Here is a 114410-nt window from a genome sequence, read left to right as displayed (position 1 = left end):
AGGGCTAAATTCCTGTTCGGCCGCCGGGGTTCGACCCCGTCGGCCGATTGATCGACGCGAAGCCGGTGCCTCCACGGAAACCGGTTTCGCCAGGGCCGGAGCTGGCCCTCGACGACCCGGCCGTCCCTACTCACCGCCGACGGCCGGCGCGCCGGTATTCCCGGTTCAGGCTCAAACCGTATGACCGACGCGATACGTCCCGCCACCGAGATCGATCTGCCTGCCATCACGGCGATCTACGGCGAGGCCGTCGCGACCAGCACGGTGAGCTTCGAGACGCAGCCCCCGTCACTCGACGAGATGACCCGACGCTTCGCCACCCTGCGTGACGGCGGCTATCCCTATCTCGTGGCAGTCCGGGACGAGGCGGTCGTCGGCTATGCCTATGCCGGGCCGTATCACCAGCGTGCGGCCTATCGCTCGACCGTCGAGGATTCGATCTACGTCGCGCGCACCGCCCGGGGCGGTGGAATCGGCCGCGTCCTCCTTGAAGCCCTCATCGCCGCGTGCGAACGGATCGATTTCCGCACCATGGTGGCGGTTATCGCCGAAAGTGGCTCACCGGCTTCCGCGGCGCTGCACGCACGCCTCGGGTTCAGGCCGGTCGGAACCCTGGAGGCGGTCGGCTACAAGCACGGGCGCTGGCTCGACGTCACCCTGATGCAGCGCTCCCTCGGCCCGGCTCGCGCCACGCCACCGACGCGCGTGTAAGGTCGGTATTGGATCCCGCGCCTTCAGCTCAAGGCTGTCGTGTCATGATGCGGACAACTTCGCACGTGAGAGGGCGGGGCAGAGGCGCATGACACGCGGAGCTTGGCCCGGTGCGCGCGCGCGATGACGCGAGGGAGGAGCCTTCCTCCCGCGAGCGGTCCGGTCCCCCCACGGTCCGCGAGGCATAGGAGTTCGGGTATGCGGTTTTCATCGATCGGTCGCAGGATTGCGCCGCTCGCGATCTTGGCTCTCCCGGCGCTGGTTGGCGCCGTGCAGGCGGCGACCCCGGCCGATCCGAGCGGTACGTATCTCACCGAGGACGGGCGCGCGCGCGTGCGCCTTGAGAAGTGCGGGGCCGCGAATGACCGCCTGTGCGGGTACGTGGTCTGGTTGAAGGTTCCGCTGAACGACAAGGGCGAGCCGCGGATCGACTTCAAGAATCCCGACCCGAAGAAGCAGGCGCGTCCTTCGCTGGGCCACCAACTGATCATGGGCCTGAAGACCAATGCCGACGCGCATTACGAGGGCAAGATCTACAACTCGGAGGATGGCAAGTCGTACGACGTCACCATCTGGACGGATGCGCCGGGCGAGCTGACCGTCCGCGGCTGCCTGATCGCGTTCCTGTGCAAGTCGCAGACCTGGACCAAGGTCAGCGACCTTGCACCCGGTCAGCTCCCCGGCCCGACCAACGGCCCGAACGGCCCGCGCAGCGATCCGGAATACGCGACCACGGCCGGTGCGAAGCCTGCGGCGGCGAAAGCCGGCACGAAGGCCGCCCCCAAGCCCGCGGCCTCGGCGCCGGCTCAGGAATAAGCGGTCCTCACGCCGCGAGCGCCGCGTAGGTCAGGATACGCAGCTCCCGCCGGATCGGGAGCGCCGAGGACGGCACGAGCTGCGTCATGAGCACGACCGAGAGATCCTCGACGGGGTCGATCCAGAACGCCGTCGAGGCCAAGCCACCCCAGGCGACCTCGCCGGGGGTGCCGAGGATCTGGGCGCGAGCCGGATCGAGCATCACCGAGAAGCCGAGGCCGAAGCCGATCCCGGTGTAGGAGGTCTCTGCGAAGCGGGGCGTGCCCATCGCGGCGAGGTCGCCGGGCAGGTGATTGGCCAGCATCAGATCGACGCTCTTGCGGCCGAGCAACCGGCGATTGTCGAGGGTGCCGCGGTTGAGGATCATCCGGCAGAAGCGCTGATAGTCGGCGGCCGTCGAAACGAGGCCGCCCCCGCCCGAGGCAATGGCGGGCGGCTGCGCGAAGGCCGTCTCCACGGAATCGTCGTACAGGCGCAGCCGGCGCTCGCGATCATACGCATAGGTGGCGCAGAAGCGCGGCATCAGCGCGGGCGGCACGTGGAAATCGGTATCGCTCATGCCGAGCGGCTCGATCACGCATGCGCGAAGATACTCGGCGAAGGGCCGGCCGCTGACCGCCGCCACGTATTGCCCGAGGACATCGGTCGCCACGCTGTAGTTCCAGGCGCTGTCCGGCTGAGCGAGGAGCGGCAGCTTCGCCACCCGGGTGGTCATCTCGGCGAGCGTGCCCTCCCGCGCCAGGAAGTCAATTCCCTGCTCGCGGTACTGCGCATCGACGAGTGTCGCCTCCATGAAGCCGTAGGTCAGGCCGGCCGTGTGCGTGAGGAGGTCGCGCACGGTGATCGCCCGACGCGCCGGCTCGGTCTCAAGCTTCGCCCGGTTGCCGCCCACCGCGACCCGCATCTCAGAAAATTCGGGCAGGACGCGCGCGATCGGATCGTCGAGCTGGAACAGGCCCTGTTCGTAGAGCTGCATGACCGCCACCGAGGTCAGCGGCTTGGTCATTGAATAGATCCGCGCCACGGTATCGAGGGTGAAGGCTGTTCCCCGGGCGAGATCGGCCTGGCCGCAGGCCCGCGCGAAGGCGATGCGACCGCGCCGTGCCACCGTCACCGACAGGCCGGCGAGCCGTCCATCGGCCACGAGGCGGTCCATCCAGGGCTCGATCCGCGCGAGTGCCGCCGGATCGAAGCCGGCAGCCTTGGGATCGGTGTCGGTCAGCGCGCTCATGCGGTCTCCACGCCTCGTCGCGCACAAGTCGTAAGGGGATCGCTGTCGAAAATCACCAGCCCATCGTGCCCGGGCCGCCCTTGAACGGTCCGACGATGCCCGGCGTAATCCAGCCGCCGTAGAACGCGCCGGGCTGCGGCGTGACCTGGTCCGGGCCGACAAAACAGGCCTCCATCGGCCCCGCATAGAACGCGACGTAGCCGGCGATCGGGCGAAAGCCCGGCGTGGGGTCCGGGTAGGTCCAGGCGGCGCCGGACGCGACTTTGCCGCCGCCCTGCACGTCGAACAGCCGCGCCTGACCCTTCCACTCGCAGATGCCGCCGCGCCGCGGATTGACGAGCGCGCCCGCCGCGATGTCGCCGGGCGGCAGGTAGTAGGTCGGCGGGTGGGAGGTCTCCAAGACCCGGTACCCGGCCTCCGTCTCGGCGATCATCACGCCGCCGAGCACCACGCGCAGCCGTTGCCGCACCGGCTCGAGCCGCGGCGGGCGCGGATAGGTCCAGACGCTTTCCTCCCCCGGCTTGACCGGGTCTGGTGCTGGATGGGTCGGCGGCCAGATCATACGGATCCCCGTGCAAAGCATGCACGGGGCGATATAGGGCGGTTGGGTCGCCGTTTGTCGGGAGCCCGGCCCGTGCTAGCCCGTGGCCGAGATTCGAGCCCGGGACCGTTCGCGATGGATATCGCCCTCTTCCTCGACTTCGACGGCACCCTCGCCGAGATCGCCCCCCGGCCCGATGCGGTGGTGGTGGAGCCCGGCCTCGTGGAGACGCTGGAGCGGTTGCGTGACCGCCTCGGCGGCGCGCTGGCAATCGTGACTGGCCGGCCGGTCACCGTGATCGACGGCTTCCTGGCGCCCGCGCGCCTCGACGCCGCCGGGCTGCACGGGGTCGAGCGCCGGGTCGGTGGTGCCCTCAGTGGGGGACAGGCGGAGGACCATCCGGACCTGCGCCGGCAGGTCGCGCGGCTCGAGGCGGCGAGCGCCGCTTTGCCGAACGTCCTGATCGAGGACAAGGGCGCCTCTGTCGCGGTGCATTGGCGGCTCGCGGGCGCCGATGATGCGGCGCGCGCCGAGGCGCTGGTCAAGGCGGCTGCCGAGGCGCTCGGGCTGGAATATCGGCTGCAGCTCGGTAAGGCGGTCGGCGAGATCGTACCGGCGCAGGCCACCAAGGCGCATGCGATCCGCGCCTTCATGGAGCAGAGCCCCTATCGCGGGCGGGTGCCGGTCTTCCTCGGGGACGACCGGACGGACGAGATCGCCTTCGCATCGGTCAACGCGGATGGCGGTATCGCGGTGCGGGTCGGCGACGGCGAGACCGTCGCGCGCCGCCGCCTGCCCGACCCAGCCGCCGTCCGCGCCCTGCTGCGCGACTGGGCTGAGGGCGGCGCCATCGATCCGGCGGCCCTGCCGCCAGCCTGATTCAACCAGCGCGGGGGGATTGCCATGTCCGGCGGTTTCGTGGGCGGCGGCCCCCGGATCATCCTGCGGATCGAGGGAGCCTGTCTGCTCGCCTGTTCGGTGGCGGCCTATGCCTGGCTCGGGCAATCCGGGTGGACCTTCGCCGCCCTGCTGTTCGCCCCAGATCTCAGCATGCTGGGATACGCGGCCGGTCCGAGACCCGGCGCCATCGCGTACAACGCTTTCCACACCATGACGCCGCCGCTGATCGGCCTCAGCGCAGCGGCGGCGCTGAATCAATCCGTCCTGATCGGGTTGGCCCTGATCTGGCTTGCGCATATCGGGCTTGATCGGATGCTCGGCTATGGCCTCAAATACGCGACCGGCTTCGGCGATACGCATCTCGGCGCCGTTGGACGGGTACCCACCGTGGATACGCCGCGATAGGGCGTTTCACGGCCCCGTGGGACTTGTCCAATCGGCGACGTGGGGTGAATGAAGTGCCATTGACGGTCCAGTGAGCAGAGGCCCCCTGCGATGTTCGAGTTTCCGGTCCTGGTCGGCGACATCGGCGGAACGAATGCCCGTTTCGGCCTCATCGAGGCACAGGGCGGGCAGCCCCGGCTCCTCTCGCACGAGGCGACGGCGGACCATCCCGACCCGTCGAGCGCCATCCGGGCCTCCCTCGCCAAGGGCGGTGACCTGGCGTCGCCGCGTTCCGCCATCCTGGCCATGGGCGGTCGTGTCGATGGCCCCGTGAACCAACTCACGAACGCCCATTGGCAGATCGCCGGACAGCGCATCGGCGAGGATTTCGGCCTGTCCTCCGCGGTGGTGGTGAACGATTACGTGCCCGTAGCCGCCGGCGCCGCCGGTATAGAGCCGCACGATCTCACGGCGATCGGACCTTGCCCGCCGATCTCCGGCGGTGCGCGCGTGGTGCTGGGACCGGGCACCGGGTTCGGCGCCGCGGCTCTGGTACCCTACACCACGCATCTGGCGATCGTTTCCACCGAGGCCGGCCATACCGATTTCGGCCCGGCCGACGCCTTCGAGGAGAAGGTCTGGCACGCGCTGGAACGGGTCGAGGACCGGATCACCGTCGAAGCCGTCCTGTCCGGCCCTGGCCTCGCGCGGCTGCACGCGGCGGTGACGCATGTCCGCACGGGGCGGCCGCACGAGAAGATCGATCCCGCGGCGGTGACCGAGACCGGCCTCGATGCCTCCGATCCCCATGCCGCCGAGACGCTGGAGCTGTTCGGCAGGCTGCTTGGCCGCGTCTGCGGCGACCTCGCCCTGACGTTTTTGGCCACCAGCGGCGTCTATATCGGCGGCGGCATTGCGCCCCGGATCATCAAGGTGCTGCAGGAGAGTGGGTTTCGCGACGCCTTCGAGCGGAAAGCGCCCTTTGTCGAGATGATGCGCAAGATCCCCACCAGCGTCATCACCGTTCAGGATCCCGCCTTCCAGGGCCTCGCGGCCCTGGCCAATGAGGGCCGGACGTTTGTTTATCACGGACAGGTGTGGCGGAAGGGGGCTTGAGGCGCCGATATTCCCCCTCGCCTCGAGGGAGAACGTCTTTCCGTGCGGCACCAGCGGATGGGTTCGATGCACACGATCCCTTGAACGATGCCTTGGGGTCCGCCTGCTTCGCGACACTCTGCCGGATCATGGATATGGCGAATTTGCCGTAACGGGCCTCATGCCGCCGCCATCTCAAGCCTCCCTTCGATTGATCGCGATCGGTTGAACCGTCTTCTCATGGCCTCAGCTATCGTCGAGCGAATCGATTTCGTGACGATGGACGGGATGGCCGCGCGCTCCGGTGCGACCAACATCCTCGTCCAAGTTGAACGGTTCGGGGGCGCGTGAGAGGGCCGCCCGTTGCACGTTCCGATGGCGCCGGCATCCCGTGTTTGATGCCGCGCGCCTCGGACTATAGGCTCAGGCCGCCGCCAGAGGCTTCGACACCTCTTCCAGCGACTTACCCTCGGCGGCCGTGCCCCAGATCCCGCCGACCACCGCGGCAACCAGCATCAGCACGGCGCCGAGTCCGTAGCCGAACAGCACCCAGTCCCGCGAGCCGGTCTCGACCAGGGTGCCGAACAGCAACGGGCCGGAGACGCCGCCGATGCCGGTGCCAACCGCGTAGAAGGCCGCGATGGCCAGCGCCCGGATCTCCAGCGGAAACGTCTCCGAGACCGTGAGATAGGCCGAGCTCGCCGCCGCCGAGGCGAAGAAGAACACCACCATCCAGGCGCCCGTCTGCCCGACCGGCCCGAGCACATCGAGGCGGAACAGCAGGCCGACGGCAGCGAGCAGCAGCGCCGAGATCCCGTACGTGAAGGCGATCATCTTGCGCCGGCCGATCGTGTCGAACAGGCGCCCGAGGAGCAACGGGCCCAGGAAGGAGCCGAGCGCGAAGGGCAGCAGGTACCAGCCGACACTGTTGCCAGGCACGTTGTAGAATTGCTCGAGCACCAGCGCGTAGGTGAAGAACAGCGCGTTGTAGAAGAAGGCCTGCGCGATCATCAGCGCGAGGCCGACCATGGTCGCCTTCCGGTTCGTGACGAACAGCGCCTTGAACACCTCCGAGAGCGGGGTGCGGTCGCGGGTGCGGACCTTCATGCGCTTGCTCTCGTCCACCGGCGGCAGGGTGACGCCCTCGTCGGTGAAGCGCTTCTCGATCCCGGTGACGACCCGGTCGGCCTCCGCGGCGTAGCCGTGGGTCGCGAGCCAGCGCGGGCTTTCGGGAATCCACGTGCGCAGGAACAGGATCACGAGGCCGATGGCGCCACCGGTGAAGAAGGCGACCCGCCAGCCCCAGGCCGGATCGATCACCTCGGGCTTCAGCAGCACGATCGACATGAACGAGCCGAGCGCCGCGCCGATCCAGAACGAGCCGTTGATCACGAGGTTGGTCCAGCCGCGGACCCGGGCGGGGACCAGCTCCTGGATGGTCGAATTGATCGCCGTGTACTCGCCGCCGATCCCCGCCCCGGTGAAGAAGCGGAAGAGGCAGAAGCTCCAGACGTTCCACGACAGGCCGGTCGCCGCGGTGGCGACGAGGTAGAGGGCCAGCGTGATGAAGAACAGCTTCTTGCGCCCGATTCGGTCGGTGAGCCAGCCGAAGCCGATCGCGCCGATCACCGCGCCGACGAGGTAGCAGGAGGCGGCGAGCCCCACGTCGAACTCCGAGAAGGACATCGGCGGCTGCCGCAGGGCGCCCACCAGGGAGCCCGCCAGCGTCACCTCCAGCCCGTCGAGGACCCAGGTGATCCCGAGTGCCACGATGACGAGGACGTGGAACCGGCCCCAGGGCAGACGATCAAGGCGCGCCGAGATGTCGGTGTCGATCACGCGGCCAATTTCTGCCCGCTCCGGCGTTCCGGAACTCCCCTCGACCTTGCTCGTCATGCGCGCTCGTCCTCCCGATCAGGCCATTTACCGTGCCTGCACAACCCGTATTTACCCAGATCGCAAGCAGGTGTTGGGAACGGGTTGGGAATCGATTCGGTTCGAGCCGGTCTTCATTTGATGCGCGCAGACCGGAGGCACCCACGCGGTGCCCCGTCATGCCCCTCCGTCCTGCCTCCCCCCGTCGCCGTTGCGCCCGCCTCGCGACGCTGACGCTGATGACGCTGACAAGTCTGGCGACCGTCCCCTCGCAAGGGGCCGACGTGCATCTCGAACGCCCGAAACCCCGCGTGTACATGCCGGCCGCCGACCGGTGGAGCCTGCGGCCAACGGAACCAGCCCTACCGACCACGACCGGCAGCATCCGCGGCCGGACCGAAACGTCGATCCCGGAGGGCCGCCACGTCCGCCTCGTCTACCCGGCCCTGATCGAAGCACGCTGACGCGGCAACCGGTTGGCGATCCGCGGCGACTCGGGCACAGCGCCTGCTGGGTGTGTCGTGGCCATTGGGATCGGGCCGATACGGAGTCGGGAATGCCAGAGGTGATCGCCCTCATCGGGTGCAAGGGGCCAACACAGGAAACGGACTATCTGGCAGTGCTGGCTGCCGCGATGCCCGAAGAACGGATCGTCCCGTTTCGCCTGATGGATGATGGGGCGCGGGACGCGGCCCGGGTCGCCATCGTGGCCAATCCCGATCCCGCCGAGGTCGCGGCCCTGCCGAACCTCGTCTGGGTTCAGAGCCTCTGGGCCGGCGTCGAGCGGCTGGTGAACGCCTTCGACCGGCCCCTGCCGATCGTGCGGCTGGTCGACCGTGAGATGGCCCGTACCATGGCGGAGGCGGTGCTCGCCTGGACCTATTACATCCAGCGGGACATGCCGGCCTATGCGCGCCAGCAGCGGGCGGGTGTCTGGCGGCCCCATCCCTACCGGAAGCCCAGCGACACGACGGTTGGCCTGCTGGGGCTCGGCGCCCTCGGGATCGCGGCGGCGGAGAGGCTCCTGGGGGCGGGCTTTCGCGTCACCGGGTGGAGCCGCAGCCCGAAGGCCGTCCCCGGCATCGAAGCGATGCATGGGGTCGCGGCGCTTCCGATCATGCTCGGCCGTTGCGACATCCTCGTCTGTCTGATTCCATTGACGCCGGAGACGCGCGGCCTGATCGACGCCGAGCGTCTCGCGGCCCTGAAGCCGGGCGCGGCGCTGATCAACTTCGCGCGCGGGCCGATCGTGGCGACGGACGATCTGATCGCGGCGCTCGACAGCGGCCATCTCGCCCACGCGGTGCTCGACGTGTTCGAGGTCGAGCCCCTACCGGCCGAGTCCCCCCTCTGGTCCCATCCCGGCGTGACCGTGCTGCCGCATATCTCGGGGCCGACCGACATGCCGTCGGCGGCCGCCACGGTGGCTGCGAACCTGCGGGAGTTCCGGCGGACCGGTGAGCCACCGCAGGGGATCGATAAAGCCCGGGGCTACTGACGTGACACCCGGTCCCGCCGGCGACCGTGAACCCTGGCCGTATCGGCGTGTTTATGGCCGGCCGCCGCCCTTGCGCCGGCGGATCCGGAAGGACTTTCACACAAAATGGCTTGGCCACGCTGCTCATTGATCGTTGCCGGCGTCGCGGCCGTCGCGGTGGGTGCTACCGCGAGTCTCGGGCGCTTCAGCTACGCGCCGATGCCAGACCGAGCGGATCTGCTGAACGCGGACCGCTATCCCATCCAGACCGCCTTCGACATCCTCGGCCGCCGGGTCTCCCGGGCCGAGGCGGATCGCCTGAACGCCACGGAGAGCGGCCGGAAGGAACTGGCCTCCGGCGGGACCGCGGTGGCGATCGATCCCGCCATGGTCGAGCGTGGCCGACAGGCCTTCTACCAGGAGACGTTCGGCAACGAGGTCTTCCTCACCGATGTGATGGGCATGCTCGACGGCGGCCTGACGCCGACGGAAGTCGCCCTCGCCGTGGCCAAGCTCGGCGGGCAGGGAACCACGAACCTCCAGGTCGCCATGGCCCGCGACCTGCGCATCGGCGATCGCGTCTACAAGACGGGTGAGCTGGTCCCGACCGGGCTCGACGTGCCGAAGGGCGGCGCCTTCATCATCGGGATCAAGACCTTCTACGACCGCGGCCACCTGCGCATGGGCATCACCTGCGCACTCTGCCATGCCGCAGTCGATCCCGGCACCGGCAAGGTCGTGGAAGGGGCGCCGAATATCGATCTCAATGCCGGGCTGCTGATGGCGCTCGCAAAAAATTCCTCTGCTTACTTCATGCACGCCAGCGTGCCGGAGGCCGATGCCCGACCGAGTGCCGACCCGCAGCACACCGGCTCGACCACGGCCGGTCCGGTGCTGCCGGACGCGGCGGCTGTGGAGGCGGCCACGAAGGTGCAGGTGGCGAGCTGGCCGCCTGGCAGTTTCGACTCCTCGGCCGATCGGGTTACCAACCCGACCTCGATCCCGTCGAGCTTTTCCGCCTATGGCGAGCCCTATAGCTGGAGCGGACGTGAGGCGCTCGGCCCGTTCGCGGGCCTGTCCTCGCTGAATAACAACGTGCATGCCGCCAATTCCGACACCACCCAATTGGCGGCGGCCGCCCCCTGGCTGTTCGGCATGGATCCCGAGACGTATCTCGGCATCGTCCTGCGCGGGGCCGCAACGGCGTCGTTCCGCTACAACCCGGACGGCAACCGGAGCCCGTCCGAGGTGCTGAGGAGCGTCGACCCGACGCCGGCCTCGCCGGGTCTGAACAGCTACGCCGTGCTGCCGACCTATCCGGCCACGAACTATGTCACCGACAACGGCCTGTTCGCCTCGGTCCCGGGCGAGCCCGCCAACCACGCCAACAACGCCATGTCGGCGTTCCAGAACCTGCTGCATCCGCCAGTCTCCGGACAGGACGCGAGCCAGGTGCGCGCCGGCCGCGCGGTGTTCGAGAAGGTCGGCTGCGGCGCCTGCCATTCCGGGCCGGCGCTCACCAACCACCGGGTCATCCCGGAGGCCGAGATCGGTACGGAACCGACCCGTGCGCGGGCCGGCGCCAAGATGGAGGCGCGCCTGTCGCCGCCCGCGATGTTCGCCGTCGGCACGCCGTTCCCGCTGGCCGAGAAGCCCGCGGTCGTCCCGGTGCCGCTCGCGGGCGATGCGCAGGCTCAGGTCCAGCTTGCCTGGGGGCAGGGTGGGACGCAGGGTGGCTACAAGGTTCCGAACCTTGTCGGCCTCCTCTGGACGGCGCCCTACCTGCACGATTCCGGCGTCGCGGTCGGGCCCGATGCGGAACGCCAGCTCGGCGTGCCGGGTACGCTCTACAAGGGGATCGCTCCGGATCCCGCCAACAGCCTGCGGTCGCTGATCGACCGGGATCTACGCACCAAGGTCGTAGCCGCGAACGCGGCTTCGGATACGGCGCGGACCGCCCGCGTTACCGGGAAGGGGCATGCCTTCTGGGCGGATGCCGGTTCGGGTGTCTCGGCCGAGGAGCAGACGGCGCTGATCGCCTATCTGCTCTCGGTCGATCGCCTGACGGAGCCGGCCGCAACGCCCTGATCAGGATACGCCATGACGCAGAACACCAACCCGGTCTGGTTCATCACCGGCTGCTCGACCGGCTTCGGTCGGGAACTCGCCAAGCTCGTCATCGAGCGGGGTTGGCGGGCGGTGGTCACGGCGCGCGACCGGGCCAAGGTCGCTGACCTCACGGAGGGCGCAGCGGATCGCGTCCTCGCGCTGTCGCTCGATGTCACCGAAGCCGGGCAGATCACCGCCGCCGTGGGGGCTGCCCAGGACAAATTCGGGCGGATCGACGTGCTCGTGAACAATGCGGGCTACGGCTACCAATCCTCGATTGAGGAGGGCGAGGAGGCTAAGATCCGAGCCCAGTTCGACGCCAACGTGTTCGGCCTGTTCGCGCTCACCCGCGCGGTGCTGCCGGCGATGCGGGCGCAGAAATCCGGCCATATTCTCAATATCACCTCGGTGGCGGGGTTCGTGGGTTTCCCGGCCTCCGGCTACTACGCGGCCACCAAGCACGCGGTTGAGGGTTTCTCGGATTCCCTCGCCGCCGAGGTCGCACCCCTCGGCATCCGCGTGACCTGCATCGAGCCGGGCCCGTTCCGCACCGACTGGGCCGGCCGCTCCCTCATTCAGACGCCGAACGCAATCCCCGACTATGCCGGGACCGCCGGGACGCGCCTCAAGGCCACCTCGGAAAAGAGCGGCACACAGGCCGGCGATCCGGTGCGGGCCAGCGCAGCGATGATCAAGGTAACCGAGATGGACGCACCGCCGCGCCACCTCGTGCTGGGAGCCTGGGGCTACGACGCGGTCACGACCCGGTTGAAGCAGGCGCTGGCCGAGATCGAGGCGTGGCGGGAAACGAGCATCGCGGCTGATTATCCGGAGGCGTGACGCTCCGTCTCAGCCAGCAGGGCGAAGCGGTCCGGAGCGAACCCCGATCGCCGCTTTGTCCACAGGCGCCGCGCCCCGGGGAAACGCCTTGGTAAGCGACGGCGCGCCACGATTCCGGCTCGGATCGATACACCGGACCCGGATGCGATGATGACCTGCCAGCAGCTCGCCGAGGAACTCAAGCGGATCGCCACCGCGCAGGTCAGCGACATCACCCGTGCGGTCAAGGAGGGCCAGAAATCGATCGCCTTGAACGAGGTACGCGACATGGCCCGGCGCCTCGAACTTCTGGCCGATGCCTTCGACCCGAAGCCGGTGACCGAGGATGCCGACGGCGCGCAGGCGGCCTGACGCAGCAACCCGGCCGGAGGAGCCGTCATGATTCAGGCCAACTTCACCATCCGCCTCGGCGAAGCGTCGCTGCCGGCGTCATCGGCGCAATGGGTCGCCGACGCCGAGGCCGCCCGGACAACGGCGCGCACGATCGTGCAGGGTCTGATGCGCCAGCATGGCGGCGACCCGCGCCTGCTCGCGGCCACCCTGGTGATCACCGACGCGGGCGGTGCGACGCTTCTGGAGATTCCATTCTTCGACGCGCTGTACATGCCGGTTGAGCCGGTCGCCGATCGTGATCGGCGAGCACGGCGCGTAACCCCGCCCTCGCGTCTCGACGCGGCATTGGGTTCGCTCCGCCGGCTCGCTGGCGCGTTCGGCGCGCGCCCGCAGCCCGCGCACGGATCCCTGACGCGGTCCCGCGTCTCGGCTTGAGGTCGGATACGAGCGGCTCCTGACCACTCCACCAGGGCTACGATCGCCGCAGGTCCGCATCGGCTCGGCGATCAAGGCTGCACGCATCATTGTCCCCGCGGAGCGGGGAGGGGCGCTGAACGCATCAGATCGCCTTACTCCACCCCGGCGCGACCTCACAGATCCCTGATCGCGAAACCCCGCTCGGCCAGGCGCTCCGCAAGGATGCGCCGGTGGCAGACCGATGGATCGCGTTCGAAGCAGAGGAGGCAGAGGGGTGCCGCCTCCGCCATGGCGGCAAGCTCCCCCAGGGCCGTCTGCCCGGCGGCGGTGTCGAGCACCTCCTCGCAATAGATCCGGCGCAGCAAGGCCGCATCCCCGGCCCGAGCCGCCTGCCGACCGGATTTCGGCGTCCCGAGGCTGCGCAGATGGGTATAGCCCAGCCCTGCTTCCCGCAGCGACGTACTGAGCACGCCCTTCGAGAAGCCGCGCTTGCGCGAATTCGCCACCGCCCGGACATCCGCCAGCACGCCGACGCCGGCATCGCGCAGGATGCCGCCGAGCTGCTCAGAATCCAGGCCTTCGTACCCTATGGTAAAGATTTGCTTGCCCACAGCGCGGCCACCGAACTCGCATGTCACGACCGGCACTTAAGCCGAATCGCGGCCTGTGCAACATCGGGGGATCCCCTGCGTATGTCGCGGCGATGCAACGCATCTCGGAATTCCGCCGCAATAATCGCAAAGGTCCGTTAACCGCGCCGGGGCCATCGAATACGCCTGTCTGTGGCGCATCTTCGGTGGCGGGCTAAACACTGATGTCGCGGATCAATCAGCTCTCGCGCGCTCCCTCCCTCGGCCTGTCCGAAGGCCTGGGCCATCGCATCACGGCCGTTCGCCGGCTTGCCGGTCGCTTCGCCGCGGCGATGATTCTCGCTGGCTTGGCAGCCTGCGCTTCGAACCACGATTTTTATCCCACCAAGGGCGATGCCAAGCCCCATCCGGGCGTGGCCAAGGCCAAGCTGCATCCGATCCAGGGCATCGACATCTCGAAGTGGCAGGGCAATGTCGACTGGGCCTCGGTCCGGGCCGCCGGGACGCAGTTCGCCTTCATCAAGGCGACCGAGGGCGGCGACCACGTCGACGAGCGCTTCCGGACCAACTGGGACGGGGCGGCCCGGGCCGGCGTTCCCCGAGGGGCCTACCACTTCGTGTTTTGGTGCCGCTCCGCCAAGGAGCAGATGGACTGGTTCAAGAGGAACGTCCCGAACGACCCCACGGCCCTTCCGCCGGTGCTCGACGTCGAGTGGAACGGCCATTCGCAGACCTGCCCGAAGAAGCTGCCCAAGGCGCAGGCGCTAGCGATGGTCACCGAGATGCTCGAGGAGATGGAGCGCTACACCGGCAAGCGCCCGATCATCTATACCGACATCACCTTCCACAAGGATGTGCTGGAGGGCGAACTCCCCGACTACCCCCATTGGCTGCGCTCGACCGCGGCGGAGCCGGAACAGAGGTTCGTCAACCGGAAGTGGATGCTTTGGCAGTTTACCTCCACCGGCCGCGTCCCGGGGGTGCAGGGTGACGTTGATCGCAACGCCTTCTACGGCACGCCTTCCGATTGGGCGTCATTCCTGACGACCGATTGCGATCCGCGTGAACATAAACACCTATCGGAACAAGGACTATGTACCGACAAGTAATTTAGTGCTGTGGTCCCAAACCTAGGTTAGTTCAGTCTTCGGCGGCGAGTCGTATGTGTGGAGGCCCGGTCCAAGCCGGGCGCACCTGAGAGAATCCTTTTGGGAGCTTGGTTTGCCACACTCTCGTCAGCTTGATGCGAATCGACCGTGCCGGCCCGACGGGCAATCTGCTTCTCGATGTACTCTCGGATACAGACCGAGCGTTGATCACGCCCCATCTGGAGCCGACGACCTACGCCCGGGGTCAGATCGCTTTTGAGGCCGGCGCCGAGGTTACGCACGTAATTTTTCCCTGCGACCACACCGTGCTGGCCCTGGTCGTCACGACCCGAGACGGGCGGACCGCCGAGACTGCCACCATCGGTCACGATGGTGCGGTCGGTGGCCTCGTCACCCGGGGGCGAATGCACGCTTTCGCTATGGGGATGGTGCAGAGCGGCGGTCCGGCGCTGCGCCTCGATGCCGCCCGGCTGGAGGAAGCGGCCAGCCAGTCTCCCTCGTTGCGCGATCTGCTCGTGCGGTACACCGATTGTTTCGTCGCGCAGCTGCTGCAGATGGCCGCCTGCAACGCGCTCCATCCGATCGAGCAACGCTGCCTCCGCTGGCTCCTGACGCTTCAGGACCGGATCGAGGGCGACACGCTTCCGATCACCCACGAGGTGCTGGCCGGGATGCTGGGTGTCCAGCGGACCTATCTGACCCGCATCCTGCGGACGCTGCAGGAGGGGGGGCTGATCCGTGCCGCGCGTGGGCGCATCACCATCCTGAATCGCGCGGCCGTCGCGTCCGCCGCCTGCGAGTGCCACGACCGCGTGCGGATGCACGGCGAGCGGGTGCTCGGAGCGACGTACGCTTCGAACCGCCAAGGTCGCGGCCCGGCTTTCGAAGCGACGGCCGTTTAGAGCTCGCTTTGCCGAACTGGCCATCGGCTCGACGCAAGCGTGGCCGTTACGACAAGGGGCTTGGCGCGGACGGCGTCGCAGCGCTCAACGGATGATCGGCGCACAAACCGGTGCCGCGATGCCCGGCACCGGCGCCATGACCACGTCGATCCCGTAGATCAGGCGCAGAAGCGCGGGCGTCACTACCGCGGCGGATGGCCCGTCGGCGACCAGCCGCCCCGCATGCAGGGCGATCACGCGGTCGGCGCAGAGCAAGGCGTGGCCGGGATCGTGGGTGGAGAACAGGACAGCGATACCGGCTTGCGCCAGCCGACGGATCTGGCCGAGGACGCGGGCCTGATTGCCGAAATCGAGGCTCGCGGTCGGCTCGTCCATGACGAGGAGCCGCGGGTCCCCGCTGAGCGCCCGGGCAATCAGGGCAAGCTGTCGCTCGCCGCCGCTGATCTCGGTGTAGACGGCCCCGGCCAAGTGCCCGATTCCGAGGCTGGCGAGTGCCCGTTCGGCCGCGGCCTGATCGGACGGGCCGGGCGCAGCGAACGGGCCGAGGTGGCTCGCGCGTCCCATCACCACCATGTCGCGAACCGTGAACGGGAAATACGCCGCGTGCGCCTGCGGCACGGCAGCCATTGCCCGGGCGATCCGGGCCCGCGGCAGCCGGGATAGTTCCGAGCCGTCGAGCCGGATCGACCCGGCTCGCGCGGGCAGCAGACCGAGCAGCGTTTTGAGCAGGGTCGTCTTGCCCCCGCCATTCGGCCCCAGCAGGCCGAGAACCTCGCCGGCCGCGAGGCCGAACGAGACACCTGACCCGACCGTGCGGTCGCCGTAGCCGAAGGCGAGATCCGCGACCTGAAGCATCACCCGATCCGGTTCCGCCCGGCTGCCAGCAGCCACAGGAAAAACGGGGCGCCGACCAGGGCCGTGAGGATGCCCAGCGGCACCTCGATCGTCCCGGCGCTCCGCGCAATCAGGTCGACGATCAGGAGGTAGCCGGCTCCGAGCGTCAGGGAGGCCGGGAGCAGCCGGCGGTAATCCGGGCCCACCAGCAGACGCGCCATGTGCGGCACGATCAGCCCGATCCAGCCGATCACCCCGGTCATCGACACCGCGGCGGCCGTGACCAGGGTCGCCCCGGCGATCAGCACGGGGCGCAGGATCCGCGTCTCGACACCGAGCGCCCGGGCCTCCTCGTCGCCGAGGCTCATCAGATTCATCCGCCACCGCAGCAGCACCAGGGGGGCAAGGCCCAGGAGCATCATCGGCAATACGGCGCCGACATCACCCAAGGTGACTGAGGACAGGCTGCCGAGCAGCCAGAACGTGATCGCCGGCAACTGGTTGTAGGGATCGGCCAGCACCTTCAGGAGCGAGATCCCCGCGCCCAGCACCGCACCGACCGCGACGCCGGCCAAGACCAGGGTCAGGACCGGATCGTGGCGCCGCACGGCGAGCCCGATCCCGTAGACCGCCGCGACGGCGCCCAGGCCACCCAGGAAGGCGAGCGCCTGGATGGTCGCCACCGGCAAACCGAGGTAGATTCCCAGCACAGCTCCGAGACCGGCCCCCGCGGAGACACCCAGGATGTCGGGCGAGACCAGGGGGTTGCGGAACAGGCCCTGGTAGGTCGCCCCCGCCGCCGAGAGGGCCCCTCCGACCACCAGGGCGGCCACGACCCGGGGCAGGCGCACCTGCATCACCACCGTCTCGACCATTGCGGGCGCGCGGGTCGGCAAGCCGAGCAGCCGGTGGCCGAGCACGGTTGCGAGATCCGCGAGGGGGACCGGATATTGTCCGACCGCCAACGCGACGATGGCCAGCATCAGGACAGCCGCCGCGGCGAGCAGCGCCACTGGAAGCCCCGCCCGGGGGGCTGCGCGGACTGCGTCGGCAGCGGCCGGCTCTCCGCTCAATGCGGCGCACCCGGTGGCGGAGCGAGTAGCGCGGCCGCCTGCCCGGCGTCGAGGTCGACATGGTAGAAACGGTGGTAGAAGTCGCGCACGACCTCAGGCATCGGTTGCGGAAACAGATTTGGGTGGAGCAGCCCCGCCAGCCAGCGCAGGCCGATCAGCCGGTTGACGCCCGGCGGTGCGTCGAACCACGGGAAGGGCTGCTGCGGCGCCAGGTAGATCCGGCCCGTTTTGACCGCCTTCGTGTCATGCCAGAGCGGGTCCGTCCGCACGGCGGCCGCGAACGCTGGATCGAGGGTGACGATCACGTCCGGGTTCCAGGCCAGAATCTGCTCGGGGGAAACCGTTCCGAGGCGCCCGTCGCCGCCCTGCGCCACGTTCCGACCGCCGGCCGCTTCCAGCACCTCGGTGTTGATCGAGCCGGAAAAGCCCGTCTCCAGGCCGCGCGGACCCCGGGCGTAGTAGACGCTGGGCCGCCGGTCCTCCGGGATGGGGCCGATCGCCTTGGCCACCGTACCCGTAAGCGCGTCCGCGTAGGCCGCCAGGGCATCGGCCTCATCCTGCCGGCCCAGGGCTGCCCCGAGCTGCCGGAAGGTTTCGGGCATCCGCGTGAACCTGCCGTCGAGCAGGATGTAGGGGATGCCGGTTTGGGCCTGAACCCGGTCGGCCAGGGACGCATAGGTCGGGCCGAGGCTGCCCGAGTCGACGATCAGATCGGGCTTGGCGGCGAGGACCGCCTCGACATTGGCGGTGCCGCGGCGCCCGGTCAGGCGGCCATAAGCCGGCAGCGCCCGCGCGCGCGGATCGAGAAACGGCAGCGCCTCAGGCCCGGGCGCGCTGACCCAGCCCGCCAGCCGGTCGGGCGCCAGGGTGTAGAGCAGCACCGCGGCCGGCGGGCCGGCGGGCAGCACGCGCTCAATCCGATCCGGCAATTCGACGGTCCGGCCGGCGGCGTCGGTGAACGGGCGCGCCGCGACGGCCCCTGGACAGGCGAGACACAGGAGCAGCAGACAGGCGAGCGATCGGCCGTATGGGAATGGAAGCCCCATCAAGCCGCCTTGCGCTCAAGGATCTCGATCAGCGCCCCGTCCGGTCCTTCCACGAAGGCGATTCGCAGGCCCGGTCCGCGCTCCGTGATCCCGGTCCGCACCGGAACCCCCCGGGCCGTGAGATCGGCCATCGCCGCCTCGATGTCGGCGACGCGCAGGCCGAGATGCTCCAGGCCCAGACAGGGCGTCGGCCCGGCCGGCGCGGTCTCGGCCGGCGCCTGCTCGATGAAAACGGTAAGCCCGCCGAGGTCGAGGACGACCCTCTGGATCACCCCATCACCGACGCGCTTCACCTCCCGCGCACCGAAGGTCTCGACGTAGAACGCGGCGGCCTGGAGGGCGTCGCGGCTCCGGAGATGGACGTGGTCGCAGGCATACTGCATCGGGGCGAGACTCCTTGCGATTCGCGTCTGTGCAGGCGGGCTGACGGCGCCCGACCCGGCAGAGCACCGAAGTTAAGCCCCTTGGGCCCAGGGGGCGAGGGGCACCGCTTGACGTCCCGCGCGAACCCGCAGACTTTCGCGATCAGGACCGTTGCAGGTATGCAACAGCCTTCCCACATCCGGGTGGAATTTCCACACCGCACAGCCATAGAGTTCCATGCGCAATCCCTACGACGTGCTGGGCGTGGCCAAGGGGGCGAGCGAGGCCGACATCAAGAAGGCCTATCGCAAGCTCGCCAAGGACTTCCACCCCGACCGCAACAAGAACGACGTGAAGGCCAAGGATCGGTTCGCCGAGGCAAACTCGGCCTATGAGATCCTGGGCGATGCCGAGAAGCGCAAGCAATTCGACCGCGGCGAGATCGACGCCGAGGGCAAGCCGCGCGCGACCGGGTTCGAAGGATTCGGCGGCGGCGGCTTCGGCGGCGGGCGCGGCGGCAATTTCGACTTCGAGGGCATGGCCCGCGCCCGGCAGGGCGGCATGGGCGGCGGAATGGGCGAGGACATCTTCTCGCACATCTTCGGCGAGGCCTTTCGCGCGGGCGGCGCCGGGCCCGGCGGCCAGCGCGGCACGCCCAAGGGCGAGGATGTCGCCGCCGAGCTGTCCGTGACCCTTGAGCAGGTCGCCAGCGAGGAGAAGCTGCGCCTGTACCTGCCCACGGGCCGCGAGGTCGACGTGGTCATCCCCCGCGGCGTGGTGGATGGCCAGACCATCCGGCTCCGCGGCCTCGGCCAGGGCGCGGGTCCGCGGGGCGAGCCGGGCGACGCGCTGCTGACCATCCGGATCCGGCCGCATCCGCGCTTCACCGTCGACGGCTCCGATCTGCGCACCACCGTCGACGTGCCGCTGGAGGACGCCGTGCTCGGCGGTACGATTCGCGTGCCGACGCTGACCGGCGCCGTGGAGATGAAGATCCCGTCGATGACGAGTTCGGGCCGCACCTTCCGCCTGCGCGGCAAGGGCCTGCCGCGGAAGGACGGGAATCCCGGCGACCTGTTCGCCACCACCGCCATCGTCCTACCGGAGGGCGAGGACGCGGCGCTGATGGAATTCGCCCGGGCGCGGCGCGGCGCGAAGGCCGCTTGAGGCGCAGGGAGCGGGCCGGACTTCCGTCGCCGGGCCGCCTCCGCTAAGGAGGCGCCCCGGCCCCGAGAGGGACCGCGCGGCTTCGGGATCGATCATGGCGGAACACGGGCACGGCCTTCTGGCGGGCAAGCGGGGCATCGTCCTGGGCATTGCCAACAATCGCTCGATCGCCTGGGGCATCGCTCGCAGCGCCCACGCCCACGGGGCGGAGCTCGCCTTCACCTATCAGGGTGAAGCCCTGCGCAAGCGCGTCGAGCCGCTCGCCAAGGAGCTCGACGCCCAAGTCATCGGCCATTGCGATGTGACGGAGGCGGCCACGATCGACGCGGTGTTCGCGGAGGCGGCCAAGGTCTTCCCCGAAGGGATCGACTTCGTCATTCACTGCATCGCCTTCTCCGACAAGGACGAGCTGACCGGCCGATATATCGAGACCTCGGAGGAGAACTTCACCAAGTCGCTCCTCGTCTCGTGCTACTCGTTCACCGCGGTGGCGCAGCGCGCTGAAAAGATGATGCGGCCGGGCGGCTCCCTTGTGACGCTGACCTATTACGGTGCCGAGAAGTGGATGCCGCACTACAACGTGATGGGCGTCGCCAAGGCGGCTTTGGAAGCCTCGGTGCGCTACCTTGCGGCCGACCTCGGCCCGAAGAACATCCGCGTCAACGCGATCTCCGCGGGCCCGATCAAGACGCTGGCCGCCTCCGGGATCGGCGACTTCCGCTACATTTTGAAGTGGAATGAGTACAACGCGCCCCTGCGCCGGACCGTGACCATCGGGGAGGTGGGCGAGACAGCAGCCTATCTGATCTCCGACATGGCGGCCGGCATGACCGGTGAGATCCTGCACGTGGATGCGGGCTACCACGTTGTGGGCATGAAGAATCCCGAGGCGCCGGATCTAACCCTCGACAAGGAGTGAGTGGGCGCGCGAGGCGCGTCTCCCTTCTGCGCAGCGCTACGGGCTGCACAGGTTTGCAGTCTCGGGGCGGCCGCCAGCCGGGGAGACCGCGGGTCCCCTCTCTCGTACGGGAGAGGTCTGCACGCGGAAGGCCGGGTGAGGGTCGAGAACCCTCAGACTGAGGCGCGCCCTGTCGGCGCACCCATCGCGTGCCCGATCCTGTACCTAGCTCCCCTCACCCCAAACCGTCCCCGCACAGGCGAGGACGCCCGTTGCGCGCCGTCCTGATCGGCAAGCCTCAAAACCCGTGTCGTCCGGAGCGTGCAGACAGGCAAGGGAAGGCAGAACGCGCGGCAGACTTCCACGGCCTCAACCCTCATCCGTCTGTTCGAACTCCCCCGACCGTTTCAACCCCGCGATCCACGTCTCGCCCTCGCGCTTGATGACGGTGCGGGGCTGCGCGCCGCTATGCTCGGCGATGCCCGCGGCCAGCCGCTCGGAATGCGTCACCAGCCAGACCTGCGTGCGCTCGGCCGCCCGGGCGATCAGCCGGGCTAGCGGCTCCATCAGGTCCGGATGCAGGCTGGTTTCCGGCTCGTTCAACGCGATGAAGGGCGGCAGCCGGTAGCCGAGGAGGGCACCGGCGAGGGCAAGGTAGCGCAGGGTCCCGTCCGACAGTTCCGGGGCGGCGAAAACCCGGCCGGCGAAGTCGGGGATCGTGAGACCGAAGCTCGCCTCCCGCCCCGGTTCCGGAACGACGAGCCGGGCCCCGGGGAAGGCTCTGGCCACGGCTGCATCGAGGTCGACCGTGTCCTGCCGGATGTGGGCGAGGGTGGCGAAGACTGCCGCAAGATCCGACCCGTCCGAGGCCAATGTCGGCGTGGTGACCGCGAGGCACGGTCTCCGGAGCGGCGACTCCGCGTCGGTGCGGAAGCCGTGATGGAAGCGCCACGCCAGCATCGCCTGGCGCATGAGGGCGATCTCCGGCTGGCCGGTCGCATCGAGCAGGCTGCCGAGCGCCGTCTCGGTGGCGAGCAGATCCGTCCCCAGGGTCTGCTTGCGCCCCGCCGCATCGCGGATGAAGCCGGTGCGACCGTCGCGGTCGAGGATCACGGCCGAGCGGCCGCCAGTCCGGACCGTCAGGCGCTCAGCCTTGACCTGCGGCTCCCGGCGAAAGGCCGCACCGTATATTTCGGCGCCCGCCTGAGGCACGAGGCCGATCTCTACCATGTAGACGTAATCCTGCCCGATGGTGTCGTGGCGCAATGTGACCGACAGGCTGATCCGCGCCGGTTCGCCCTGCCGCCGCCGGCCGGCCCAGAGCGCCGAATCCATGCCGCCCTCCGCGGCGACGCCGCGGGTCAGGGTTCCCTGCGCGGCCGCCTGCAGCAGCTCGAGCGCCCGGTAGAGGTTGGTCTTGCCTGCGCCGTTGCTGCCGACGAAGATCGAGAGCGCATCCACGGGAAGCCGATCCGCCGGAGCGACCGGTAGTCCGAGACCGCGACCGCGCGCACCATCAGCATGCCGGCTTCCCCAATCAGTCGGGGACCGTCAACTCCGCGATGCCCTTCGGGGCCTGCGGGAATCGCGGGTCCATCGCCTCCAGCGTATCCGCCACGGTCCGCGCGATCACGTAGTTGCGGAACCATTTGTGATCGGCCGGCACCACCAGCCAGGGGGCGTCGGGCGTCGAGCACCGGGCCAAGGCGTCCGCGAAGGCCTGCTGGTAGGCGTCCCAGGACTTGCGTTCGACGAGATCCGCCGGATCGAACTTCCAGTGCTTCTCCGGATCGGCGATCCGGGCCTCCAGCCGCTTCTTCTGCTCCGCCTTGGAGATGTGCAGGAAGAACTTGAGGATGGTCGTGCCCGATTCGGTAAGAAGGCGTTCGAAATCGTTGATCCGGCCGTAGCGGTTCTGCCAGACCGCATCCGGCACGAGGCCCTTCACCCGCACCACCAGCACGTCCTCGTAGTGGCTGCGGTTGAACACGCCAATCAGACCACGCCCGGGTGCCCGGGCGTGGTAGCGCCAGAGGAAGTCGTGATCGAGCTCGTCGCTCGACGGCACCTTGAACGAGGTGACGACGCAGCCCTGCGGGTTCACACCCTTCAGCACCGAGCGGATCGTGCCGTCCTTGCCGCCGGTGTCGATCGCCTGGAAAACCAGCAGCACGCTGCGGGCCCGCTCGGCATAGAGGCGTTCCTGGAGGGCGACGATTCGCTCCCGTTCCCGGACCAACGCATCCTTCGCAAAGGCCCTATCGAGGCCGCCATCGGCACGCGTATCCACGGCGCCGAGGTCGAAGCGGGTGTCGGGCTCGACCGTGACGATCCCCGGCGCCGCGCGGATGGGCACCCGCGGATGGCTGGCCGGCACCGCCGGCATGGCATCTGCGACGCTGCCGACCCGGCGGGCGGTCGATGGCCGGCCCGATCCGTGCAGGTCGGGGGTCTCTGTCACGCCGTCAGCACGTTTCTGGCCGCGATGATGCTTGCTGTGCTTCTTCGACATGGGGCAGGACCTGTTCGCGGACGTTGCCGACCGTCGGCGAGAACGGGTGGCGCTCCGAGCCGTTCCGAGCGCCGGTGCAGGACGGGATTGAGACGGTTGGTCAGCATCTACTTCATCCGCCACGGCCAGACGGACTGGAATGCCGAGGGGCGCCTCCAGGGTGGCCGCGACACCGATCTGAACGCGCAGGGCGAACTTCAGGCCGCGGCCGTCGCAGAGCGCCTCGCCGCCGCGGCGGGCGAGAAGCTGGCCACAGCGGATTTTGTGGCGAGCCCGCTCAAGCGGACCCGGCGCACCATGGAGATCCTGCGAACGCGGCTGGGCCTTCCGCCTGAGGAGTATCGCACCGATCCGCGGCTGCGGGAGATCGGCTTCGGAAGCTGGGAAGGCTCGACCTGGGCGGAGATCCGTCGCCGCGACCCGGCCGGCGCCGCGGGGCGCGATCGGGATCGCTGGCACCACCGTCCGCCGGGGATCGGGGGCGAGAACTACGCCGCCCTGGTGGAGCGCGTCGGGCCGCTGCTCTCCGCCCTGGACCGCGATACGGTCATTGTGGCCCATGGCGGCGTCGCCCGGGCGGCCCTCGTGGCGCTGGGCCACCTCGACATCTACGCCGCCCCCCGGATCGGCATCCGCCAGGGCGAGGTGCTGATTCTCGAGCCCGACAATTGGCGCTGGGCTTGATCCCGTGCGCGGGCGCAGTGCAAAGCCGCCTCGATAACGGCATGATCGGTGGGCTATAGGGCGGCTGCCACGGAGGCGTCGGCCAGGGCGGCCGGCCAGCGGAGCAGCGGATGAGTGACGTCGCCGAGAAGACCCGGCCCGGACCGGCTGCCGGGGCCAGCGGACGTCACGATGCCGGGGCGGCCATCCTGCGGGGCGCGCACCGTCCCGACCTGATTCGCGACGAGGTGCTCGCCGAGATATTTCTGGAGTCCGCCCGGTCCCGGCCCGACCATCCCTGCCTCGTCGACGGTGCGACCGTGGGGGCGGGCGGCGTCCACCCGCACCTGACCTATGCCGCGGTCGCGTCCCGCGCTGGCCGGATCGCCGCCGGGCTCGCCCATCGCGGCATCGGCCCGGGCGATGTGGTCGGGCTCTGGATGGCCCGGGGGCCCGAACTCCTCGTGGCGCAGATCGGCATCACCCTATCGGGCGCCGCTTGGCTGCCGTTCGACGCCGAGGCGCCGGCCGACCGGGTCGGCGTGTGCCTGACCGATGCCGCCGCCAAGGCGCTCCTCGTCTCACCGGCGCTCAAGCCTTCGGCGCCCGACGCCGCACCGGCCCTGACCCCGGCGGATCTCGACGCCGCGACCCCGGCCGAAATCCCCGTGCCGGATGCCCGCGCGCTGGGCCTGACGCCCGATCACCCCGCCTACCTGATCTACACCTCGGGCTCGACCGGCGTGCCGAAGGGCATCGTCATCAGCCACGCCAACATCTGCCACTTCCTGCGCTCGGGGAACGCCCTTTACGGGATGCGCGCCGACGATGTGGTGTTCCAGGGGGCCTCGGTCGCCTTCGATCTCTCCATGGAGGAGATCTGGGTCCCGTATCTCGTCGGCGCCACGCTGTTCGTGGCGAGCCCGGCCATGATGGGCGACGTGGAATCACTCCCCGGCATCCTGGAGGCCGAGCGCATCACGGTGCTCGACACCGTGCCGACCCTCCTGGCGATGATCTCCGGTGACCTGCCGACCGTGCGCCTCGTGCTGCTCGGCGGCGAGGCGCTGCCGGAGCCGCTGGTTGCCCGTTGGGCCACGGGCTCGCGCCAGCTGTTCAACACCTACGGTCCGACCGAGGCGACCGTGGTTGCCACCGCCGCCGAGATGCGGCCCGGCGTGCCGGTGACGATCGGCGGCCCGATCCCGAATTATTCGGTGTACGTGGCAGGCGATGATCTGAGCCTGCTCGGGCGCGACCAGCAGGGCGAGCTGCTGATCGGCGGCCCGGGTGTCGCCCGGGGCTACCTCGCACGGCCCGAGCTGACCGCGGAAAAGTTCATCGCCAACCCCTTCGGCTCGGACGGGACCGACCCGGTGCTCTACCGCTCCGGCGATGCGGTCTCCCTCGATGCCGCCGGGCGGATCGTGTTCCACGGCCGCATCGACGATCAGGTCAAGATCCGCGGGTTCCGCGTGGAACTCGGGGAGATCGAGGCGCGGATCCGCAGCGTGCCCGAGATCAACCAGGCCGCGGTGGTGCTGCGGCAGGATGACGGCGTCGATCGCCTCGTCGCCTTCCTGATCCCGGAGCGCGGCCGCACGATCGACACCGCTGCCCTGCGCAAGACGCTCGCGGGGCAGATGCCGCCCTACATGGTGCCGGGCCATTTCGAGGTGGCCGAGACGCTGCCGCGCCTCACCTCCGGCAAGGTCGACCGCAAGGCCCTCAAGATCGCCCCGCTGACCGTGGTTGCGGCCGACGGCGAGCAGGAGCCCCCGGCCAACGAGACCGAGGCCGCCCTTGTGGCCGCCGCCAAGCAGATCTTCGGCAACCAGCCGATCGCCCTGGAGGGCGACTTCTTCGCCGATCTCGGCGGCCACTCGCTGCTCGCGGCCCGCTTCGTCTCGGCGGTCCGCGAGAACCCGCCGCTCGCCGGCATCACCCTGCCGGATGTTTACGCGCTGCGCACGATGCGGGCGATGGCCGACGCGCTGATCGCCCGCACCGGCGGCATGGGCGCGGCGGCCGCGACCCGCGACCTCAGCTTCGAGCCGCCGCCCCTGCTGCGCCGGGCGCTCTGCGGCCTCGCTCAGCTCGTGGCTTTGCCCGTCGTGATCGCGTTGGCCACCGCCCAGTGGCTGGGCATGTTCGTGACCTACCTGCTGCTCACCGGTGGCGGCTTGAGCTTCTTCGCCGAACTCGGGGTGCTGCTCCTCGTCTACGTGGCGATCAACGGCGTGACGGCGGTCATCGCGGTGGCCGGCAAGTGGTTGATCCTGGGCCGGACCAAGCCCGGCCGCTATCCGCTCTGGGGCGCCTACTACTTCCGCTGGTGGCTGGCGCAGCGGCTGGCACCCCTCGTCCACGTGAAGTGGCTGCAGGGCTCGCCGGCCATCGCCAAATATCTGCGCCTGATGGGCGCCCGGATCGGCCGCGACACGCTGATCTCCGATATCGAGGTCGGCGCGCCCGATCTTCTGACGATCGGCGACGGTGCGTCGCTCGGCGGACGCCTCGTCATCGCCAATGCCGAGATCGTCGGGAATGAACTCGTCATCGGCCGTGTGGAGATCGGCGCTGACGCGGCGGTCGGCACATCCTGCGTGATCAGCCACGACACGGTGATCGGCCCGCAGGCCGAGATCGGCGATCTCACAACGATCCCGGCGGGATCGCGCGTCGGAGCGGTCGAGCGCTGGGACGGTTCGCCCGGCCGCAAGGTCGGGATGGCGGACCCGGCCGCGCTGCCCGCGCCGGCGGACGCCTCCTGGCCGACCCGGGCCGCGTTCATGGCCGCCTACACGCTGCTCCTCGCCGTGATCCCGGCGGTGGGCCTGCTGCCGATCTTCCCGGCCTTCTTCATCTTCGACCAGATCTCGGACTCGCTGTCCGACATCACGGACGTCGATTATCATTGGTACCTGCCGATCCTCACATGGCCGACCGCGATGCTGATGACCGCCGGCACGGTGTTGCTGATCGCCGGCATCCGCTGGGTCGTGCTGCCCCGGACCCGCACCGGCACCTACTCGGTCCACTCGCTGTTCTACCTGCGGAAATGGTCGCTGGCCCTCGCCGTCGAGGTGACGCTGGAGACGCTCTCGTCGCTGTTCGCCACCGTCTACATGCGGGCGTGGTACCGGCTGATGGGAGCCCGGATGGGCCACGGCGCCGAGATCTCGACGAATCTCGGCGGCCGCTACGACCTCGCCGATATCGGGGCGAAGAACTTCGTCGCCGACGAGGTGGTGTACGGCGAGGAGGAGATCCGGCGCGGCTGGATGCACCTGGAGCCCACGCAGACCGGCGCCCGCGTCTTCGTCGGCAACGACGCCGTTGTGCCGCCGGGCGCCGTCATCCCCGATGACGTGCTGATCGGCATCAAGTCGAAGCCGCCGGCCAACGAGGCGATGAACCCGGGCGAGACGTGGTTCGGCTCGCCGCCGATCCGGCTTCCGGCCCGCCAGAAGGTTGATCTTGGATCCGACGCCCAGACCTACGAGCCCGGGCTCTGGCCGAAGGTCCGGCGCGGCGTGTTCGAAGCCTTTGCGACCTCGTTCTCGCCGATGCTCTACATCACCCTCGCGATCACGGTGATCGACTGGTACTTCTACCCGGCCATCCTCGAGAAGGACTGGTCGGGGCTGGCGATCAGTTTCGTCACGGCGAGCGTCGCCATCGCGCTGATCCAGTCCTCGGCGGTCATCGCGATGAAGTGGCTGCTGATGGGCGTGTACAAGCCCGGCATGCAGCCGATGTGGTCGTGGTGGGCGATGCGCACCGAGGCTATCGCGGTGGCCTATTGGGGGCTCGCCGGCAAGGTGCTGCTGGAACATCTCCAGGGCACGCCGTTCCTGCCCTGGGTGCTGCGCCTGTTCGGCGTGAAGGTCGGCCAGGGCGTATGCATGCTGACAACCGACATCACCGAGTTCGACTGCGTGACGATCGGGGACTACGCCACGATCAACCGGGTCTCGGCGCTGCAGACCCACCTCTACGAGGACCGCATCATGAAGATCGGCCGGGTGATCGTGGGCAAGGGGGTGTCGGTCGGCGCCTTCTCGACGGTGCTGTACGACACGAAGGTCGGTGACTTCGCGCGGCTGCGCCCGCTCACCATCGTGATGAAGGGCGAGTCGATCCCCGGTAATACCGAATGGGAGGGCGCGCCCGCAGTCCCGGTGATCCACGCCCCGTGACGCGATCCGCCGATGTTATGCGCTGCTCCGGACCCGGGGGCGGAGGAAACGCAGGATATTTTCCGATGCAAGAATTCCGCAACGCGAGATGATTATAGATAGGCATGGGCGTTGCTGATATCTGTATAGCCTGATTCGTCTTCGCGCGTCGTCAACTGCGAAGACGCGTGCGGCGGCCTTGTATTCGGGCGGGGGATCGTTGGTCGGCCGTGCAGCTTGATCCCGCCACACTGCTCGTCGTCAATTCGACGGTTACCCTGCTGGCGGGAGCGCTGTTCCTCACGTCCTGGCGACAGGCGCCCGAGGAGCGGACCCTGGCCTACTGGGGCGTGGCCCATCTGGTCGCCGCGGCCGGTACCGTCGGGTTGGCGCTCCGGGGCCAGATCCCCGATGCGGTTTCGATCGTGTTGTCCAACGCGGTCATTCTCTCGGCCTATGGACTGATCTGGAGTGGCGTCCGCTCGTTCGAACGGCGCCGGCCCCATGCGGGGCTGGCAATGGCAGGCGCGCTCATCTGGTGCGGCCTGTGCCTCGTCCCGACGTTCTATGAATCGCTGACGCTGCGCGTCATGTACGCCTCCGCGGTGGCCACGATCTATTGCGGCGCCGCGGCTGCGGAGATCTGGCGCGGCCGCGCGGAGCGGCTGGCGTCCCGGGTCACGGCGGCCGCCGTGCTCGGGCTGCACGGCGCCTTCTACTTCGTGCGGATCCCCGCGACGCTGCTGGCACCGCCGCACCTCCACCCCAATCCGTTGGCCTCGCCCTGGGTGGCGATCCTGTGTTTCGTGACCATCCTGTTTTCGATTGCTGCAGCCTTCACCTTCATGGCTCTGGTGAAGGAGAGGGCGGAACGGGAGCAACGGATCGCGGCCTCGACTGACGCGCTCACGGGCGTGCGCAACCGTCGCGCCTTCGTGGCGGCGGCCGGTATCGCCCTTGGCGCTGGTGAGGGCGGCGCGCTGCTGCTGGCCGATCTCGACCGGTTCAAGGCTGTGAACGACGTCCACGGGCACGCGGTCGGTGACGCGGTGCTCGTCGGGTTTTGCACCATGGCGACATCCCTGCTGCCGCACGATGCGTTGCTGGGACGAATGGGCGGAGAGGAGTTCGTTTGCTTCCTGCCGCGGGTCTCGGTTGCCGAGGCCGTGGCCCGGGCCGAGGAACTGCGCCGGACCTTCGCCGGCCTCCAAGTACCCGAACTTCCGGAGCTGCGCGTCAGCGTCAGCATCGGTGTCGCCCCGGTCCGGGACGGCGTCGGGTTCGACGCCCTGATGCGCCGGGCGGATGCCGCACTTTACTCCGCGAAGAATGGCGGCCGCGACCGGGTGGCCGAGGCCGACATGCCCCCCCGGGCCGCGTGAAGCCAGCGGGCGTCGTCGTCAGGCCAGGGCGCGCGCCGCCTCAGAGACCTTGCGGACCGAGGCATCCACCTGGGCCGCCGCCGTCGCTATGTCGGCCATCGCGGCACGCGCCGTGTCGACGCTGTGGGCGGCCGATTGCATGTTCTCGGTCAGGTCGCGGGTGACCGCCGCCTGCTCGGTCACGGCGGACGAGACGCTGAGGGTGATCGCGCTGAGCTGCTCGATGGTCGAGCCGATCCCGTCGATGGCGGAGACGGCCTTGCTGGTCTCCGCCTGGACGGCCGCGATCTGGCTGCCGATTTCGCCGGTCGCCCGGGCGGTCTGCTCGGCCAGGGCCTTCACCTCGGCAGCCACCACCGCAAATCCCTTGCCGGCCGCACCCGCGCGCGCGGCCTCGATCGTGGCGTTGAGGACCAGGAGGTTCGTCTGGTCGGCGATCGAGCGGATCAGGTTCACGGCGGCGCCGATCCTGTCGGCGGCGCCGGTCAGCCCGACGACGATCGCCCCGGCCTCCTCGGCGCGCGTGACCACCTGATCGACCGACGACTTGGCCATGAGGGCGTGACGGCTCAGCTCTTCGATCGAGGCGGCGAACTCCTCAGAGCCGGCCGCAACCGCCTGGACGTTGCGGGCGGTCTGGTTCGAGGCCTCGGCGGTCTCGTCGGCCTGCTGAACGACGCGACTCATCGAGTCCCGGATCGCCGCGATATCCCCGTCGATGGCGCGTTGCCCCGTGGCCCGGCGCTGCCGGTCCTCGACCTGCTGGGTCACGTCGGTGGCGAACTTGACGACCGCGCAGGGCCTGCCCTCCGCGTCGAGGATCGGGTTGTAGGCGCCGAAGATCCAGACGACCCGCCCACCCTTGCCGATCCGCTGGAATTCGCCGGCTTGGTATTGCCCCGCCGCCAGGGCCGCCCAGAACGCCGCGTAGTCCGGGGATGCCGCATCGGTGGGCGATATGAACATCCGGTGATGACGGCCGCGGATCTCGTCCAGGGTGTAGCCCATGGTGGAGAGGAAATTCGCGTTGGCGTCCGTGATCGTGCCGTCGAGGGCGAAGCAGATCATTGCCTGCGAGCGATTGATGGCTGCGATCTGACCCGCATACAGGGCGTTGCGAGCCCGTTCCTCGGTCACGTCCGTGGCGATTTTCACGACTTTCGTCGCCTTACCGCTGCGGTCGAGGATCGGGTTGTAGGAGCCCTTCACCCATACGATCCGTCCGTCCTTGGTCTGGCGGGCGAACTCTTGGATCTTGGGCTGACCGGCGCGCAGCCGATCCCAGAACGCCGCATAATCCGGGCTGAGGCGCTCGGCCTCCGGCACGAACAGGCTGTGGTGACGCCCGCGGACCTCCGCGAGGGTGTAGCCGACCAAGTCGAGGAAGATCGCGTTGGCGTCCGTAACGTGGCCCGCCAGATCAAATTCGATACGCCCCATGGTCCGGTCGAGTGCCGAAACGGGGACGTCCGAACGTGAACCAAACAGTGCCATCGTCGCCCCCGAACTCGGTTTGCCGTGAGGTTTAAGGTTGCGCCACAGGATGATTTAGAAACTGATAATTCTGCCGCCTCTGGTCCATCCAGGCGGATTTCAATTCTCGGAACGTGGTAACTCGGCCGCATGAAATGCGCCGATTACAATTTATGATTGCTACCCTCGTCAGTAACGTGGCGACTGGCATTCGGGGAGAGGGGCGCGTCCGACTTGCCAGCGGTAATATTGAAGGCCGGCGAACGTGAACGTTCGAGGTTTCGGGCGCTCGATATTTCAGAACGAACTGTTGGCGCTCCGGATCGCCTGGAGATCGGTTCGACGCGAACGTCTTTTTGAGACAGGCGCACGCCCGCACCGTTTCAGTCCCCGGCCGTCCAGCCGAGTCTGCCGCCAACAGCGCGCTATCGATCAAGGCTCGCTTCGCGAACGGCAGGTCGCGATGGTGCCAATCCGTTCGGCGGATGGGCAACAGGCGTTCGCCTTCGCTATGGACCGGCAACCCGCGCGCGTGGGCGGCCTGACGCGTGCCGATGGAGATCAGGGATGGATGAACCAAGCCGGCTGGACCGACTGGAGATGCGCCTCACCGAGCAGGAAGCGACGATCGAGGATCTGAACCGTACCGTCACCGCGCAATGGCAGGTGATCGACCGGCTGTCCCGCCATGTCGCGGGCCTGCGCGAGCAGGTGGAGGAGGCGGCAGCCCGGGCTGCCCCGCGAGGCCCCGAGCCGCCGCCTCCGCATTATTGAGCCTTCGGTCAGAAGTTGGCCTGGGTGACGAACTTGGTCACGAGATAGGCGTCGAGCGCCTCAGGCCCGCCCTCGCTGCCGTAGCCGGAATCCTTGACGCCGCCGAACGGCGTCTCCGGCAGGGCGAGGCCGTGATGGTTGATCGAGATCATGCCGCTCTCCACCGTGTTCGAGACCCGGGCCGCCCGCTCGGCCGAGCGGGTATAGGCGTAGGCGGCGAGCCCGTAGGGCAGCCGGTTCGCCTCGGTGAGGGCTTCCTCGTCCTCCGAGAACCGGTTGATGATCGCGAGGGGGCCGAAGGGCTCCTCGTTCATGATCCGGGGGGTGAGCGGCACCTCGGTGAGGATTGTGGGCTCGAAGAAGTTGCCCTGATTGCCGATTCGTTTGCCGCCGGTGCGCAGGGTGGCACCGCCCGATTCGGCATCGGCGGTCAGCGCCTCGACGGCTTCGAGGCGCCGGCTGTGGATCAGCGGACCCATCCTGGTGTCGGGATCGAGCCCGTCCCCGACCTTGAGGTTCTTGGCGAAGGTGGAAAATCCCTCCACGAACCGGTCGAATACGGATTCGTGCACGAGGAAGCGGGTCGGCGAGACACAGACCTGTCCGGCGTTCCGGAACTTGGACGGTGCCAGGACCGAAACCGCCTTCTCCACGTCCGCGTCGCCGAACACGATCGCCGGCGCGTGCCCGCCGAGCTCCATGGTGGCCCGCTTCATATGCTCGCCCGCGAGCGCGGCGAGCTTCTTGCCGACCTGCGTGGAGCCGGTGAACGAGATCTTCCGGATCACCGGGTGCGCGATCAGATAGGACGAGATCGTCGCCGGATCGCCGTAGACCAGCGCGAGCGCGTCCCCCGGGATGCCGGCATCCAGAAAGGCGCGGACCAGGGCGGCACAGCTCGCCGGCGTATCCTCGGGGCCCTTCAGGATCACCGTGCAACCGGTGCAGAGGGCCGCCGAGATCTTGCGCACAGCCTGGTTGATCGGGAAGTTCCATGGCGTGAAGCAGGCCACCGGGCCGACCGGCTCGCGGATCACGGCCTGGAGCACGCCGTCGGCGCGACCGGGGATGACGCGGCCGTAGGCGCGTTTCCCCTCCTCGGCGAACCAGTCGATGATGTCGGCGGCCGCCAGGGTCTCGATCCGCGACTCGGCGAGCGGCTTGCCCTGCTCAAGGGTCATGGTCCGGGCGATGTCGTCGACCCGGGCGCGCAACAAATCGGCGGCCTTGCGCATCACCTTGGCGCGCTCGAACGGCGCCACCTTCCGCCAAGCCGGGAAGGCGCGGGCCGCCGCCGCCAGAGCCTCGTCGAGATCCGCCGTATTGGCCACCGCGCATCGGCCGATCGTCTCGCCCGTGGCCGGGTTCAGGACCGGCAGAGTTTCCCCTTCGACACCCGCGCGCCAGCGTCCAGCGATGTGCAACTCGGTATCCGGATACATCGATCGATTCCCGTCTGGCCGCAGCGTCGGCCGCGCGCCGACTGTGACCATCTCGCACCCACGGGCAATCCCCGTAGCGGCATGGCTCGGACGGTTGTCACTCAGGCAGCGGCGCGCGTGCGCTCGGGGACATCAACAAGGGTCGCGGTTCCGTAGCGGGCGCGCAACGTCGCGCCCTTCGGCACCACCTGCCAGCCGTCGCGGCAGCCGTCGATCGGTTCGGAGACTACGACGATGCCGCCCGGCCCCTCGCGGAAGTACAGGCTCGGGGGGCGGCCGTCGCAGGCCCAGCGATAGGCGGTCAGCGTCTCGCCGTCGGTGAGCAGCGCCGTGAAGCGGACAGGTTCACAGATGGCGGCCTCGTCCATCAGGCCGCGGATGATCGTCATGGTCCGCGCCATCGCGTCCACGGGGTCCTGTTCGAGCCCGTTGGCCAGCGCCAGGAGGAAGATCGCCTCGGAATCGGTGCTGCCGCGGCGATGGTCGTACAGCGCGTCCGGGATCAGCGCCTCGAGCCGGCGCTTGATCCGGTGGTAGCCGCCGACCTGGCCGTTATGCATGAACAGGTGCCGGCCGTGGACGAACGGATGGCAATTGGCCCGGGCGGTCGCGGTGCCGGTCGAAGCGCGGACATGGGCGAAGAAGGTTCGCGCCCGGACCTGCCCGCAGAGATTGACCAGATTCTCGTCCGACCAAGCCGGCGAGATGTCACGATAGACCCCCGGCTCAGGCCGTTCCGCATACCAGCCGATGCCGAACCCATCGCCGTTGGTCTCGGTTTTCCCCTCGTCGGCGTGCAGCGACTGGTGAACCAGCGAGTGGGTTGGCGCGCAGACGAGGTCGGAGAGGAAGACCGGCTCACCGCTGTAGGCGAGGAAACGGCACATGTCGGACAACGATCCTTCAGCTCTGGCCCGCGCGAACCCGCTGGGGCTTCGTCGCGGGGTGGGGACGTTCCGTCGCAGGATGTTAACAGTCGATCCACACGGGTGAACAGTTTCTTAACCGCAGAGGCGATGCGCCAAATTCGGGCGCCTCGCACCAATGTGCAGCGGCCTGATTGCAGGGCGGGCATGCTGCCCCGGATCGCGCTGACTCTTGTGAGCCGGCTGTTGACAGGTCAGCATGGCCGAATCGGGGAATCAGAAGCCTGTTTTCAAGGCCGTGACCCGTTGTGGGGCGACGTACCCAGTTCAGGAGACATCAATGGATCGCGCACAGCCCGAGTGTTCCAACCCGGTGGCCCTCGTCGTCGAGGACGACGCGGCGGTCCGTGACCTTGCCACCGCGGTTCTGGAAGAGACGGATCTCGGCGTGATCGCCTGCGAGAGCGCCGAGGCCGCGCTCTCGGTGCTGGAGCGCTCGGACGTCACCGTGGCGCTGCTTTTCGCCGATGTGCGCCTGCCGGGCGCCATGGACGGCGTGTCCCTGGCGCAGGCGGTGGGCCGCCGCTGGCCGGATGTCCGGGTGGTCGTGACCTCCGGCGCGAGTCGCGATGCGCGGCTGCCCGATCAAGCGGTCTATATGCAGAAGCCCTGGCGGGCGCTCGACGTGCTCGTCCAGGCCGAGCACGCCACGATAGCCGCCAAGGCAGCTTGAGCGGGTAGGGCGCTCCGCCTGTCCCTCCCCCCTCTGCGGGGGAGGGTTGTCCCGTGTCGAATTCGGACCGTCAAAGGCGATGGACTGAGCCGCAAACGAAAAAACCCGGCCGCTCGCGCGGGCCGGGTTTTTCTCAGTTCCGTACCGTCGTTCAGGCGGCGGGGGCGGGGCTCACCGGCACCTGACCCGAGGCGTTGCCGCCCTGACCCTGTGCGGCCGACGGCGACGGGAAGCCCGGACGGCGGCTGCCGGCGGGGAAACGGGGCTTCGGCTTCGGCGCGGCGATCAGGCCCTCGCGGATCGCGGTCTTGCGGGCCTGCTTGCGGGCCCGGCGGACGGCCTCGGCCTTCTCGCGAGCCTTGCGCACGGACGGCTTCTCATAAGCCTTGCGCTGCTTCATCTCACGGAAGATGCCCTCGCGCTGCATCTTCTTCTTGAGGACGCGGAGCGCCTGATCGACGTTGTTGTCGCGAACGAGTACCTGCAACGGACTTGATCCTCTGGACCTGGATTTAGGACTCGCGCAGCCCGCCGCCGATCTGGAAACCGGCAACGTCCCTCGCCCGGGATGAACCCGGGAGGGACGGGAACGTCGGTTTCCGAATCGGCGTGGAGCCCACGCCTTGACGGGGCTATTACACCAAGCGCGCACCAGTTCCAACCTGTTCGCACGATCGATCTTCGGCGCCGGCGTGATAGGTTGCCGGCATGAGACACGACGACTCGCAGCAATTCGCCAGCGACAATTATTCCGGCATCTGCCCGGAGGCCTGGGCCGCCATGGAGGCAGCCAATCGGGGCCATGCCCCGGCCTACGGCGAGGACGCCTGGACGGCGCGCGCGGCGGACGCGTTCCGGACGCTGTTCGAGACCGAATGCGACGTGTTCTTCGCGTTCAACGGCACCGCCGCCAATGCCCTTGCGCTGGCCGCGCTCTGCCAATCCTACCACAGCGTCATCTGCGCCGATTCGGCCCATGTCGAGACCGACGAGTGCGGCGCGCCCGAATTCTTCTCCAACGGCTCGAAGCTGCTCACCGTCCGCACCGAAGGCGGCAAGCTCACGCCGGAGGCGATCCGCGGGCTCGCGACGAATCGCAGCGACATCCACTTCCCGCGGCCCCGGGTGGTCACCATCACCCAGCCGACCGAGACCGGGCAGGTCTACAGCGTCGCCGAAATCCAGGCCCTGTCGGCGACCTGCTGGGAGCTGGGGCTCGCCCTGCACATGGACGGCTCGCGCTTCGCCAATGCCTGCGCGAGTTTGGGCTGCAGCCCGGCCGACATGACGTGGCGCGCCGGGGTCGATGTCCTGTGCTTCGGCGGCACCAAGAACGGCATGCATGCCGGCGAGGCGGTGGTGTTCTTCGACCGCAAGCTCGCCGAGGATTTCGGCTACCGGTGCAAGCAGGCCGGCCAGCTGGCCTCCAAGATGCGCTTCCTCGCGGCCCCCTGGGTCGGCATGCTGGAGAGCGGCGCATGGCTCCGGAATGCGGCCCACGGCAACGCCTGCGCCCGGCTCTTCGCCGATGCCGTCTCCGGGCTGCCGGGCGTGCGGACCCTGTTCCCCGTCGAGGCCAATGCGGTCTTCCTGACGATGCCGCCCGCCACCATGGACGGCCTGCGCGCCCGGGGCTGGCGGTTCTACACCTTCATCGGCGGCGGCGCGCGCTTCATGTTCGCCTGGGACGCGAAGCTCGACCGGGTCAATCAGCTTATCGGTGACCTGCGCGCGCTGTCGGCTGCGGCGGCCTGAGGTTCAGCCGTTACAGCAGCGCCAGATCGGCCGGGTCCGCGCTCGGGAAGATCCGGCGCAGGCTCGCCTGATCGAGGCCGTAGAGGCGCCGGAACAGGCCGCCGAGCAGGCCCCGGTAGTTGGTCAGGACCGGATAATCCCGGTTCTGAAACAGGTTTGCCTCGTCGGCCCGCACCTGCGGCCCGGCGATCCGCCCACCCCGGCCTCCGCCGCCGAGAATCCAGTAGACGCTGCCGTGGCCGTGGTCGGTGCCGCGGTTGCCGTTCTCGCGGAAGGTGCGGCCGAACTCCGATAGCACCACTACGACGGTGTCGGACCAGCCTGGCCCGATCTCCTCGGCGAAGCCCGACAGGCCGCGTCCCAGCTCGCCCAGCCGGTCGGCGAGGTAGCCGGTGCCTGCGCCCTGGTTCACGTGCGTGTCCCAGCCGCCGACATCCACGAAGCCGAGATTGAACGAGTCGCGCATCAGCCGGCCGATCCGCCGGGCCGACAGCTCGAACCCCTTCGGCGAGACCGCGCCACGGTCGGCCTGGGCCGCGTGGTCGGAGATCGAGCGGTAGACCTCGTCGCGCACGCGAAAGCCCTCGGTCACGGAACCGGCAAGCTTGGTCCCGCTCCACATGGCGGCAATGAGCTTGGCCTGCCGCTCGTCGATCCCGGGCTTGCCGACGCCGTTGATGGCGATGTTGGGCACCGTCTCGCCGCCGCGGAAGATCAGCGGCATCTGGTCGGTGAAGGCGATCGGGCGAACCCGCGTCAGCTCGGCGGCGAGCCGCGCCATGAAGCCGGAATTGTAGTCTCGGACGGCCCCGATCGTCTGGCCCATCTCGATCGTGTCCTGCGTCTCGAAATGGCTGCGCGTCAGGTCGTCGGTGCCCGCGAAGGGCACGAAGGCCGCCTGCCCCTTGACGTAGAGGGGCAGGATCGTCTCTCGCAGAGCCGGATGCAGGCTCCAGTCCGCGTCGAGCGCCAGGGCGGCCTTCGGATCGGTGGCATCGGGCTTCGCGATCGCGAGGTTCGGCCGCGACCGGTAATAAAACTCGCTGCCGGTGGGGATCACCACGTTGGCGGCGTCGTAGGCGCCACGCAGGAACACCACGAGCAAGCGCGCATCGGCCTTCGGCGCAGCCCAGACGCGTCCCGCCACCGTGGACAGGCCGAGCGCCGCCGAGGCACGGATCAGGTCGCGACGGTTCATCGCATGAACTCCGGCGAGGCGAGGTAGAGCGTGTTCCAGTCCTGGGGTGAGACCGCCTGCGCGAGTGCCGCCCGCGTGGAGGCCGAGAGCGTGCCCGACAGGGCCGCGAAGTAGAGCCCGTTGGCGAGGACCGGGAAGGCCGGCTGCTCGGGCTGGTCGGGTGCCGGCGGCTTGAACAGCCCGGCCGAGCCGGAGCCGATCTGCCGGGCGATCTCGAACCGCGTCGCGAGCTGCCCCGGCCCGCTCCAGGCGGCGGACTCGAGGGGGTAGCCGTCCGGTGTCGAGCGGTTGAACAGACCCTCGCCGAGCCGGTTCAGCCAGCCGAGCACCGGGCCGGGATTGAGGATCACGCGCTGGTCATACGCCATGCGCACGGCCGAGAAGACGTAGCGCACCGGATCCTTGAAGCCGCCGCGCTCGGCCGCGAAGGATGGCTCGCGCGCCAGTGCCTCCATCACGGCCGCGATGTCGCCGTCCGTGCGGGTGAAGATGGTGGCGAGCCGGGCCACCAGCGCGTCGTCCGGTGCCTGCCCCAAGAAATAGGTGGCGAGCGCCCGGGAGATGTTCGTGGCGGTGGCGGGATGGTGCGCGATGACGTCCACCGCCTCCTCGACCTCCGGCCAGCCGCGGCCCTGGATCGCTGTGCTGAGGAAGACCTTGTCACTGTAATCGTGCCGGTTCGGGTTGAACTCGAACAGCCCGTCGCGGCGGAAGTCGGCGGCGTGCTCCGGCCGGAGTTTCGGATCCTCGGGCTTCAGGTCGATGCCGATCCCGGTCAGGATCCGCGCCAGCGCCTCCACGTCGCCCTGCGTGTAGCCGGAGCCGACACCCATCGTGTGCAGCTCCATGATCTCCCGGGCGTAGTTCTCGTTGATCCGGCCGGCGGCGTTGTCGGCGTTGTCGAGGTAGCGCAACATCGCCGGGTGGCGCAGGCTCGCCATGAGCAGGTCGCGGAAGCGTCCGAGGGCGTGCGGGCGGATCGCGGTGTCGAGATAGTCGCCCACGGCGGCCCGGAGCGTCGCCTTGCCCTGATGCACATTGAACCGGTTGAACCAGAACCACGTCAGCCGCTCGCGCAGCTGGTCCGGACTGTAGAGGGCGCGCAGCACCCAGGCGGAGGCGGCGTTCCGCGCCGCCGTATTGAGCGCCGTCTGGAAGGCGTGCTGCCCGGCCTTCCTGGCCTCGGGATCCTGGACGTCCTTGAAGGCCTTCGCCTGCGCGTCGAGCGCCTGGGCCCGCTCGAACAGGCTGCCCGGCGGGGTCAGCGCATCGATCGCCGCCTGCGCATCCGGAGGCAGCCGCGTCCCGGCGGGCGGATGGAGCTGTCCGTGCAGCCAGCGGGCGCGCCCCTCGGCTTCCAGCTGCGCGAAGGCGGAGGGCGTGGCGCCCCAGGTCAGGGCGTCGAGGAAGGCGACATCGGCTGCCGCGGACGGGTTGAACGAGCCGGCGGCAAGCGGGCCGGGACCCGTCGAAGATACGAGCAGGGCGGCAATCAGGAGACAGCGTGGGGCGGCGCGCGACATGGCAGCCTCGCGATGCGTGAATCGGCATACGGAGCCTGGTGTCGGGCCCCTGTACGGTCCCTGAAGGGACGCTCCGATCAGCCCCGCGTCTTTGCCAATATCGGGGCATCCCGCTACACGATCCCGAGACCGCGCCCGACGCGCACCCTCACGTTCCGCCGATCCAGAGCGTTCGCTCCATGCTGATGCAGACCAAGACCGAGGCGAGGCCGGCCGATCCGGTGTCGCGGCGGCGTACCTTCGCGATCATCTCCCACCCGGACGCCGGCAAGACCACGCTGACCGAGAAGCTGCTGCTGTTCGGGGGCGCGATCCAGCTCGCCGGCGAAGTGAAGGCCAAGCGCAACCGCGTCTCGACCCGCTCCGACTGGATGGGGATCGAGAAGGAGCGCGGCATCTCGGTGGTCACCTCGGTGATGACCTTCGAGTACGGCGACTGCGTCTTCAACCTGCTCGACACGCCCGGCCACGAGGACTTCTCGGAGGATACCTACCGGACGCTGACGGCGGTCGATTCGGCCGTGATGGTGATCGATGCCGCGAAGGGCATCGAGGCGCGCACGCGAAAACTGTTCGAGGTCTGCCGCCTACGCGACATCCCGATCGTCACCTTCGTCAACAAGCTCGACCGCGAGGCCCGCGATCCGTTCGAGTTGCTCGACGAGATCGAGAAGACGCTGGCGCTGGACGTCGCCCCGGTCACGTGGCCGATCGGCACCGGCCGCAACTTCTCCGGGACCTACGAGCTCGGCGGCAAGCGCGTGCGCCGGCTCGACGCTGCCGAGGATGCCGGGATGGTGACGGTATCAGGGCCGGACGATCCGCTGTTCGACGAACTTCTCACCGAGAACGGCGCGGCGGATGCGTGGCGCGAGGAGGTGGAATTGGCCGAGGGCGGTCTGAAGCCCTTCGACCTCGACGCGTTCCGGGAGGGCCACCTGACGCCGGTCTTCTTCGGCTCGGCTTTGCGCAATTTCGGCGTGCGCGACCTCATCGATGGCCTCGCCCAGGTGGCGCCGCCGCCCCGGGGCCAGGATGCCGACAAGCGCCTCGTGGAGCCGACCGAGCCGCGCATGACCGGCTTCGTGTTCAAGATCCAGGCGAATATGGACCCGAACCACCGGGACCGGATCGCCTTCATGCGGGTCTGCTCGGGCAAGCTCAACCGCGGGATGAAGGCCCGGTTGGTGCGCACCGGAAAGCCGATCTCGCTCTCGGCGCCGCAATTCTTCTTCGCCCAGGATCGCGCCATCGCGGACGAGGCCTATGCCGGCGACGTGGTGGGCATTCCCAACCACGGGACGCTCCGGATCGGCGACACGCTCACCGAGGGCGAGGACATCGTGTTCCGCGGCGTGCCGAGCTTCGCCCCCGAGATCTTGAGGCGGATCAAGCTCACCGACGCCATGAAGGCCAAGAAGCTGCGCGAGGCGCTCCAGCAGATGGGCGAGGAGGGCGTCGTCCAGGTGTTCGTGCCGCAGGACGGCAGCCAGGCGATCGTCGGCGTGGTCGGCGCGCTCCAGCTCGACGTGCTGAAGGAGCGTCTCCAGGCCGAGTATGGGTTGCCGGTGGATTACGAGACCTCGCGATTCTCGGTCTGCCGCTGGATTGAATCGGATTCCGAGGTCGAGCTCGACAAGTTCATCGACTCGCACGGCTCGGCGATGGCGAAGGACCTCGACGGGGCACCGGTCTTCATGGCGACCACCGCGTTCTCGCTCCGCTACGAGGAGGAGCGTTACCCGGCCGTGCGCTTCACTGACGTGAAGGATTATCAGAAGCGGTCGGGGTGAGCGGTCCCAGACCACTGATCCGATCGATGCCCTCTTCCTGAGGTGCCCGCCTCAGCGGGCCTCGAAGGAGCCCTTAAGCCGGCTGCACGATCCCCGGAGGGCTCCTTCGGGGCCTCTCCGCTGCGCTCCGGCGCCTCAGGACGAGGGGGGGGAGGCCTTGCAGTCCAACCGCCTCTCAGAACTTCCCGAGCATCGGGAACTCCACGCTCAAGCTCGACTCGGCCGCCATCGGCGCCTCGCGCTTGCGCGGCTTGCGGTTGAGCACCTGCTTCAGCTTCGTCTTCAGCACCGCCATGTCGAACGGCTTGAGGATGAAGGCATCCGCACCCGCTTGGTGGGCGAGGTTGATGTCTTCGAAATCGAAGGACGATTCGGTCAGCATGAACGGGATGTTCATCAGCGCGTCGTCCGCCCGGATCTCGCGGAGCAGGCTGAGCCCATCCATCGGCTCCATGTCGAGGTCGGAGATCACCAGGGCGTAGCGGCGCTGCCGCAGGCGTTCCAGCGCCTCGGTCGCACTGGTGACGCCCTCGACGTCCGGGAAGCCGATGCGGGTCATCAGCATCACGATCAGGCGGAGAAGCTTCTCCTGATCGTCGACGATGAGGATCGTGGGCGTATCGCTCTCGGACATCGCGCGGCTCAGACGAAGAGGTGGTCGATGCCCTGGCGGGACATCGTGTCGGATTGCAGAGACAGGCACAGCCCGTGGATCGCCGACGCCTTCGGCGTCCCGCGCTGGAGCATCGGCAGCAGATTCGCCTTGGCGAACAGCGTTTCGTTCCCGGGCGTGCGCTGGGCGCTCTTGAATGAGTGCACGAACTCGCGTTTGGCGATCTCCCGCCACTCGCTGATCTGCACGTCCCGGTGGCGGCTGTCGGCGCTCACCCGGTCGAAAGTCTCGTGGACGGACGAGCGCTCGCCCTCGATCACCTGACAGGCGAAGTTGCCCTCGATCACCAGGAAACTCGTGATGACCGCGAACTCGTTCTTCTTCTGAGCAATGCGGCCGATATCGCCGATCTGCTCGGACCGCTTCGCCGGGTCCGACGACAGATTCAGGCGCGAGAAGTAGATGATGTGGACGAGGCTCGTCCGTTTCGCCCGCATGACCCCGTGATCCGAAACCCTGGCGGTCCGACGCATCCGGGCAGGACGCGCCGAACTCCAGCCCAGCCCGAGCCAGATCCTTGCATGAGGCCAGATAACGCGTCGTAAACGCCCACCGGCAGCCGCAGCGGGCAGGTGCAGCCCGGGCCCGGCAAGATTTGCCGATCCCGGTCCGCTCGGGCCGCCGGCAGGGCCAAGACTGCCGGGTCAATCTCAGGCGCCGTCAACGTTTTCAAACACTTGGCGGTGGCACGGCGGTTGCGCGACACCCGGCCTGCGGGCCGTGCCGGCGCGCATCGGGATCGCTCGCCATGGATCTTTTTTCCGCCCTGCAGACCTCGGTCTCCGGACTGCAGGCGCAGTCCTACGCCATCAGCAACATTTCCGGGAACATCGCGAACTCGCAGACAACCGGCTTCCGGCGCGTCGACACGAGCTTCGTCGACCTGATGAACGAATCGGTGCCGAAGCGCGAGACCTCCGGGTCGGTCATCGCCCAGTCGCAGCTGACCAACACCCTCGCCGGCAACATCGTCTCGACGAACGTGGCGACCAACATGGCGATCAGCGGCCAGGGCTTCTTCACGGTGGTGCAGAAGACCGGCGACGCCAACGGGGCCGCGGTGGTGGGCGGCGCGACCATGTACACCCGCCGGGGCGACTTCTCCGAGGATAAGGATGGTTACCTCGTCAACGGCGCCGGCGGATACCTCACCGGCACCAACCTCGACGCGAGCACCGGGCAGGTGACCAACACCGGCCCCGTCAAGATCAGCAACGTGTCGCTGCCGGCCCAGCCGACGACGACGATCAGCTATGCCGCCAACCTGCCGGCGACGCCGATCACCACCGACTCGCCGATCACGGGCAAGGACATCTATACGGCCGGCCCGGTGGTGACGAGCGGGACTGCAACGAGCGCCCCGGTGGCCTCGACCGACACCACGACCTTCATTGATAACAGCATCGCCGGACCGTCCATCACCACCTATACGGCGACAGGTGCGCCGGTGACGCTGAATACGCGCTGGGCGAAGGTTCAGGATGCGGACACGAACGGCAATCAAGCCGTCTGGAACCTGTACTACTCGTCCACACCGTCGGCGTCGGCGACGGCTTCCACATGGAACAACGTCGGCACGGCCTTCGCGTTCGACACGACGGGCAAGATGACCGATCCGTCCACGGGATCGGTCACGCTCGATGGCGCGAAGGTCGGCGATTACACCTTCGACAAGCTGTCCTTGAACATCGGGACGTCCGGCCTGACGCAATACGCCGACACGAGCGGCGCGGTGACCACCAACACGCTCACCCAGAACGGGTACACGGCTGGCACTCTGACCAGCGTGGCGGTCGGCAGCGACGGCAAGATCAACGGCACGTTCTCGAATGGGACGGTGGCCCCCATCGCCACGGTGGGCATCGCGCAGTTCGCCAACCCGGACGGCCTGCGGGGCGATACGAGCGGCAACTATCTCCAGACGGTGGATTCCGGCCCGCCGCTCAGCGGCCTGAACGGCAGCACACTTTCGGGGGCCAGCGTCGAGCAATCCAACACCGACATTGCCACCGAATTCTCTAAGATGATCGTAACCCAGCAGGCCTATTCTGCGAACACGCGGGTCATGTCGACGGCTCAGACGATGATGTCTGACCTGCTCAACGTGATCCGCTGAATGACATCGGGCACCGGGCCGCGGAGGGCGTGAGATGTCGCTGAATGCGCTTTCGACCGCCACCGCTGGGCTCGCCGCCACGCAGGCGGCGATCAATGTCGTCTCGCAGAACGTCGCGAACGCCGGAACGGCGGGCTACGTCAAGCGGACGATCTCGACGGTGTCCACCGCGCCCAACAATTCGGGGGTCGCGGCCGGGCAGATCACCCGCAACTTCGACGCGGCGGCGCTCAACCAGCTCCGGCTGGAAACCTCCGGCGCCGCCTATACCAGCACGAAGGCCGGGATCGCCACGCAGCTCGACGCGCTCTACGGCACGCCGGGCACCGCGACGTCGCTCGACGGCACGCTGAACACCTTCACCGAGTCGCTTCAGGAACTGGCCGCGAACCCGACCTCCGCGGCCGCCCGCACGACGGTCCTCGGCAACGCCTCGGCATTGGCGATTCAGATCAACAGTGCCGCCGGCACGGTGCAGTCCCTGCGCAGCGGGATCGAGTCGCAGCTCGGCACGGATACGAACGCAGCGGGCGCGCTCCTGAAGAGCATCGCGAGCCTGAACACCAAGATCCAGAACACCTCCGACAGCGGTTCGCTGGCCGACCTGCAGGATCAGCGCGATCAGGCGCTCACCAGCCTGTCGAGCTATATGGATATCCGGACGACCGCGCAGCGCGACGGGACGGTCTCGGTTCTGACCCAGTCGGGCGTGACCCTGGTCGATCGGGGCTCCGCGGCGTCGCTGAGCTTCGACGGGCGCGGCACGCTGAACGCCAATTCGACCTACTCCGCAGATCCGACCCAGCGCTCAGTGGGGACCATCACCGCCACGCTCCCGGGTGGCGGCCAGATCGACCTCGGCTCCCCGGGCGTCCTGCGCTCGGGCAGCCTCGCCGCCGAGTTCGAGCTGCGCGATCAGACCCTGCCGCAGGCCCAGCGCCAGCTCGACGACCTCGCGGCCGGGCTCGCCACCGGGCTGACCAACAAGTCGGTTACCGCGACGCAGGGCGCGAACAATTCCGCCGTGATCGATCTGACCGGCATGCAGGCCGGCAACACCCTGACGATCCCTGCCAGCGCGAACAGCACCGGCCGGAACATCATCCTGGTGGCATCCAACGATCTGTCGACCCCGATCACGGCGAGCCAGACCGTCGATGCCAACGCCCTGGTGGCGAAGGTTCAGGTGCCGGTGAATGCCACATCGGTCGGCGCGGCTCTGAGCGGCCTCGATCCGAATCTGGCGGTGACACCCGGCTCCAGCACGGTCGTCACCATTACGAGCACGGCCGCCAAACCCCAGGTCACGGCGGCGGCGAGCATCACCGTCCCGACCACCTCGGATCCCAAATCGGGCTATCCGCAGATCGCCCTGTTCGTGGATGGCACGGGGAATAACCTCTACACGGGCTCGCTCGATGGCGGCTCGAAGCTCTCGGGTCTCGCCCAGCGGCTTACCATCAACACCAAGGTGTCCGCCGACACGTCGGTGCTGACGGCGACGAGCGCGGCCGACCCGACCGCCACCGGCAGCCGGGCGCAGACGCTGTTCGCCGCCCTGACCTCCACGCAGATAACGTTCTCGTCGGCGAGCGGGATCGGCGGCGTCTCGGCCCCCTACACCACCACCGTGGCGGGCTTCGCCCAGGACGTCATCGCGACGCAGGGCGCCGCCGCCTCGAACACGACCGCGATCGACGCGACGCAGCAGACCGCGCTCTCCACGGCCCAGGCCCGGTTCTCCTCCGCGGCGGGGGTCAACATCGATAAGGAGATGTCGAACCTGATCGCCCTGCAGACCGCCTACGGCGCCAATGCCCGGGTGCTCTCCGCGGCCCGCGACATGCTCAACCAGCTGCTGCAGATCTGATCATGACCACGATCACCCCCTTCGCGGCCGGCGCCTATCTCACGACCCGGAACGCCTCGAACCTGACGGCGCTGAAGAACCAGCTGAACGACCTGTCGAATCAGGTCTCCAGCGGAAAGGTGGCGACGACCTATGGCGGTCTCGGCGCCGGACGCTCGACCGCGCTCAACGCACAGGCGATGCTGAGTGCGCTGACCGGATACGCGTCCGGCATCGGCGCCGCCCAGACGCGCACGGATCTCGCGGTAACCAGCCTGACACAGGTGGCGACGCTTGGTACGACCGCCCGCGACACGTTGAACAACGGCCTCCAGAGCGCCGCCGCGACGACCGTCTCGGGTCGCGCGACCGCGATGGCGGATCTGCAGACCGCCCTCGACACGCTGAACCAGTCGGCCGCGGGCAATTACCTGTTCGGCGGGGGCAACGCGACGACGCCTCCGGTGGCCGATGTCGGCTTGATCATCAACGGGACGACCAACCAGGACGGGAGCAAGAAGCTCGGCCTGCAGGGATACATCGCCGAGCAGGTCAAGGCGGATCTCGGGTCGGGGATGGGTCGCCTCGGGGTCACGCAGCCAACGAGCAACGCAGTAACCGTATCGGAGCCGAACGACGCAACCCGCGGAACGTTCGGCTTCACACTGAGCGGCGCCACGTCGTCAACGCCCTCGGTGCCGACGGCGATCGCCGCGACATCTGTCGCCGGTACGACCAGTACGCAGGGTCAGGTAAGTTTCACCGTGAACAGTCAGCCGGCCGTCGGCGACAGCATCACGGTCACGCTGCAAATGAACGATAAGGATAAGACCACGACGACACTGACGCTCACTGCGGTTTCCGGGACATCGGATCCCTCGGTGACGGGCACGGGGGCAACCTTCGCAATCGGCGCGGACAAGGACGCGACCGCCGACAACCTCAACACGGCCCTCAAGGGGGTCCTGTCGATGGCCGCCCAAACCACCCTGACGGCCAGCTCGACGGCGACCGCCGCGGAGAACTTCTTCAGCGGTTCGGCGAGCGCTGGTGTCTATCCCCTGCACATCGACACATCGAGCGGTCTACCCGCCTATGTCGCCGGGACGAAGGACAACACGGTGCTCTGGTACCAGGGCGAGGATTCGCAAACGCCGGCGATCGACACCCAGTCGGTTCAGATCAGCGCCGGTGCCAGCATCGGCACCGGGGCACGGGCGAACGATGGTTCGATCCAGAAGGTTCTCGCCGGCCTCGCCACGATGGCCTACGCCCTGCCGGCAACGACCGCCGGCGACGTCAACACCGCCTATCAGGCGGTGGTCGATCGGGCGGGAGGCTTACTGACCTCAGCCTATACAAGCCCCAGCGTTCAGGACACCGTCACCCAGCTGTCCCTGGCATCCGCGCGCCTCAAAAACGCCAGCTCCACCAACGCGGCGACTCAGAACACCGTGCAGAACACCCTGGACGGGATCGAGCAGGCCCCCACCGAGGAAGTCGTCGCCAAGCTCCTCGACGTTCAGAACCGGCTGCAGGCGAGCTACCAGATCACGGCCACGCTCTCGAAGCTCTCGCTGGTCAACTACATCAGCTGAGCCTGGTCCCCGCGCGCGATGTGCGATCACGGACCTTTGTGGTGAACTGGATCTTGATCCGGCCCCGCGATCATAGTCTTGCCGCTTTCCAGCGGTGAACCTCCGGTTGCGGATGCACCGTCTCGTCGCCGCTGGTCCGAGGAGAGGTCCGCATGTCGCTGTCCGAACCCGTCGCACTCGTCGGCCGTCTGGGCGGCGCATCGCGGATCGGCGCGATCGTGGTGGTCGAGCAGGCCATCGACGCGTACATCGCCGGTTATACGCGGCCGGATGACCGCGGCATCGCCCTGGACATTCTGCTGCGCGATTTTGCCCGCCTGCGCATCCTAGAGCCTGACCTCGACCCGTTCATCAGCGAGGTCGAAGGCTATATCGATCTCCTGCACCGACAGCTGTCACGTCTTGCCGCGTAATCCGCGCTGGCCGGGTTTGCCACTGGCGGTTCTTGCGATCCTGATCGCCGCGGACGCCGCGTCGGCCCGTGAGCTGGAACGGGCGCCCGCGGCCCCCGGTCCCATACCGTGCCCCGCGAAAGGTCCGGGTTTCGTCCGCCTGCCGGGCAGCGACAGCTGCGTCCGCGTCTCGGGCCGGGTTGCCGCCGGAATGGATCTGCGCGCCGGCCGAGCCCCCGCGGCGGCGCCGGCCATCGCCGGCCGCCTCGCCATCGACAACCGCACCGATACGGATCTTGGCGAGGTGCGGACCTTTCTGCGGTTCGGAAACGGCCGACGCTGAGGTCCACGGCCCAAGATCTAGAGGTTGCGCGACAGGACCAGCGGTCCGCTGCGCACGCCGCGGCCGTACGGGGAGGGCGCCGGGGCCTGCCGGCCGTAGCCCGCCGGCAACTGCGCCCGGCCGATCTCCTCCGCCAGCGACTTGATGAGGCTTTCCGACACCCCCCGCGCGCTGTCGAGCACTGTCTGGTTCGCCTCGACGGCGGCGGTGAAGCGCTTGTGCGCCGTCCGCAGCTGCTCGACACCCTGGGGATGGAAGCGCTTCAGGGCCACGGCATTCGCCTTGGCGACCTCGAGCCCCTGCATGTAGGCCGCCGCCAGCGCCGCCTTCGGCTCGGAGGCCGCGATGCCGTCCTGCAGCCGCCCGGCCCGGATATGGGCCGCCTCCTCGGCGAGCACCGCCTCCAGGGCGGCCATGTTGCCAAGCACCCCCGCGACCAGCGCCTCCGCGGTCACGCGGTCCGCCACGCGCAGCGGTTCAGCCCTTTGCATGGGTCGTTCCATCACTCGAAGCTCCCTGCATCTTCATGATCTCATGGAAGATCGAATCGGCAATGCCGACGCCGCCGCTCTTCACGATCTGTCCCGCGTATTCCTTGGTCAGCATCGAGCGGTAGACGCCACCGCCCGTGCCGTTCTCGCCCAGCGGGCCGTCGGTTCCCTCCGACTGGGTCAGCCGGTCGAGGCTCGATTCGAGGAACATCGACTCGAACTCCGTCGCGGTCTTCCAGGCCTTGGCCTTGCCGGCGGTCTTGATGATCCCGTCGACCGCGCTTCCGGCGGCCGCGGTCCCGACGCTGGCGGCGGCGTTGGCCGCTAGACTGGCGAGTGGCAGCATGGTTTGGGCCTCCTCTTATAGCTTCGTCACATCAGTTCGATTTCGGCCTGCAGGGCGCCGGCCGCCTTGATGGCCTGCAGGATCGAGATCAGGTCGCGGGGGCCGACGCCGAGGGCGTTGAGGCCGTCGACGAGCTCGCGCAGGCTCACGCCTTCCTTGACCACGGCCAGCTTGTTGCCCTCGCCGGTATCGACCTTCACGCCGGTGCGCGGCACCACGACGGTTCGGCCGTTTGAAAGCGGCGCCGGCTGGCTCACCTGCGGCTGCTCGGTGATGGTGATGGTGAGGTTGCCCTGCGCGATCGCCACCGTGGAAACGTGGACGTCGCGGCCCATCACGATGATGCCGGAGCGTTCGTCGACGATCACCCGGGCGGTCTGATCGGGCTCGACCTTGAGCTGCTCCACCTCGGTGATCAGCCGGATCATGTTGCCGTTATAGCGGGCCGGGATCTGGATCGTGACGGTGGCCGGGTCGGTGGGCTCGGCCGTGTCCGCGCCCATGAAGTCGTTGATCGCCGCCGCAATCCGCTTCGAGGTGGTAAAATCCGGGTTGCGCAGGGACAGGCGCAGGGATTTGGCGTCGTTCAGCTTGAAGGCGATCTCGCGCTCGATATTGGCGCCGTTGGAGATGCGGCCATTGGTGGGGACGCCGCGGGTGATCTTGGCGGCAGCGCCCTCGGCGGCGAAGCCCGCGATCGCCACCGACCCTTGCGCCAGGGCGTAGACCTCGCCGTCGGCGCCGAGGAGCGGCGTCACCAGCAGCGTGCCGCCCTGGAGCGACTTGGCGTCGCCGAGGGAGGAGACCGTCACGTCGATGCGGGTGCCCTGGGCGGCGAAGGGTGGCAGGCTCGCCGTCACCATGACGGCGGCGAGGTTCTGCGTGCGCATCGTCGCGCCGCGGGTGTTCACGCCGAGCCGTTCCAGCATCGCCTGCAGGGACTGCTTGGTGAACGGGATGTTGTTGAGCGTGTCGCCGGTGCCGTTGAGGCCGACGACGATGCCGTAGCCCACGAGCTGGTTCTGGCGCACCCCCTCGATGGAGGCGAGATCCTTCACACGCGACAGGGCGAGCGCTGGGCCGGAGAAGGCCGCGAGCAGCAGCGCCCCCGCGAAGACGCCGAGCAGGGATTGCAGGAGACTGAACGCGGGGCGCAGGCGCATGCCGAGGGTTTCGCGGGTAAACGGACCTGCCGTCCTCCTGCGAGCGCCGTGCCATCTGCGGCAGGCTGCCAAGCACCTCGCAGCATTGTCTTTTCACAGCCGGCCGGAATTCCGGTGGGCGCGTGGCGCCGGCACCGGACCTGCCTACCCGGCAGCTTCTGCCGCTCTGTTTACCCACGCTTAACCATCCGGGCCGACGTTGCGATGCGGCGCAGGGGTGCCAGGAGCAACGCGAACCGGATCATGCGCGTCGAGACTCGCCAGCCGATCCAGAACGCAGGCGGCGTGACGCCCTCCCGGCGGCCCGAGGGCGGCCCCGGCTTCAGCCTCGGCGCGGCTTCGAATCCCGCGTCCGGCGCCAACGCGCCCGCTGCGGCCGCCTCGCTGGCGGGCCTCGACGCGGTCCTCCTCCTTCAGGCCGAGAGCGAAACCCCACAGGAGCGGCGGCGACGCTCGGCCAAGCGCGGCCATGATCTCCTTGACGGCCTCGACCGGCTGAAGGCCGCCCTGCTCGGTGGTCGTGTGGCGCCGCAGGAGCTGCGCGCCATTGCGGGTCGATTGGCCGAGCGTTCCGGCCCGTCGGGCGATCCGCGCCTCGATGGGCTCATGGCTGAGATCGAGCTGCGTGCGGCGGTGGAACTCGCCAAGCTTGAACCGCGACGGGGCGCCTGACTACACCGCCCGCCGCTTCGGTCCGGTGGGCAGCATCTGCGGTTCGCCCGGGCCGGTCTCCACGCCGAGATCCGGCACCGCGATGATCGGGGCGCCACGCAGGTCCTTGCGGGTCACGATCGCGCCGCGCTCTTCGAGATAGGCCAACATGCGCCGGGCCCGGCCACCGGAGCTGGTGCCGTAAGCCTCGGCCAGCACGGCGTCGGTGGGGCAGGGCGCGCCCTCGATCGCCGCCCGGGCCACCACGAGGAACAGCCCGGCGAGGTCGTCCGGCAGGCCTGCCGCGATCTCCTGCGCGCGGACCCAGCCGGAATCATCGGCGACCGCGCCGCCCGCCTCGGCCCGGGCGACGGCCAGCCGCCGCTTGAATTCGGGCAGCCCCATCGTGTCGCCGCGCAGCCGTCGGATCCGGCATCGGACCGTGAAATCCTGATAGAGCGTCGCGGGCGTGCAGGCGGCGGCATCCGCATCCGCCAGAACCGACGCCAGGACTTCGGCGAGCGCCGCTTCCCGCGCCTCCGGAGCCATCGGCTCCTCGTCGGGCTCCTCCGCGGGCGCCGGCGGTCGGTAGTTCGCAAGCTGGACGAGCACGTCCGGCGCCGGGGCGGGACGCGGCTTCGGGCGCGGCGCGAACGGCACCGCGCTCTCCGTCGGGCTCGCTGTGAGGATGAGCGAGCGGGCATCCTCTGTTGCTTCCGGCAGGGGGACGAGCACCGGGGAGGAACTGCGACTCACCGTGACGGTCGGGCCGACCGCGATCGTGAGCGGCCGGCGGGACAGGGCCGGGCCCAACGCCACGAAATGCCCGCGCGGCAGATCGCGGAACGTCTCGGCTTGGCGGCGTTCGAGGCCGAGGAGATCGGCTGCGCGGGCCATGTCGATATCGAGGAAAGTCCGGCCCATCAGAAAGTTCGAGGCCTCGGCCGCGACGTTCTTGGCGAGCTTGGCCAGTCGCTGCGTAGCGATGATGCCGGCAAGCCCGCGCTTTCGCCCGCGGCACATCAGGTTGGTCATCGCGCCGAGCGAGAGGCGCCGCGCCTCGTCCGAGACTTCGCCGGCTGCCGCGGGGGCGAAGAGCTGCGCCTCGTCCACCGCCACCAGCATCGGATACCAATGGTCGCGGTCGGCATCGAACAGGCCGCCGAGGAACGCGGCTGCGGCCCGCATCTGCCCGTCCGCGTCGAGGTTCTCCAGCGACAGGACCACCGAGACCCGGTGGGTGCGCACCCGGGCGGCGATCCGCTGAAGGGCGACGTCGTCACCGTCCGCCTCCACGACCACGTGGCCGTAGCTTTCGGCAAGACTCGCGAAATCGCCCTCCGGATCGATGATTGCCTGCTGCACGAGGCCGGCACTCTGCTCCAGCAGCCGCCGGAGCAGGTGCGACTTGCCGGAGCCCGAATTGCCCTGGACCAGGAGCCGCGTGGCGAGCAGTTCGGTGAGGTCGAGGAGCGCGGGGCGCTCGCCGGTCAGGCCGAGATCGATGTCGGATCGCATGGCGCCTTGTAGCACGCCGCCGGCCCGCGCGCGTGTCCGCGGAGGCGCTGTCCACGCTTCCCAACAGATCTGCCACGCGGCCTTCGGCCTGGACCGGAGCGCTCAGGCCCTGTACGGCCACGCCCCTCCCAGACAGAATCCGGACCCACGACACGATGGCGGCCTGCGGCCTCGATTTCGGCACGTCGAACACCACCCTCGGGCATCTCGGCCCCGAAGGACCGACCCTGCTGCCGCTGGAAGGATCCCATCGGACGATTCCCAGCGCGATCTTCTTCGAACTCGGCCGGGAGCCGGTGATCGGCCGCGCCGCCACGGCCGCCTATGTCGAGGGTCACTCCGGGCGGCTGATGCGCGGCCTGAAATCGGTGCTCGGCACGCCGCTGATGGATGAGGCGACCCCGGTCGGCCGCCAGCGCCTGCGCCTGCGCGACATCATCGCCCGCTACCTCATGGAGGTGAAAGCGCGGGCCGAGGCGGCCAGCGGCCAGACGCTGGACACCGTGGTCCATGGCCGTCCGGTCCATTTCGTCGATGGTGACCCGGAGGCCGACCGACGTGCCGAGGACACGCTCCGTGAGATCGCCCGCGATGTCGGCTTCCGGGAGGTCGCATTCCAGTACGAGCCCATCGCCGCGGCCCTCGACTACGAGCGGCAGGTCCGGTCGGAAGAAATCGCCCTGGTGGCCGATATCGGCGGCGGGACCTCGGACTTCTCGATCGTGCGCCTGTCGCCGGAGCGCCGGGGAAAGCCTGACCGGGCCGGCGACATCCTGGCCAATGACGGCGTGCGCATCGGCGGCACCGATTTCGATCGGCAGCTCAGCCTCGGCACGGTCATGCCGCTCCTGGGCCTCGGCAGCCCGATGCGCCGGGGGGACCTCGCGGTGCCGAATGCCTATTATCACGACCTCGCGACATGGTCGGCGATCAACCGCCTCTACAATCCCAAGACCCTGCGCGAGATCGACGAGGTGATCCGCGACTGCGCCCGGCCCGATCTCGTCGGACGGTTGCACGCCGCGGTGGAAGGCGAGCGCGGCCATGCCCTGGCGGGGGCGGTGGAAGGCGCGAAGATTGCCGCGTCGGAGCGTGGCGAGGCCGACCTTGATCTCGACTTGATCGAGCGCGGGCTTGCGGCACGTCTCGATCGCGGGACGCTGGCCGATCAGACGAGTGACCTCGCCCGGGCCGTGGCGACAAGGATCGGCCGCTGCTTCGCGCAGGCCGAGCTGGCGGCGGAGCGAATCGACGCCCTGTTCCTCACCGGCGGCTCGACCGGCCTGCCGCATCTGCGCGCTGCGCTGACCGCGGTCCTGCCGTCCGCCCGGGTGGTGGAGGGCGACATCTTCGGCTCGGTCGGGTTGGGATTGACGATCGAGGCGGCGCGGCGTGGGGTGTGAATCGCTCAACCCCTCGGGGTTGAGCTGGCAACCTGCCACGGCTTCACGATTCGCACCCCGGTCGGCACGAAGTCGGCGCTGTTGCGGGTGACGGCCGTCATCGCATGCACCATGGCGGTCGCCGCGATGAGGGCATCCCGCCCCGGCCCTGGATCGGGCGCGTGCAACCCTGCGCAGCATAGGGCGCCTGCGGCGTCGACGGGGAGAACCCGTGCGGCGAATTCCGGCAGGATGTCGCTGTCCATCCACGTGCGCAACTCGGATACGTCGTTCGTGTCGAGCAGGAAGGTCACGAGACATCCGACGGTCGCGAACATCCGCCCGCACGCGGGCTATCGAGAGCGATATCGGAGAGGCCGGGGGCACGGGAGGGCCTCGACGATGTTCCGGCGCTGCCCGGCATCCCGCTCATACTTCTCAAGACTCGGGAGTACCTGTACGGGCGCGCCACGCCGCATGATGAAGACCGGTGTGCTCTCGGCAGCCTTCCGGGCATGGCGGGCATTCTGTTGAAACGCCCGGCTGGACAATGTGGTGACGGTCACGACCGCTTCTCCAGGAAGCAGCACCGCTGACGTCGGTTCACTGGAACGACCGGCCGTTGCCTGCCAAGCGCCGATTGACGGCTCGCCCCCGATCCCCGACAAGGCGGGCCGCTTCCGATCGGAGACATTGGCGGCCCATCCGGTTCGCCACCTCGCCCGATGCTGTTCAACTCCTTCGTCTTCCTCCTCGCCTTCCTGCCGGCCGCCCTGATCCTGCACGCCCTCGTGGCGCGGGCCGCGCCGGGCTGGCGCCTGCCGTTGCTCGTCGGCCTGTCCTTCGTGTTCTATGGCTGGTGGGACATCCGCTTCGTGCCGCTCCTCGCCGGCTCGATCCTGACGAATTGGTGCGTGGCGCGCCTCTACCGCCGCTGGCCTGGGCGCTGGCTGATCCCGGCAGCCATCGCCGCCAACCTCGCGCTCCTCGGCGTGTTCAAATATCTCGACTTTGCGGCCGACCTTGCCAACCTGATCCCAGGCCTGGAGGCCCCGCGGCTGGGTCTCGCCCTGCCGCTCGGCATCTCGTTCTTCACCTTCCATCACATCATGTATCTCGCCGACCTGCGGGCCGGTCGGGCGCCGGCCTTCGGGCTCGTGAAATACGCCCTCTACATCGCCTTCTTCCCGCAGGTTCTCGCCGGCCCGCTCGTGCGCTGGAGCGAGATCATGCACCAGTTCGAGGAGGCGCCCTATGCGCGGCCCGACGCCGCCGAGCGGTTCAGCCGCGGTCTGATGCTGCTGGCGGTCGGCCTCGCCAAGAAGGTGTTCCTTGGCGATCCGCTCGCGGCCTACGTGAACCCGGTGTTTCAGGCCGCCGCCGCCGGCAAGGCCGTCACGATCGCCGAGGCGTGGCAGGCCACGCTCGGCTTCACCTTCCAGATCTATTTCGATTTCTCCGGATACACCGACATGGCGCTCGGCATCGCGCTGCTGTTCGGCCTCGTGCTGCCGCAGAACTTCGACGCGCCTTATCGCGCTACGTCGCTGCGCGACTTCTGGCGGCGCTGGCACATGACCCTGTCGCGCTTCCTGCGCGACTACCTCTACATTCCGATGGGTGGAAACCGGCACGGGCTGACGCGGCAGGTCGGGGCGCTCGCCGCCACCATGACGCTGGGCGGCCTCTGGCATGGGGCCGGCCCGACCTTCCTGGTCTGGGGTGGGCTGCACGGGATCGGACTCGGGGCCGGCGTGCTGGCACGACGCGCGCGAATCGCGATCCCGGCGCCGGTCGGCTGGCTGCTGACCAGCCTGTTCGTGATGCTGACCTGGGTGATGTTCCGCGCGACGAGTTTTGACGCCGCGCTCATCGTGTTCAAGGGCCTGTTCGGGTTCGCCCCGAAGGGGTCGGGTTTCAAGTGGCGCACGATCGCGGTCGCCGCCCTCGTGGCCACGGTCGGGCCGACGGCCTGGGACGCGGTCCACCGGCTGCCGCCCCGGCGCTGGCTCGCCTTCGGCTTCGCGCTCCTGTTCGTCCTCGTCCTGCTGAAAATCGGCGACGATGCGAACTACGAGTTCATCTACTTCCAGTTCTGAGGATGACGGCAACCCCACGCAGCCCAAACCGGACCTGGCGCGGCTTCGCCCGCCTCCTGCTGCTGTCGGTGGCCGGCATCTTCGTGGCCTATCTGGCCCTCGCGGTGCTGGTCGATCCCTACGACACGGGCCGCTCGACGCTGCTGTCCCGCGGTGCCGTCCGGCCGCAGGGCCCGCGCACCGCCTCGGCCGTGCGCGGGCGCGATCCCGCTTACACGGGGGCGGTGATCGGCAATTCGCACATCCAGCTCATCGAGCCGGCGGCGCTGACCCGGCTCACCGGCATCCCGTTCGTCCAGCTCTCGGTGCCGGCGACCGGCCCCATGGAGCAATTCGCGGTGCTCGACTGGTATCTGCAGCACCATGCCCGGCCCGCCGCCCTCGTGCTCTCGGCCGACGCCTTCTGGTGCGCGGACGAGCCCACCTTCCCGAGCGAGCACGGGTTTCCCTTCTGGCTGCTCGGAGACTGGCCCGACTACCTCAAGGGACTCATCCGCTTCCCGGCCGCGCAGGAGACGATTAACCGCCTTGGCTGGCTGCTGAATCCGCACCACAAGACGGCTGCGGCCGACGGCTGGTGGGATTACGAGCGCAACTACCTGAGCCAGGGCTTCGGCATCGACCCTGCCAAGAAGGCGGCCCTGGAGAAGCCCGTCGGGCCCGCGCCGGAACCGCACCACGGCGGCCCGTTCCCGATCGCCGGCCGGTTGCGCGCTGAACTCGGTCGGGTGCCGGCGCAGACGCCGGTGGTGGTCGTGTTTCCCCCGGTCTATGCGAGATCCGAGCCCCCGGCCGGCAGCCCCCGGGCTGTGGCAGAGGCCGCCTGCCGCTCAGAGGTCCGTGCTGCGCTGGCAACGCACCCATTGAGCACGGTGGTGGATTGGCGCGACGGGCGCCCCCAGTCAGCCAATCCCGATCTGTTTTTCGATCAAACCCACTACCGGCTGCCGCTCGCCCGAAGTCTGACGACGGAACTCGCCGACGCGATTGTTCGCCTCCGGACACAGCTGACAAAGTAAATGCTCTGTACCGTGACCGGATTGCCGCACGCGGCAGTGCGGTGACGACGCTTTAGAGGCGTCGGTCCAGGGCGCGTTGTCGTGGTAGACCACCTCGACTATACGGCACCTCACGTTATCGCCGCGCACCGGCCATCCCCTGGTGGGCGGCTCGATTCCAGCGAGGGTGACGCATGGCGAAGGTGACGCTGGAGGACGGCTACGTCCCGTCCGACGACGAGCCCTTCATGAACGACCGGCAGCGCGAGTATTTCCGGCGCAAGTTGCTGAGCTGGAAGAACGACATCCTGCGCGAGGCGCAGGATACCCTGGTCGCGCTCCAGAGCGAGAACGAGAACCATCCCGACCTCGCCGACCGGGCCTCGTCGGAGACAGACCGGGCGATCGAGCTGCGGGCGCGGGACCGCCAGCGCAAGCTCACCGGTAAGATCGACGCGGCGCTCGCCCGGCTGGAGGACGGCTCCTACGGCTTCTGCGAGGAGACCGGCGAGCCGATCTCCCTTCGTCGCCTCGATGCGCGGCCGATCGCGACCCTGTCGTTGGAAGCCCAGGAGCGGCATGAACGGCGCGAGCGGGTCTATCGGGACGATTGAGGCCGCTGCCCTCGGCGCATGACCTGTTGCAGATGGGCACTGCCTGTCGGGCGTGACGCTCGTCCGTGCGTCACGCGGGAAACTCGGGCACCAGTCGGAAGCGGGCGCCCATTCTCATCGGAGAGGCTTCAATCCGATCGTCTCACTGCGTCAGACGGAGCGCGCCGATGCTCGCCTGAATCTTCTGGAAGGCGGAGATCAGGTCGTTGGAGTTGTTCGCGATGAAGAATTGGCTTGCCGACGAGGCGCAGTTCTTCAGCAGCGTCTGACCCGCCGAATCGATCGGGTCGGTCGGGATGCTGAAACCGATCGTGTAGATCGAGATATTGACCGCCTTCGCATTGGTGCAGGCCGTCGCAGTCAGTGCATCGAGGGCGGCCCGGGCGCTGTTGGAGTCCGAGACGTTCTGGTAGGGCGCCGGCGGCATACGCGGATTGGCGCTCGACTGGTTGGCGTTCTGAAAATAGCCGGCGGCGAAATACAGCGATCCGGTCGGGGCGTTCGGGTTGGCCGTCCAGCTGTTCGTACCGTCGGTCATCAGAATAATGATCTTGTTGATCGAAGAGGCATTCGACGAACTGGACGTCGCCGTATAGCTGGCCGGTGGGCTTGTGGCTGGATTGATGGATGCGTAGGCGCTTGAGAAGACACTCTTCGGCGAGAGCGTCCGCCAGCCCCACATGAGCCCCTCGAAGATGTTGGTCGATCCGAGCGGCGCCATGTTGTTGATGAGGGTCTTGAGCGCCGTCTGATCGGTGGTCAGCGGCAGGAGCGGCTGCGTCGTGCAACCGAAATTCGGGCCGTTCGGAATTCCGACGTAGGTGCTGGATGTGGCGTTGAGCGGGATCACGTACTTGCACGCCCGGCCCAACGAGGCATCGTACGACAGGGATTTGTTGATCGCGCACGATCCGTAATTGGTGCTGTTGTCGTCGTCGATGTAGCTGTTGTACGAGTAATACGTACCGGTGCTGTCGGTGTAGCCGCGATACGTGCTGCTCGCATCGCCCGGCTCGTCGGGTGCGAAGAGCGGGACGTAGTAGGAATCCTTATTTCCGGAGGTCGGGGCGCTGTCCTGGGTGTTCAGGGGGTAGGGTAGCATTTCGAGGCATCCGCCCCAGCCCCAGCTGCTGTTGCCGCTGCTGCTCTTGAGCTTCCTGAAGATGTCGAACCGGCTCGTGAAATTCGATCCGCTCGGCGAGAGCACGTTGGTCCAGTGCAGGCTCGATTGCCCGTTCTGATCGATCCAGCTGGCGTTCTGATAGGTCGTCGGATTTACCGCCACGGCCCCGGCAAAGGGTACGATCGAGATCCGGGTGGCGCTGCTGAACGAGCTGTTGGTGTAGACATAATTGACGAAGTTCGTCGCCGCCTGCTGCACCGCCTGCAGCTTCGATTGTCCGCCGCTCGATTCAGCCATCGAGCCGGTGTTGTCGAGCACGAGCGCGATCTCGAAGGTCTTCGGAAGCGGCGTGGCGCATTGCGATGTGGCGCCTGGATTGATGCGGGTGGTTCCGGTCAGCTTCCCGAAGAAGGTCGTCGACACCTTATGAGCGGTCAGGGTGATCTGGCGCGGGTTGCTGGTGATGGTCAGCGGATCGACCACGAGATTTGTTGTGCCCATGGCGCCGGTCATCGTCGTCTGGGCCAGGGTGTTCAGGTCGGCCGACGTCGCGGTCGATGGCGTCTGGCAGAGCAGCAGCGCCGTCGAATCCGTCGCGGCCTGGAGCTTCGTCTCGAGGCGGGTCGCGAAGCCGTAGTCGATGGCCGCACCGCCCATCATCAGCATCGGTATGCTGAGAAAGGCGAACAGCAGCGCCACGTTGCCGCGACGATCCCGCGCGAGGCGGCGGATGCGCTTACGGAGTCGAGCCATCACACGCCGCCGCGTTCGTGCCGGGCAACACCACTTCGGTGTAGATGTTGTTCCCGTAGGTTTTCCCGCCCCGTGTCGGCCACGGCGCGATGCTCGAGAAGGTGATCGTGCCGCTTAAGCCCTTGGCGAGCTTCACAAGGGCGCTGCCGATCATCGGCGTATAGCTGATGCTGACCTCGGCCAGGACGTAGCGCATGCCCACAGTCTGATAGCCGGGCGGCACCGTGAGGCCGCTCGCCAGACCGGTGCTGCGGGCAACGGCGTTGCCATTGGCGTAGCTCGAGCAGACGGTCGGGATCGTGGTCGACCCCGTGACGCCGACGCCCATCGCGCTGACCACGATCTTCACGGCGCCGGTGTTGAACGGGCGCATGACCGCGGTCGCCGAGGCGAAGATATCACTCATCACGGTCGTCGCGACCGGGTTCTTCGCATCACCCTGCGCGGTCAGATCGGCGACGGTGCGGGCGAGCAGCGTCAGCTTGCGCCACTCGTCGATGGCATGTGCCAGCTCCGTCATACCGGCCCAGATCGCCAGCAGGACCGGCAGGATGACGGCGAACTCGACCGCGGCCGTGGCGCGGCGGTCGCGCCGCAGATGCCGAGCTTTGCGGGCGAGGCGGCTCAACACGGGGGCGTGCCCCCGCTGGTTTGATACGGTTCCGTGCGGAACACGGCGGTCGACATCAGCAGGCTCGATCCGGCTTCGCTTCCCGTCGTGAATTTCCGGGTGCTGAGGCCCATGAGATTGAAGAACGTCGGGAATTGCACGGCCGCGGTCACGATGACGATCGTGCCGGGCGCGGCGCAGGCGTATCGCGTGCCGAAATTGGTATCCCAGGTCCCCGTGGTCGTGTTGACCGGGGTCGAAGGCGCGGCGTCCGAGAATGTGCTGGCCGTCGCCACATCGATCTTCACCGCTTGGCAGTTGAAGATGTTGACGATGGTGGCGTTGGCCGGCCCGCACATCGTCGTCTTGAGGGCTGCCAGGAGCTTGGACGGGTCGGTCTGCCCCACATTCGCCTGCTGGAATTGCCCGGTGAAGATTGTGCGGACGGCATTCTGCAGGGCTCGATCGAAGTTCTGCGTAGCCCAGATCTGGAACGCCACCTGAAAGATCGCCCCGCACAACGCGAGGAAGGGCAGCGACACCAGGGCGAACTCCACCGCCGCCGCCCCATCGGCGTCGCGGCGGAGACGCGCCAGATGTCGACCGAACGTCCTGTGGCTGCCGAGAAACATTGGTGCTTGGTCGTTCATCCCGGGCGAATTACGAGGACAATACGCGCTACAAGTTGCGTAGAAGCGAGCTTTTACCAAAGACTTAATTCGCTTATTCAGACCCTGCCGGTCCGACGTTTATTTCGACGCTGCCGGGTCCGTCACACCGCATGGTGCGGGTATGCGCCTGCGATTGACGCCCTGGCGGCCTGCACCACTTCTCTGCTCAGGCTGAGCCGGAGATCCCCATGAAGTTGCCTCTGACCGCGATCGTGTCTGGCGCGATCGCGGTGCTGGCGCTCGCCGGCTGTGACGCGGCGAAGCCCGGGCCCGCCGGCCCGCCCGGCCCCAAGGGCGATCAGGGGCCGCCCGGCCCGCAGGGAACAGCCGGCCTGAACGGGGCGACGGGTGAACGCGGCCCTTCGGGCGAACGGGGCCCGGCCGGCCCCGCGGGGGCTTCAGGCCCGGCCGTGAACAGCCAGATCCGGCTGGATGTGGCGTGCCGCCGCGACGAAGAGTTGATCGGCGCCTATTGCCGAGGCATGGCGGTCCTGCCGTCCGTCACCGTCACGGATGGCGTTGCCACGGTCGGCTGCCTCGACATGATCGCGAAGGCCGCCAAAGATGCCCAGCCTGTCGCGGTCTGCATGAAGAAGCCGTGATGAGAGCCCTGGTCCCCGCTTTTCTGACCGCGCTGGTCTCGACCGCCGCTTGCGCGCAATCGGTCGTGCCGAGCGAGCGCGCGGCGATCGACCTCGTGCGCGACCGCCGCACCACCGGGTTCGCCACCGTGGCTCAGACCCTCGCCTACGCCGAGCGCGTGACCGGCGGAGCCTTCAGCCTCGGCGGCTATCGCGTCGATTATCGCCCGGAGGCGCCCTTCGCGCGGGTGCGGATCTGCTACCGGCTGGGGATCGATCCGCCGGCCTGCGGGCTCGCCTACCGGGTCGCCGTCAATCCACCCCATGTCGAGCCGTCCGACCGCTACGATGGCCTCACCCGCGATCTCGAACACGGGCCGCGCGCCTTCTTGCGGGCATTGGCCCGCGAGGTCGACCTTCAGCATCAACCCGCGATCCTGCGGAAGATCCAGGCGGCGCTGGATCCATACAACCCTTACGACTGGCGCTAAGAGTCAAAGCAGCCGCGGCCAGCGCAGCAGCCGCTCCGGCGCGAAGGCCGCCACCGGCACCGTCGGGTTCCGGCCGGTGGCGAGATCGGCCACGATCTCACCGGTGATCGGGCCGGTGGAGAGGCCGATATGGCCGTGGCCGAAGGCGAAGAACAATCCCTCGTGTCGGGGCGCCGGGCCGATCACCGGCATCCCGTCCGGCGTCGAGGGACGGGACCCGAGCCACGGCTCGTTGTCGAGGGTGCCGCCCAACCTGAGGGTCCCGGCGGCCTCCTGGCAGGCTGCTTCGATCTGGGTATGATCGGGGGCGGCGTGCCGGGCGTTGAGTTCTACGCCTGATAGAACGCGCACGCGATGGTCTCCCATCGGCGACAGGATCGAGCCGGCGCCGGTGTCGAGCACCGGCCGGGTCAGCGGCGGGCTCTCCGGGTGCAGGGCGTAGTGACGGTGATAGCCGCGCTCAGCCGCCACCGCGAAGCGATAGCCCAGCATCCGCGCGATCGCCCCCGAGGCGGCGCCCGCCGCCAGCACCACTTGACGGGCCCGGACGGCGCCGGCGTCCAGATCGACACGCCAACCGTCGGAATCCGGTGCGAGCCGCGCGACGCTGCCGCGCAGGCGGCGTCCCCCGAGCCCGGAAAACAGTGTCTCGCAGGCCTCGACGAGGCGGCCCGGCTCGCGCACGGAGCCGGTTTCGGTGAGCAGCATCGCTTTGGCGTAGGGCCGCACCAGGGCCGGCTCCAGATCGCGCAGGGCCGCCGTATCGAGGATGTCGAAGGCCAGGCCATGCCCGGCCAGGATCTCGCGTTCCAGGGCCGCAGCCGCGAAGGCCGCTTCGGTGCGGTAGGCCTTCAGCCACCCGGTCCGCTGCAGCCGCTCGGTCGTGCCGGCGCGGGCCGCGAGGCGCTCATGCGCCGGGTAGGCGGCACTCGTCAGGGGCAGCAGCGCTTCCGCGGCGCGACGCCACCGGGCGGTGCGGGCGCTCGCCAGGAAATGCGCCGCGTAGGGCAGGATCCGCGGCAGATGCTTGTAGTTCAAACGCAGGCCCCGGTCGGCGTTGCGCAGGTAGGCCGGGAGCTTACCCCACAGGGCCGGGCTCGACATCGGGAGGATCGAGCCCCGGCTGATCACGCCGGCATTGCCGTAGGAGGTACGAGCCCGGGCCTCGCCGGGGTCGCACAGGACCACGTCGAGGCCACGATCCCTGAGCGCGATCGCGCTGGCAAGGCCCACCATCCCGCCGCCGATCACCACGATATCGGCCGTCTCGTCCGTCGCCATCGAACCGTGTCCCGCGCCGCGTCAAGCCGAGCCTTCTGACCGGTTTCCACGACCCTGGGTAGCGACTTCCCGGTGGGCCGCCATGAGCCGGACGGGCAGCAAAGGCTGTGAAGTCCTGCGCCCATCGGGCCGAAGATCGGGTATGGAGCGGATCATGACCCTCGTCCGCTTCGCCCCGTCACCGACCGGCTACCTCCATATCGGCAATGCCCGGCCGGCTCTTCTGAACGCGCTGTTCGCCCGCAGGACCGGCGGCCGTTTCCTGCTGCGCCTCGACGACACCGATGCGGAGCGCTCGACCGAGACCTTCGCCCAGGCGATCCAAGAAGATCTCGCGTGGCTCGGCATCGAGCCCGACCTCTTCGCCCGGCAGAGTGACCGGAAGGCGGAGCACGACGCCGCGGCCGATCGCCTGCGCGCGGCAGGACGGCTCTATCCCTGCTACGAGACGCAGGAGGAACTGGAGCGCCGTCGCAGGCGCCAACTCGGACGCGGCCAGCCGCCGATCTACGATCGGGCTTCCCTCAAGCTCACCGGCGAGGAGCGCGCCGCCCTCGAGGCGGAGGGCCGCCGGCCGCACTGGCGCTTCCTGCTGGAGGCCCGGACCGTCACCTGGGACGACCTCGTGCGCGGGCCGGCCCATGTCGATTGCGCGTCCCTGTCCGACCCGGTGCTGATCCGCGCCGATGGCAGCTACCTCTACACGCTGCCCTCCGTGGTGGATGATGCCGATCTCGGCATCACCCACGTGATCCGGGGCGAGGACCATGTCACCAACACCGGCGTGCAGGTGCAGATCTTCGAGGCGCTGGGCGCCGCCGTGCCGATCTTCGGCCATCACAACCTGCTCACCACCGCGGACGGGGAGGGACTCTCGAAGCGCCTCGGCCACCTGTCGCTGCGCGGATTGCGCGAGGCCGGCTACGAGCCCGCTGCGGTGCGCTCGCTCGCCGTGCTCACGGGCTCTGCCGAAGCCGTGCGGGCGGTGGCCGATCTCGACACGCTGGCCGGCCTGATCGACCTCGCCGAGATTTCGCGGGCGCCGGCGCGGTTCGATACGGCGGAGCTCGATGGGCTCAACGCGCGCCTTGTCCACGCCATGCCGTATGCGGAGGTGGCCGACCGTCTGGCGGCGCTCGGCGTTGCGGCGGATCGCGCGGAGCCGTTCTGGTTGGCGGTGCAGGCCAATCTCACCAAAGTCGCCGAGGCGGCCGAGTGGTGGCGGGTCGTCGCCGGTCCGGTCGAGCCGGTCCTGACCGAGCCTCCGGTTATCGAGGCGGCTCGAGAAAGCCTGCCGCCGGAACCGTTCGGCCCCGAGACCTGGAAGGCGTGGACGACCGAGATCCGGACTCGCACCGGGGCGAAGGGCCGGGGCCTGTTCATGCCACTCCGGCTCGCCCTCACCGGGCTGGAGCACGGGCCCGACCTCGCTGGCCTTCTGCCGTTGATCGGTCGCGAACGCGTCGTGCGGCGGCTGGCAGGCGAGGCGGCGTGAGCTACTCCGCTTCAGCCGCTTCCAGCCGTGTGGCCAGCAATTTGTCGACGCGTCGTCCGTCGAGATCCACCACCTCGAACCGCCAGCCTGCGATCGTGCAGGTCTCGCCGGTCTCCGGAAGGCGCTGGAGCGTCGCAATAACGAGACCGGCGGCGGTGGCGTAATCGCGCGATGGCGGGAGCCTCAGGCCCAGTTGGTCGGCCAGTTCGTCAGCCGGCATCGAGCCCGCGATCAGCCAGGAGCCGTCCGATCGGCGCACCGCGTCGGGCTCTGTCTGCTCGGAGGGGAACGCACCTGCGATGGCATCGAGGATGTCGGCGGGCGTCACAAGCCCGTCGAAATGGCCGTACTCGTCGTGGACCAGCGCCATCGGCACGGGCGCGTTACGCAGGACGTTCAGGGCATCGAGCGCGTCGAGCGTGTCGGGCAAGACCGGTGCGCGCCGCAGATGCGCGCGCATGTCGAGGGGGTCACCCCGCGACAGGGGACCGATCAGATCGCGTACCTGAAGCACGCCGATCATCGCGTCGGGGCCGCCCTCGGCGACCGGCAGCCTCGCATGGGTGCTCGTCAGCACCCGGGCCCGGATGGTTTCGGGATCATCGGCGAGGTCGATCCAAACCACATCCGTGCGCGGAGTCATGACGCCGCGAACCAGCCGGTCGCCGAGCCGCAGAACGCCGGAGATCATCGCCCGCTCGTCCCCTTCGATCACGCCGGCCGTCTCCGCCTCGGCCACGAGGCTGCGGATCTCCTCCTCGGTGACCGCGCTGGCGCTCTCGGTCTCCTGGCCGATCAGGCGGAACACGGCGCGGGTCGAGGCGTCGAGCAGCCAGACGGCGGGGAGCGCCACCTTCGAGACCACACGCATACCGGGCGCCACCGCGCAGGCGATGCCCTCGGGATTGCGCAGGGCGATATGCTTAGGCACCAATTCGCCGATGATCACCGACAGGTAGGTGATCACGCCGATCACGAGGCTGTAGCCCAGCGTGTCGGCCCAACCCCGCGGCAGGCCAAGATCGATCAGGATCACCGCCAGCCGGTCGCCCAGCGCAGCGCCCGAGACCACGCCCGACAGGATGCCGATCAGCGTGATGCCGATCTGTACGGTCGACAGGAAGCGCCCTGGCTCCTCGGCCAGCGCCAGCGCGGCTTTCGCGCCGGCGCGACGCTCCGCGGCCAGCGCCCGCAACCGGCTCTTGCGCGCCGAGACGAGGGCCAGCTCCGAGAGGGAGAACACGCCGTTCAGCACGATCAGCACGACGACGGTGATAAGCTCGATCAGGCCGGATCATCGAGCCGTGGTCCCGCTGGGCGGGGTCGGCTCCCTCTGGTTGCGCGGGAATGCAACATGGGAGCATGGCACCCCCGTCGCAACAGCCAAGCCCCGGTTCAGCGCGGGCGCGCCTCGATCAGCGCCGAATCGAGCAGGAAGCTGCCATCGGGCTCGATGCGGAAATGCCCCACGACCTCGGCGGCAGCTGCGGCCTGCAGCGCCCGGATCGCCGCGACATGGGTCGGCGGCGTGCGCATGCGGGCGATCCAGCTCGTGAATTCCATGCGCGGGCGGCTCGCCAGGACGGCGCCGGGCGTGAAGCCTGCAGCCTCCAGCATGGCGCGCCATTCCGAGAGCCGGTAATCGCGCACGTGGGAGGGATCCCGCAGCAGTTCCACGGCCTGGAGGTGCGTGTCCAGCAGCGGATCCTCCGGTGCAATTGCGTCGCAGGCGACGAGCAGGCCGTTGGGCTTCAACACCCGCCGGGCCTCCGCGAGGGCGGCCGGCACGTCGCGCCAATGATGGGCGCTGAACCGGGTGAGCACCGCGTCGAAGCTCGCATCCGCGAAGGGCAACGTCTCGGCGGCACCGTGGCGCGTCTCGATCCGGTCGAGCCCGCGTCGGCTGGCCTCGGCAGCGACGGCGCTGAGCATCGCGGCCGAGAGATCGTAGGCGGTGACCACCGCGCCGGCCGCAGCCGCCGCGAAGGCGACATGGCCGCCGCCGCAGCCGAGATCGAGCGCCCGCGCTGCGGGGAGCGCGCGAACCAGGGTGCCGATTCGGTCGAGATCGGCACCGCCCGCATGGACTGCGCTCGTCACATAGGCGGCGGCCTGCGCTCCGAACTGGTCGACGACGTGGTTGGCGTGGCTGCGCCCGGTCATGGATCTATCCCCAAATCAGGCCCGCAGGGGCTCCAGGCGGGATAGCCGCAGCGCCACGGCCAGCGCCAGCCCGTAGAGGCCGCCCACGAACAGCACCACGCCGGTCCAGCCCCAATGAGCGAAGAACCAGCCGCCGGCCGTGCCGAGTACTGAAGAGCCCAGATAGTACAGGCCCAGGTAGATCGAGGAAGCCTGAGCCCGGTCGCGCCGCGCCCGCCGGCCAACCCAGCTGCTCGCGACCGAGTGTGCTCCGAAGAAGCCCACCGTCATCACCACGATCCCAAGAACAATCAGCAGGATGCGATCGGACAGGGTCATGAGGATCCCGGCGAGACCCAGCGCCGTGGCGAGCCAGAGCACCCGCCGCCGGCCGTACCGGCTCGCGAGTTCACCGGCGACGGGGCTGCTCACCATCCCGGCGAGGTAGACGGAAAAGATCAGCCCGATCACCGTCTGGCTGAGCGAGAAGGGCGGATCGAGCAGGCGAAAGCCGATGTAGTTGTAGACGCAGACGAACCCACCCATCAGCAGGAACGCCTCAACGAACAGCCAGGGCAGGCCGGCATCCTTGAAATGGTGGCCGAAGCTGCCCGGCACCTCGCCCCACGCCATCCGGCGGGCCGTGAAGCTGCGCGATGGCGGCAGCCAGCGGTAGAAGGCAAGGGCCGCGACCAGCGCCAGCACACCGATGGTCGCCAGCCCGATCCGCCAGCCGACATGGTCGGCCATGACTCCGCTGATCAGCCGGCCGGACATGCCGCCGAGCGCGTTGCCGCCGACGAGCAGGCCCATGGATAAGCCGATGGCCTGCGCGTCCATCTCCTCGGCAAGATAAGCCATGGCGACAGCGGGCAGGCCGCTCGCCGTGAGCCCGGTCAGGGCGCGCAGGGCCAGGAAGCCGTGCCAGCCCGGGACGATGGACGCCACGATCGTGAGCAGCGCGGAGGCCAGCAGCGAGGCCAGCATCACCGGCTTGCGGCCCCAGATCTCGGATAGGGGGCTGACGACCAAGAGCGCCACCGCCAGCAGACCGCAGGGCAGCGACAAAGCGAGGCTGCTCTCGGCGGGAGAGACGTGAAAATCGGCGGCGTAGATCGGCAGCAGGGGCTGCACCGCGTAGAGCACCGCGAAGGTCGAGAACCCCGCGGCCGCCAGTGCCAGCGCCGTGCGTCGGAAAACCGGCGTGCCCGATCGGATCAGCCGCCCGTCCGTTTCGGTATCCATCGCCGTCCCGAGCAACCGTCCCCACGCGGTGGTGCGATGATGCGGCAGACCCGTCAACCGCCGCGCAGGGTCTCCCTGCGCGGCGATGGTATCAGCGCGGCGGAGGCGGGGGTGGTGCGACCTGTCCCTGACCTTGCTGGAGCAGTGGCGTGATCCGCTGGACCACGACGCGGCGGTTCTCCCGCGACGGGCCCTGCGTGTTCACCTTGAGGTACTGCTCACCGTAGCCCTGGGTCGTCAGGTTCTCCGGCGGCACCTGGAACTGCTGCGTGAGGACGGTCGCGACCGATTGGGCACGCCGGTCCGAGAGGGAGAGGTTGTCGATCGCAGAGCCGACCGCGTCCGTGAAGCCCTCGATCAGGAACACTTCCAGAGGATTGGCCCGGATGGCGCGGTTCATCGCGGCGGCGATCACCGACAGCTTCTGCGCCTGGTCTGGCGTCACCGTGAACGAGCCCGTTTCGAAGGTGATCGTGTTGATGTCGATCGAACGCATCCGGGCGCGGAGATCCGGGCTGTAGCGGATCTGATCGAGCGTGTAGCGACGATCGACGGCGACCACCGGCGGCGCCGTCAGCGCCGCGTAGACCTCACCCTCATCCGCCTGTGCATAATCCACGATGTAGCGGTCCGGCGGGATCCGGATATCCGGAGGCGGGAGCACCACCACGTCCTCGTAGATCGGCCGGATCGGACCCGCATAGGTGTTGTCGATCAGCACGAGCTCGCGGCCGTCGCGATACCGGAGATATCGGCGCAGCATCCGCCCGTCATCGCCGGTCACGGTGACGACCTGCTCGCCGCCGGGCCGGTCGAGGTAGCTGTAGAAGTCGGCGCCTTGCTGCACGGAGCGGTAGCCACGCGGGTCGAGGTAGCGGAAGCGCTCATTCTCGTCGTGACGGATCAGGTAGGTGTCGCGGTCGCGCACGATGATGCGCCCGGGTTCCCGATAGTAGGTCCGACCGTCCTCGTTATACTCGCGCCGGTCGCGCACCACCTGCTCGAAGCTCCGAACGTTGTCATCCTGCCGGAAACCGCCCGGCACGTATCCCGGCTGGCCGGGCGCGCTGAATGCGCCGTTGCCGGCTCCCGTGCCGGGGCCGCCCGTTTGGCCCGGCGCCTGGAATGGACGCCCTGGAACGCCCGGTGCCATGTTGGGCGGCAGGGGGCGGCCCGGTTGCGCGCCGGGGCCGGCGTTGGGCTGCGGCCGACCATCGGGCTGGACGTCCTGGCGCTCAAACGGCCGCCCCGGCACGCCGGGGGCCATGTTGGGCGGAGCGGGACGGCCCGGCTCCGCGCCGGGTCCACCCTCTGGTCGAGGACGGTCGGTGGGCTGCACATCCTGGCGCTGAAGATTATGGCGCTGAAGATCCTGGCGCTGAAGATCCTGGCGCTGCAGATTCTGACGGGGCGTCGGCCGTTCCGGTGCTCCCGGCGCCGCGTCGGGCGGTGCGGGACGGCCGGGCTCGCCGCCTGCCGGGCCAGGGCCCGGCTGCGGACGGCGATCGCGCTGGTTCTCGGGGCGCTGATCGAGCCGACCCGGGCCGCCCTGCGGGGCGGTCGGGCGATCCGCATCGGGGGCGCGGCGGTCACGCTCGGGTGTTTGTGGCGGCGGTGCGGCTGGCCGTTCGCCGCCTGGCCGGGGCTGGGCACCGGGACCACCGTTCCGGTCAGGAGCGGGTCGATTGAGCTGACGATCCTCGCGGTCGGGCTGACGATCCTGTCGATCGGGACGGGCATCCGGCGGCCGCTGTCCCTGACGCTCCGGCCGCTGCTCCTGACGGTCGGGCCGGGGATCCGGACGTGCATCCGGCCGTTCCTGGTTCGGCGGACGCGGTGCCTGCGGTTCGGGGCGGCGCTCGGGCGCGCGCTCCCGCTGCGGCGGCTCGGCTTGGCGTTGGGCCGGGGGTTCCGGACGCTCCCGCGGCGGTGGTGCGGCCCGTTCCGGGCGCGGCTCCGGCCGCTCGCGGCCCGCCGGCGGCCCGGGGGGAGGGCCAGGCCTTTCCTGCGGTGGGTGTTCCGGCCGCGGGCCGCCATGCGGAGGCTCGCCACCCCGGGGCCCACGGTCTTCCGGGCCGCCCTGCGCCAGCAGGATCCGCCCTGGCGACGCGTCGGCTGGCTGAAGGGACATCAGCGCCGGCAGAACAGTGCCGGTCAAGAGAAGCAGTCGCAGTAGCCGCATCAAGGCCTCGTGTCGGTTCAGGCCGAGCCGAACACGGAACGCCGCGAATGGTTCCTCGCGCTCGTGCGCTACGGCGTCAGACGCTGGGGAACGGCGATCACGTTCGGGGCAATGATGCGCACGGCCACGTGATCAGGCTTCACGGAGCCGGTCGGCGTGTCCTCCGGACCGCCCCTGCTCCTGTTGGCGTCGGCGCCCTCGACCTCGCCCCTGGCTCCAACTCCGGCGCGTCCGGCGGCGTCGGCGGCCAGTTCCGCCGCGGTCCGGTCGGCCCGGCCGACCAGCGTCAGCCGCACCTTCGGGCGCGAGAGGGCCTCGGCCTGCATCGGCGTCACGAAGATGTCGCCCTTGTGCCGGACCAGCATGCTCTCGGCCTTGACCAGCGATTGCGCCCAGGTCTTGCCCTCGGGCTTGCAGGAACAGTTCGGGACGAATTCCTTGCGGAATTTGAAGGCGTTGGCGAGGCTCGTATAGGCGCGGCTGCCCTTCACCGTGGCGGCGTGCTTCAGGGCATCGTCGCCGTAGGGCATCGAATAGGCCTGCGCCTCGGCGCCGGGGCAGAGCGCCTGACACATCTCGTCCGCGCCGCCGCGCCCTTCGGGCAGGTTGCGCATCGGGAAGAAGCCGCCGTCGCAGGTCCGCACGCAGACCATCTGCGGGCCGCCCAGGGCGTAGGACTCGCCGCTCGCCGCATAGGTTTCCCGCGCCGGGCAGGTGGAGGCGACGAGGCTCTGCAGCTCGCGCCTGCGCGTCCCACTATCGTCGAGCACGGCGCCGCCATAGGTCGCCTTGAGGGCGCGGATCCGCTGCTCCACGGCGCCGCATTGCGGCGGGCGGGTATCGAAGAACAGGAACTTTTCCGTGCAGTTGAGACCGCGGTAATAGGCCTCGAGCCGGCCGATCTCGTCGTTGAGCGCCCGCGTCGTGCTGGCGCCGGTCTGAAGCGATGCGAGCTCGGCCCGGTAGCGTCGGCACTGGGGCGAGGGCACCTGCGGCGCCGGCCGACCCTCGGCGGCCTGCAGCTCCGTCGGCGTTTCCTGCGCGTTGGCCTGCACCTTGAAGGCGCTGATGAGTCCGAGGGCGAGGGCCGCGCTCAGGATGACGCGGCCGAGCGAACGGACGATCGGACGGTGAGGCATAGGCTGCATCGCGTTGGCCGGGTACGCTCCGCTCCGAAGAGGCCGGGCGGCGCGCATCCGCGCTTCGGGGCCGAAGCATCACGATCCTACGCCCCCTCGCAGGACGGCGACACCCCTCCTACATCCTATCCGCAAGCTTGAGGGGGAATTGGCCGGCGATGTGGTTTCGGAGTCTCACCTATGTTGGCGTTCTGGCGCTTGGGCTGGCTGCAGCCGCACCCGTCGTGGCCCAGGAGCCGGACCGGATCTTCGACAAATCGACGGTCTGGCGCCCGCTGACGCCGAACGACAAGCTGGTCGTCTACGGCATCGACGATCCGGCGGTGGCAGGCGTGGCGTGCTGGTACACGCAGCCCGAGAAGGGCGGGATCAAGGGCACGCTGGGTCTGGCCGAGGATGTCTCGGACATCTCGCTGGCCTGCCGTCAGACCGGGCCGGTCGCCTTCAAGGGCAAGCTGAGCCAGGGCGAGGTGGTGTTCAGCGAGCGGCGCTCGCTGATCTTCAAGTCGATGCAGATCGTTCGCGGGTGCGACGCACGGCGCAACACGCTGATCTACATGGTCTATTCCGACAAGGTCATCCAAGGCTCGCCGAAGAACTCGACCTCGGCGGTGCCGATCGCCCCCTGGGGAACCGACCCGGCGCCAAAATGTGCCGACGCCATGAAATAGGGCCGGCGCGGCCGGTCAGTCCTGGCAGGTGATGCGGATCGGCCGCTCGATCGGCGCCGGGACCGGCTGGCTGATGGCGCCTGTATATTCGTCGGCGGCGGCGACGCCGTAGGAATTGGCGGCCGCGTAGCCCTGGGCTTCGCACCACGCGTTGGCGACGACCTGGCCGCAGCTGCTTCCAGGCGTCGTCAGGCACTCGCCCACGCCGTAGCCATCGCTCGACGGGATGAGGAACGTCTTCTCGACGTGGCTCGGCGCCTTCGCGGGCGTCTCTCCGTCGCTGCCAGCCAGCGCTGTATGCGCGAGGCCGGCGGTGGCGAGGGCGGTGGCGAGGGCGAGGATACCGGCGGCCGAGCGTCGCATTGAGGGTCCTTGAGAACAGGAACTGCGGCGTGAGGTTCGTAGCCCGGACGGTCCGACGGCGCGGTTAAGGAAGACTTACCCGCGAGGCGCAGAGGCCTTCTCGAATTCCTCACGCTTTTGGGTTAGCCCCATCGCGCGCGCCGCGCCGTCGCGGCGATGCAACAGAATGCCGTGGCGGCATCGTCCGCCGTGCCACGTTTCGGCCGTTCTTGGCTGCGGGCGAACTCTAGGTCTCTGACGGCAGGCTCGTTTTCGTCGGCGGTTGCGCCGGGAGGAGGGTGGGTTTCATGGCGCCGATGTTGCGGCTCTACAACACGCTGACCGGCGCCAAGGACACCTTCGGGCCGATCGATCCGGCGCATATCCGCATCTACGCCTGCGGCCCGACCGTCTATGACGCCGCCCATATCGGCAATGCCCGGCCGATCATCGTGTTCGACCTGCTGTTCCGGCTGCTGCGCCATCTCTATGGTCCGGCGCACGTCACTTACGCGCGCAACGTCACGGACGTGGACGACAAGATCAACGCCCGCGCCGCCGAACGCGGGATCACCATCCGCGAACTCACCGACGGGACGCTGGCGCAGTTCCACCGCGACGTGCGCGACCTCGGCGTGCTGATGCCGGACGATGTGAACGTGGTCGGCGAGCGACCCCGCTTCGTGGAACCCCGCGCCACCGATCACATCGCCGAAATGGTCGCCATGATCGAGGCCTTGGTCCGTACGGGCCACGCCTACGTGGCGGAGGGCCACGTCCTGTTCGACGTACCGTCGATGCCGGATTACGGCGGCCTGTCGAAGCGCCCCCTCGACGAGATGGAGTCCGGTGCCCGGGTCGAGGTTGCACCCTACAAGCGCTCGCCGCTCGATTTCGTGCTCTGGAAGCCCTCGAAGCCTGGCGAGCCGTCCTGGTCCTCGCCCGCGGGGATCGCCGAGCCTGGACGTCCCGGCTGGCACATTGAGTGCTCGGCCATGTCGGCCAAGCACCTGGGCCAGACCTTCGACATTCACGCGGGTGGAATTGATCTGATTTTCCCGCACCACGAGAACGAGGTGGCGCAGTCCCGCTGCTGCTTCGGCACGCCCGTGATGGCCAATGTCTGGCTGCACAACGGCTTCCTCCAAGTGGAGGGGGAGAAGATGTCGAAGTCGCTCGGCAACTTCGTCACCATCCGCGATGTGTTGAAGGACTGGCCGGGGGAGGTGGTGCGGCTGACGATGCTGAAAACGCATTACCGCCAGCCGATCGACTGGACGCTGCGCGGCCTGGAGGAATCGAGCCGCGTGCTGGAGCGTTGGTACAACGCCGCTGGGGACGAGCCGGCGGCGCACGCCGTTCCAGGGGCGGTTGTCGAGGCGCTGTGCGATGACCTCAACACGCCAGCCGCAATCAATGAGCTGCACCGGCTCGGCGGCGCGGACGCGCAGCCCGCTGCTTTACGCGCCGGGGCGAACCTCTTCGGTTTCCTCATACGCACCCGGAGCGAGCGGGCGACCGCGCAGGTCGCCGCCTCCGGGGTCGACGTTGCGGTTGTCGAGGCGCTGATCGCCGAACGCCGTACGGCCCGGGCCGCCAAGGATTGGGCGGCCTCCGACCGGGCTCGCAACGCGCTGACCGCCCTGGGCGTGGCCGTCAAGGACAACAAGGATGGAACGACCACGTGGACAGTGGCGCGCTGACGTATCAGCCGCGTCCTCTCGCCCGCTTGCACCTTCCGTCCCGGGCGGCATCTGTCGACCACGACAATCCGCCGGGAGAGAGATCGGCCCGTGAGCATCCTCGGAACCCTTGGAAGATATCTCGTCCCCAGCGGATCGGCCCTGGCGCTCGGGCTCGGCCTCGCTGGTCCGGCCGCGGCGATCCAGGGCGGCGCGCCGGCGGGGCGGGATGCTTTGGCGGAGGCCACCGTCGCCATCGGCACGATCACCCAGCCCGAGGAGGCACTGAAACTCACCCGCTGCACCGGAGTCCTGATTGCGCCGGACCTTGTGCTGACCGCGGCCCATTGCGTGAACGGCGATCCCCTGGGCGCGCTGGTGGTGTTCTTCCGCGGCACCGAACCGGCACAGCCGGTCTACGGCGCCCGGGTCGCTGCCCGGTACAGCCCCGATCCGGGGGAGATGCTGCCGAACGCGGCGCCCGATGTGAGCCTCGCCGATCTTTCCCTCGACCTGGCGGTGCTGCGCCTCACCGAGCCGGTGCGGGGACGTCGGCCGATCGCGCTGGCGGCCGATGCCAGCCGCGTCCCGAAGAGCCTGCGGATCGCCGGAGCCGGCCTGTCGGGGAACAGCGTCGGGCGGCTGCGCACCGCAGCGCTGACTCCGCTCGCTGCGAGCAGCACCGGGCTGACCATCGCGCAAGCCCGAGGCGCCCGGGTCTGCTTCGGCGATTCCGGCGGCCCGGTCGTCGCGCAGGACCGGCGCGGTCTCTATGTCTGGGGCGTGGCCAGCGCGGTGATCAGCCGGGCCGCACCCTGCGGGACCTACGTGGTGATCGCGCCGGCGGCGCAGGTTTTCTCCACACTACGCTGAAGCTGCCGGATCCTCAACCAACGCCCTGCCACCGAGCGCCGCGAGGGTCGAAGGAGCGACGCTTTGTTCGACCAGCAACGTTCCGGAAGTGAGGCGCTTTTCCCTTCCCCTCGTGGGAAGGGGCCAGGGGTGTTTCCGGATTGGGAGCAGCGCTGCCTTCTGCACCACCCCCACCGCCAATTCCTCCCCGCAAGGGGGAGGAGCGCGCGTTACACCGACCCCAAATGCGAAAACCCCGCGCGGCCAGACCGCACGGGGTTTTTCGGGGATCCGGTGAAGCGGCGGATCAGACCGCCATGCGCTCCTCGCCGTCCATCGGCTCGCGCAGCACGTAGCCGCGGCCCCAGACGGTCTCGATGTAGTTCTTACCCGAGCTGGCGTTGGCGAGCTTCTTGCGCAGCTTGCAGATGAACACGTCGATGATCTTCAGCTCCGGCTCGTCCATGCCGCCGTAGAGATGGTTGAGGAACATCTCCTTGGTGAGGGTCGTGCCCTTCCGCAGCGAGAGGAGTTCCAGCATCTGGTACTCCTTGCCGGTCAGGTGCACCCGGGCGCCGCCGACCTCGACGGTCTTCTGATCGAGGTTCACGATCAGGTCGCCGGTGGTGATGACCGACTGGGCGTGGCCCTTCGAGCGGCGCACGATAGCGTGGATGCGCGCCACCAACTCGTCCTTGTGGAACGGCTTGGTCAGGTAATCGTCCGCGCCGAAGCCCAGGCCCTTCACCTTGTCCTCGATGCCGGCCATGCCGGAGAGGATCAGGATGGGCGTCTTCACCTTCGCCACGCGCAGGTTGCGCAGCACCTCGTAGCCCGACATGTCGGGCAGGTTCAGATCGAGGAGGATGATGTCGTAATCGTACAGCTTGCCGAGATCGATACCCTCTTCACCGAGGTCGGTGGTGTAGGTGTTGAAGTTCTCGGACTTGAGCATCAACTCGATGCTCTGCGCGGTCGCGCTGTCATCCTCGATCAAAAGTACCCGCATCGTCGGTCCCCAGCCCAGCCGGCCGCATCAGCGCGCAGACACGTCCCGTCGTTCGCCCGCCACCGGCCTGTGGACGGGCGCCTCGTCACTCTTGACGTGGGACGCTATGGATTAATCGTTAACAAAACCTGATTCCCAACCGCAAGCGCCTCGTTCGCGGATCCGCGAGCTTGACCGGAGGAAACAGGCCCCTCCAGCCGCGTTCGGGTCCGTGATGTCGCGCCGCTTGCGGTCAGGGCCTTCGCCCCTGCGGTCTAAGTACTTCTCACGCAACGCTTCGATCCGACCTGTGGTTCACCGGCCACAGCGCCCGATTTCATCGAGCTTGGCCGTGACCCAGCGCCGGACCGAGCCGCTACGTGCCCGTGGATCGCAGTGTTAAGGAGGCCGGTAAACGAAGCGTTGAGAGCGCGTCTCATGACACAGGATTCGGCAAGACCCGTTTCCTCCCTTGCATCGGCCCGGGCGGCTTTGGAGCGCGTCGAGGTGCTGGAGACCTTCGGCCGGGTCGTGGCGATCCGCGGCCTGCTGGTCGAGGTCGCCGGGCCGGTGGCGGCCATGCGGCTCGGCGGCCGGATCGATGTCGAGGGCGCCAACGGCCACGGGCTGGTCCCCTGCGAGATCATCGGCTTCCAGGGCGACCGCGCGCTCGCGATGCCGTTCGGATCCCTGGAGGGTGTCCGCCGCGGCTGCCCGGCCTTCGTGCGCGACGAGGCCGCGGGGGCCATCCGCCCAACGGGCGCCTGGCTGGGACGGGTGATCGATGCCCTTGGTCGGCCGGTCGACGGGCTCGGCCCCCTGCCGCAGGGACCGGACATCTACAGCCTGCGGGCCGATCCGCCCCCCGCCCATGCCCGGACCCGGGTCGGCGGCCCGCTCGATCTCGGCGTTCGCTGCATCAACACCTTCCTCACCATGTGCGCCGGCCAGCGGATGGGCATCTTCGCGGGGTCCGGCGTCGGCAAGTCGGTGCTGCTCTCGATGCTCGCCCGCTACACGGCGGCCGATGTGGCCGTGATCGGGCTGGTGGGCGAGCGTGGGCGCGAGGTTCAGGAGTTCCTGCAGGACGACCTCGGCGCCGCCGGTCTCGCGCGCTCGGTCGTGGTGGTGGCGACTTCGGACGAGCCGGCCCTCATGCGCCGCAACGCCGCCTACGTGACCCTGTCGGTGGCCGAGCATTTCCGCGATCAGGGCGCCAAAGTGCTGTGCATGATCGACTCGATCACGCGCTTCGCCATGGCCCAGCGCGACATCGGCCTCGCGGCCGGCGAACCGCCGACCGCCAAGGGCTACACGCCGACGGTCTTTTCGGAGCTGCCGCGCCTGCTGGAACGGGCCGGGCCGGGAGTCGGGCAGGGGACGATCTCGGCACTGTTTACGGTGCTCGTCGAGGGCGACGACCACAACGAGCCGGTGGCCGACGCGGTGCGCGGCATCCTCGACGGGCATATCGTCATGGAACGCGCCATCGCCGAGCGCGGCCGCTATCCAGCCATCAATGTGCTGCGCTCGGTCTCACGGACCATGCCGCGTTCCTGCGATCCGGCTTATCTGCCGGTTGTGCGGCGGGCGCGCCGGGTGCTCTCCACCTATGCCGATATGGAGGAACTCATCAGGCTCGGGGCCTACCGCGCCGGCTCGTCCCAGGAGGTCGACGAAGCCGTGGCGCTCATGCCGCATCTTGAGGCTTTTCTTGGGCAGGGTAAGGAAGAAGCAACGTCCATCGGCGATGGTTACGCACGGCTCGGTCAGATTGTCGGCGGAGCCTAGGGCGCGGCCTGGGTATGATCCGAGGCTCGGGCTTGAGCGTTGCGTGGAGTGAGCGTCCTGATGAAATCGCGTGACACGCTGATCCGCCTGCGCCGCTTCCAGGTCGACGAGAAGCGCCGGCGCGTGACCCAGATCGAGATGATGATGGCCGACTTCCAGCGCATGGCGGTGGAACTCGATCGCGAGGTCTCCGTGGAGGAGGCCCGCGCCGGCATCACCGATGTCGGTCATTTCGCCTACCCGACCTATGCCCGCGCTGCGGCGACCCGCCGGGACAACATGCGCCAATCCGCCCAGGCCCTGGAGGGTCAGCTCGCGGAGGCAAAGGCTGAGCTCGGCGAGGCCTTCGAGGAGCTCAAGAAGGTCGAGATCCTGAACGATCGCGAACGCACCGCCGAGCGGGCGGCCGAATCGGTCCGCGATCAGGCCGCGATGGACGGGATCGGGCTCAACCGCGCCCGCGGCTGAGGAGGTCCGCGCGACGTCGGCTCGGCAGGGTGCATGGCACGAAACCGTCATGATCACCTGACAAGGGGGGCCGCGGTGGCGTCAGGCCGCTTGCAGGGCGCCGCGCGACGGCGCATCAGGGGCTCTCCCCGGGGCGTCGGTGTTCATGAAGAAGATCAGCGAGTTCATCTGGCCACTCATCGGCCTCGCCGCCGTCGTCGTCTCGGGCTATTTTCTCTACCAGGAATTGAAGACGACTTCGCTCTCAGCGATCTGGGCCGCGGTGCTGGCGATCCCGCCGCACCGGATCCTGCTCGCGGCGCTTTCGACCCTGGTGGCCTACGCGGCGCTCGCTTGGTACGACCGGATCGCGCTGCTGCATCTGGGTGTCCGCCACATCTCGTTGGTGTTCGTCTCGCTCTGCTCGTTCACGACCTACGCGCTCTCGCACAACATCGGCGCCTCGGTCTTCTCCGGCGCCCTGGTGCGCTACCGGGCCTACACGGCGAAGGGACTCACCGCGGCGCAGGTCGCCGTACTGGTGGCGCTCTGCTCGTTCACCTTCTTCCTGGGCACGGTGCTGCTCGGCGGCTTCACGCTGGTCTACGATCCGCACCTGCTGGCCCGCCTTCAAGACAAGCTGCCCGCCATCCTCACGAATCCGGGCACGGCGGTCGTGGTTGGCATCGGCATGCTGACGTTCGTCGCCCTCTACGTGGCCGGATCACTCCTGCACCTGCCGCCGATAAACCTCCGGAAGTTCAAGCTCGAATACCCGCGTCCGGGGATCATGCTGCGCCAGCTTGCGGCTGCGCCTTTGGAGCTCCTGGGAGCCGCCGGGATCATCTACTTCGCCCTGCCCGACACGGTGAACCCGAGCTTCATCCCGGTGCTTGCCATCTTCCTGGCTTCCTTCTCGGTGGCGCTCGCCTCTCATGCACCGGGCGGCTTGGGTGTCTTCGAGATCGTCTTCCTCACGGCGATGAATATCGCGGAGACCGATGAGACGCGTAAGAACGCGGTCATTGCCGCGCTGCTGGTCTTCCGTGTGTTTTATTTTTGGATCCCAGCGCTGATCTCGGTGATCGTGGTCATCGCGTTCGAGCGGTCCAGGCTGGCAGCCGCAATCGGCTCTGCGGCGCACGGACCCAAAGCCACCGCCGTGCCGGAGCCGCCGGTCGTCGCGCCGGGGCTCGACGCGCACGAACTGGAGCGGGAGCTCAAGGAGAAGGCGATCTGAGGCGGGTCAGCGGAGCAGGGCACGTCGAGCGCCGCAACTCCCTGCCCCCCCTCTGATGGGACCCTGACGGATTCACATTTCGAGCCCGGCCACTTCGGTTTGGTTTCGAGCGCGCGCGCCCTCTCCCGTGCGGGAGAGGTCTGCTTTCGCAGGAAGCCGGGTGAGGGATCAGGTCGGTCCGGATAACGCGTGACCCGGCGGCGCGCTCGATCCTGAGCGTTCTTGTCCCTTACCCCAACCCTCTCCCGCTCGAGAGGGGGCCGTCGCGCTCTGCCGCGGGCCTCGGTGTTCGACCAGGAGGTGTGATCATCGTAGCCCGCCCGGGAGAGGGGGGCTCCGCCGCGGAGTTCGGTGTCGGACCCAGATGTGTGAACATCCCAGGCTGGGGAGGGAGGCGTCCCGCGGAGTCGGCCACGCCCCTATCCCCTCCGGTTCAGATCGAACTCACCGTCCGCAGCCGCGCCCGCGGGTGGATCTCGGCTTGGCTCATCACAGGGGTCTCCCGGCGGAACCGCTCGATGATCGAGCGCACGAAGGGCCGGGTCTGGGTCGAGGTGACCAGCACCGGCATCTCGCCTTGCCGCGCCGCGGTCTCGAATCGGTCGCGTACGACGGTGACGAACTCGCTCAGCTTCGAAGGCTGCATCGCGAGATAGCGTTCCTCCCGCTCGCCGACGATTGATTCGAGGAAGGCCTGCTCCCAGGCCGGCGACAAGGTGATGATCGGCAGGCTGCCGGTCTGGTCCTGATACTGGGCGCAGATCTGCCGTCCGAGTCGGGCGCGGACGTGCTCGACCACGTCGCGCGGGTTCTTCACCCCGCCCGCCACCTCGGCGATCGACTCCACGATGGCGCCCAGGTCGCGGATCGAGACGCGCTCGGCCAGCAGGAATTGCAGCACCCGCTGGATACCGGTGGTCGAGATCTGCGACGGCACGATCTCCTTGAGGAGTTCGGTATGCTCCTTCGGCAGCTCACGCAGCAGTTTCGAGACCTCGACGTGGTTGAGGAGCTCGGAGACGTGCGCCTTGATGACCTCGGTGAGATGCGTGGAAACCACGGTCGCGGCGTCGACGACTGTGTAGCCCTTGACCTGGGCCTGGTCGCGCAGCGCGGCATCAATCCAGGTGGCCGGAAGCCCGAAGGTCGGCTCCAGCATGTGCTGGCCCGGCAGCTGGACTTGTCCGCCCATCGGGTCCATCGCCATGAACTGGCCGGGGAAGATGCGGCCGGTCCCCGCTTCAATCTCCTTCACCCGCACCACGTAGGTGTTGGCATCGAGCTGGACGTTGTCGAGGATGCGCACGGAGGGCATCACGAAGCCGAGTTCGGCCGCGAGTTGCCGGCGCAGGGCCTTGATCTGGTCGGTGAGGCGGTCCTGGCCCTCGCCGTTGACGAGGGCGAGGAGCGCGTAGCCCATTTCGAGCTTCAGGTCGTCGAGCTTGAGCAGGTCGGTGACAGTCTCCTCTTTGCCGGCCGCGGCTGCCGCGACGGCCTTGGCGTCCATCGGAGCGCCCTGTGCGTCCAATGGCGGGGCCTCCTTGGCGGTCTTGTTGATCCGCCACGCGGCGTAGCCGGCGCCGCCGCCGAGCAGCACGAACGGCAGCATCGGCATGCCGGGCAGGAGCGCGATCAGCAGCATCACCGCCGCCGACATGCCGAGCGCCTTGGGATAATGCGCGAGCTGCTTACCGAGCGCCTTGTCGGCTGCGCCCTTCACGCCCGCCTTGGAGACCAGCAGGCCTGCCGCGGTCGACACGATCAGGGCAGGGACCTGACTCGCGAGGCCGTCGCCGATGGTGAGCAGCGTGTAGCTCTTGGCGGCGTCACCGAAGCTCAGGCCCTGCTGCGCCACCCCGATGATGATGCCGCCAACCACGTTGATGAAGGTGATCAACAAGGCCGCCACGGCGTCGCCGCGCACGAATTTCGATGCGCCGTCCATGGCGCCGAAGAACGAGGATTCCTCCTCAAGTGCCGAGCGCCGGGCCTTGGCGACCTTCTCGTCGATCAGGCCGGCCGAGAGATCGGCGTCGATCGCCATTTGCTTGCCGGGCATCGCGTCGAGGGTGAAGCGAGCCGCAACCTCCGCGATGCGGCCCGAGCCCTTCGTGATCACCACGAAGTTCACGATGATCAGGATCGCGAACACGATGATCCCGATCACGAAGTTGCCGCCCATCACGAAGTGGCCGAAGGCCTCGATGACGTGGCCGGCCGCCGCTGTGCCCTCGTGGCCGTGGCCGAGGATCAGGCGGGTCGAGGCGAGGTTCAGGGCGAGCCGCAGCATCGTGGCGATGAGCAGCAGCGTCGGGAAGACGGTGAATTCGAGCGGGTTGTCGATCGACAGGCCCGTCATCATGATCAGCACCGAGGTGATGATCGAGACCGCCAGCAGCAGATCGAGCAGCATGGCGGGCAGCGGGAAGATCAGGACCGCGAGGATCCCCAGCACGCCGGTGGCGAACAGGAGGTCCGATCGCTTCGACAGGGCCTGCACGTCGCCGCGCGTGGGCAGTGTGAACTGACCCAGGATCGCCGCCGGGCTCATTCGTGTCGGCGCGCTCGCCGTCTCCGCCATCGATCCCACCCGTCGCCGCCCACCCGGGACGCGTTCCCTGCGGCGAACCCGGCAAGATCTGCCGGGCGGATGGTTAGCGGCCCGTTAAGACCGGAGCGGCCGGGGGCGGGAACCCGGCGCGACTCCATCGCTTGACCGCTCGATAAATGCACCGCCCGGCGCCGGACATCCACGTCCGTCCGGCAGCATCGCCACCGAACCGGGCCTAGGCCCGCCGTCCCGGGAGAGTCCCATGGCCGCTCGCGCACTGACCGCCCTGTTCGACCATTACGACGCCGCCGCTTCCGCGGTCGACCAGCTCGAGGCGGCCGGCATTCCCCACGGCGATATCAGCATCATTTCGAACCGGCCCGATCCCGCCGCCGCGGCGCTGCCGCCCATCGACAAGGCTCAGGAACCGGACGAGACGGTCGATTCCGCTGGGACCGGGGCGACGGTCGGCACGGTCCTGGGGGGCGGTGCCGGCCTCCTCGCCGGTCTGGGGCTCCTGGCGATCCCGGGCCTCGGGCCGGTCGTTGCGGCCGGCTGGCTCGTGGCCACCGTGACGGGCGCCGGCGTCGGAGCCGCTGCTGGCGGACTGATCGGCGGTCTCACCGGCGTGGGGCTTAGCGAGGGCGAGGCCGAGACCTATGCCGAGGGCGTCCGCCGCGGCGGGACCCTGGTGACGGTCCGGGCCGACGACAGCAGGGCCGAGCATGTCCTGAGCATCCTGGCGCATGCGGGCTCGATCGACCTCGACGAGCGCGCAGAGGGCTGGCGATCGCAGGGCTGGACCGGCGGCACGGTCGGACCGGCGGCGAACCAGCCCGACCTTCCAATCGGCACCAATCGCTGAACGGCGGCGACCCGAACCGTCCTGCGCCCGATCAGGCCATCATCTTGCGGGCGAACATGGCAGCGGCGAACAGCACGGCGGACCCCGCCGTGATCAGGCTGATCATCAGGAAGCGCCGCGGCTCCGTCGACGATTCGGCCCGTACCGGCTCGACGATCGGGCTGAAGAACTCGATCTGGCGGGCCGCGACCATGCGGGACCGCTCGTAGGCGGTCAGCACCGCCTGATAGTATTTCTCGGCGTTCTTGCGATCGTTCTCCAGGGCCTCGAACCGCGTCAACGCATCCGACAGGAGGCGTTTCTGCTCGGGGTCCTGGCTGGCGGATTGCCGCTCGATCCGGGCGATGTTCTCGTCGAGATCCTTGATCTGCTGCTTGATGTCGATGATGCGGCGGGACTCGGGACCCAGGTCCCGCTGACCGATGGCGAGCTGGACCGCGAGGTTGATCCGGGAGGCGCGCAACTCGGCCACCATCTTCAGATTCACCTCGTTGGACTTCTGCGCATCGAGCACACCCTCGCGGTTGCGCAGGTCCCGCATCGCGAGGCGGATCTTGGTCATCCGCTCCTCGGCGAGCTTCAATTCGCGGGTGCTCTCGGAGACCGCATCCTCACGCGCCTTCACGCTCAGGTCGTTCACCATCCGCTCGGCCTCCTTCATCACCGCCTTGGTGATGGCGAGCGATTGATCCGGGTCGAACGCCTGCACGCTGACCGCCATGATCCCGGAGCTGGGTTCGATGTCGATATCGACGCGTCGCTTCCAGTAGCGAAGGAACTTCTCGATCGGCTTGTCCGGATCGAAGCGCGAGATGTAGTCGATGTTGTCGTTGCTGAACCATTCACGCAGGGGCAGATGCGCTTCGAGGGCTTCCAGCATCGGCCGGCTGACGATGTACTCCTTCGTAATCAACGTATCCTGGGCCACCATCTGGCTCGACACGCCGGCGGTGGTCCCCACCGCATCCGGGGCAGCCTTGTCGGCCGCACCGAGGGCCGGCCGGATCGCGAAGCGCGCCTCGGTGACATACCGGTCCGAGGCGATCAGCCCGAAATAGATCGCTCCGGCCAGGGTCGGCAGCGCGAAGCAGACCACGAACAGGATCGGGATCCAGGGATCGTTCTTGACGTGGCTCTGGTAGGACCGGATGCCCTTCTTGCGATCGGCGAAGCGCGACATCCGCGCGATCTGCCGCAGCGACTCGGTGATGGCCTGCTGGCGCTCGGCGGTCGTGACCGGCTGCCCCTCGGCTTTCCGGATCTCCATGTTCATGGCTTGATTCCCGGCCTCCCCGGCCATCCAAGTCGATCCGTCTGAACGTCACGCGGCCGCTTCGCACCGCGCGTCCCGATCGTCTCCCACGCGGACGCGGCAAAAGCATGTCCGCATGCTGACAGACCGAGGCGCGTCATGCGAGGCAGGTCATGCATTGAGGCGCCGATAGACCTCGATGGCGTCGTCGACGTCCTCGTAGATGATCGCGCGGCCGTTGAGCAGTACGAGGCCCTGCGAGCACCAATTCCGGATCGTCTCCATGGAGTGCGAGACCATGATGATGTCCGCGTTCTTGCGGCGCTGGGAGAACACCTCGTCGCAGCGCTTCGAGAAGCGGGCGTCGCCCACGGAGGTGATCTCGTCGATCAGGTAGCAGTCGAACGGGATCGCCATGCTCATGCCGAAGGCGAGGCGGGCGCCCATGCCGGACGAGTAGGTGTAGATCGGCACGTCGAGGTAGCTGCCGAGTTCGGAGAAGTCCTCCACGAAATCCAAGACCTTGCGCGGATCCTCCCCGTAGATCCGGGCCACGAAGATGACGTTGTCGCGCCCGGTCATCTTGGGATGGAAACCGCCGGCGAATCCCAGCGGCCACGACACGCGCAGGCCGCGATGGATCTTGCCTCGGGTCGCATCCTCCGTCCCGGCGATCAACCGCATCGTGGTCGATTTGCCGGCGCCGTTGATGCCGAGGATCCCGTAGGAAATGCCTGGCTTCAGAGTGAACGAGGCCTGCTCAAGGATGGTCCGCTTATGACCGTCCGTGCGGTAGACTTTGCTGACTTTCTCGAAACGGATCACCGGATCGTCTCCCGGGCGGATCGCCGAACCGCCGGTCCATGCGGTCGGCCGTGGCGCTCCTGCGCGCCGAAAGCGGCAAATCTGAGAATGCGATAGGTGGCGGGCGGCCGTCGGGCGGGGACGCTCGATCCCGGTGCGGGATACAGATCGCGCTGGAATGAAAGTGCAGCTCTTACCCCGCCGTTGACGCCATTCATCATATGGCATACCAAATACCATCGGCGCCAAGCAGCGAAACACGGTGTTAGCGCCGACGAGCTGGAACTTTAGCTCCATGTCCGGAGAGAAAGGCCGCCCATGAGCCATGGCGAGACCGGCACGATCGCCGGGACGGCTTCAGACCTTGCCCATCTCGTGATGGCGATCGGCGACGCCGTCGTCGTGGCCGATCCGAAGGGTGCCATCACCATCTGGAACCCCGCAGCGGAGCGGATCTTCGGCTTCACCGCCGCGGAGGCGCTCGGTCAGACCCTCGACCTGATCACCCCCGAGCGGCACCGCCGTCGCCATTGGGACGGCTACGCCAAGACGATGCGGACCGGCACCACCCGCTACGGGGCGGAGACCCTGAGGGTGCCGGCCATTTGCAAGGACGGACGCCAACTCTCCATCGCCTTCACGGTGGGGATGGTGCGGGACGCCGCCGGCCAAGTGACCGGGATCGTCGCGGTAATCCGCGACGAGACCGAGCGCTGGACGGAAGAAAAGCAGCTGCGCCAGCGCGTGGCCGCGCTCGAAGCCGCCGTGCCGGCCTGAACGGGCCTGACGCGCATCGCCTTCACCGAACCACCAACCATTTCAAGGGAGGACGCCCCATGAGCAAGCCGCTGGAAGGCATCAAGATCATCGACTTCACGCACGTCCAGGCCGGTCCGGCCTGCACGCAGCTGCTGGCGTGGTTCGGCGCCGACGTGATCAAGGTCGAGCGCCCCGGCGCCGGCGATGTGACCCGGACGCAGCTGCGTCACGTCGAGGACGCGGACGCGCTCTACTTCACGATGCTGAACTCCAACAAGCGCTCGCTCACCCTCGACACCAAGACCCAGGCTGGCAAGGAAGTCCTCGAGAAGCTGATCCGGGATTCCGACGTGATGGTCGAGAATTTCGGCCCCGGCGCGCTGGACCGGATGGGCTTCTCCTGGGCGCGCATCCAGGAGCTGAACCCGGGCATGATCCTCGCCTCAGTGAAGGGCTTTTCCGACGGGCACCACTACGAAGACCTGAAGGTCTACGAGAACGTCGCCCAGTGCGCCGGCGGCGCCGCGTCGACCACGGGCTTCTGGGATGGCCCGCCCACCGTCAGCGCCGCCGCGCTCGGCGACTCGAACACCGGCATGCACCTCGCGATCGGCATTCTCACGGCGCTCCACCAGAAGAACAAGACTGGCAAGGGCCAGAAGGTCGCCGTGTCGATGCAGGACTCGGTCATCAACCTCTGCCGCGTGAAGCTGCGCGACCAGCAGCGCCTCGACGCCCTCGGCTACCTCGAGGAATACCCGCAATACCCCCACGGCGAGTTCTCCGATGTGGTGCCGCGCGGCGGCAATGCGGGCGGCGGCGGCCAGCCGGGCTGGGTGCTGAAGTGCAAGGGCTGGGAGACCGACCCGAACGCCTACATCTACTTCACGATCCAGGGCCACGCCTGGGCACCGATCTGCAAGGCGCTCGGCAAGGAGGAGTGGATCACCGATCCGGGCTACAACACCCCCCGCGCCCGCCAGGACAAGATCTTCGACATCTTCAAGACGATCGAGGAGTGGCTTGCCGACAAGACCAAGTTCGAGGCGGTGGACATCCTGCGCACCTACGACATCCCCTGCGCGCCGGTGCTGTCGATGAAGGAGATCGCCGAGGACAAGTCCCTGCGCGCGAGCGGCACCGTCGTCGAGGTGGCGCACCCGAAGCTCGGCAAGTACCTGACCGTCGGAAGCCCGATCAAGTTCTCCGACATGCAGGTCGAGGTGAAGGCTTCGCCGCTGCTCGGCGAGCACACCGACGAGGTGCTCGCAGACCTGGGCTACACCCAGGAGCAGATCCGGGCGATGCACGAGGCCCGCGCGGTCTGATACGGACCGGACGCCCTCCGCGATCCTGAGACAGGACGGCGTCGCCGCGGCGCCGTCCTTTTCATGTGCGAGGCCAGGACCCGATGCGTACGTTCCTGAGTCGTTTCCTGCCGGAGCTGACCCCGGTCAGCAAGCGCGAGCGCCTGCGCTCCGCCGCGGGCGCCCTGGTGGGGATCCTGGCGACTGGCTTGGTCTGCCGGGCTTCCGTCCCAACCGAGGCGCTCCCGATCCTGATCGCCCCGATGGGCGCCTCGGCGGTGCTGCTCTTCGCGGTGCCGGCGAGCCCCCTGGCGCAGCCCTGGTCGATCCTCGGCGGCAATCTGGTCGCAGCCCTGGTGGGTGTCACGGCGGCGGGGTGGATCGCCGATCCGTTCGTGGCGGCGGCCTGTGCGATCGGGGTGGCGATCGCCCTGATGATGCTTCTGCGCTGCCTGCACCCCCCGAGCGGCGCCGTGGCGTTGACGGCGGTGCTGGGCGGCCCCGCGGTGCGGGCGCTGGGCTACGGCTTCGTGCTCTGGCCGGTGGCGGCCAATTCGCTGATCCTGCTGGCAACGGCCCTGCTGTTCAATAACCTCACCGGGCGCACCTACCCGCATCATCGCCCGGCTGGACCGCGGACGGAGGATCCACCTTCGGGCGCCCGGGTCGGGTTCCGCGCCGCCGATCTCGATGCGGCGCTCGAAGAGTTCGACCAACTTCTCGACGTCGACCGGGGCGACTTGGAGCAGATCCTGCGGCGGGTGCAGATGCGGGTCTACGGCCGCAATTCGGGGCCGATGACCTGCGCGGCGATCATGTCGCGTGACGTGATCGCGGTGGCGCCCGATGCGCCGCTGGCCGAGGCGATGCGGCTGCTGCGCCGCCACCGGATCAAGGCACTGCCGGTCACCGACGAGCGCGCCCGGGTGCTTGGGATCGTCACGCAAACCGACCTCCTCGACAAGGCCGCCTGGGACCGGTCCGGACCGCGCCTCGGGCTCGGTCGCCGGCTGCTGCTCACCGCAGAGCGGGGCAGGGCGCCCCACGGTTGTGCCGCCGATATCATGAGCGCGGTCGAACCAGTCCGGCCTGACATGTCGATCGCGGCGCTCGTGCCCCGGATGTCGGAGGCGGGGCTGCACCACCTGCCGGTGGTCGATACCGATGGCCGGCTCGTCGGGATCGTCTCGCAGACGGATCTGATCCCGGCGCTTCTGTCCGAAGCCGGCGTACCCGAGGCACCGTCGCGGGTTCGCGTCTCGGCTCAGCCCGCTCTGACCTGAGCCGCGGGCCGGTCGCGCAGGAAGAAGTCCACCGCCTGCGCTACGACGGCCGGCTGATGGGCGTGTGGCCCGTCATGCTCGACATAGGTTACCGGATAGCCGGCCTCACGCAGCGCCGGCACATGGATCCGGGCGCTTCGGTCGATCGGGATCTGTTCGTCCCGCGTCCCGTGCGACAGGAAGATCTTTGGCGCGCCGACCTGGAGATGCACCGACAGGAAGCCGGCCGACGAAACGATCAGGTGGCTCGCCACGTCGCCGTTCGCGAGGCCGAGGGAGAGGGTGTAGCTCCCGCCGTCCGAGTGGCCCGCGAAGCAGAGGCGTTCTGGGTCGAGCAGGAACCGGTCGGCCACGTGTTCCAGCGTCGCCGCGACGCGTTCCCGGTCGGGGCCGTGGCCGGCGATGACGATGTCCCAGGTCGGGAACAGCGATTGCGGGACGAGGAGCAGGAACTTTTCGGATTGGGCATGGCGCTCCTGCATCGGCAGGATGCGCTCGGCACTGCCGCCGCCGCCGTGGAACAGCACCACGAGCCGGCAGGGCCGGCGGTGATCGAGGCCTTCGGGGACCACCAGCACCGCGTCCCGCTCGGCGAAGAGGCCGAGCTCATGCCGGCCCGGGGGGAGGGGGGCCTGAGTGGGCAGGCGGTGACGGAAATGCAGGCGGCCGGCGAGGTCGGGATCGATCATTGCGGGATCTCGCGGGACGGGGCTGAAGGCGCTCGCCTCCGTCGCGACAGAGGTGGAGCCGCAGGTCCTCATTGAAAACGGCCGGACCGCTGAGCGATCCGGCCGACGTAACGCGGTCAGGGATGCGGGCTAAAGGCGCCCACCACCCTCACTTCTTCTTCTTGATCCCGCTCTGCGGGTTGAGGCTGCCGATGTTGCCGCTCTCGCTGCCGGCGGCCGGATCGATGACGGCGTTGACCAGGCACGGACGGCCCGAATTCATCGCCTCGTTGACCGCGCGGGTCAGCTCGTCCGGCGTGGTGACGTGGTAGCCGACGCCACCGAAGGCCTCCATCATCTTGTCGTAGCGGGAATCCGGCACGAACACCGTCGTGGCCGGGTCGCGGCCGGTCGGGTCCGTGTCGGTGCCGCGGTAGATCCCGTTGTTGTTGAACACGACGATGCAGACCGGCAGCCCGTACCGGCAGATCGTCTCGACCTCCATGCCGGAGAAGCCGAAGGCGCTGTCGCCCTCCACGCAGAGCACCGGCTTGCCGGTCTCGACGGCGGCCGCGACGGCGAAGCCCATGCCGATGCCCATGATGCCCCAGGTGCCGACATCCAGGCGCTTGCGCGGCTGGTACATGTCGATGATGCCCCGGGCGAGGTCGAGGGTGTTGGCGCCCTCGTTGACCAGGATCGCGTCCGGCCGCTCCTTGACGATGGTCCGCAGCGCGCCGAGCGCGGCGTGGAAGGTCATGGGCGAGGCGTTGCTCATGAGCTTCGGCGCCATCTTGGCGATGTTCGCCTCGCGCTTGGTTTTGACCGTCTCGATCCAGTCGGACGGGGGCTGCTGCCAGCCCTTGCCCATGCCGTCGAGCAGCGCCTGCACGCAGGAGGCGATGTCGCCGACGACGGGGGCGACGATCTCGACGTTCGAGTCCATCTCGCGCGGCTCGATGTCGATCTGGATGAACTTGGTCGAGCCCGGCTCGCCCCAGCTCTTGCCCTTGCCGTGCGACAGGAGCCAGTTCAGCCGGGCGCCGATCAGCAGCACCACGTCCGAGTCCTTCAGGGCCGTCGAGCGCGCCGCGCCGGCCGAGAGCGGGTGGGTGTCGGGCAGGAGGCCCTTGGCCATGCTCATCGGCACGTAGGGGATGCCGCTCGTCTCCACGAGCGCACGGATCGCCTCGTCAGCCTGGGCGTAGGCGGCGCCCTTGCCGAGCACGATCAGCGGCCGCTTGGCGGATTTCAGCACCTCCAGCGCCCGGGCGATCGCCTCGGGGGCGGGGCGCTGGGCCGGGGCCGGATCGATCACCTTGACCAGCGACTTCTGGCCGGCCTCGGCGTCCATCACCTGGGCGAACAGCTTGGCGGGCAGGTCGAGGTAGACGCCGCCCGGACGGCCCGAGCAGGCGGCGCGGATCGCGCGGGCGACGCCGATGCCGATATCGGCAGCGTGCAGCACGCGGAAGGCCGCCTTGCACAGGGGCTTGGCGATGGCGAGCTGGTCCATCTCCTCGTAGTCGCCCTGCTGCAGGTCGACGATCTCGCGCTCGGAGGAGCCCGAGATCAGGATCATCGGGAAGCAGTTGGTGGTGGCGTTGGCCAGCGCGGTCAGGCCGTTCAGGAAGCCCGGGGCCGAGACGGTCAGGCAGATGCCCGGCTTCTGGGTCAGGAAGCCCGCGATCGCCGCGGCATTGCCGGCATGCTGCTCGTGGCGGAACGAGATCACCCGCATTCCCTCGGCCTGGGCCATGCGGCCGAGGTCGGTGATCGGGATGCCCGGGACGCCGTAGATCGTCTCGATGCCGTTGAGCTTGAGGGCGTCGATCACGAGGTGGAAGCCATCGGTGAGCTCGGGCTCCGCCTCGACCTCGGGCGCGGGGTGGACGATCTTGGCGAGTGCGGTCATCGGGGATCTCCGGGAGGTCGGATCTGAAGGGGCGGGGAGCGTCAGGCTGCGCGGATCGGCTGGGCGGCGAGTGCCGCGGGGGCGTCGTCCGCGGCGAGGTAGCGGGCGCGCATCGGGCGAAGCAGGAACATGGCCAGGGCCGCCGCCGTGACGTTGAGCACGATGATCAGCGTGAACACAGCCGACCAACCGTAGGCCGCCGAGAGCAGGCTGGCGAAGGGCACGAGGAAGGCGGCGGTACCCTTGGCGGTGTAGAGCAGGCCGGCATTGCTGGCGGCGTATTTCGAGCCGAACGTGTCGCCGCAGGTCGCCGGGAACAGCGAGTAGATTTCGCCGAACACCCCGAAATACACGGCGGTCGCCAGGACGAACACCATCGGGTTGTGGCCGTAGGTCAGGAGCACGATCACCGCCGCCGCCGCCGTCGAGAAGGCGATGAACATCGTGTTCTCGCGACCGATATGGTCGGACACGAAACCGAAGAACGGCCGGCCGAACCCGTCGAAGATCCGGTCGAGGGAGATCGCCAACGTCAGCGCTGCCATCTGGAGGCCGAACAGGCTGACCGGAACGCCGGCCACCTGGAAGTCGTGGGCGATCGGGGCGATCTGCGCCGCCGCCATCAGGCCCCCGGAGGCGACCATCACGAACATCGCGTACATCACCCAGAAGACCGGGGTGCGCACCGCCTCACGGGGGCTGCGGTCGACCTTGGTCTGGGGCAGGCGCAGGCTCTTGCGCTGGACCGGCGTGATCGTCGACGGCTTGCGCAGCAGGAAGGCGAGCACGAAGACCACGACGCCCTGTCCGATGCCGAAATACAGGAAGGCGTCCTGATAGCCGCTGTTGGCGATCATCCGGGCGATCGGCACCACCGTGATGGCGGCACCCGCGCCGAAGCCGGCCGCCGTGGCACCGGCCGCGAGGCCGCGGCGATGGGGGAACCATTTGAGCGCGTTGCCCACGCAGGTGCCGTAGACCGAGCCGGCGCCGATGCCGGCGATCACCGCCCCGAGGTACAGCATGAACAGGCTGTCGGCGTAGGCGTCGATCGTCCAGGCCAGGGCGATCATCACGCCGCCGAAGGCGACCACGATCTTCGGGCCGTAGCGGTCGACGAACCAAGCCTCGACCGGCACCAGCCAGGTCTCGGTGGCGACGAACAGCGTAAAGGCGAGCTGGATCGCGGCCCGGCCCCAGTGGTAACGCTGGTCGATCGGATCGACGAACAATGTCCAACCGTATTGGAGGTTGGCGATCATGGCCATGCAGATCACGCCGAAGGCGAGCTGCCACCACTTCGCCGACGGCGAATCCTGGCGTTCCATCCCTAAGCCTCTCTTGGGCGGCGCGGCCTTAGGCGGCGGCGTCTCGTGCGCCTCTGATCATGCACATCCGTTCCAGGCATGCAATATACCAGTGTGGTACGGACAGGATGAACTGTCAGGGCGGCGATATTATGCCGTTTGGCTGGCATAGGGAATCGGCCCCCAGGCACCCAGGGTGGGCTGATCCGTCGGGCGCAAGGTTTCGTCGAGGGCAGGGATGCCCGCTGTTTCAGCCGGGATGTTGATTAGTGCGCGCGTGGCTGCCCAGTCGGGCCCAGCCTCGACCGCCGCTAGGGCGTTGTCGTCCAATCCCGTGACCTTCCCGCGGTCGAGCCTGAGGATTGCCCGGCCGGTTTCAGCCTGCACGAAACGGATGGTTGCCATTCGGCGCAGGCATTCGCGCAGGAACCCGGTATTGGCAGCCGCCGACAGGTCCGCGCCCTTGAACACCGCGTCGGGGCCGCGCGCGAAGATATCGACCTTTCGGAAACGGTCGATATCGATCAGCCCCTTCACGTCGAGGATATTCAGGATACCGTCGGCCCAGAACGCGATGGTGCGCGGGCGCTCGCCGAGCGGCACGCTGTTATCCAGAAACTCGCAGACCACCTGCTTGTCGCGCGCCAACGCCCAGTTGAAGAACAGGCGTGGCATGCCCGTGTAGGCTTCGACATTGTGGGCCAGCAGATCCTCCACCGCCTTGTAGCGGCCGAACATCTCGCCCCGCTGCCACGCACGTTCCACGGTGTCGGCCGGGGGCGTCACCATGAACTGCATGTAGACCCGGTCGCCGAACCGGGTGAGCAACTGGCCACCCCCGTCCGAGCCGGCCTCGGCCTGGAAACTGTCGAACCGGAACCGGTCGATCAGCAGGTTCGAGATCCGCCGCTCGGCCGCCTTGCGGGTCACGTAGCGGTCGAGCTTCATATCGATGATCTCGACCTCGTAACCCGTCAGCGTTCCGGCATAGCGGGCGGCTTCCCCGAGGCTGTCGTAAGCGAGGAGGTATTTGCGCCAGACATCGGGGGTGATCACCGCGAAGTCGGACCACGCCATGCCGAGGCGCCGGGCGAGGCCCAGCTGATAAGGGCGGATCGTGCTCTTGCCCGAGGCCGAGGCGCCCTTGACGTTCATCACCACGGGGTGGTGCTGGGCCGCGAGCCGGCGATAGCCGCGAGCCTCGACCACGGTCGCGATCCAGGGTTCGATCATTTCGCCGATGCGCCGGCTGCCGTAGCCGTTGGAGACCAGCGTCCCGGCAAGGCTGCGCAGAAGGCTGGGGTCGCGGATCAGCGTGTTCTGTCGGGCGATCAGGCCCGATACGACCGCGCGCAGCGCCTCGCAGGCGGCGATCTCGAGACCGTCGCCCGCCTCCGAAGTCCGCCGCTGCCACGCTTCGATATGGTGCAAGGCCCGGGTCGCACGGTCAACGCGTGGCGCCTCGACCGCTGGCGGGCGTCGGCCGAGCATCCGGTCGAGCCAGCGCGGCTCCGGTGGAGGAGGGGCCGGCGGATCGTCGAGAATGGCGGCGATCTCGCGGGTGAGCACCGAATCGGCTTCAGCTCGGATCCGTGTCAGGGCGGCTTCCACCTCGCTGAGGCGGGGTTCGATCCCGTCGCGCAGGATCGTGGCGACGATCGCGCGAAAATTCACGCCGAGATCGGCGTAGACCGCGCCCACCGGAACGGAGAGATCCGACATGACCCGGATCAACACCTCGTGGACGACGAGACGGCTCGGCCGGAAGCGCGTGAGCTGCCGGGCCGGCAAGCCGCACAGGTCGCTGAGATCGAAGGCGTCGCGCAGCGGCGTCTCGACATGCTCCGGGCGGTAGACGGTGACGAGGGGCAGGAAAGCGGCGGGCAGGTCGGAGCGGACGCCCGGGTTCCAGGGTCCGATGGGCGGTTCTGGTGTAAGGGCCGCTCGATCACTCATCCGCGCGTCTCCCTTCCCACTCTGCGGGGGAGGGTGGACGGACCGTCAGGCCGGGTCGGGCGAGGGGAATCCGGGTTTTGAACGAGCGCGACCTGCCTGACGGGCGGCGCTCAGTTACGCGCCGTCGCTCCCCTCTCCCCACGCCCTTCAGGGGCCGCCCCTCCCCGCAGAGGGGGGAGGGAGGGCACGTCGCAGATCGGGTGAGCAGGCTGGACAAACCCGCTCGGCTCACCGCCCGTGCAGGCAGGTGATGAGTCTCAGAAAACCTTCTGAAACCAGCCATGGGCATCGTTGGTGTTGCCCCGCTGGATATCCACGAGCAGGTTCCGCAGCTGCTGCGCCACCGGCCCCGCCTTGCCGTTCCCGATGGTGAAGCTCTCCTCCCGGCCCTTCACGGTGCCGATCGGCGTGATCACCGCCGCAGTCCCGCAGGCGAAGGCCTCGGTCAGGCGCCCCTCCCGGACGTCGGCGCGCCATGCGTTGATCGTATAGGGCTCCTCCTTGACGGTGAGTCCGGATTCGCGTGCCAGGGTCAGGACGGAATCGCGGGTGATGCCGTGCAGGATGCTGTCCGAGAGCGGCGGGGTCACCAGCGTGCCGTCCTCGAACACGAAGAACACGTTCATGCCGCCGAGCTCCTCGATGTAGCGGCGCTCGACCGCATCGAGGAACACCACCTGCTCGCAGCCCTGCGCGGCCGCCTCCGATTGCGCGGCGAGGCTCGCGGCGTAGTTGCCGCCGCACTTGGCCGCGCCGGTGCCGCCCGGAGCCGCCCGCGTGTAGTGTTCCGACACCCAGACCGTGACGGTGCTGTTCGGATCCTTGAAGTACGAGCCCACCGCCGACGCGATGGTCAGGAACAGGTATTCCGAGGCCGGCTTGACCCCCAGGAACGCCTCCGTGGCGATCATGAACGGCCGGAGATAGAGGCTGCCATCCGCCGTGTCCGGGATCCAGGCGCGATCGATCTCGACGAGCTTGTGCATCGCCTCGACGAAGGCATCCTCCGGAAAGGGCGGGATCGCCAAGCGCTCGGCCGAGTGGCGGAAGCGGCGCGCGTTGGCGTCCGGCCGGAACAGGGCGGCTCCGCCGTCTGCCGTGCGGTAGGCCTTGAGACCTTCGAAAATCTCCTGCGCGTAGTGCAGCACCGCGGCGGCGGGATCGAGCGGGATCGCCTCGCGGGCCTGGATCCGCGCATCGTGCCACCCGCGTCCGGCCGAATAGCGGGCAATCACCATGTGGTCGGTGAACACCTTGCCGAAGCCGGGATTCGCCATGAGCGCGGTCCGCTCCTCGGCACTCCGCGGATGGGGGTGGCTTTTGATCTCGAACGTCAAGTCGTTCACGGTAGGGTCCTCGTCGACTGAGGCTCTTATGGCGCGCTCCGGCGCGCGAATCTACGGAGCCGGCGCATGACGGTGTCGCCGATCATGCGAGTCAGTCCGCCGGCGCAGGCTCCGACAGCTGCAGACGGTGCAGGCGGGCATAGGCCCCGCCTGACGCGAGCAGCTCGTCGTGCCGCCCGGTCTCGATGACGCGACCGGCCTCCATCACGACGATCTGATCGGCGTCACGCACGGTCGAGAGGCGATGGGCGATCACCAGGGTGGTGCGGCCGCGCATCAGCCGGATCAGCGCCTCCTGGACCAGTCGCTCCGACTCGGAATCGAGGGCCGATGTCGCCTCGTCGAGGAGCAGAATCGGCGCATCCTTGAGGAAGGCGCGGGCCAGCGCCACCCGCTGCCGCTCGCCGCCGGAGAGACGGCCGCCGCCCGGGCCGACCTGGAAGTCGTAGCCCTCCGGCAGGGCCGAGACGAACCCATGCGCCGCGGCCGCGCCCGCAGCCGCCTCGATCTCCGCGCGGGAGGCGCCGGGGCGGCCGAAGCCGATATTGGCCGCGATCGTATCGTCGAACAGCACCACCTCCTGCGAGACCACCGCCACCGCGGCGCGCAGCGAGGCCAGGGTCACGGCGCGGACATCCTGACCGTCGATGGTCACCCGGCCCTCGACCACGTCGTAGAGCCGGGGCACGAGGTTGAGCAGCGAGGATTTGCCGGAGCCGGAGCGCCCGACCAGCGCCGTCACCGAACCGCCTGGGACCGTGAGATCGATCCCTTCCAGCGCCGGCGCATCCGGCCGATAGCGGAAATGGAGGCCTTCGTAGCGGATCGCCCCGGAGGTCATGGTCAGCGGCCGGGCATCGGGCGACTCGCGGATGGCGGGGGCCTCGTCCATCACATCGAAGTAGCGACGCAGCGCGGCTGCTGCCTCCTGTAGGATCGCGTTGAGATTGCCCAGCGCCCGGGCCGGCTGGGCCGCGAGCAGCAGGGCCGCGACGTAGCCGGTGAAGTCGCCGACCGTCTTTTCCCCCGCCAGCACCCGCTGACCGACCAGGACCAGCACCCCCGCCACCGCGATGCCGCCGCCGATCTCCAGCAGCGGGTCGAGGCGCCCGCGGGCGTTGGCGGCCTTCATCTTGAGGCGGCGCACCTCGTCGAGGGCCTGCGCGGCGCGGCCCTTCAGGTAGGGCTCCATCGCGTAGGTCTTGGCGATCCGGGCACCCTGGAGGCTCTCGGAGATCAGGCTGGCAGTGGCACCCATCTGCTCCTGCGTCGAAGTCGAGACCCGCCGGAGTTTTTTTCCGATGCGCCCGATCGGCCCGGCCACGAACGGCACCGCCACGCCGGCCACGAGCGTCAGCACCGGATCCATCCAGAGCAGCGCGGCCACGAGGCCGATCAGCATGGCGATGTCGCGCAGCAGCACCGTCGAGATGCGGGTCAGCGCCTCCTTGATGAAGGCGAAGTCCGTGGTGAAGCGCTGCGTCAGGGCCGCCGGGCTCTCGCGGCCGAGCTGCGCGAGGTCGGAATCGATCAGATGGCCGTACAAAGCCGCCTGCATGTCGGCCTCGACGCGGGTGACGACCCGGTTGGTCAGCACGGTCTGACCGTAGAGCGCAAAGCCGCGGGTGGCGGTCACGACGATCACCACCAGCGGCCCATACGCGACCGCCGCCGCGTCCTTGCGGTCGAAGGCGTCGAAGGCCGCCTTGATCAGCGCCGGGTAGAGTCCCGTCGAGGCGCCGACCAGCGCGATCAGCACGAGCACCACCGCGAGGGTGGCCCGGTGCGGATAGAGCCAGATGCGCCAGAGCCGGGCGAGGAGCGGAGCCGTGTCGCCGGGGAGGCGCGCCATGAAATCTACCGGATCGGATCAGCGCCATCCTCCGGCAGGAGGCGTCGCGGCAGCGGGTTTGCCGCCGCCGCCGCCGCGGATCAAGGTTTTTGGGTCAGTGGTCGTCGTGCCGGCCGTGATCGTCGTCGTGGTCGTGATGCCGGCTGCCCCGCATCCCGTGGCCGCCCATCGGCCGGGCGAGGATCATGGCGCGCCGTTTCTGATCCGCGTCCAGGCTCGCGTAGAGCGGCTGAGAGGCGTCGGCGAGCTTGCGCAGGGCTTCGCCACGCGCCGTGGCGGCATCCGCCATCGCGCGAAGGGCGGCCGGGGCGTCGTCCGCGAACCGGGGTCGGTCGCGCATCAGCGCGCGCCGCTGCTGGCGCAGCTTGGCCATGTCGCGGATCGCGGTTTCGACCGGCGGCCACAGCTTCTCCTGATCGGCACTGAGTTTCAGGCCGGCATGGAGGGCGGCGATCCGGGCATCCGTGAATGCGGCTCGATCCTCGGGGCTGAGGGCACTCCAGCGGCCATGGCCCCGGAACCCGTCCGGCCCGTGATCGCGGGCGGCCGCGGCGCCGGTCAGTCCAAGGCCGAGGGCACCGGTCACCAGGAGGACGGCTCTCAAACGTCGGGACATGGCAATCTCCGTATCACGGCGGGACGCCGGCGGACCTGCCGCGATGACGCCCGACGCCACCCATCGAACGCCCGGCGTGTATCCCGCTTGTGTATGTAACAATGTTACACTAATGGCGGGACGCGGTGTACCGACGGGACGTGAGGCGACGCGCGGGATGGCGGGACAGATCCAGACGTTGGCCCGGGTACTCATCGGCCTCGCGATCCTCACTCTGAATGTCGGCATCGCGGGGCCGGCCAGTGCGGCGTCGGACGCAAGCCCCGTGCGGGCGGTGGCGAGCTTCTCGATCCTGGGCGACCTTGTCCGGGCGGTCGGCGGCGAACGGGTGGTCGTCTCCACCCTGGTGGGGCCGAATTCCGATGCCCACGGCTTCAGCCCGACCCCGGCCGACGCGCGTAAGCTCGCCGAGGCCGACATCGTGGTCGTCAACGGGCTCGGGTTGGAGGGCTGGCTCGACCGGCTGATCCGGGCCTCGGGCACGCATGCGCCGGTCGTGGTCGCCTCCGCCGGGGTGAAACCGATCCTCGCCGAGAACGAGCACGCCCGTGGCGCCGGGCATGCGCACGGCGACCGCGCGGCGGATCCGCATGCCTGGCAGAGCATCGCCAACGTGCGGATCTATGTCGCCAACATCCGTGATGGCCTCGTGAAGGTCGATCCGGCCCGTGCCGACGCCTACCGGGAAGCGGCTTCGGCCTATATCGCCGAACTCGATGTCCTGGAGCGAGAGGTCCGCACCACGATCGACGGCATCCCGCCGGAGCGTCGCCGGATTATCACCACCCACGATGCCTTCGGCTACTTCGCCGCGTCCTACGGCCTGCAGTTCCTGGCGCCGCAGGGTATTTCCACCGACAGCGAGGCGAGCCCTCGCGACGTGGCGGAGATCATCCGGCAGATCCGCCGGGATCAGATCCCCGCCGTGTTCCTCGAGAACATCAGCGATCCTCGGCAGATGGAGCAGATCGGCCGGGAGAGCGGCGCCCGGATCGGCGGCAAGGTCTATTCCGACGCGCTTTCCGGACCGGATGGCAAGGCGCCGACCTATCTCGACATGATGCGGGCGAACCTGCGTGCCTTCGCGGCGGCCCTTTCGCCGCACTGAGTCGACGTGCGCCCCGACCTGCGGCGCCTCGCCCGCGGCGCGACGGGCATGACATAGCGTAAACCGGCGGTTAAGAGGCCCCCTCTAGCCTTACGTAACGGGTGCCAGCCGATCCTCGTCCGCGGGGGCTCAGGGCCTTGGGGCCTTGTCGGATCGCGCAGCTCGGAGATCGCGTGGCTTGGGGGCCTGACCGCTGGCGCTTCTATCGGCTCGTCGCGCGCGAGGGCGTGCGCGCGATCCGTGCGGCGGGCGCCAGCCTGACCGCCCCGCCCGACCTCCTCGCCCGGATGCGGGTGACCGGGCTGGTGATCGCCCCGCAGGACCTGCGAACCTCCGACGCGACCTTCGCGGACGACATCTATGCCGGGCTGTTCGTCTTCGCCGGGCGCTCGCTCGCGGCGAGCGGCGGCTCGCCGTTCGACTATGCGCCCCCCTCGCCGGAATGGGCCGACGAGCTTTACGGCTTCGGCTGGCTGCGCCATCTGCGCGCCGCCGACACGGCCCTGGCCCGGGCCAACGCCCGCGCCTTCGTCGCCGACTTCATCGCCGGACGGGGCGACCCGGGGCTGGCCCGCCAGACCCCGGTGGCGGCCAGACGGCTGATCTCGTTCCTGTGCCAGTCGCCCCTCGTGCTGGAGGGGGCCGACCACGCCTTCTACCAGAGCTTTCTCAAGGCGATCGCCCGCAACGCCCAGCAGTTGGAACGCGACCTGCGGCGGGGCGTGCCGCCGCAATGGCGGCTGAACGCGTCCGTTGCGCTCTGCTACGCCGGCTTGTGCTGTGACGGCATCCAGCCGATCCTCCGGCGTGCGACCCGAGTCCTGTCGCGGGAACTCGATCGCCAGATCCTCACCGATGGCGGCCACCGCTCGCGCGACCCGCGCTTCGCCATGGAGTTGCTGCTCGATCTGCTGCCGTTGCGCCAGAGCTATCTGAGCCGCAGCGTGGAGCCGCCCATGGCGCTGCTGCGCGCTATTGACCGGATGCTGCCGCTCCTGCGTCTCCTGCGCCATCCGGACGCCTCGCTCAGCCACTTTAACGGCATGGGCGCCACCGATGCGGATCACCTCGCGACCCTGCTGGTCTATGACGGCGCACTCGCCCAACCGCTGATGCACGCGCCGAATTCGGGCTACGAGCGCCTGGAGGGCGGCCGGATCGTGATCGTGGCCGATGTCGGCGCGAGCCCGCCCCTGCCATACTCGGTCAATGCCGGAGCGGGTTGTCTCGCCTTCGAGATGTCGAGCGGGCCGCAACGGATCGTGGTCAATTGCGGCCTGCCGGCAAGTGGGCCGGACCTGCGTCTGCTGGCCCGCTCGACGCCCGCCCATTCCACGGCCTCCGTGGCCCGCGCCTCCTCGTGCCGCTTCCTCACGCGCAGCGGCTGGTGGGGCGAGCGACAGCTCGCCGACTGGCTGATCCGGCGGCGCGGTCCCGTTGTTCTGGGCGGCCCGTCGAAGGTCGAGGCCGAGCGGGCCGAGGACACCGACAGTATGCTGCTCGCGGCCCGGCACGACGGCTTCGCAACCGATTTCGGGATCGTCCATGAACGCCGCTGGCAACTCTTCCCCATGGCGGCACGCCTGGAGGGCCGCGACGCGTTCCTGCGCCAAGGCAAGGCCGGCAGCCGGGCGCGCCGCCGCGCCCAGGATGTAGCGATCCGCTTCCATCTCCATCCCGGCATCGCCGTGCGCGGAGTGCCTGAGGGGCTGGAACTCGCCTCGGCGCTCGGCGAGATCTGGCAGTTCCAGGCAGAGAATGCCGAGATCGCGCTGGAGGAGAGCGTCTATTTCTCCGGGCTCACCGGGCCCCGCCGCACCGATCAGATCGCCCTCCACCTTACCGTCTCCGAGGATGTCGAGGTGCGCTGGAGCTTCACGCGGCTCGCTTCGGCCCCGTTGCGGGGCGTGGCGCCGGCCTGACGGATGGCTGGCCGGGCTCCCCGGTTCCATGCTACCGCGCGACGAAATCTCGAATGTCCGGCACGAAACCATGGCCCACGATCAGGTGCGGATCTCCCGCGCGCTCCTCTCGGTCTCCGACAAGACCGGCCTCGTCGACTTCGCCCGGGCGCTGCAGGCCCGCGGGATCGCGCTGGTTTCCACCGGCGGAACCCACCGCGCCCTGCAGGAGGCGGGTCTCGCGGTGACCGAGGTCGCCGACCTGACGGGTTTCCCGGAGATGATGGACGGGCGGGTCAAGACCCTGCACCCGGCTGTGCATGGCGGGCTGCTGGCGATTCGCGACAATCCCGAACATCAGGCTGCGCTCGCCGCCCACGGGATCGGTGCAATCGATCTGCTCGTGGTCAACCTCTACCCGTTCGAGGCGACGATCGCGGCCGACCGTCCCGATGCCGACTGCATCGAGAACATCGATATCGGCGGCCCGGCGATGATCCGCGCGGCGGCCAAGAATCATGCCGACGTGGCCGTCGTCACCGACGTTTCGGATTATGCCGCCGTGCTCGTCGCGTTGGAGGCTCATGACGGGGCCATCGGGGCCGACATGCGTCGTCGCCTCGCGCAGAAGGCCTTCGCCCGCACGGCGGCCTACGACGCGGCCATCGCCAACTGGATGGCGGGCCGCTTCGGCGCCGAAACGCCAGCCCCGTTCCGCGCTGTCGGGGGCACCCTGGCGCAGGGGCTGCGCTACGGCGAGAATCCGCATCAGACGGCCGCCTTTTATCGCGCCCCGGGCAAGCCCCGTGCGGGCGTAGCGACCGCCCGGCAGCTCCAGGGCAAGGAGCTGTCGTACAACAACTTCAACGACACGGACGCCGCCTACGAATGCGTCGCCGAGTTCGATCCGGCCCGCATGGCTGCGGTGGCGATCATCAAGCACGCCAACCCGTGCGGCGTCGCCGAGGGGGCGAGCCTGATCGAGGCCTACGAACGGGCGCTGAGCTGCGACCCGACCTCGGCATTCGGCGGGATCGTGGCGCTCAACCGGACGCTCGATGCTGAGGCGGCGGAAAAGATCGTCGAGATCTTCACCGAGGTGATCATCGCGCCGGACGCGACGCCCGAGGCCGCCGCGATCGTCGCGGGCAAGAAGAACCTGCGTCTGCTGCTCGCCGGCGGCGTGCCCGATCCGCGGGCGCCCGGCGAGGTCGTGCGGTCACTGGCTGGCGGGCTGCTCATCCAGGGCCGGGACGCGGCCGTGGTCGACGACATGCCGCTCCAGGTCGTCACCAAGCGTGCGCCGACCGAGGCGGAACTCGCCGATCTGCGCTTCGCCTATCGGGTCGCCAAGCACGTGAAGTCCAACGCCATCGTGTACGCCAGGGGCGGCGCCACGGTCGGGATCGGCGCCGGGCAGATGTCGCGAGTCGATTCCTCGCGCATCGCCGCCTGGAAGGCTGCGGAGGGGGCGAAACGCCTCGGCCTGTCCGAGAGCTTGGCCGTCGGTTCCGTCGTGGCGTCCGATGCCTTCTTTCCGTTCGCCGACGGCCTGATGGCGGCGGCGGAAGCGGGGGCGACGGCGGTGATCCAGCCCGGCGGCTCCATGCGCGATGCCGACGTGATCGCGGCGGCCGACGCGGCGGGCCTCGCCATGGTCCTCACGGGACATCGCCATTTCCGGCATTGACCGCCTTCGGCGGCCCCGGCAGCCTGTCCGGGTGGGCGATCGAAGCTGACCCGGTCGACGGCCAGGCGTTAACGATTCCCTCAGTTTGACCGGCGGACGACGATGTGTGGACCGGGCGTGCATTCTGCTGGCGGCCAACGGTTCGTGATTGGGCAATAGCCGATCAGACGCCGTCTCTACCAATCAGCAGTGCATCGAAAGCATCGCGGCAGATCTCTTCAGCGTCGCACGCCGAGCTGTCGATGGTTGTGCTCGCCTGAGCCTGGGGTTGATGCCAGAAGTTCATCACGTCATCATCGTGAGGATCGATGCAGGATGATCGCGCATAGCATCACCTCAAACGGATCCAGTCTGGGTGGCGAGATGCTTGTTGCTGTCATGGTGTTCGTGGTCGGATGGTTTGTCGGTCGAGCCTGCACGGCCGTGGTTTTGGCCATGACATCGTCCGTCATCATGCTAACATCGATGGGCATGTTTATTACAACGTACGGTCTCGACGTGCTTCATATAATGATTACGTTGGGTTACCTTGGCGCGCATCAATCCGGTTATCTGCTGGGCGCCTACATGAGCGGATACCAGCAGGACAACTGATCGCGCGGGACCGTCACCACCACCAGACCGGGTGGCCTGCGATGCGGTTGATAGCTAACCATAAGACGATCGTCGTCAGGGGCCACAATATTACAAATAGAAGCGGCGGTTTTGTGCCACCTTTGCGGAGCAATGACGTGGGGACAAGCTGCACGTCTCGAATCCTGACATTTCGTTCATTGGGAGCGCCGTTCTCAGCCGGATACCGAATAAAGGCCCCGGAGGTTTCTGGCCAGAAATACGAGAATTAGTTAACGAAGCCAAATACCCGACCGGCTACTAACCTTCACCCGCTCGTTGGCGTTCGGAAGAGAAGGATCACTGCGGTTCACCGGGCCAAATACGATTTCAATGTTGTCTTCATCATCTTCGTTTTATATTTGTGCGTTTAATACAAATCCTGTCATCGTCCTGGGGCGTGAGCTCGAACTCAGGGGAGCGATAGGATGCCGCATGCCCCCGGCGGCATGGGCGGGGCCGATCTTGGAGCTCGACCCCGCCGCGCGAACCGACGCTTCAAACGACAACGCCCGGGCTGCGCGAGCCGCCCGGGCGTTGTCGACCGTCAGGGCTGGCCCGGGGGATCAGCCATCCGCGAAGATGTCGCGATCCTTGGTTTCCGGCACGAAGAGGACGCCGATGATCACCGTCGCGACCGCGATGACGATCGGGTACCAGAGGCCGAAATAGATGTCGCCGGTCTGCGCCACCATGGCGAAGGCGGTCGCTGGCAGCAGGCCGCCGAACCAGCCGTTGCCGATATGGTAGGGCAGCGACATCGAGGTGTAGCGGATCCGGGTCGGGAACAGCTCGACCAGCATGGCCGCGATCGGGCCGTAGACCATCGTGACGAACAGCACGAGGATGAACAGCAGGCCGATCACCGTGGCGACCTGCGGCCGGAAGATGTCGAAGGGATTCGCCATCTTCACGATTTCCGGGTCGCCGGCCTTCGGGTAGCCAGCCGCCTGGAGCGCGGCGGCCGTGGCCGTGTTGGCCTCGACATTGCCGCCCTGCGGGTAGGGGATCTCGGTGCCGTTGACCCGGATCGTGGCCGGCTGGCCGGCCGCACCGGCGGCGGTGGTGTAGCGCACGGAGGACTTCGCCAGGAAGTCGCGGGCGAGGTCACAGGGTGCCGAGAACACGCGGGTGCCGACCGGGTTGAACAGCGTCCCGCAGGCTGCGGGATCGGCCGTCACCGTTACCGTCACCGACTCGATGGCGGCTGCAAGCTTCGGATTGGCCGCCGCGGTGATGCCCTTGAAGATCGGGAAGAAACTCGCTGCCGCGATCGCGCAGCCCGCCAGGATGATGACCTTGCGGCCGATCCTGTCGGACAGCCAGCCGAACACCACGAAGAAACCGGTGCCGAGCAGCAGCGACCATGCGATCAGGAGATTCGCCGTATAGCCATCCACTTTCAGGATCGATTGCAGAAAGAACAGCGCGTAGAACTGGCCTGTGTACCAGACCACGCCCTGGCCGGCGACGAGGCCGAACAGGGCGATGAGCGCGAACTTCGCGTTCCGCCACTGGCCGAAGGCTTCGGTGAGTGGCGCCTTGGAGGTCTTGCCCTCCGCCTTCATTTTCTTGAAGGCCGGCGATTCGGAGAGCTGGAGCCGGATCCACACCGAGACGCCGAGCAGCAGCACCGAGACCAGGAACGGGATGCGCCAGCCCCACTCGGCGAAGGCGGCCTCGCCCGTGAAGCTTCGGGTTGCCAGGATCACCAGCAGCGACAGGAACAGGCCGAGCGTCGCGGTGGTCTGGATCCAGCTCGTGTAGAAGCCGCGCCGGCCGTTCGGGGCATGCTCGGCCACGTAGGTCGCAGCGCCTCCGTACTCGCCGCCGAGGGCCAGACCCTGCGCGAGCCGGAGCACGATCAGGATGATCGGCGCCGCGATGCCGATCGTGGCGGCGTTGGGCAGCACGCCGACGATGAAGGTCGACAGGCCCATGATCAGGATCGTGACCAGGAAGGTGTACTTGCGCCCGACGAGGTCGCCGATGCGGCCGAACACCAGGGCGCCGAATGGGCGGACAATGAACCCGGCCGCGAAGGCCAGCAGGGCGAAGATATCGCGCGTCGCTGGCGGGTAGGCCGAGAAGAACTGGGCGCCGATGATCGCGGCGAGGGATCCGTAGAGGTAGAAATCATACCACTCGAACACGGTGCCGAGCGAAGACGCGAAGATGACCCGCTTCTCGGCCGAACTCATCGGTCGCGCCGCCTCACCCGCCCGCGGAACTGCGGTCGCCATAGCCATGATCAACCCTTCCCAACACCATGGGCCTGTCGGCATTTCACCGGCGGCATCGGATGTCTCTCCATTCTCGCCTTGCGCGAGATGCAGATCACCTATGCGTTATAGGAAGCGTGGCCCGGGTCAATTGGTAAAGCGTTTGTGATCGAGCCCATCAACATGGCCGGTCGCGGATCGTCACACACCGTCTGGGAAAACAGGAAGGGCGCGGCCTTCGCCGCGCCCTCCGGGTCCCGTCCAGTGCCGTGTGACGGTCAGTGCGCGTGCGCGCCGGACGCTCCGATGCCGGTCTCAGAGCGCACGTACTGAGCCTCGAAGGCCGCCCGCTCACGCTGAGCCCGCCGGGATTTGTCCATCAGCGACACCACCCAGATCGTCGCGAAGGCCAGCGGCATCGAGAACAGGGCCGGGTTGTCGTAGGGGAACAACGGGGCGGGGTGGCCGAAGGTCGTCACCCAGACGGCCTTCGACAGAACCACCATGGTGACCGCCGAGATTAGGCCGACGAGGCCGCCGGTCAGCGCCCCCCAGGTGGTCGTGCCGCGCCACAGGATCGACATGGCAAGCACCGGGAAGTTGCAGCTCGCCGCGACCGCGAAAGCCAGGCCGACCATGAAGGCCACGTTCTGGTTCTCGAACACGTAGCCGAGGTAGATCGCCACGAGGCCGATCACCACCGCCGAGAACTTCGAGAGGTTGACCTCATGCTTCTCGGTGGTGCGCCCGCGGGCGATCACCTGGGCGTAGAGATCGTGGCTGATCGCCGAGGCGCCGGCGAGGGTCAGGCCGGCGACGACCGCGAGGATCGTCGCGAAGGCCACCGCCGAGATGAAGCCCAGGAAGTACGGGCCGCCGACCGCGTTGGCCAGATTCACCGCCACCATGTTGGTGCCGCCGATCATGTCCTTCAGCTTGTCGAAGGCACCGGCGGGACCGAGCTTGAAGTAGCTCGGATCCGACATCAGCAGGGCGATGCCGCCGAAGCCGATGATGAAGGTGAGGATGTAGAAGTAGCCGATCAGGCCGGTGGCGTAGAACACCGATTTGCGCGCGGCCTGGGCGTCCGAGACGGTGAAGAACCGCATCAGGATATGCGGCAGGCCGGCGGTCCCGAACATCAGGCCGACGCCGAGGGAGAGCGCCTCGACCGGGTTCGACACGAGCCCGCCCGGAGCCATGATGGCATCGCCCTTCGGATGGACCTGCACGGCGCTGGCGAACAGCACCTCCGGGTTGAAGCCGTATTTGAGCAGCACAGCGCCGGCCATGAAGGTCGCGCCGCCGAGCAGCAGGCAGGCCTTGATCACCTGCACCCAGGTGGTCGCCTTCATGCCGCCGAAGGCCACGTAGACGATCATCAGCACGCCGACGATGATCACCGCATAGAGGTAGGGCAGTCCGAACAGGAGCTGGATCAGTTTGCCCGCGCCGACCATCTGGGCGATCAGGTAGAACGCCACCACCACGAGGGTGCCCACCGCCGAGATGATGCGGATCGAGGTCTGATCGAGGCGGAAGCTCGCTACGTCGGCGAAGGTGAACTTGCCGAGATTGCGCAACCGCTCCGCGATCAGGAACAGCACGATTGGCCAGCCGACCAGGAAGCCCGTCGAGTAGATCAGCCCGTCGAAGCCCGACGTGTAGACGAGGCCCGAGATGCCCAGGAAGGAGGCCGCCGACATGTAGTCGCCGGCGATCGCCAGCGAATTGGTACCCGCCGAAATGCCGCCGCCGGCGGCGTAGAAGTCGGCCGCCGACTTGGTGCCCTTGGCCGCCTTGTAGGTGATGCCGAGCGTCAGCAGCACGAAGAACAGGAACATCAGGATGGCCGGCCAGTTCGTGGCCGATTGCTGAACGGCGCCGAGATCCGGGCCGGCCGCGTAGGCTGCGCTGGCCGCGACGGCGGCGAGGGTCAGCCCAAGGAGAAGGCGGTTCATCGGCCAAAGCTCCGCTTCAGGGCGTCGCTGAGCGCGTCGAAACGCGTATTGGCCCGGGCCACGTAGATGCCGGTCAGCAGGAAGGCGAACAGGATCACGAACACGCCGACGAAGAGCCCGAGCGAGGCGGTGCCACCGACCTTCACGGCCAGCAGCGACTTGTCGAAGGCAATGAGGCCGATGAAGCCGAAATAGACGATCAGCATCAGGACCGTGAGCGTCCAGGCGAAGCGCGTGCGCTCGCTCACCAGCTGCTGGAATTCCGGGGACCGGGCGATCCGCGCAACCTGCGGATCCTGATCTGTCCCGAGGGTGGCTGTCCCCGGGGGTGCCGGGCGTCCCCGGGCGCCGAGTGTCGTGCCGCTGCTCATGACCGTTCCTCCCGCGAGGGCTCTCCGGCCCCCGGGTTCATCGCGTTGAAGATTCGTGGTTCTTGTTGGAGGTGGGCGCCGGACCGGCATCCGCCTCGATGAAGTCCCGCGCCGCCGTCTCGGAGGCGCGGGCACGATCAGGCCCGGTTCTGCCGGTTCTCGATCAGGTCATCGACCACCGCCGGCTCCGCCAGCGTCGAGGTGTCTCCGAGCGAGCCGAAATCGTCCTCCGCGATCTTGCGCAGGATCCGGCGCATGATCTTGCCCGAACGGGTCTTGGGCAGGCCCGGCGCGAACTGGATCAGGTCGGGCGAGGCGATCGGACCGATATCCTTGCGGACCCAGGTCACGAGCTCCTTGCGCAGCGCGTCATCGCCCTCCTCGCCGTCGTTGAGGGTCACGTAGGCGTAGATGCCCTGGCCCTTCACATTGTGCGGGTAGCCGACGACCGCGGCTTCTGCAACTTTAGGATGAGCAACCAGCGACGATTCCACTTCGGCTGTACCCATCCGGTGGCCCGAGACGTTGATGACATCATCGACCCGACCGGTGATCCAGTAATAGCCGTCGGCGTCGCGCCGCGCCCCGTCACCGGTGAAGTATTTGCCAGGGTAGGTCGAGAAGTAGGTCTGCTCGAACCGCTCGTGGTCGCCGTAGACGGTGCGCATCTGGCCCGGCCAGGAATCGGCGATGCAGAGATTGCCCTCACAGGTGCCCGCCAGGACCTTGCCCTCCGCATCGACCATCTCCGGCTTCACGCCGAAGAAGGGCCGCGTCGCCGAGCCGGGCTTGAGCGCGGTGGCGCCCGGGAGTGGCGTGATCAGGATGCCGCCGGTCTCGGTCTGCCACCATGTATCGACGATCGGGCAGCGCTTGTCGCCGACGACGTTGTAGTACCAGTCCCAGGCTTCCGGGTTGATCGGCTCGCCGACCGAGCCCAGGACCCGCAGCGACGCCCGCGAGGTCTTCTTCACCGGACCCTCACCGCCGCCCATCAGCGAGCGAATCGCCGTCGGCGCAGTGTAAAAGATGTTGACCTTGTGCTTGTCGATCACCTCCCAGAACCGGGAGCTCGACGGATAGGTCGGGATCCCCTCGAACATCAGCGTCGTCGCGCCGTTCGCGAGCGGCCCGTACACGATGTAGCTGTGGCCGGTCACCCAGCCGACATCGGCGGTGCACCAGTACACGTCGCCTTCGCGGTAATCGAAGACGTATTCGTGAGTCATGGACGCGTAGACGAGATAGCCGCCGGTGGTGTGGACCACGCCCTTCGGCTGACCGGTCGAGCCCGAGGTGTAGAGGATGAACAGCGGGTGCTCCGCGTCCACCGCCGTGGCGGGGCACTCGTCGGTCACCTGCTCGGCAGCCTCGTCGTAATAGACGTCGCGGCCGGGCTCCATCGCGACGTTGCCACCGGTGCGGCGCACCACGACGACGTGGTCGACCAGATCGCCGCCGACGCGCTTGATCGCCTCGTCGACATTGGCCTTCAGCGGCACCTTGCGGCCGCCGCGCAGGCCCTCGTCGGCGGTGATCACCAGCTTGGAGCCACAGCCCTGGATGCGGGAGGCGAGGGAGTCCGGCGAGAAACCGCCGAACACGATGGCGTGGATCGCCCCGAGACGCGCACAGGCGAGCATTGCGTAGGCCGCCTCCGGAATCATCGGAAGGTACAGCGTGACGCGATCACCCTTGCCGACTCCGCGATTGCGCAGGACGTTGGCCATCCGGCAGACCTGCGCGTGCAGCTCCCGGTACGTGATGTGTTTGGATTCATCCGGGTTGTCGCCCTCCCAGATGATCGCGGTCTGGTCGCCCCGGGTTTCCAAGTGCCGGTCGATGCAATTGTGGGCGACGTTGGTCGTGCCGTCCTCGAACCACTTGATCGAGATCTTGCCCGGCTCGAAGCTGGTATTCTTGACCGTGGAGAACGGGCTCATCCAGTCGATGCGCTTGCCGTGCTCAGCCCAAAAAGCGTCAGGATCGGAAATCGACGCCTTGTACATGTCCTGGTACTGGGCGTCGTCGACGTGAGCACCCTCACGCCACGCGGCCTGTACCTCGATGACCTTGCCTTCCATGGCTTTCCATCCCTGCTTGGCGCCCGATCGTATCGCGGTCTGTGCCGCGCAGCCAGGACTTCCAAAGTAACGTAGCCTACACTCTACGCTGGCGATATCATCGTCGTTTCACGCGCCGGGCTGCCGTATCCGCTAAATATATTGGGCGCAATGTAACGTGGTGAGTGAAGGGTTGGCGTTGAGCTGTCAAGCCGAGCGCAGGAAGAGTTTCGGATACGCCCATCCGTATGTTCGAACACCCCGTGCCGGAGAGCGGCTGCTCCGACCCAGGGGAAGCCTCAACCGCCCGCTGCTCGCCGCGTCGGCATGATGATCTCCACCAGCGTGCCGTCCTCGGCCGGCGTCGAGAGCTGAAGCCGGCCGCCATTGGCCTCCACAAGGGCGCGGGGCAGGGCGAGTCCCTCCTCGACATCTCCGGCCAGCTCGGGCGAGGGCCGCGCGGCAGCCCCGGTATGGCGGACCCGCAGGGCGACGGTCGTCAGTTCGGCCGCTCCGGTCGACACGATGATCTGACCGCCGGCCGCCGAACGCCGGATCGCGTTCTCGATGATCAGGGCCGCGGCGCGGCTCACTGAGCGCTCGTCGGCTTCCAGTTCCGCAAGATCGCTGGAGAAACTCGTGCGCACGACGATGCGACCGCGAGCCGCCTGCGCCTGGAGTTGCGCCACGCATCCGGCTGCGACGTCGTTGAGATCCAGACGGCGGGGTTCGAGGTGCAGGGCGCCGGCCTCCACGGCCGCGAGGTCCAGGAGCTTTCCGACGCGTTCGAGCATCCGGTCGCCGGACGCCTTGATCTCGGCGAGGCCGGCGCGGTAACGCGCGTCGCCGAGGGCGCCGAACGGCTCCTTCAGCATCGCGTCGGCGAGTTCGATCATAGCCGGCAGCGGTTCGCGGACCGCACGATCCAGCCGGGCCAAGGCCGTGCCGGCGCCGTTCGAAGCCTCCCGATCCAGGGTTTCCGAGGTCCCAAGCACACGGGGCCGGTTCGCGACTTCAAGAATGGCGACCAGACGGCCATCCCCCGCCGCCGTCTTGACATCGAGAGTCACAGGCACGCCCCCGAGCGTCACGCGGCGTGGGCCTCCCACCACACCGCGCAGGGCATCCGCGACGGTCAGCACGCAATCCCGATCGAACTGCGCAACGAAGCTGCCGCCCACGATCTCCCGGGGCTCGCAGCCGAACAGGGTTGCGGCGGCGCGGTTCACCGCCACGATCCGCCCCGCCTGATCGAGCATGACGATGCCGCTATCGAGCGCATTCAGGGCAGCCTCGGCACTGAGGGCCCGCTCGGCCTGGGCGGCGCGGGCAAGGCGCTCGGCCGTCAGGGCGGTGGCCGCATCGGCCTCGTCGACCGGTCGAACAATCAGAGAGGCAGCCGGCTCGCCGGCCCAGCTGCCCGCACCGCTCAGGATTTCGACCGGCCGGGTCTGTCCGTCGGCACAGGTGACGGCCGTCAGGCGCGGCGCCGCCTCCGGTGCGTCCGGCACCAGCGCGCCGGGAAGCAGGCCGCCCAGTCCGCGCCCGGACAGGGCTGGGAGGTCGGCGTCTCCCGTGATCGCCAGGAGCCTGCGGTTTGCGGCGAGGATCACCCCATCCCGATGCATCAGGGCCGGAAGCGGCAGACCGTTCAGGACGTCGTTGGAGGATGCAGCGCCGCCGCGACCGTCACGCGATTCCGATAGGGCCGTCTGCGGGCCCGGGAACGGCATGACGGCGCCGCCCTCGGGCCTGGGCGCGGTCTGTTCAGAGCCCGCTTCATCGCCGGCATAGCGCGCACCGAGCGCCCGCGCGATCTCACGGAACGCGGCGTGCTCGTCCGTCGACAGAGCGGTCGCGGCCGGCTCCGGCCCGGCTGTCGCGGCATGGCCGGGCTCGGACAGCAATACGACGGGATCCGCCGCGGGCGGAGGCGGGGGCTCGGATCGTTCGGGCAATGCGTTCGCCACCGGCTCCGCCGCCGGAGCCGGCAGTCCGCGAATCAGACCGAAGCCGGCGAAGCCCGCGAAGGCGGCCTCGCCACGGCCGATTGGAGCGCCCGACAGCTCGACGCGGCACGGCCCGGCCCCGGCATCCAGCACCGCCGGCTCGCCCCGGAACGTCTTCCGGTCGCGCAGCGCCGCCAATGCCCCGTCCGCCCCCGATATGCCACCGGCTGCGGCGAGATCCTGTAAGCGCTGCCCGACGAGGCCGGCCAGGATGTCAGGCCCTGTGAACAGGGTGACAGTGCCGGCGGGGTCGAGCCGCCACAGGAAGCGATCCCCCCGGACGGGCGCCGGGGCCTGGGCCGGTGCCGGTGCGGCCTCAGGCTGGCGCTTGCGGGCCCGCGGGCTCACCGGTCCCGTGAGCGCCACCAGAATGACCGGGGTTCCGTCGTCCTGCCGACCGCGCGCGAGCCAGCAAAGCGTCGGCGGCGCGATCCGGCGCGGATCGAGCCGAAGCCGCGCGAGCCGGGGCGTGGAATCGTCGGGGGCCGCTGAAGCGATCTGCCGGCACAGGGTGGCCAGACTGGAGCCCGCCAGAGCCTCCGACAGGGTACGCGCCGCCTCGGAGGCGTGCAGGATCCGCCCGCCCACCGCATCGAACACGAGATGAACAGCATCTGGCCCGGCGAGCGCGGGCGACAGGTTCGGCAGCCGCTTCCAGGCCGTGAAGGCCGCGGCGAGGCCGCGCTCACGCTCCGGGTCGGCCGGTATCAATGTCGTCTCCAAAGCTCGCGACCTCGAACCCAAACGCGATCCGACGTTCCTCTCACCGAGAAACGCAGACGACCCGCGCCCTTTGTAAACGCTCTCTCGCGGACGCGCTAAATCTTCGCAACGACCGTCACACGTTTACGTTATGTCAACCTTAACGCCAGTGGCGCGGCTGGCATATGGCCGCGAATCGGTTATTGTGCACTGCACAAACAGCCATCCACAGGCAGAAACGAGAGGAGACGACACATGGCCAATCCCCCGAACTACGAAGTCCCGGCCGAGATGCGCGATATGGCCGAGAAGAGCGTCGAGCAGGCCCGCAAGGCGTTCGACAGCTTCATCGGCGCGGCCCGCCGTACGGCTGACACGGTCCAGGGTTCCGCCGAGCTCGCGCGCACCAATGCCCGTGACGTCTCCACCCGCGGCTTCGAGTATGCCGAGCAGAACGTGAACGCGGCCCTGGACCTCGCTCAGAAGCTGGTTCGCTCCCGCGACATGCAGGAGGCGATGCAGCATCAGGCCGAGTTCGTGCGCAGCCAGTTCGCTGCCATCCAGGCGCAGGCCAAGGAGTTCAGCGGCCTGGCGCAGAGCGCGATGCAGCAGGGTGCCGAGCGTGCCAAGTCGGCCATGCAGCAGGGTGCCGACGAGGCCCGCAAGGCCATGGAGCAGGGCCAGGACGCCGCCAAGCAGACCGCGCAGAATGCGCAGGACGCCGCCGAGCGCGCCAGCCACTAACATCGCCACCGCGCGATGATCATGCGGCCCGCTGCCGGTTACCGGTGGCGGGCCGTCTCGTTTTTGCCCGTATTGCCACCGAGAGCCGCCCGGCGGACGAGATGCCGTCCGCATCGAGCGAAGGATTTTTGCGATGCGCCGCGCTGTCTCCGGGCCTCCGCGCCTGCGTGATGCTGTCCGCCTCACGATCGCCGCCCTGGCGCTCGCCGCCGCCCTGCCCGGCCCGGCGGCACGGGCGCAGTATGTCGATGGCCCTGCCTATGAGGATCCGGGTTACGAGCGCGGCTACCGTCGTCCGCCGCGCCGGGTCGAGCGCGGGCCCGTCGGCTTCAATTGCGACGCGATCCAGCAGGGCATCACCGGGCCGAAGCCGTTCTCCTGTCCCCTGCCGGGGCCGCGGCCCCTCGGCGTGCGCTGCTTCTGCGATCTGCCGATCGCCTCCTTCAGCCCGCCCCAGACCGCCGTCGGCCACGTCGTACCGTAGGGCAGGCCCACCCGCGAACGAATGCCCTGGAACGACACGGCCGCGGCGTCCGGCATGGACGCCGCGGCCTGGTCGATTCCAGACGGACCGGCCGCAGCCGGACCGGCGTTTTCAGTTCAGAACCACGACCTTGGCGCCGACCTTCACCCGCTCGTACAGGTCGGTGACGTCCTCGTTGGTCATGCGGATGCAACCCGACGAGACCGCCTGGCCGATCGTATCCGGCTCGTTCGAGCCGTGGATGCGGTACTCGGTGTGGCCAATATACATGGCGCGGGCGCCGAGCGGGTTCTCGATGCCGCCAGCCATGTAGCGCGGCAGGTCGGGGCGGCGGGCGATCATGGCCTTCGGGGGCGTCCACGACGGCCATTCGCGCTTGGCCGTGATGGTGTTCGTGCCGCTCCAGCTGAAGCCCGGGCGACCGACGCCGACGCCGTAGCGGATCGCCTCACCGTTTCCCGTCACAAAGTAGAGCCGGCGCTCGGCGGTGGAGACCACGATCGTGCCGGGGGCGTAGGGTGCGTTGAACGCAACGACTTCCCGCGGGATCGGCTGGACCTGGGCCTGCGGCGCGGCCTGAACGCCCTGGCCGTAACCCGGGACATAGGTGCCCTGGTAACCGTATGGGCCCTGATCCTGGTAGTACGTGTCGGCGTCTCCGCTCCCGAAGGGATCGTAGGACGACGCAGCAAGGACGGGCGTTGCGGCAAGAACAGCCGAGCCGAGCAGCGCGGCGAGAGCGGTGACCGTGGTCTTCATGGGTGGCCTGCCTGTGCAATAACCTTTTCCATTACAAGCGTGAGCATAGGCGACCAGTTCCACACAACCGCCACGATTTCGGTGCGCGGCGGAATACGCAGGCCGTTTCACCCGTGCTGGTTAATCAGATCACCTCATCGGTGTGCACGTCGAAGCGGGCGAGATGGGCATAGCCGAAATTGGTCGAGATCGCGCAGTCGGTCGCGTCGCGGCCGCGGGCCATGACGATGCGGCCGATGCGGGGGCGGTTGTGGCGGGCGTCGAACGTGTACCAGCGCGGGCCGGACGGCCCGTCGAGGTAGGCCTCGAACCACGCGGAGAAATCCATCGGCGCCGGA

General features: G+C 68.5%; 102 protein-coding genes and 2 pseudogenes (1 of these 104 running past the window's edge). 52 read left to right on the top strand and 52 right to left on the bottom strand.

The window, feature by feature from the left end; translation table 11 throughout:
- From MKK88_RS25920 to MKK88_RS25910, 3 genes are all read left to right on the top strand, one after another.
- Positions 1-8: the final stretch of a hypothetical protein gene (locus tag MKK88_RS25920; protein WP_244004918.1), read on the top strand. 193 nt of this gene lie to the left of the window's left edge; only the last 8 of its 201 coding nucleotides appear in the window; its start codon lies off the left edge, out of view; its stop codon occupies positions 6-8.
- Positions 9-180: 172 nt separating this feature from the next.
- Complete coding sequence (locus MKK88_RS25915; protein WP_244004916.1) at positions 181-711, top strand: GNAT family N-acetyltransferase; 531 nt, start codon at positions 181-183, stop codon at positions 709-711.
- A 198-nt stretch (positions 712-909) separates the two neighbouring features.
- Positions 910-1527, top strand: a complete 618-nt coding sequence (locus tag MKK88_RS25910) for a DUF2147 domain-containing protein (RefSeq protein WP_244004914.1) — start codon at positions 910-912, stop codon at positions 1525-1527.
- Between the two features lie 7 nt (positions 1528-1534).
- Here MKK88_RS25910 and MKK88_RS25905 read toward each other — a convergent pair whose 3' ends face one another.
- Together MKK88_RS25905 and MKK88_RS25900 are read right to left on the bottom strand one after the other, a co-directional pair.
- The gene (locus MKK88_RS25905; RefSeq protein WP_244004912.1) at positions 1535-2758 is read right to left on the bottom strand and encodes a serine hydrolase domain-containing protein; all 1224 of its coding nucleotides are present in this window, start codon (positions 2756-2758) and stop codon (positions 1535-1537) included.
- Positions 2759-2810: 52 nt separating this feature from the next.
- Positions 2811-3320 (bottom strand): DUF427 domain-containing protein, encoded by a 510-nt coding sequence (locus tag MKK88_RS25900; protein WP_244004910.1) that lies wholly within the window; start codon positions 3318-3320, stop codon positions 2811-2813.
- Between the two features lie 114 nt (positions 3321-3434).
- Here MKK88_RS25900 and otsB point away from each other — a divergent pair, with 114 nt between their 5' ends.
- From otsB to MKK88_RS25885, 3 genes are all read left to right on the top strand, one after another.
- Positions 3435-4178, top strand: a complete 744-nt coding sequence (gene otsB / locus MKK88_RS25895; protein ID WP_244004908.1) for a trehalose-phosphatase — start codon at positions 3435-3437, stop codon at positions 4176-4178.
- A 24-nt stretch (positions 4179-4202) separates the two neighbouring features.
- A complete protein-coding gene (locus MKK88_RS25890) occupies positions 4203-4604 on the top strand; it encodes a DUF4260 domain-containing protein (protein WP_244004906.1) in 402 nt (133 codons plus the stop codon).
- Positions 4605-4694: 90 nt separating this feature from the next.
- Positions 4695-5699 (top strand): glucokinase, encoded by a 1005-nt coding sequence (locus MKK88_RS25885; RefSeq protein ID WP_244004904.1) that lies wholly within the window; start codon positions 4695-4697, stop codon positions 5697-5699.
- A gap of 402 nt (positions 5700-6101) precedes the next feature.
- Here the strand turns inward: MKK88_RS25885 and MKK88_RS25880 are convergent, their stop codons facing one another.
- Positions 6102-7574 (bottom strand): MFS transporter, encoded by a 1473-nt coding sequence (locus MKK88_RS25880; protein WP_244004902.1) that lies wholly within the window; start codon positions 7572-7574, stop codon positions 6102-6104.
- A gap of 158 nt (positions 7575-7732) precedes the next feature.
- Here MKK88_RS25880 and MKK88_RS25875 point away from each other — a divergent pair, with 158 nt between their 5' ends.
- From MKK88_RS25875 to MKK88_RS25850, 6 genes are all read left to right on the top strand, one after another.
- Complete coding sequence (locus MKK88_RS25875) at positions 7733-8017, top strand: hypothetical protein (RefSeq protein WP_244004900.1); 285 nt, start codon at positions 7733-7735, stop codon at positions 8015-8017.
- A 92-nt stretch (positions 8018-8109) separates the two neighbouring features.
- The gene (locus MKK88_RS25870; RefSeq protein ID WP_244004898.1) at positions 8110-9051 is read left to right on the top strand and encodes a 2-hydroxyacid dehydrogenase; all 942 of its coding nucleotides are present in this window, start codon (positions 8110-8112) and stop codon (positions 9049-9051) included.
- 105 nt (positions 9052-9156) lie between these two features.
- The gene (locus MKK88_RS25865) at positions 9157-11118 is read left to right on the top strand and encodes a cytochrome C oxidase Cbb3 (protein WP_244004897.1); all 1962 of its coding nucleotides are present in this window, start codon (positions 9157-9159) and stop codon (positions 11116-11118) included.
- A 12-nt stretch (positions 11119-11130) separates the two neighbouring features.
- Positions 11131-11979 (top strand): oxidoreductase, encoded by an 849-nt coding sequence (locus MKK88_RS25860; RefSeq protein ID WP_244004895.1) that lies wholly within the window; start codon positions 11131-11133, stop codon positions 11977-11979.
- 150 nt (positions 11980-12129) lie between these two features.
- Positions 12130-12330: a hypothetical protein gene (locus tag MKK88_RS25855; RefSeq protein WP_244004945.1), complete on the top strand. Its 201-nt coding sequence runs from the start codon at positions 12130-12132 to the stop codon at positions 12328-12330.
- A 27-nt stretch (positions 12331-12357) separates the two neighbouring features.
- On the top strand, positions 12358-12747 hold the full coding sequence (locus tag MKK88_RS25850) for a DUF6894 family protein (RefSeq protein ID WP_244004893.1): 390 nt from the start codon (positions 12358-12360) through the stop codon (positions 12745-12747).
- Positions 12748-12902: 155 nt separating this feature from the next.
- Here the strand turns inward: MKK88_RS25850 and MKK88_RS25845 are convergent, their stop codons facing one another.
- A complete protein-coding gene (locus MKK88_RS25845) occupies positions 12903-13340 on the bottom strand; it encodes a DUF488 family protein (protein WP_244004890.1) in 438 nt (145 codons plus the stop codon).
- A gap of 203 nt (positions 13341-13543) precedes the next feature.
- Here MKK88_RS25845 and MKK88_RS25840 point away from each other — a divergent pair, with 203 nt between their 5' ends.
- Positions 13544-14428, top strand: a complete 885-nt coding sequence (locus tag MKK88_RS25840; RefSeq protein ID WP_409566709.1) for a GH25 family lysozyme — start codon at positions 13544-13546, stop codon at positions 14426-14428.
- A 134-nt stretch (positions 14429-14562) separates the two neighbouring features.
- Positions 14563-15330 carry a Crp/Fnr family transcriptional regulator gene (locus MKK88_RS25835; protein ID WP_244004888.1) on the top strand — a complete coding sequence of 256 codons (768 nt, stop codon included), beginning with the start codon at positions 14563-14565 and terminating at the stop codon, positions 15328-15330.
- 84 nt (positions 15331-15414) lie between these two features.
- Here MKK88_RS25835 and MKK88_RS25830 read toward each other — a convergent pair whose 3' ends face one another.
- Genes MKK88_RS25830 through MKK88_RS25815 form a run of 4 tightly spaced genes read right to left on the bottom strand, consistent with a single transcriptional unit; the run spans position 15415 to position 18666 of the window.
- Positions 15415-16188: an ABC transporter ATP-binding protein gene (locus MKK88_RS25830; RefSeq protein WP_244004886.1), complete on the bottom strand. Its 774-nt coding sequence runs from the start codon at positions 16186-16188 to the stop codon at positions 15415-15417.
- The gene (locus tag MKK88_RS25825) at positions 16185-17237 is read right to left on the bottom strand and encodes a FecCD family ABC transporter permease (protein WP_409566708.1); all 1053 of its coding nucleotides are present in this window, start codon (positions 17235-17237) and stop codon (positions 16185-16187) included. The genes MKK88_RS25830 and MKK88_RS25825 overlap by 4 nt, the downstream gene beginning before the upstream one ends.
- Positions 17234-18283: an iron ABC transporter substrate-binding protein gene (locus tag MKK88_RS25820; RefSeq protein WP_244004884.1), complete on the bottom strand. Its 1050-nt coding sequence runs from the start codon at positions 18281-18283 to the stop codon at positions 17234-17236. The genes MKK88_RS25825 and MKK88_RS25820 overlap by 4 nt, the downstream gene beginning before the upstream one ends.
- Positions 18283-18666 carry a VOC family protein gene (locus MKK88_RS25815; RefSeq protein WP_244004882.1) on the bottom strand — a complete coding sequence of 128 codons (384 nt, stop codon included), beginning with the start codon at positions 18664-18666 and terminating at the stop codon, positions 18283-18285. Before MKK88_RS25815 ends, MKK88_RS25820 begins: the two co-directional genes overlap by 1 nt.
- Before the next feature lie 217 nt (positions 18667-18883).
- Between MKK88_RS25815 and MKK88_RS25810 the strand changes: the two genes are divergently transcribed.
- Positions 18884-19813 carry a DnaJ C-terminal domain-containing protein gene (locus MKK88_RS25810; protein ID WP_244004880.1) on the top strand — a complete coding sequence of 310 codons (930 nt, stop codon included), beginning with the start codon at positions 18884-18886 and terminating at the stop codon, positions 19811-19813.
- Between the two features lie 94 nt (positions 19814-19907).
- A complete protein-coding gene (gene fabI, locus MKK88_RS25805) occupies positions 19908-20732 on the top strand; it encodes an enoyl-ACP reductase FabI (protein WP_244004878.1) in 825 nt (274 codons plus the stop codon).
- 348 nt (positions 20733-21080) lie between these two features.
- Here the strand turns inward: fabI and MKK88_RS25800 are convergent.
- Together MKK88_RS25800 and MKK88_RS25795 are read right to left on the bottom strand one after the other, a co-directional pair.
- Positions 21081-22234: pseudogene (locus tag MKK88_RS25800) on the bottom strand (AAA family ATPase).
- A 14-nt stretch (positions 22235-22248) separates the two neighbouring features.
- Complete coding sequence (locus MKK88_RS25795; RefSeq protein ID WP_244004876.1) at positions 22249-23223, bottom strand: polyphosphate kinase 2 family protein; 975 nt, start codon at positions 23221-23223, stop codon at positions 22249-22251.
- Between the two features lie 96 nt (positions 23224-23319).
- On the opposite strand from MKK88_RS25795, the gene MKK88_RS25790 reads away from it, so the two are divergent.
- The 3 genes from MKK88_RS25790 (at position 23320) to MKK88_RS25780 (ending at position 29449) form a co-directional block, all read left to right on the top strand.
- Positions 23320-23907 (top strand): histidine phosphatase family protein, encoded by a 588-nt coding sequence (locus MKK88_RS25790; protein ID WP_244004874.1) that lies wholly within the window; start codon positions 23320-23322, stop codon positions 23905-23907.
- A gap of 110 nt (positions 23908-24017) precedes the next feature.
- Positions 24018-28088: a Pls/PosA family non-ribosomal peptide synthetase gene (locus tag MKK88_RS25785; protein ID WP_244004872.1), complete on the top strand. Its 4071-nt coding sequence runs from the start codon at positions 24018-24020 to the stop codon at positions 28086-28088.
- A gap of 209 nt (positions 28089-28297) precedes the next feature.
- Positions 28298-29449 carry a sensor domain-containing diguanylate cyclase gene (locus MKK88_RS25780; RefSeq protein WP_244004870.1) on the top strand — a complete coding sequence of 384 codons (1152 nt, stop codon included), beginning with the start codon at positions 28298-28300 and terminating at the stop codon, positions 29447-29449.
- 18 nt (positions 29450-29467) lie between these two features.
- Here the strand turns inward: MKK88_RS25780 and MKK88_RS25775 are convergent, their stop codons facing one another.
- Positions 29468-30943 carry a PAS domain S-box protein gene (locus MKK88_RS25775; protein ID WP_244004868.1) on the bottom strand — a complete coding sequence of 492 codons (1476 nt, stop codon included), beginning with the start codon at positions 30941-30943 and terminating at the stop codon, positions 29468-29470.
- A 546-nt stretch (positions 30944-31489) separates the two neighbouring features.
- On the opposite strand from MKK88_RS25775, the gene MKK88_RS25770 reads away from it, so the two are divergent.
- Positions 31490-31696: a SlyX family protein gene (locus MKK88_RS25770; protein ID WP_244004866.1), complete on the top strand. Its 207-nt coding sequence runs from the start codon at positions 31490-31492 to the stop codon at positions 31694-31696.
- A gap of 8 nt (positions 31697-31704) precedes the next feature.
- Here MKK88_RS25770 and MKK88_RS25765 read toward each other — a convergent pair whose 3' ends face one another.
- Complete coding sequence (locus MKK88_RS25765; RefSeq protein ID WP_244004863.1) at positions 31705-33138, bottom strand: NAD-dependent succinate-semialdehyde dehydrogenase; 1434 nt, start codon at positions 33136-33138, stop codon at positions 31705-31707.
- 101 nt (positions 33139-33239) lie between these two features.
- The gene (locus tag MKK88_RS25760; RefSeq protein ID WP_244004861.1) at positions 33240-34025 is read right to left on the bottom strand and encodes a class II glutamine amidotransferase; all 786 of its coding nucleotides are present in this window, start codon (positions 34023-34025) and stop codon (positions 33240-33242) included.
- A gap of 319 nt (positions 34026-34344) precedes the next feature.
- Between MKK88_RS25760 and MKK88_RS25755 the strand changes: the two genes are divergently transcribed.
- Positions 34345-34737 (top strand): response regulator, encoded by a 393-nt coding sequence (locus tag MKK88_RS25755; protein ID WP_244004859.1) that lies wholly within the window; start codon positions 34345-34347, stop codon positions 34735-34737.
- Positions 34738-34888: 151 nt separating this feature from the next.
- Here MKK88_RS25755 and rpsU read toward each other — a convergent pair whose 3' ends face one another.
- Positions 34889-35224 carry a 30S ribosomal protein S21 gene (gene rpsU / locus MKK88_RS25750; RefSeq protein ID WP_091712365.1) on the bottom strand — a complete coding sequence of 112 codons (336 nt, stop codon included), beginning with the start codon at positions 35222-35224 and terminating at the stop codon, positions 34889-34891.
- A gap of 221 nt (positions 35225-35445) precedes the next feature.
- Here rpsU and MKK88_RS25745 point away from each other — a divergent pair, with 221 nt between their 5' ends.
- Positions 35446-36492, top strand: coding sequence for a threonine aldolase family protein (locus tag MKK88_RS25745; protein WP_244004857.1), 1047 nt, complete (start codon positions 35446-35448; stop codon positions 36490-36492).
- A gap of 10 nt (positions 36493-36502) precedes the next feature.
- Here the strand turns inward: MKK88_RS25745 and MKK88_RS25740 are convergent, their stop codons facing one another.
- Positions 36503-37690, bottom strand: a complete 1188-nt coding sequence (locus MKK88_RS25740) for a DUF1501 domain-containing protein (RefSeq protein ID WP_244004855.1) — start codon at positions 37688-37690, stop codon at positions 36503-36505.
- Positions 37687-39213, bottom strand: coding sequence for a DUF1800 domain-containing protein (locus MKK88_RS25735; RefSeq protein WP_244004853.1), 1527 nt, complete (start codon positions 39211-39213; stop codon positions 37687-37689). The genes MKK88_RS25740 and MKK88_RS25735 overlap by 4 nt, the downstream gene beginning before the upstream one ends.
- 179 nt (positions 39214-39392) lie before the next feature.
- Here MKK88_RS25735 and MKK88_RS25730 point away from each other — a divergent pair, with 179 nt between their 5' ends.
- The gene (locus MKK88_RS25730; protein WP_244004851.1) at positions 39393-41006 is read left to right on the top strand and encodes a peptide chain release factor 3; all 1614 of its coding nucleotides are present in this window, start codon (positions 39393-39395) and stop codon (positions 41004-41006) included.
- Positions 41007-41181: 175 nt separating this feature from the next.
- Here the strand turns inward: MKK88_RS25730 and MKK88_RS25725 are convergent, their stop codons facing one another.
- Together MKK88_RS25725 and MKK88_RS25720 are read right to left on the bottom strand one after the other, a co-directional pair.
- Positions 41182-41640, bottom strand: coding sequence for a response regulator (locus MKK88_RS25725; RefSeq protein WP_244004850.1), 459 nt, complete (start codon positions 41638-41640; stop codon positions 41182-41184).
- Positions 41641-41648: 8 nt separating this feature from the next.
- A complete protein-coding gene (locus tag MKK88_RS25720) occupies positions 41649-42116 on the bottom strand; it encodes a BLUF domain-containing protein (RefSeq protein WP_244004848.1) in 468 nt (155 codons plus the stop codon).
- Positions 42117-42427: 311 nt separating this feature from the next.
- Here MKK88_RS25720 and MKK88_RS25715 point away from each other — a divergent pair, with 311 nt between their 5' ends.
- The 5 genes from MKK88_RS25715 to MKK88_RS33955 all read left to right on the top strand — a co-directional run bounded on the left by MKK88_RS25715 (position 42428) and on the right by MKK88_RS33955 (position 47977).
- Complete coding sequence (locus tag MKK88_RS25715; protein ID WP_244004845.1) at positions 42428-43795, top strand: flagellar hook protein FlgE; 1368 nt, start codon at positions 42428-42430, stop codon at positions 43793-43795.
- A 34-nt stretch (positions 43796-43829) separates the two neighbouring features.
- The gene (gene flgK, locus MKK88_RS25710; RefSeq protein ID WP_244004843.1) at positions 43830-45665 is read left to right on the top strand and encodes a flagellar hook-associated protein FlgK; all 1836 of its coding nucleotides are present in this window, start codon (positions 43830-43832) and stop codon (positions 45663-45665) included.
- A 2-nt stretch (positions 45666-45667) separates the two neighbouring features.
- Positions 45668-47242, top strand: coding sequence for a flagellin (locus tag MKK88_RS25705; protein ID WP_244004841.1), 1575 nt, complete (start codon positions 45668-45670; stop codon positions 47240-47242).
- 152 nt (positions 47243-47394) lie between these two features.
- Entirely contained in the window at positions 47395-47655 is a 261-nt protein-coding gene (locus MKK88_RS25700) for a hypothetical protein (RefSeq protein ID WP_244004839.1), read from the top strand.
- A gap of 190 nt (positions 47656-47845) precedes the next feature.
- Entirely contained in the window at positions 47846-47977 is a 132-nt protein-coding gene (locus tag MKK88_RS33955; RefSeq protein WP_279602535.1) for a hypothetical protein, read from the top strand.
- Between the two features lie 17 nt (positions 47978-47994).
- Here the strand turns inward: MKK88_RS33955 and MKK88_RS25695 are convergent, their stop codons facing one another.
- Genes MKK88_RS25695 through MKK88_RS25685 form a run of 3 tightly spaced genes read right to left on the bottom strand, consistent with a single transcriptional unit; the run spans position 47995 to position 49977 of the window.
- On the bottom strand, positions 47995-48468 hold the full coding sequence (locus MKK88_RS25695; protein WP_244004837.1) for a hypothetical protein: 474 nt from the start codon (positions 48466-48468) through the stop codon (positions 47995-47997).
- The gene (locus MKK88_RS25690; protein ID WP_244004835.1) at positions 48455-48814 is read right to left on the bottom strand and encodes a rod-binding protein; all 360 of its coding nucleotides are present in this window, start codon (positions 48812-48814) and stop codon (positions 48455-48457) included. Before MKK88_RS25690 ends, MKK88_RS25695 begins: the two co-directional genes overlap by 14 nt.
- Positions 48815-48840: 26 nt before the next feature.
- Complete coding sequence (locus tag MKK88_RS25685) at positions 48841-49977, bottom strand: flagellar basal body P-ring protein FlgI (protein WP_244004833.1); 1137 nt, start codon at positions 49975-49977, stop codon at positions 48841-48843.
- A gap of 243 nt (positions 49978-50220) precedes the next feature.
- On the opposite strand from MKK88_RS25685, the gene MKK88_RS25680 reads away from it, so the two are divergent.
- Entirely contained in the window at positions 50221-50649 is a 429-nt protein-coding gene (locus MKK88_RS25680; protein WP_244004832.1) for a flagellar assembly protein FliX, read from the top strand.
- On the opposite strand, the gene MKK88_RS25675 is transcribed toward MKK88_RS25680, so the two are convergent.
- Positions 50650-52146, bottom strand: a complete 1497-nt coding sequence (locus MKK88_RS25675) for an ATP-binding protein (protein WP_244004830.1) — start codon at positions 52144-52146, stop codon at positions 50650-50652.
- Positions 52147-52301: 155 nt separating this feature from the next.
- Between MKK88_RS25675 and MKK88_RS25670 the strand changes: the two genes are divergently transcribed.
- On the top strand, positions 52302-53549 hold the full coding sequence (locus MKK88_RS25670) for an Hsp70 family protein (protein ID WP_244004828.1): 1248 nt from the start codon (positions 52302-52304) through the stop codon (positions 53547-53549).
- 5 nt (positions 53550-53554) lie between these two features.
- Here the strand turns inward: MKK88_RS25670 and MKK88_RS25665 are convergent, their stop codons facing one another.
- Positions 53555-53842, bottom strand: a complete 288-nt coding sequence (locus MKK88_RS25665; RefSeq protein ID WP_244004825.1) for a hypothetical protein — start codon at positions 53840-53842, stop codon at positions 53555-53557.
- Positions 53843-54253: 411 nt separating this feature from the next.
- On the opposite strand from MKK88_RS25665, the gene MKK88_RS25660 reads away from it, so the two are divergent.
- The 3 genes from MKK88_RS25660 to dksA all read left to right on the top strand — a co-directional run bounded on the left by MKK88_RS25660 (position 54254) and on the right by dksA (position 57239).
- Complete coding sequence (locus tag MKK88_RS25660) at positions 54254-55627, top strand: MBOAT family O-acyltransferase (RefSeq protein ID WP_244004824.1); 1374 nt, start codon at positions 54254-54256, stop codon at positions 55625-55627.
- Between the two features lie 2 nt (positions 55628-55629).
- Positions 55630-56646 carry a hypothetical protein gene (locus tag MKK88_RS25655; RefSeq protein WP_244004822.1) on the top strand — a complete coding sequence of 339 codons (1017 nt, stop codon included), beginning with the start codon at positions 55630-55632 and terminating at the stop codon, positions 56644-56646.
- A gap of 173 nt (positions 56647-56819) precedes the next feature.
- Positions 56820-57239 (top strand): RNA polymerase-binding protein DksA, encoded by a 420-nt coding sequence (gene dksA / locus MKK88_RS25650; RefSeq protein ID WP_010683819.1) that lies wholly within the window; start codon positions 56820-56822, stop codon positions 57237-57239.
- A 142-nt stretch (positions 57240-57381) separates the two neighbouring features.
- Here the strand turns inward: dksA and MKK88_RS25645 are convergent, their stop codons facing one another.
- Genes MKK88_RS25645 through MKK88_RS25635 form a run of 3 tightly spaced genes read right to left on the bottom strand, consistent with a single transcriptional unit; the run spans position 57382 to position 60357 of the window.
- Positions 57382-59115: a pilus assembly protein TadG-related protein gene (locus MKK88_RS25645; RefSeq protein WP_244004820.1), complete on the bottom strand. Its 1734-nt coding sequence runs from the start codon at positions 59113-59115 to the stop codon at positions 57382-57384.
- Positions 59099-59746 carry a TadE/TadG family type IV pilus assembly protein gene (locus MKK88_RS25640; RefSeq protein WP_244004818.1) on the bottom strand — a complete coding sequence of 216 codons (648 nt, stop codon included), beginning with the start codon at positions 59744-59746 and terminating at the stop codon, positions 59099-59101. Before MKK88_RS25640 ends, MKK88_RS25645 begins: the two co-directional genes overlap by 17 nt.
- A complete protein-coding gene (locus MKK88_RS25635) occupies positions 59740-60357 on the bottom strand; it encodes a TadE/TadG family type IV pilus assembly protein (protein WP_244004816.1) in 618 nt (205 codons plus the stop codon). The genes MKK88_RS25640 and MKK88_RS25635 overlap by 7 nt, the downstream gene beginning before the upstream one ends.
- A 227-nt stretch (positions 60358-60584) precedes the next feature.
- Here MKK88_RS25635 and MKK88_RS25630 point away from each other — a divergent pair, with 227 nt between their 5' ends.
- The gene (locus MKK88_RS25630; protein WP_244004814.1) at positions 60585-60998 is read left to right on the top strand and encodes a collagen-like protein; all 414 of its coding nucleotides are present in this window, start codon (positions 60585-60587) and stop codon (positions 60996-60998) included.
- Positions 60998-61468, top strand: a complete 471-nt coding sequence (locus MKK88_RS25625) for a hypothetical protein (RefSeq protein ID WP_244004812.1) — start codon at positions 60998-61000, stop codon at positions 61466-61468. The genes MKK88_RS25630 and MKK88_RS25625 overlap by 1 nt, the downstream gene beginning before the upstream one ends.
- 3 nt (positions 61469-61471) lie before the next feature.
- Here MKK88_RS25625 and MKK88_RS25620 read toward each other — a convergent pair whose 3' ends face one another.
- Positions 61472-62749, bottom strand: a complete 1278-nt coding sequence (locus MKK88_RS25620; protein ID WP_244004810.1) for an NAD(P)/FAD-dependent oxidoreductase — start codon at positions 62747-62749, stop codon at positions 61472-61474.
- Between the two features lie 154 nt (positions 62750-62903).
- On the opposite strand from MKK88_RS25620, the gene gltX reads away from it, so the two are divergent.
- The gene (gene gltX, locus MKK88_RS25615) at positions 62904-64244 is read left to right on the top strand and encodes a glutamate--tRNA ligase (protein WP_244004808.1); all 1341 of its coding nucleotides are present in this window, start codon (positions 62904-62906) and stop codon (positions 64242-64244) included.
- 1 nt (position 64245) lies between these two features.
- On the opposite strand, the gene MKK88_RS25610 is transcribed toward gltX, so the two are convergent.
- The 5 genes from MKK88_RS25610 to MKK88_RS25590 form a co-directional block, all read right to left on the bottom strand.
- Positions 64246-65532, bottom strand: a complete 1287-nt coding sequence (locus tag MKK88_RS25610) for a hemolysin family protein (RefSeq protein WP_244004939.1) — start codon at positions 65530-65532, stop codon at positions 64246-64248.
- A 107-nt stretch (positions 65533-65639) separates the two neighbouring features.
- Positions 65640-66407, bottom strand: a complete 768-nt coding sequence (locus MKK88_RS25605) for a class I SAM-dependent methyltransferase (protein WP_244004806.1) — start codon at positions 66405-66407, stop codon at positions 65640-65642.
- Positions 66408-66422: 15 nt separating this feature from the next.
- A complete protein-coding gene (locus MKK88_RS25600) occupies positions 66423-67631 on the bottom strand; it encodes an MFS transporter (RefSeq protein ID WP_244004804.1) in 1209 nt (402 codons plus the stop codon).
- 91 nt (positions 67632-67722) lie between these two features.
- Positions 67723-69813: an OmpA family protein gene (locus MKK88_RS34330; RefSeq protein WP_244004802.1), complete on the bottom strand. Its 2091-nt coding sequence runs from the start codon at positions 69811-69813 to the stop codon at positions 67723-67725.
- Between the two features lie 68 nt (positions 69814-69881).
- Positions 69882-70952, bottom strand: a complete 1071-nt coding sequence (locus MKK88_RS25590) for a DUF2865 domain-containing protein (RefSeq protein WP_244004799.1) — start codon at positions 70950-70952, stop codon at positions 69882-69884.
- A 158-nt stretch (positions 70953-71110) separates the two neighbouring features.
- Here MKK88_RS25590 and MKK88_RS25585 point away from each other — a divergent pair, with 158 nt between their 5' ends.
- A complete protein-coding gene (locus MKK88_RS25585; protein WP_244004797.1) occupies positions 71111-71623 on the top strand; it encodes a CreA family protein in 513 nt (170 codons plus the stop codon).
- A gap of 15 nt (positions 71624-71638) precedes the next feature.
- Here MKK88_RS25585 and MKK88_RS25580 read toward each other — a convergent pair whose 3' ends face one another.
- Positions 71639-71986 carry a hypothetical protein gene (locus tag MKK88_RS25580; protein ID WP_244004795.1) on the bottom strand — a complete coding sequence of 116 codons (348 nt, stop codon included), beginning with the start codon at positions 71984-71986 and terminating at the stop codon, positions 71639-71641.
- 287 nt (positions 71987-72273) lie between these two features.
- Here MKK88_RS25580 and cysS point away from each other — a divergent pair, with 287 nt between their 5' ends.
- A complete protein-coding gene (gene cysS / locus MKK88_RS25575; protein ID WP_244004793.1) occupies positions 72274-73668 on the top strand; it encodes a cysteine--tRNA ligase in 1395 nt (464 codons plus the stop codon).
- A gap of 90 nt (positions 73669-73758) precedes the next feature.
- A complete protein-coding gene (locus MKK88_RS25570; protein ID WP_244004791.1) occupies positions 73759-74520 on the top strand; it encodes a trypsin-like serine protease in 762 nt (253 codons plus the stop codon).
- A gap of 286 nt (positions 74521-74806) precedes the next feature.
- Here MKK88_RS25570 and ctrA read toward each other — a convergent pair whose 3' ends face one another.
- A complete protein-coding gene (gene ctrA, locus MKK88_RS25565) occupies positions 74807-75508 on the bottom strand; it encodes a response regulator transcription factor CtrA (protein ID WP_091712304.1) in 702 nt (233 codons plus the stop codon).
- Between the two features lie 417 nt (positions 75509-75925).
- On the opposite strand from ctrA, the gene fliI reads away from it, so the two are divergent.
- From fliI to MKK88_RS25550, 3 genes are all read left to right on the top strand, one after another.
- Positions 75926-77278, top strand: a complete 1353-nt coding sequence (gene fliI, locus MKK88_RS25560; RefSeq protein ID WP_244004789.1) for a flagellar protein export ATPase FliI — start codon at positions 75926-75928, stop codon at positions 77276-77278.
- 60 nt (positions 77279-77338) lie between these two features.
- Complete coding sequence (gene fliJ / locus MKK88_RS25555; protein WP_244004787.1) at positions 77339-77746, top strand: flagellar export protein FliJ; 408 nt, start codon at positions 77339-77341, stop codon at positions 77744-77746.
- Positions 77747-77891: 145 nt separating this feature from the next.
- Positions 77892-78965, top strand: a complete 1074-nt coding sequence (locus MKK88_RS25550; RefSeq protein WP_244004785.1) for a lysylphosphatidylglycerol synthase domain-containing protein — start codon at positions 77892-77894, stop codon at positions 78963-78965.
- A gap of 433 nt (positions 78966-79398) precedes the next feature.
- Here the strand turns inward: MKK88_RS25550 and flhA are convergent, their stop codons facing one another.
- Positions 79399-81546 carry a flagellar biosynthesis protein FlhA gene (gene flhA, locus MKK88_RS25545; RefSeq protein WP_409566707.1) on the bottom strand — a complete coding sequence of 716 codons (2148 nt, stop codon included), beginning with the start codon at positions 81544-81546 and terminating at the stop codon, positions 79399-79401.
- 232 nt (positions 81547-81778) lie between these two features.
- Between flhA and MKK88_RS25540 the strand changes: the two genes are divergently transcribed.
- Positions 81779-82381, top strand: coding sequence for a hypothetical protein (locus tag MKK88_RS25540; protein ID WP_244004783.1), 603 nt, complete (start codon positions 81779-81781; stop codon positions 82379-82381).
- 31 nt (positions 82382-82412) lie between these two features.
- Here MKK88_RS25540 and MKK88_RS25535 read toward each other — a convergent pair whose 3' ends face one another.
- Together MKK88_RS25535 and MKK88_RS25530 are read right to left on the bottom strand one after the other, a co-directional pair.
- Positions 82413-83654, bottom strand: coding sequence for a capsule biosynthesis protein (locus MKK88_RS25535; RefSeq protein ID WP_244004781.1), 1242 nt, complete (start codon positions 83652-83654; stop codon positions 82413-82415).
- Between the two features lie 150 nt (positions 83655-83804).
- Positions 83805-84458 (bottom strand): ABC transporter ATP-binding protein, encoded by a 654-nt coding sequence (locus MKK88_RS25530; RefSeq protein WP_244004780.1) that lies wholly within the window; start codon positions 84456-84458, stop codon positions 83805-83807.
- A 297-nt stretch (positions 84459-84755) separates the two neighbouring features.
- Here MKK88_RS25530 and MKK88_RS25525 point away from each other — a divergent pair, with 297 nt between their 5' ends.
- From MKK88_RS25525 to MKK88_RS25515, 3 genes are all read left to right on the top strand, one after another.
- Positions 84756-85214 carry a PAS domain-containing protein gene (locus MKK88_RS25525; RefSeq protein ID WP_244004778.1) on the top strand — a complete coding sequence of 153 codons (459 nt, stop codon included), beginning with the start codon at positions 84756-84758 and terminating at the stop codon, positions 85212-85214.
- A 59-nt stretch (positions 85215-85273) separates the two neighbouring features.
- Positions 85274-86524, top strand: coding sequence for a formyl-CoA transferase (frc, locus tag MKK88_RS25520; RefSeq protein ID WP_244004776.1), 1251 nt, complete (start codon positions 85274-85276; stop codon positions 86522-86524).
- Positions 86525-86607: 83 nt separating this feature from the next.
- The gene (locus tag MKK88_RS25515; RefSeq protein ID WP_244004774.1) at positions 86608-87786 is read left to right on the top strand and encodes an HPP family protein; all 1179 of its coding nucleotides are present in this window, start codon (positions 86608-86610) and stop codon (positions 87784-87786) included.
- Here MKK88_RS25515 and MKK88_RS25510 read toward each other — a convergent pair.
- The 7 genes from MKK88_RS25510 to MKK88_RS25480 form a co-directional block, all read right to left on the bottom strand.
- Complete coding sequence (locus tag MKK88_RS25510; protein WP_244004772.1) at positions 87768-88475, bottom strand: alpha/beta hydrolase; 708 nt, start codon at positions 88473-88475, stop codon at positions 87768-87770. The two genes, MKK88_RS25515 and MKK88_RS25510, sit on opposite strands and share 19 nt — an antisense overlap.
- Before the next feature lie 148 nt (positions 88476-88623).
- On the bottom strand, positions 88624-90369 hold the full coding sequence (gene oxc / locus MKK88_RS25505; RefSeq protein ID WP_244004770.1) for an oxalyl-CoA decarboxylase: 1746 nt from the start codon (positions 90367-90369) through the stop codon (positions 88624-88626).
- 41 nt (positions 90370-90410) lie between these two features.
- Entirely contained in the window at positions 90411-91697 is a 1287-nt protein-coding gene (gene oxlT, locus MKK88_RS25500) for an oxalate/formate MFS antiporter (protein WP_244004768.1), read from the bottom strand.
- A gap of 129 nt (positions 91698-91826) precedes the next feature.
- The gene (locus MKK88_RS25495) at positions 91827-93632 is read right to left on the bottom strand and encodes a zeta toxin family protein (RefSeq protein ID WP_244004766.1); all 1806 of its coding nucleotides are present in this window, start codon (positions 93630-93632) and stop codon (positions 91827-91829) included.
- A gap of 257 nt (positions 93633-93889) precedes the next feature.
- The gene (locus MKK88_RS25490; RefSeq protein ID WP_313902346.1) at positions 93890-94978 is read right to left on the bottom strand and encodes a branched-chain amino acid aminotransferase; all 1089 of its coding nucleotides are present in this window, start codon (positions 94976-94978) and stop codon (positions 93890-93892) included.
- Positions 94979-95069: 91 nt separating this feature from the next.
- Positions 95070-96830: an ABC transporter ATP-binding protein gene (locus MKK88_RS25485; RefSeq protein WP_244004764.1), complete on the bottom strand. Its 1761-nt coding sequence runs from the start codon at positions 96828-96830 to the stop codon at positions 95070-95072.
- Positions 96831-96924: 94 nt separating this feature from the next.
- Positions 96925-97446 carry a Spy/CpxP family protein refolding chaperone gene (locus MKK88_RS25480; protein WP_244004762.1) on the bottom strand — a complete coding sequence of 174 codons (522 nt, stop codon included), beginning with the start codon at positions 97444-97446 and terminating at the stop codon, positions 96925-96927.
- A 157-nt stretch (positions 97447-97603) separates the two neighbouring features.
- Between MKK88_RS25480 and MKK88_RS25475 the strand changes: the two genes are divergently transcribed.
- From MKK88_RS25475 to purH, 3 genes are all read left to right on the top strand, one after another.
- Positions 97604-98554 carry a metal ABC transporter substrate-binding protein gene (locus tag MKK88_RS25475; protein ID WP_244004759.1) on the top strand — a complete coding sequence of 317 codons (951 nt, stop codon included), beginning with the start codon at positions 97604-97606 and terminating at the stop codon, positions 98552-98554.
- Positions 98555-98727: 173 nt separating this feature from the next.
- Positions 98728-100476, top strand: a complete 1749-nt coding sequence (locus MKK88_RS25470) for a heparinase II/III family protein (RefSeq protein WP_244004757.1) — start codon at positions 98728-98730, stop codon at positions 100474-100476.
- Positions 100477-100546: 70 nt separating this feature from the next.
- On the top strand, positions 100547-102145 hold the full coding sequence (gene purH, locus MKK88_RS25465; protein ID WP_244004755.1) for a bifunctional phosphoribosylaminoimidazolecarboxamide formyltransferase/IMP cyclohydrolase: 1599 nt from the start codon (positions 100547-100549) through the stop codon (positions 102143-102145).
- Between the two features lie 163 nt (positions 102146-102308).
- Here purH and MKK88_RS33950 read toward each other — a convergent pair whose 3' ends face one another.
- Entirely contained in the window at positions 102309-102434 is a 126-nt protein-coding gene (locus tag MKK88_RS33950) for a hypothetical protein (protein WP_279602532.1), read from the bottom strand.
- Between the two features lie 26 nt (positions 102435-102460).
- Here MKK88_RS33950 and MKK88_RS25460 point away from each other — a divergent pair, with 26 nt between their 5' ends.
- Entirely contained in the window at positions 102461-102739 is a 279-nt protein-coding gene (locus MKK88_RS25460) for a hypothetical protein (protein ID WP_244004753.1), read from the top strand.
- A gap of 584 nt (positions 102740-103323) precedes the next feature.
- On the opposite strand, the gene MKK88_RS25455 is transcribed toward MKK88_RS25460, so the two are convergent.
- From MKK88_RS25455 to MKK88_RS25435, 5 genes are all read right to left on the bottom strand, one after another.
- Positions 103324-105006, bottom strand: coding sequence for an MFS transporter (locus tag MKK88_RS25455; protein ID WP_409566706.1), 1683 nt, complete (start codon positions 105004-105006; stop codon positions 103324-103326).
- Positions 105007-105257: 251 nt separating this feature from the next.
- Complete coding sequence (locus MKK88_RS25450) at positions 105258-106940, bottom strand: cation acetate symporter (protein ID WP_244004751.1); 1683 nt, start codon at positions 106938-106940, stop codon at positions 105258-105260.
- Positions 106937-107311 (bottom strand): DUF485 domain-containing protein, encoded by a 375-nt coding sequence (locus MKK88_RS25445; protein WP_244004748.1) that lies wholly within the window; start codon positions 107309-107311, stop codon positions 106937-106939. Before MKK88_RS25445 ends, MKK88_RS25450 begins: the two co-directional genes overlap by 4 nt.
- Positions 107312-107448: 137 nt before the next feature.
- Positions 107449-109395 carry an acetate--CoA ligase gene (gene acs, locus MKK88_RS25440; RefSeq protein ID WP_244004745.1) on the bottom strand — a complete coding sequence of 649 codons (1947 nt, stop codon included), beginning with the start codon at positions 109393-109395 and terminating at the stop codon, positions 107449-107451.
- 278 nt (positions 109396-109673) lie between these two features.
- Positions 109674-112094, bottom strand: a complete 2421-nt coding sequence (locus tag MKK88_RS25435) for a PAS domain-containing protein (protein ID WP_244004743.1) — start codon at positions 112092-112094, stop codon at positions 109674-109676.
- Positions 112095-112340: 246 nt separating this feature from the next.
- On the opposite strand from MKK88_RS25435, the gene MKK88_RS25430 reads away from it, so the two are divergent.
- Positions 112341-112829 carry a phasin gene (locus tag MKK88_RS25430; protein ID WP_244004741.1) on the top strand — a complete coding sequence of 163 codons (489 nt, stop codon included), beginning with the start codon at positions 112341-112343 and terminating at the stop codon, positions 112827-112829.
- A gap of 133 nt (positions 112830-112962) precedes the next feature.
- The gene (locus tag MKK88_RS25425; RefSeq protein ID WP_244004739.1) at positions 112963-113313 is read left to right on the top strand and encodes a hypothetical protein; all 351 of its coding nucleotides are present in this window, start codon (positions 112963-112965) and stop codon (positions 113311-113313) included.
- Positions 113314-113424: 111 nt separating this feature from the next.
- Here MKK88_RS25425 and MKK88_RS25420 read toward each other — a convergent pair whose 3' ends face one another.
- A complete protein-coding gene (locus MKK88_RS25420; protein WP_244004737.1) occupies positions 113425-114072 on the bottom strand; it encodes a L,D-transpeptidase in 648 nt (215 codons plus the stop codon).
- A 124-nt stretch (positions 114073-114196) separates the two neighbouring features.
- A pseudogene (locus MKK88_RS25415) lies at positions 114197-114410 on the bottom strand (transglutaminase family protein); the annotation flags it as partial.

This window comes from Methylobacterium sp. E-005 (assembly GCF_022829725.1).
Lineage (GTDB): Bacteria > Pseudomonadota > Alphaproteobacteria > Rhizobiales > Beijerinckiaceae > Methylobacterium.
This window is presented reverse-complemented; position numbering and strand designations above follow the sequence as displayed.

Bases quoted from the DNA above. Each gene is read 5' to 3' on its own strand.
- MKK88_RS25915 (WP_244004916.1), top strand. From the start codon at position 181: ATGACCGACGCGATACGTCCCGCCACCGAGATCGATCTGCCTGCCATC.
- MKK88_RS25910 (WP_244004914.1), top strand. From the start codon at position 910: ATGCGGTTTTCATCGATCGGTCGCAGGATTGCGCCGCTCGCGATCTTG.
- MKK88_RS25905 (WP_244004912.1), bottom strand. From the start codon at position 2,758: ATGAGCGCGCTGACCGACACCGATCCCAAGGCTGCCGGCTTCGATCCG.
- MKK88_RS25900 (WP_244004910.1), bottom strand. From the start codon at position 3,320: ATGATCTGGCCGCCGACCCATCCAGCACCAGACCCGGTCAAGCCGGGG.
- otsB (WP_244004908.1), top strand. From the start codon at position 3,435: ATGGATATCGCCCTCTTCCTCGACTTCGACGGCACCCTCGCCGAGATC.
- MKK88_RS25890 (WP_244004906.1), top strand. From the start codon at position 4,203: ATGTCCGGCGGTTTCGTGGGCGGCGGCCCCCGGATCATCCTGCGGATC.
- MKK88_RS25885 (WP_244004904.1), top strand. From the start codon at position 4,695: ATGTTCGAGTTTCCGGTCCTGGTCGGCGACATCGGCGGAACGAATGCC.
- MKK88_RS25880 (WP_244004902.1), bottom strand. From the start codon at position 7,574: ATGACGAGCAAGGTCGAGGGGAGTTCCGGAACGCCGGAGCGGGCAGAA.
- MKK88_RS25875 (WP_244004900.1), top strand. From the start codon at position 7,733: ATGCCCCTCCGTCCTGCCTCCCCCCGTCGCCGTTGCGCCCGCCTCGCG.
- MKK88_RS25870 (WP_244004898.1), top strand. From the start codon at position 8,110: ATGCCAGAGGTGATCGCCCTCATCGGGTGCAAGGGGCCAACACAGGAA.
- MKK88_RS25865 (WP_244004897.1), top strand. From the start codon at position 9,157: ATGGCTTGGCCACGCTGCTCATTGATCGTTGCCGGCGTCGCGGCCGTC.
- MKK88_RS25860 (WP_244004895.1), top strand. From the start codon at position 11,131: ATGACGCAGAACACCAACCCGGTCTGGTTCATCACCGGCTGCTCGACC.
- MKK88_RS25855 (WP_244004945.1), top strand. From the start codon at position 12,130: ATGACCTGCCAGCAGCTCGCCGAGGAACTCAAGCGGATCGCCACCGCG.
- MKK88_RS25850 (WP_244004893.1), top strand. From the start codon at position 12,358: ATGATTCAGGCCAACTTCACCATCCGCCTCGGCGAAGCGTCGCTGCCG.
- MKK88_RS25840 (WP_409566709.1), top strand. From the start codon at position 13,544: ATGTCGCGGATCAATCAGCTCTCGCGCGCTCCCTCCCTCGGCCTGTCC.
- MKK88_RS25835 (WP_244004888.1), top strand. From the start codon at position 14,563: ATGCGAATCGACCGTGCCGGCCCGACGGGCAATCTGCTTCTCGATGTA.
- MKK88_RS25820 (WP_244004884.1), bottom strand. From the start codon at position 18,283: ATGGGGCTTCCATTCCCATACGGCCGATCGCTCGCCTGTCTGCTGCTC.
- MKK88_RS25815 (WP_244004882.1), bottom strand. From the start codon at position 18,666: ATGCAGTATGCCTGCGACCACGTCCATCTCCGGAGCCGCGACGCCCTC.
- MKK88_RS25810 (WP_244004880.1), top strand. From the start codon at position 18,884: ATGCGCAATCCCTACGACGTGCTGGGCGTGGCCAAGGGGGCGAGCGAG.
- fabI (WP_244004878.1), top strand. From the start codon at position 19,908: ATGGCGGAACACGGGCACGGCCTTCTGGCGGGCAAGCGGGGCATCGTC.
- MKK88_RS25795 (WP_244004876.1), bottom strand. From the start codon at position 23,223: ATGTCGAAGAAGCACAGCAAGCATCATCGCGGCCAGAAACGTGCTGAC.
- MKK88_RS25785 (WP_244004872.1), top strand. From the start codon at position 24,018: ATGAGTGACGTCGCCGAGAAGACCCGGCCCGGACCGGCTGCCGGGGCC.
- MKK88_RS25775 (WP_244004868.1), bottom strand. From the start codon at position 30,943: ATGGCACTGTTTGGTTCACGTTCGGACGTCCCCGTTTCGGCACTCGAC.
- MKK88_RS25770 (WP_244004866.1), top strand. From the start codon at position 31,490: ATGGATGAACCAAGCCGGCTGGACCGACTGGAGATGCGCCTCACCGAG.
- MKK88_RS25765 (WP_244004863.1), bottom strand. From the start codon at position 33,138: ATGTATCCGGATACCGAGTTGCACATCGCTGGACGCTGGCGCGCGGGT.
- MKK88_RS25760 (WP_244004861.1), bottom strand. From the start codon at position 34,025: ATGTGCCGTTTCCTCGCCTACAGCGGTGAGCCGGTCTTCCTCTCCGAC.
- MKK88_RS25755 (WP_244004859.1), top strand. From the start codon at position 34,345: ATGGATCGCGCACAGCCCGAGTGTTCCAACCCGGTGGCCCTCGTCGTC.
- MKK88_RS25745 (WP_244004857.1), top strand. From the start codon at position 35,446: ATGAGACACGACGACTCGCAGCAATTCGCCAGCGACAATTATTCCGGC.
- MKK88_RS25740 (WP_244004855.1), bottom strand. From the start codon at position 37,690: ATGAACCGTCGCGACCTGATCCGTGCCTCGGCGGCGCTCGGCCTGTCC.
- MKK88_RS25735 (WP_244004853.1), bottom strand. From the start codon at position 39,213: ATGTCGCGCGCCGCCCCACGCTGTCTCCTGATTGCCGCCCTGCTCGTA.
- MKK88_RS25730 (WP_244004851.1), top strand. From the start codon at position 39,393: ATGCTGATGCAGACCAAGACCGAGGCGAGGCCGGCCGATCCGGTGTCG.
- MKK88_RS25725 (WP_244004850.1), bottom strand. From the start codon at position 41,640: ATGTCCGAGAGCGATACGCCCACGATCCTCATCGTCGACGATCAGGAG.
- MKK88_RS25720 (WP_244004848.1), bottom strand. From the start codon at position 42,116: ATGCGGGCGAAACGGACGAGCCTCGTCCACATCATCTACTTCTCGCGC.
- MKK88_RS25715 (WP_244004845.1), top strand. From the start codon at position 42,428: ATGGATCTTTTTTCCGCCCTGCAGACCTCGGTCTCCGGACTGCAGGCG.
- flgK (WP_244004843.1), top strand. From the start codon at position 43,830: ATGTCGCTGAATGCGCTTTCGACCGCCACCGCTGGGCTCGCCGCCACG.
- MKK88_RS25705 (WP_244004841.1), top strand. From the start codon at position 45,668: ATGACCACGATCACCCCCTTCGCGGCCGGCGCCTATCTCACGACCCGG.
- MKK88_RS25700 (WP_244004839.1), top strand. From the start codon at position 47,395: ATGTCGCTGTCCGAACCCGTCGCACTCGTCGGCCGTCTGGGCGGCGCA.
- MKK88_RS33955 (WP_279602535.1), top strand. From the start codon at position 47,846: ATGGATCTGCGCGCCGGCCGAGCCCCCGCGGCGGCGCCGGCCATCGCC.
- MKK88_RS25695 (WP_244004837.1), bottom strand. From the start codon at position 48,468: ATGCAAAGGGCTGAACCGCTGCGCGTGGCGGACCGCGTGACCGCGGAG.
- MKK88_RS25690 (WP_244004835.1), bottom strand. From the start codon at position 48,814: ATGCTGCCACTCGCCAGTCTAGCGGCCAACGCCGCCGCCAGCGTCGGG.
- MKK88_RS25685 (WP_244004833.1), bottom strand. From the start codon at position 49,977: ATGCGCCTGCGCCCCGCGTTCAGTCTCCTGCAATCCCTGCTCGGCGTC.
- MKK88_RS25680 (WP_244004832.1), top strand. From the start codon at position 50,221: ATGCGCGTCGAGACTCGCCAGCCGATCCAGAACGCAGGCGGCGTGACG.
- MKK88_RS25675 (WP_244004830.1), bottom strand. From the start codon at position 52,146: ATGCGATCCGACATCGATCTCGGCCTGACCGGCGAGCGCCCCGCGCTC.
- MKK88_RS25670 (WP_244004828.1), top strand. From the start codon at position 52,302: ATGGCGGCCTGCGGCCTCGATTTCGGCACGTCGAACACCACCCTCGGG.
- MKK88_RS25660 (WP_244004824.1), top strand. From the start codon at position 54,254: ATGCTGTTCAACTCCTTCGTCTTCCTCCTCGCCTTCCTGCCGGCCGCC.
- MKK88_RS25655 (WP_244004822.1), top strand. From the start codon at position 55,630: ATGACGGCAACCCCACGCAGCCCAAACCGGACCTGGCGCGGCTTCGCC.
- dksA (WP_010683819.1), top strand. From the start codon at position 56,820: ATGGCGAAGGTGACGCTGGAGGACGGCTACGTCCCGTCCGACGACGAG.
- MKK88_RS25645 (WP_244004820.1), bottom strand. From the start codon at position 59,115: ATGGCTCGACTCCGTAAGCGCATCCGCCGCCTCGCGCGGGATCGTCGC.
- MKK88_RS25635 (WP_244004816.1), bottom strand. From the start codon at position 60,357: ATGTTTCTCGGCAGCCACAGGACGTTCGGTCGACATCTGGCGCGTCTC.
- MKK88_RS25630 (WP_244004814.1), top strand. From the start codon at position 60,585: ATGAAGTTGCCTCTGACCGCGATCGTGTCTGGCGCGATCGCGGTGCTG.
- MKK88_RS25625 (WP_244004812.1), top strand. From the start codon at position 60,998: ATGAGAGCCCTGGTCCCCGCTTTTCTGACCGCGCTGGTCTCGACCGCC.
- MKK88_RS25620 (WP_244004810.1), bottom strand. From the start codon at position 62,749: ATGGCGACGGACGAGACGGCCGATATCGTGGTGATCGGCGGCGGGATG.
- gltX (WP_244004808.1), top strand. From the start codon at position 62,904: ATGACCCTCGTCCGCTTCGCCCCGTCACCGACCGGCTACCTCCATATC.
- MKK88_RS25605 (WP_244004806.1), bottom strand. From the start codon at position 66,407: ATGACCGGGCGCAGCCACGCCAACCACGTCGTCGACCAGTTCGGAGCG.
- MKK88_RS25600 (WP_244004804.1), bottom strand. From the start codon at position 67,631: ATGGATACCGAAACGGACGGGCGGCTGATCCGATCGGGCACGCCGGTT.
- MKK88_RS34330 (WP_244004802.1), bottom strand. From the start codon at position 69,813: ATGCGGCTACTGCGACTGCTTCTCTTGACCGGCACTGTTCTGCCGGCG.
- MKK88_RS25590 (WP_244004799.1), bottom strand. From the start codon at position 70,952: ATGCCTCACCGTCCGATCGTCCGTTCGCTCGGCCGCGTCATCCTGAGC.
- MKK88_RS25585 (WP_244004797.1), top strand. From the start codon at position 71,111: ATGTGGTTTCGGAGTCTCACCTATGTTGGCGTTCTGGCGCTTGGGCTG.
- MKK88_RS25580 (WP_244004795.1), bottom strand. From the start codon at position 71,986: ATGCGACGCTCGGCCGCCGGTATCCTCGCCCTCGCCACCGCCCTCGCC.
- cysS (WP_244004793.1), top strand. From the start codon at position 72,274: ATGGCGCCGATGTTGCGGCTCTACAACACGCTGACCGGCGCCAAGGAC.
- ctrA (WP_091712304.1), bottom strand. From the start codon at position 75,508: ATGCGGGTACTTTTGATCGAGGATGACAGCGCGACCGCGCAGAGCATC.
- fliI (WP_244004789.1), top strand. From the start codon at position 75,926: ATGACACAGGATTCGGCAAGACCCGTTTCCTCCCTTGCATCGGCCCGG.
- fliJ (WP_244004787.1), top strand. From the start codon at position 77,339: ATGAAATCGCGTGACACGCTGATCCGCCTGCGCCGCTTCCAGGTCGAC.
- MKK88_RS25550 (WP_244004785.1), top strand. From the start codon at position 77,892: ATGAAGAAGATCAGCGAGTTCATCTGGCCACTCATCGGCCTCGCCGCC.
- flhA (WP_409566707.1), bottom strand. From the start codon at position 81,546: ATGGCGGAGACGGCGAGCGCGCCGACACGAATGAGCCCGGCGGCGATC.
- MKK88_RS25540 (WP_244004783.1), top strand. From the start codon at position 81,779: ATGGCCGCTCGCGCACTGACCGCCCTGTTCGACCATTACGACGCCGCC.
- MKK88_RS25535 (WP_244004781.1), bottom strand. From the start codon at position 83,654: ATGAACATGGAGATCCGGAAAGCCGAGGGGCAGCCGGTCACGACCGCC.
- MKK88_RS25525 (WP_244004778.1), top strand. From the start codon at position 84,756: ATGAGCCATGGCGAGACCGGCACGATCGCCGGGACGGCTTCAGACCTT.
- frc (WP_244004776.1), top strand. From the start codon at position 85,274: ATGAGCAAGCCGCTGGAAGGCATCAAGATCATCGACTTCACGCACGTC.
- MKK88_RS25515 (WP_244004774.1), top strand. From the start codon at position 86,608: ATGCGTACGTTCCTGAGTCGTTTCCTGCCGGAGCTGACCCCGGTCAGC.
- MKK88_RS25510 (WP_244004772.1), bottom strand. From the start codon at position 88,475: ATGATCGATCCCGACCTCGCCGGCCGCCTGCATTTCCGTCACCGCCTG.
- oxc (WP_244004770.1), bottom strand. From the start codon at position 90,369: ATGACCGCACTCGCCAAGATCGTCCACCCCGCGCCCGAGGTCGAGGCG.
- oxlT (WP_244004768.1), bottom strand. From the start codon at position 91,697: ATGGAACGCCAGGATTCGCCGTCGGCGAAGTGGTGGCAGCTCGCCTTC.
- MKK88_RS25495 (WP_244004766.1), bottom strand. From the start codon at position 93,632: ATGAGTGATCGAGCGGCCCTTACACCAGAACCGCCCATCGGACCCTGG.
- MKK88_RS25485 (WP_244004764.1), bottom strand. From the start codon at position 96,830: ATGGCGCGCCTCCCCGGCGACACGGCTCCGCTCCTCGCCCGGCTCTGG.
- MKK88_RS25480 (WP_244004762.1), bottom strand. From the start codon at position 97,446: ATGTCCCGACGTTTGAGAGCCGTCCTCCTGGTGACCGGTGCCCTCGGC.
- MKK88_RS25475 (WP_244004759.1), top strand. From the start codon at position 97,604: ATGGCGGGACAGATCCAGACGTTGGCCCGGGTACTCATCGGCCTCGCG.
- purH (WP_244004755.1), top strand. From the start codon at position 100,547: ATGGCCCACGATCAGGTGCGGATCTCCCGCGCGCTCCTCTCGGTCTCC.
- MKK88_RS25460 (WP_244004753.1), top strand. From the start codon at position 102,461: ATGATCGCGCATAGCATCACCTCAAACGGATCCAGTCTGGGTGGCGAG.
- MKK88_RS25455 (WP_409566706.1), bottom strand. From the start codon at position 105,006: ATGGCTATGGCGACCGCAGTTCCGCGGGCGGGTGAGGCGGCGCGACCG.
- MKK88_RS25450 (WP_244004751.1), bottom strand. From the start codon at position 106,940: ATGAACCGCCTTCTCCTTGGGCTGACCCTCGCCGCCGTCGCGGCCAGC.
- MKK88_RS25445 (WP_244004748.1), bottom strand. From the start codon at position 107,311: ATGAGCAGCGGCACGACACTCGGCGCCCGGGGACGCCCGGCACCCCCG.
- acs (WP_244004745.1), bottom strand. From the start codon at position 109,395: ATGGAAGGCAAGGTCATCGAGGTACAGGCCGCGTGGCGTGAGGGTGCT.
- MKK88_RS25430 (WP_244004741.1), top strand. From the start codon at position 112,341: ATGGCCAATCCCCCGAACTACGAAGTCCCGGCCGAGATGCGCGATATG.
- MKK88_RS25425 (WP_244004739.1), top strand. From the start codon at position 112,963: ATGCGCCGCGCTGTCTCCGGGCCTCCGCGCCTGCGTGATGCTGTCCGC.
- MKK88_RS25420 (WP_244004737.1), bottom strand. From the start codon at position 114,072: ATGAAGACCACGGTCACCGCTCTCGCCGCGCTGCTCGGCTCGGCTGTT.